Origin of the sequence: Nocardiopsis ganjiahuensis DSM 45031 (assembly GCF_000341085.1) — a bacterium.
GTDB lineage: Bacteria > Actinomycetota > Actinomycetes > Streptosporangiales > Streptosporangiaceae > Nocardiopsis > Nocardiopsis ganjiahuensis.
Window position 1 is genome coordinate 1 of the sequence record NZ_ANBA01000012.1, and the last position, 113,716, is coordinate 113,716.

At 69.3% G+C, this 113,716-nt stretch carries 111 protein-coding genes, 3 tRNA genes and 1 other RNA gene (1 of these 115 cut by a window edge); 66 read left to right on the top strand and 49 right to left on the bottom strand.

Annotated elements, in window-relative coordinates; translation table 11 throughout:
- Positions 1-110 precede the first annotated feature (110 nt).
- The 5 genes from D458_RS0117180 (at position 111) to D458_RS33655 (ending at position 4,428) form a co-directional block, all read left to right on the top strand.
- Positions 111-500, top strand: a complete 390-nt coding sequence (locus tag D458_RS0117180) for a hypothetical protein (RefSeq protein ID WP_026119402.1) — start codon at positions 111-113, stop codon at positions 498-500.
- The gene (locus D458_RS0117185) at positions 490-2,172 is read left to right on the top strand and encodes a sensor histidine kinase (protein ID WP_017587991.1); all 1,683 of its coding nucleotides are present in this window, start codon (positions 490-492) and stop codon (positions 2,170-2,172) included. The genes D458_RS0117180 and D458_RS0117185 overlap by 11 nt, the downstream gene beginning before the upstream one ends.
- Positions 2,169-2,828: a response regulator transcription factor gene (locus D458_RS0117190; RefSeq protein ID WP_017587992.1), complete on the top strand. Its 660-nt coding sequence runs from the start codon at positions 2,169-2,171 to the stop codon at positions 2,826-2,828. Before D458_RS0117185 ends, D458_RS0117190 begins: the two co-directional genes overlap by 4 nt.
- A 146-nt stretch (positions 2,829-2,974) precedes the next feature.
- Complete coding sequence (locus D458_RS0117195; RefSeq protein ID WP_017587993.1) at positions 2,975-3,583, top strand: DUF4956 domain-containing protein; 609 nt, start codon at positions 2,975-2,977, stop codon at positions 3,581-3,583.
- Complete coding sequence (locus D458_RS33655) at positions 3,580-4,428, top strand: polyphosphate polymerase domain-containing protein (RefSeq protein ID WP_017587994.1); 849 nt, start codon at positions 3,580-3,582, stop codon at positions 4,426-4,428. The genes D458_RS0117195 and D458_RS33655 overlap by 4 nt, the downstream gene beginning before the upstream one ends.
- Before the next feature lie 289 nt (positions 4,429-4,717).
- Here the strand turns inward: D458_RS33655 and D458_RS0117205 are convergent, their stop codons facing one another.
- Positions 4,718-6,667 (bottom strand): heavy metal translocating P-type ATPase, encoded by a 1,950-nt coding sequence (locus D458_RS0117205; protein WP_017587995.1) that lies wholly within the window; start codon positions 6,665-6,667, stop codon positions 4,718-4,720.
- A gap of 6 nt (positions 6,668-6,673) precedes the next feature.
- Between D458_RS0117205 and D458_RS0117210 the strand changes: the two genes are divergently transcribed.
- On the top strand, positions 6,674-6,913 hold the full coding sequence (locus D458_RS0117210) for a hypothetical protein (RefSeq protein WP_017587996.1): 240 nt from the start codon (positions 6,674-6,676) through the stop codon (positions 6,911-6,913).
- 131 nt (positions 6,914-7,044) lie between these two features.
- Here D458_RS0117210 and D458_RS0117215 read toward each other — a convergent pair whose 3' ends face one another.
- Positions 7,045-7,761: a phosphatase PAP2 family protein gene (locus D458_RS0117215; RefSeq protein ID WP_017587997.1), complete on the bottom strand. Its 717-nt coding sequence runs from the start codon at positions 7,759-7,761 to the stop codon at positions 7,045-7,047.
- 812 nt (positions 7,762-8,573) lie between these two features.
- Between D458_RS0117215 and D458_RS0117220 the strand changes: the two genes are divergently transcribed.
- The 4 genes from D458_RS0117220 to D458_RS0117235 all read left to right on the top strand — a co-directional run bounded on the left by D458_RS0117220 (position 8,574) and on the right by D458_RS0117235 (position 13,175).
- Positions 8,574-9,251 (top strand): GntR family transcriptional regulator, encoded by a 678-nt coding sequence (locus tag D458_RS0117220; protein ID WP_017587998.1) that lies wholly within the window; start codon positions 8,574-8,576, stop codon positions 9,249-9,251.
- A 489-nt stretch (positions 9,252-9,740) separates the two neighbouring features.
- Positions 9,741-10,841: a pyruvate dehydrogenase (acetyl-transferring) E1 component subunit alpha gene (pdhA, locus tag D458_RS0117225; RefSeq protein WP_017587999.1), complete on the top strand. Its 1,101-nt coding sequence runs from the start codon at positions 9,741-9,743 to the stop codon at positions 10,839-10,841.
- Positions 10,842-10,857: 16 nt separating this feature from the next.
- Positions 10,858-11,871, top strand: coding sequence for an alpha-ketoacid dehydrogenase subunit beta (locus D458_RS0117230; protein WP_017588000.1), 1,014 nt, complete (start codon positions 10,858-10,860; stop codon positions 11,869-11,871).
- 11 nt (positions 11,872-11,882) lie between these two features.
- Entirely contained in the window at positions 11,883-13,175 is a 1,293-nt protein-coding gene (locus D458_RS0117235) for a dihydrolipoamide acetyltransferase family protein (RefSeq protein ID WP_017588001.1), read from the top strand.
- A 117-nt stretch (positions 13,176-13,292) separates the two neighbouring features.
- Here D458_RS0117235 and D458_RS0117240 read toward each other — a convergent pair whose 3' ends face one another.
- The 3 genes from D458_RS0117240 to D458_RS0117250 form a co-directional block, all read right to left on the bottom strand.
- A complete protein-coding gene (locus D458_RS0117240) occupies positions 13,293-13,712 on the bottom strand; it encodes a hypothetical protein (RefSeq protein ID WP_083936343.1) in 420 nt (139 codons plus the stop codon).
- Positions 13,709-14,176: an ATP-binding protein gene (locus D458_RS0117245; RefSeq protein WP_040702532.1), complete on the bottom strand. Its 468-nt coding sequence runs from the start codon at positions 14,174-14,176 to the stop codon at positions 13,709-13,711. Before D458_RS0117245 ends, D458_RS0117240 begins: the two co-directional genes overlap by 4 nt.
- A 121-nt stretch (positions 14,177-14,297) precedes the next feature.
- The gene (locus D458_RS0117250) at positions 14,298-14,861 is read right to left on the bottom strand and encodes an ATP-binding protein (RefSeq protein WP_017588004.1); all 564 of its coding nucleotides are present in this window, start codon (positions 14,859-14,861) and stop codon (positions 14,298-14,300) included.
- A gap of 272 nt (positions 14,862-15,133) precedes the next feature.
- Here D458_RS0117250 and D458_RS0117260 point away from each other — a divergent pair, with 272 nt between their 5' ends.
- Positions 15,134-15,997 carry a helix-turn-helix domain-containing protein gene (locus D458_RS0117260; RefSeq protein ID WP_026119404.1) on the top strand — a complete coding sequence of 288 codons (864 nt, stop codon included), beginning with the start codon at positions 15,134-15,136 and terminating at the stop codon, positions 15,995-15,997.
- Entirely contained in the window at positions 15,994-16,179 is a 186-nt protein-coding gene (locus tag D458_RS0117265) for a DUF397 domain-containing protein (RefSeq protein WP_017588007.1), read from the top strand. Before D458_RS0117260 ends, D458_RS0117265 begins: the two co-directional genes overlap by 4 nt.
- Before the next feature lie 434 nt (positions 16,180-16,613).
- Here D458_RS0117265 and D458_RS34890 read toward each other — a convergent pair whose 3' ends face one another.
- Positions 16,614-17,627, bottom strand: a complete 1,014-nt coding sequence (locus D458_RS34890) for a DUF6891 domain-containing protein (RefSeq protein ID WP_017588008.1) — start codon at positions 17,625-17,627, stop codon at positions 16,614-16,616.
- 70 nt (positions 17,628-17,697) lie between these two features.
- On the opposite strand from D458_RS34890, the gene D458_RS0117275 reads away from it, so the two are divergent.
- Positions 17,698-18,078 (top strand): DUF952 domain-containing protein, encoded by a 381-nt coding sequence (locus tag D458_RS0117275; RefSeq protein WP_017588009.1) that lies wholly within the window; start codon positions 17,698-17,700, stop codon positions 18,076-18,078.
- Positions 18,079-18,253: 175 nt separating this feature from the next.
- On the opposite strand, the gene D458_RS0117280 is transcribed toward D458_RS0117275, so the two are convergent.
- Complete coding sequence (locus tag D458_RS0117280) at positions 18,254-18,637, bottom strand: PLD nuclease N-terminal domain-containing protein (RefSeq protein WP_017588010.1); 384 nt, start codon at positions 18,635-18,637, stop codon at positions 18,254-18,256.
- Between the two features lie 353 nt (positions 18,638-18,990).
- Here D458_RS0117280 and D458_RS0117285 point away from each other — a divergent pair, with 353 nt between their 5' ends.
- Positions 18,991-19,716, top strand: a complete 726-nt coding sequence (locus D458_RS0117285; RefSeq protein ID WP_017588011.1) for a GntR family transcriptional regulator — start codon at positions 18,991-18,993, stop codon at positions 19,714-19,716.
- A gap of 250 nt (positions 19,717-19,966) precedes the next feature.
- On the opposite strand, the gene D458_RS0117290 is transcribed toward D458_RS0117285, so the two are convergent.
- The 5 genes from D458_RS0117290 to D458_RS0117310 form a co-directional block, all read right to left on the bottom strand.
- The gene (locus D458_RS0117290) at positions 19,967-21,028 is read right to left on the bottom strand and encodes an aspartate-semialdehyde dehydrogenase (protein WP_017588012.1); all 1,062 of its coding nucleotides are present in this window, start codon (positions 21,026-21,028) and stop codon (positions 19,967-19,969) included.
- Entirely contained in the window at positions 21,025-22,296 is a 1,272-nt protein-coding gene (locus D458_RS0117295; protein ID WP_083936344.1) for an aspartate kinase, read from the bottom strand. Before D458_RS0117295 ends, D458_RS0117290 begins: the two co-directional genes overlap by 4 nt.
- Before the next feature lie 180 nt (positions 22,297-22,476).
- Positions 22,477-23,076 carry a recombination mediator RecR gene (recR, locus tag D458_RS0117300; RefSeq protein WP_017588014.1) on the bottom strand — a complete coding sequence of 200 codons (600 nt, stop codon included), beginning with the start codon at positions 23,074-23,076 and terminating at the stop codon, positions 22,477-22,479.
- Between the two features lie 235 nt (positions 23,077-23,311).
- Positions 23,312-23,656 carry a YbaB/EbfC family nucleoid-associated protein gene (locus D458_RS0117305; RefSeq protein ID WP_017588015.1) on the bottom strand — a complete coding sequence of 115 codons (345 nt, stop codon included), beginning with the start codon at positions 23,654-23,656 and terminating at the stop codon, positions 23,312-23,314.
- Positions 23,657-23,783: 127 nt separating this feature from the next.
- Positions 23,784-24,128 (bottom strand): MerR family transcriptional regulator, encoded by a 345-nt coding sequence (locus tag D458_RS0117310; RefSeq protein ID WP_017588016.1) that lies wholly within the window; start codon positions 24,126-24,128, stop codon positions 23,784-23,786.
- A gap of 121 nt (positions 24,129-24,249) precedes the next feature.
- Between D458_RS0117310 and D458_RS0117315 the strand changes: the two genes are divergently transcribed.
- Both D458_RS0117315 and D458_RS0117320 read left to right on the top strand, forming a co-directional pair.
- Complete coding sequence (locus D458_RS0117315) at positions 24,250-25,362, top strand: alkene reductase (RefSeq protein ID WP_017588017.1); 1,113 nt, start codon at positions 24,250-24,252, stop codon at positions 25,360-25,362.
- A gap of 137 nt (positions 25,363-25,499) precedes the next feature.
- Entirely contained in the window at positions 25,500-26,693 is a 1,194-nt protein-coding gene (locus D458_RS0117320; protein WP_017588018.1) for a methyltransferase domain-containing protein, read from the top strand.
- Positions 26,694-26,854: 161 nt separating this feature from the next.
- Here D458_RS0117320 and D458_RS0117325 read toward each other — a convergent pair whose 3' ends face one another.
- Entirely contained in the window at positions 26,855-27,052 is a 198-nt protein-coding gene (locus tag D458_RS0117325; RefSeq protein WP_017588019.1) for a DUF6243 family protein, read from the bottom strand.
- Between the two features lie 121 nt (positions 27,053-27,173).
- Here D458_RS0117325 and D458_RS0117330 point away from each other — a divergent pair, with 121 nt between their 5' ends.
- Entirely contained in the window at positions 27,174-27,785 is a 612-nt protein-coding gene (locus tag D458_RS0117330) for a TetR/AcrR family transcriptional regulator (protein ID WP_017588020.1), read from the top strand.
- Between the two features lie 49 nt (positions 27,786-27,834).
- Here D458_RS0117330 and D458_RS0117335 read toward each other — a convergent pair whose 3' ends face one another.
- The gene (locus tag D458_RS0117335; protein ID WP_017588021.1) at positions 27,835-30,072 is read right to left on the bottom strand and encodes a DNA polymerase III subunit gamma and tau; all 2,238 of its coding nucleotides are present in this window, start codon (positions 30,070-30,072) and stop codon (positions 27,835-27,837) included.
- A 117-nt stretch (positions 30,073-30,189) separates the two neighbouring features.
- Positions 30,190-30,285, bottom strand: an RNA gene (gene ffs / locus D458_RS35100) — signal recognition particle sRNA small type.
- A gap of 108 nt (positions 30,286-30,393) precedes the next feature.
- Here ffs and D458_RS0117340 point away from each other — a divergent pair.
- Positions 30,394-30,481: transfer RNA gene (locus D458_RS0117340), tRNA-Ser, on the top strand.
- A gap of 320 nt (positions 30,482-30,801) precedes the next feature.
- Positions 30,802-31,485 carry a hypothetical protein gene (locus D458_RS0117345; RefSeq protein ID WP_017588022.1) on the top strand — a complete coding sequence of 228 codons (684 nt, stop codon included), beginning with the start codon at positions 30,802-30,804 and terminating at the stop codon, positions 31,483-31,485.
- A 77-nt stretch (positions 31,486-31,562) separates the two neighbouring features.
- Here the strand turns inward: D458_RS0117345 and D458_RS0117350 are convergent, their stop codons facing one another.
- Both D458_RS0117350 and D458_RS0117355 read right to left on the bottom strand, forming a co-directional pair.
- Positions 31,563-31,886, bottom strand: a complete 324-nt coding sequence (locus D458_RS0117350) for a hypothetical protein (protein WP_017588023.1) — start codon at positions 31,884-31,886, stop codon at positions 31,563-31,565.
- Positions 31,887-31,936: 50 nt separating this feature from the next.
- Positions 31,937-32,599, bottom strand: coding sequence for a DJ-1/PfpI family protein (locus tag D458_RS0117355; RefSeq protein ID WP_017588024.1), 663 nt, complete (start codon positions 32,597-32,599; stop codon positions 31,937-31,939).
- Between the two features lie 138 nt (positions 32,600-32,737).
- Here D458_RS0117355 and D458_RS0117360 point away from each other — a divergent pair, with 138 nt between their 5' ends.
- On the top strand, positions 32,738-33,697 hold the full coding sequence (locus D458_RS0117360; RefSeq protein ID WP_017588025.1) for a GlxA family transcriptional regulator: 960 nt from the start codon (positions 32,738-32,740) through the stop codon (positions 33,695-33,697).
- A gap of 98 nt (positions 33,698-33,795) precedes the next feature.
- Here the strand turns inward: D458_RS0117360 and D458_RS0117365 are convergent, their stop codons facing one another.
- Positions 33,796-35,535 (bottom strand): pyruvate dehydrogenase, encoded by a 1,740-nt coding sequence (locus tag D458_RS0117365; protein ID WP_017588026.1) that lies wholly within the window; start codon positions 35,533-35,535, stop codon positions 33,796-33,798.
- A 230-nt stretch (positions 35,536-35,765) separates the two neighbouring features.
- Between D458_RS0117365 and D458_RS0117370 the strand changes: the two genes are divergently transcribed.
- From D458_RS0117370 to D458_RS0117380, 3 genes are all read left to right on the top strand, one after another.
- The gene (locus D458_RS0117370) at positions 35,766-36,542 is read left to right on the top strand and encodes an SGNH/GDSL hydrolase family protein (protein WP_017588027.1); all 777 of its coding nucleotides are present in this window, start codon (positions 35,766-35,768) and stop codon (positions 36,540-36,542) included.
- 115 nt (positions 36,543-36,657) lie between these two features.
- Positions 36,658-38,673 (top strand): NADPH-dependent 2,4-dienoyl-CoA reductase, encoded by a 2,016-nt coding sequence (locus tag D458_RS0117375; RefSeq protein ID WP_017588028.1) that lies wholly within the window; start codon positions 36,658-36,660, stop codon positions 38,671-38,673.
- 36 nt (positions 38,674-38,709) lie between these two features.
- Positions 38,710-39,258, top strand: coding sequence for a PadR family transcriptional regulator (locus D458_RS0117380; protein ID WP_017588029.1), 549 nt, complete (start codon positions 38,710-38,712; stop codon positions 39,256-39,258).
- Between the two features lie 63 nt (positions 39,259-39,321).
- Here D458_RS0117380 and D458_RS0117385 read toward each other — a convergent pair.
- The 4 genes from D458_RS0117385 to D458_RS0117400 all read right to left on the bottom strand — a co-directional run bounded on the left by D458_RS0117385 (position 39,322) and on the right by D458_RS0117400 (position 40,953).
- Positions 39,322-39,409: transfer RNA gene (locus D458_RS0117385), tRNA-Ser, on the bottom strand.
- Between the two features lie 10 nt (positions 39,410-39,419).
- On the bottom strand, positions 39,420-39,872 hold the full coding sequence (locus D458_RS0117390) for a nucleoside deaminase (protein WP_040702538.1): 453 nt from the start codon (positions 39,870-39,872) through the stop codon (positions 39,420-39,422).
- A 49-nt stretch (positions 39,873-39,921) separates the two neighbouring features.
- A complete protein-coding gene (locus tag D458_RS0117395) occupies positions 39,922-40,410 on the bottom strand; it encodes a tRNA adenosine deaminase-associated protein (protein ID WP_026119405.1) in 489 nt (162 codons plus the stop codon).
- Between the two features lie 42 nt (positions 40,411-40,452).
- Positions 40,453-40,953, bottom strand: coding sequence for a tRNA adenosine deaminase-associated protein (locus D458_RS0117400; protein ID WP_040702533.1), 501 nt, complete (start codon positions 40,951-40,953; stop codon positions 40,453-40,455).
- Positions 40,954-41,277: 324 nt separating this feature from the next.
- On the opposite strand from D458_RS0117400, the gene upp reads away from it, so the two are divergent.
- The 6 genes from upp (at position 41,278) to abc-f (ending at position 46,308) form a co-directional block, all read left to right on the top strand.
- Positions 41,278-41,931 (top strand): uracil phosphoribosyltransferase, encoded by a 654-nt coding sequence (gene upp, locus D458_RS0117405; RefSeq protein ID WP_017588033.1) that lies wholly within the window; start codon positions 41,278-41,280, stop codon positions 41,929-41,931.
- A gap of 428 nt (positions 41,932-42,359) precedes the next feature.
- Positions 42,360-42,602 carry a hypothetical protein gene (locus D458_RS0117410; RefSeq protein ID WP_017588034.1) on the top strand — a complete coding sequence of 81 codons (243 nt, stop codon included), beginning with the start codon at positions 42,360-42,362 and terminating at the stop codon, positions 42,600-42,602.
- Positions 42,603-42,976: 374 nt separating this feature from the next.
- On the top strand, positions 42,977-43,141 hold the full coding sequence (locus tag D458_RS37010; RefSeq protein ID WP_017545737.1) for a hypothetical protein: 165 nt from the start codon (positions 42,977-42,979) through the stop codon (positions 43,139-43,141).
- Between the two features lie 20 nt (positions 43,142-43,161).
- Positions 43,162-43,671 (top strand): PH domain-containing protein, encoded by a 510-nt coding sequence (locus D458_RS0117420; protein WP_026119406.1) that lies wholly within the window; start codon positions 43,162-43,164, stop codon positions 43,669-43,671.
- A 229-nt stretch (positions 43,672-43,900) separates the two neighbouring features.
- Positions 43,901-44,140 carry a hypothetical protein gene (locus D458_RS0117425; RefSeq protein WP_017588036.1) on the top strand — a complete coding sequence of 80 codons (240 nt, stop codon included), beginning with the start codon at positions 43,901-43,903 and terminating at the stop codon, positions 44,138-44,140.
- 491 nt (positions 44,141-44,631) lie between these two features.
- Entirely contained in the window at positions 44,632-46,308 is a 1,677-nt protein-coding gene (gene abc-f, locus D458_RS0117430; protein WP_017588037.1) for a ribosomal protection-like ABC-F family protein, read from the top strand.
- A 156-nt stretch (positions 46,309-46,464) separates the two neighbouring features.
- Here the strand turns inward: abc-f and dnaB are convergent, their stop codons facing one another.
- Positions 46,465-47,817, bottom strand: a complete 1,353-nt coding sequence (dnaB, locus tag D458_RS0117435; RefSeq protein ID WP_017588038.1) for a replicative DNA helicase — start codon at positions 47,815-47,817, stop codon at positions 46,465-46,467.
- 347 nt (positions 47,818-48,164) lie between these two features.
- Between dnaB and D458_RS0117440 the strand changes: the two genes are divergently transcribed.
- Positions 48,165-49,514 (top strand): MATE family efflux transporter, encoded by a 1,350-nt coding sequence (locus D458_RS0117440; RefSeq protein WP_017588039.1) that lies wholly within the window; start codon positions 48,165-48,167, stop codon positions 49,512-49,514.
- A gap of 90 nt (positions 49,515-49,604) precedes the next feature.
- Here the strand turns inward: D458_RS0117440 and D458_RS0117445 are convergent, their stop codons facing one another.
- The 6 genes from D458_RS0117445 to D458_RS0117470 form a co-directional block, all read right to left on the bottom strand.
- Positions 49,605-50,438: a peptidoglycan recognition protein family protein gene (locus tag D458_RS0117445; RefSeq protein WP_026119407.1), complete on the bottom strand. Its 834-nt coding sequence runs from the start codon at positions 50,436-50,438 to the stop codon at positions 49,605-49,607.
- Positions 50,439-50,614: 176 nt separating this feature from the next.
- The gene (rplI, locus tag D458_RS0117450) at positions 50,615-51,061 is read right to left on the bottom strand and encodes a 50S ribosomal protein L9 (RefSeq protein ID WP_026119408.1); all 447 of its coding nucleotides are present in this window, start codon (positions 51,059-51,061) and stop codon (positions 50,615-50,617) included.
- 28 nt (positions 51,062-51,089) lie between these two features.
- Positions 51,090-51,326, bottom strand: a complete 237-nt coding sequence (gene rpsR / locus D458_RS0117455; protein WP_013155832.1) for a 30S ribosomal protein S18 — start codon at positions 51,324-51,326, stop codon at positions 51,090-51,092.
- Between the two features lie 113 nt (positions 51,327-51,439).
- On the bottom strand, positions 51,440-52,042 hold the full coding sequence (locus D458_RS0117460; protein ID WP_017588042.1) for a single-stranded DNA-binding protein: 603 nt from the start codon (positions 52,040-52,042) through the stop codon (positions 51,440-51,442).
- A 136-nt stretch (positions 52,043-52,178) separates the two neighbouring features.
- Positions 52,179-52,469 (bottom strand): 30S ribosomal protein S6, encoded by a 291-nt coding sequence (gene rpsF, locus D458_RS0117465; protein ID WP_026119409.1) that lies wholly within the window; start codon positions 52,467-52,469, stop codon positions 52,179-52,181.
- A gap of 291 nt (positions 52,470-52,760) precedes the next feature.
- Complete coding sequence (locus D458_RS0117470; protein WP_152521160.1) at positions 52,761-55,586, bottom strand: transglycosylase domain-containing protein; 2,826 nt, start codon at positions 55,584-55,586, stop codon at positions 52,761-52,763.
- 865 nt (positions 55,587-56,451) lie between these two features.
- Between D458_RS0117470 and D458_RS0117480 the strand changes: the two genes are divergently transcribed.
- Positions 56,452-57,525, top strand: coding sequence for an inositol-3-phosphate synthase (locus D458_RS0117480; protein WP_017588046.1), 1,074 nt, complete (start codon positions 56,452-56,454; stop codon positions 57,523-57,525).
- Positions 57,526-57,614: 89 nt separating this feature from the next.
- The gene (locus tag D458_RS0117485; RefSeq protein ID WP_017588047.1) at positions 57,615-58,910 is read left to right on the top strand and encodes an MFS transporter; all 1,296 of its coding nucleotides are present in this window, start codon (positions 57,615-57,617) and stop codon (positions 58,908-58,910) included.
- A 147-nt stretch (positions 58,911-59,057) separates the two neighbouring features.
- On the opposite strand, the gene D458_RS0117490 is transcribed toward D458_RS0117485, so the two are convergent.
- On the bottom strand, positions 59,058-59,609 hold the full coding sequence (locus D458_RS0117490) for a GNAT family N-acetyltransferase (protein WP_017588048.1): 552 nt from the start codon (positions 59,607-59,609) through the stop codon (positions 59,058-59,060).
- Between the two features lie 163 nt (positions 59,610-59,772).
- Here D458_RS0117490 and D458_RS0117495 point away from each other — a divergent pair, with 163 nt between their 5' ends.
- Positions 59,773-60,498, top strand: a complete 726-nt coding sequence (locus tag D458_RS0117495) for a class I SAM-dependent methyltransferase (RefSeq protein WP_026119410.1) — start codon at positions 59,773-59,775, stop codon at positions 60,496-60,498.
- Between the two features lie 59 nt (positions 60,499-60,557).
- Here D458_RS0117495 and D458_RS0117500 read toward each other — a convergent pair whose 3' ends face one another.
- Entirely contained in the window at positions 60,558-62,081 is a 1,524-nt protein-coding gene (locus D458_RS0117500; RefSeq protein ID WP_026119411.1) for a CCA tRNA nucleotidyltransferase, read from the bottom strand.
- Positions 62,082-62,424: 343 nt separating this feature from the next.
- Here D458_RS0117500 and D458_RS33665 point away from each other — a divergent pair, with 343 nt between their 5' ends.
- The 6 genes from D458_RS33665 (at position 62,425) to D458_RS0117530 (ending at position 72,104) form a co-directional block, all read left to right on the top strand.
- Positions 62,425-64,890, top strand: a complete 2,466-nt coding sequence (locus D458_RS33665) for a DUF6049 family protein (protein ID WP_017588051.1) — start codon at positions 62,425-62,427, stop codon at positions 64,888-64,890.
- Between the two features lie 83 nt (positions 64,891-64,973).
- Positions 64,974-66,818 carry a murein biosynthesis integral membrane protein MurJ gene (murJ, locus tag D458_RS0117510; protein ID WP_017588052.1) on the top strand — a complete coding sequence of 615 codons (1,845 nt, stop codon included), beginning with the start codon at positions 64,974-64,976 and terminating at the stop codon, positions 66,816-66,818.
- A gap of 157 nt (positions 66,819-66,975) precedes the next feature.
- A complete protein-coding gene (gene murJ, locus D458_RS0117515; protein ID WP_017588053.1) occupies positions 66,976-68,772 on the top strand; it encodes a murein biosynthesis integral membrane protein MurJ in 1,797 nt (598 codons plus the stop codon).
- A 246-nt stretch (positions 68,773-69,018) separates the two neighbouring features.
- On the top strand, positions 69,019-70,572 hold the full coding sequence (locus tag D458_RS0117520; RefSeq protein WP_017588054.1) for a protein kinase family protein: 1,554 nt from the start codon (positions 69,019-69,021) through the stop codon (positions 70,570-70,572).
- A 30-nt stretch (positions 70,573-70,602) separates the two neighbouring features.
- Positions 70,603-71,229, top strand: a complete 627-nt coding sequence (sigM, locus tag D458_RS0117525) for an RNA polymerase sigma factor SigM (protein ID WP_017588055.1) — start codon at positions 70,603-70,605, stop codon at positions 71,227-71,229.
- 14 nt (positions 71,230-71,243) lie between these two features.
- Positions 71,244-72,104 carry a hypothetical protein gene (locus tag D458_RS0117530; RefSeq protein ID WP_017588056.1) on the top strand — a complete coding sequence of 287 codons (861 nt, stop codon included), beginning with the start codon at positions 71,244-71,246 and terminating at the stop codon, positions 72,102-72,104.
- On the opposite strand, the gene D458_RS0117535 is transcribed toward D458_RS0117530, so the two are convergent.
- Together D458_RS0117535 and D458_RS0117540 are read right to left on the bottom strand one after the other, a co-directional pair.
- Complete coding sequence (locus D458_RS0117535) at positions 72,105-72,785, bottom strand: response regulator (protein ID WP_026119413.1); 681 nt, start codon at positions 72,783-72,785, stop codon at positions 72,105-72,107.
- 32 nt (positions 72,786-72,817) lie between these two features.
- On the bottom strand, positions 72,818-74,038 hold the full coding sequence (locus tag D458_RS0117540) for a sensor histidine kinase (protein WP_017588058.1): 1,221 nt from the start codon (positions 74,036-74,038) through the stop codon (positions 72,818-72,820).
- Positions 74,039-74,198: 160 nt separating this feature from the next.
- Here D458_RS0117540 and D458_RS0117545 point away from each other — a divergent pair, with 160 nt between their 5' ends.
- From D458_RS0117545 to trxA, 3 genes are all read left to right on the top strand, one after another.
- On the top strand, positions 74,199-74,633 hold the full coding sequence (locus D458_RS0117545) for a hypothetical protein (protein ID WP_017588059.1): 435 nt from the start codon (positions 74,199-74,201) through the stop codon (positions 74,631-74,633).
- Between the two features lie 133 nt (positions 74,634-74,766).
- Entirely contained in the window at positions 74,767-75,699 is a 933-nt protein-coding gene (gene trxB, locus D458_RS0117550) for a thioredoxin-disulfide reductase (protein WP_017588060.1), read from the top strand.
- A 70-nt stretch (positions 75,700-75,769) separates the two neighbouring features.
- On the top strand, positions 75,770-76,093 hold the full coding sequence (gene trxA / locus D458_RS0117555) for a thioredoxin (protein WP_017588061.1): 324 nt from the start codon (positions 75,770-75,772) through the stop codon (positions 76,091-76,093).
- A gap of 266 nt (positions 76,094-76,359) precedes the next feature.
- On the opposite strand, the gene D458_RS0117560 is transcribed toward trxA, so the two are convergent.
- The 8 genes from D458_RS0117560 to rpmH form a co-directional block, all read right to left on the bottom strand.
- Positions 76,360-77,325 (bottom strand): ParB/RepB/Spo0J family partition protein, encoded by a 966-nt coding sequence (locus D458_RS0117560; protein WP_026119415.1) that lies wholly within the window; start codon positions 77,323-77,325, stop codon positions 76,360-76,362.
- Positions 77,326-77,410: 85 nt separating this feature from the next.
- The gene (locus D458_RS0117565) at positions 77,411-78,238 is read right to left on the bottom strand and encodes a ParA family protein (protein WP_193374630.1); all 828 of its coding nucleotides are present in this window, start codon (positions 78,236-78,238) and stop codon (positions 77,411-77,413) included.
- Positions 78,239-78,438: 200 nt separating this feature from the next.
- Positions 78,439-79,170, bottom strand: coding sequence for a 16S rRNA (guanine(527)-N(7))-methyltransferase RsmG (rsmG, locus tag D458_RS0117570; RefSeq protein WP_017588064.1), 732 nt, complete (start codon positions 79,168-79,170; stop codon positions 78,439-78,441).
- A gap of 424 nt (positions 79,171-79,594) precedes the next feature.
- Positions 79,595-80,083: a Jag family protein gene (locus D458_RS0117575; protein WP_017588065.1), complete on the bottom strand. Its 489-nt coding sequence runs from the start codon at positions 80,081-80,083 to the stop codon at positions 79,595-79,597.
- Positions 80,084-80,226: 143 nt separating this feature from the next.
- Positions 80,227-81,165, bottom strand: a complete 939-nt coding sequence (yidC, locus tag D458_RS0117580; RefSeq protein ID WP_017588066.1) for a membrane protein insertase YidC — start codon at positions 81,163-81,165, stop codon at positions 80,227-80,229.
- A gap of 24 nt (positions 81,166-81,189) precedes the next feature.
- Positions 81,190-81,504 (bottom strand): membrane protein insertion efficiency factor YidD, encoded by a 315-nt coding sequence (gene yidD / locus D458_RS0117585; protein WP_017588067.1) that lies wholly within the window; start codon positions 81,502-81,504, stop codon positions 81,190-81,192.
- Positions 81,501-81,992, bottom strand: coding sequence for a ribonuclease P protein component (gene rnpA / locus D458_RS35570; RefSeq protein WP_083936345.1), 492 nt, complete (start codon positions 81,990-81,992; stop codon positions 81,501-81,503). The genes yidD and rnpA overlap by 4 nt, the downstream gene beginning before the upstream one ends.
- A gap of 116 nt (positions 81,993-82,108) precedes the next feature.
- Entirely contained in the window at positions 82,109-82,252 is a 144-nt protein-coding gene (rpmH, locus tag D458_RS35575; protein WP_014909187.1) for a 50S ribosomal protein L34, read from the bottom strand.
- A gap of 775 nt (positions 82,253-83,027) precedes the next feature.
- Between rpmH and dnaA the strand changes: the two genes are divergently transcribed.
- The 9 genes from dnaA to D458_RS0117630 all read left to right on the top strand — a co-directional run bounded on the left by dnaA (position 83,028) and on the right by D458_RS0117630 (position 96,384).
- Complete coding sequence (gene dnaA / locus D458_RS0117590; protein WP_017588068.1) at positions 83,028-85,127, top strand: chromosomal replication initiator protein DnaA; 2,100 nt, start codon at positions 83,028-83,030, stop codon at positions 85,125-85,127.
- 1,182 nt (positions 85,128-86,309) lie between these two features.
- Positions 86,310-87,449, top strand: coding sequence for a DNA polymerase III subunit beta (gene dnaN, locus D458_RS0117595; protein ID WP_017588069.1), 1,140 nt, complete (start codon positions 86,310-86,312; stop codon positions 87,447-87,449).
- 107 nt (positions 87,450-87,556) lie between these two features.
- Positions 87,557-88,480: a phosphogluconate dehydrogenase (NAD(+)-dependent, decarboxylating) gene (gene gnd / locus D458_RS0117600; protein ID WP_017588070.1), complete on the top strand. Its 924-nt coding sequence runs from the start codon at positions 87,557-87,559 to the stop codon at positions 88,478-88,480.
- Positions 88,481-88,606: 126 nt separating this feature from the next.
- Positions 88,607-89,737 carry a DNA replication/repair protein RecF gene (recF, locus tag D458_RS0117605; protein ID WP_017588071.1) on the top strand — a complete coding sequence of 377 codons (1,131 nt, stop codon included), beginning with the start codon at positions 88,607-88,609 and terminating at the stop codon, positions 89,735-89,737.
- Between the two features lie 88 nt (positions 89,738-89,825).
- Entirely contained in the window at positions 89,826-90,317 is a 492-nt protein-coding gene (locus D458_RS0117610) for a DUF721 domain-containing protein (protein ID WP_394296587.1), read from the top strand.
- Positions 90,318-90,789: 472 nt separating this feature from the next.
- Positions 90,790-92,727: a DNA topoisomerase (ATP-hydrolyzing) subunit B gene (gene gyrB, locus D458_RS0117615; RefSeq protein WP_083936347.1), complete on the top strand. Its 1,938-nt coding sequence runs from the start codon at positions 90,790-90,792 to the stop codon at positions 92,725-92,727.
- Between the two features lie 51 nt (positions 92,728-92,778).
- Entirely contained in the window at positions 92,779-95,391 is a 2,613-nt protein-coding gene (gene gyrA, locus D458_RS0117620; RefSeq protein WP_017588073.1) for a DNA gyrase subunit A, read from the top strand.
- A gap of 101 nt (positions 95,392-95,492) precedes the next feature.
- Positions 95,493-96,113 (top strand): DUF3566 domain-containing protein, encoded by a 621-nt coding sequence (locus tag D458_RS0117625; RefSeq protein WP_026119416.1) that lies wholly within the window; start codon positions 95,493-95,495, stop codon positions 96,111-96,113.
- Between the two features lie 197 nt (positions 96,114-96,310).
- Positions 96,311-96,384 (top strand) — tRNA-Ile (locus D458_RS0117630).
- A 167-nt stretch (positions 96,385-96,551) separates the two neighbouring features.
- Here D458_RS0117630 and D458_RS35580 read toward each other — a convergent pair.
- Together D458_RS35580 and D458_RS0117635 are read right to left on the bottom strand one after the other, a co-directional pair.
- Complete coding sequence (locus D458_RS35580; protein WP_083936348.1) at positions 96,552-96,737, bottom strand: helix-turn-helix domain-containing protein; 186 nt, start codon at positions 96,735-96,737, stop codon at positions 96,552-96,554.
- 100 nt (positions 96,738-96,837) lie between these two features.
- Positions 96,838-97,788, bottom strand: a complete 951-nt coding sequence (locus tag D458_RS0117635; protein WP_017588075.1) for a hypothetical protein — start codon at positions 97,786-97,788, stop codon at positions 96,838-96,840.
- Between the two features lie 450 nt (positions 97,789-98,238).
- Here D458_RS0117635 and D458_RS34895 point away from each other — a divergent pair, with 450 nt between their 5' ends.
- Positions 98,239-98,658 carry a hypothetical protein gene (locus tag D458_RS34895; protein ID WP_152521161.1) on the top strand — a complete coding sequence of 140 codons (420 nt, stop codon included), beginning with the start codon at positions 98,239-98,241 and terminating at the stop codon, positions 98,656-98,658.
- A 388-nt stretch (positions 98,659-99,046) separates the two neighbouring features.
- Here D458_RS34895 and D458_RS37615 read toward each other — a convergent pair whose 3' ends face one another.
- The 4 genes from D458_RS37615 to D458_RS33675 all read right to left on the bottom strand — a co-directional run bounded on the left by D458_RS37615 (position 99,047) and on the right by D458_RS33675 (position 101,121).
- On the bottom strand, positions 99,047-99,208 hold the full coding sequence (locus D458_RS37615) for a helix-turn-helix domain-containing protein (protein WP_275042290.1): 162 nt from the start codon (positions 99,206-99,208) through the stop codon (positions 99,047-99,049).
- Between the two features lie 408 nt (positions 99,209-99,616).
- Positions 99,617-99,745, bottom strand: a complete 129-nt coding sequence (locus tag D458_RS37965; protein WP_275042288.1) for a hypothetical protein — start codon at positions 99,743-99,745, stop codon at positions 99,617-99,619.
- Between the two features lie 331 nt (positions 99,746-100,076).
- Positions 100,077-100,250: a DUF397 domain-containing protein gene (locus D458_RS35105; RefSeq protein ID WP_017588079.1), complete on the bottom strand. Its 174-nt coding sequence runs from the start codon at positions 100,248-100,250 to the stop codon at positions 100,077-100,079.
- Positions 100,240-101,121, bottom strand: coding sequence for a helix-turn-helix domain-containing protein (locus D458_RS33675; RefSeq protein WP_239647984.1), 882 nt, complete (start codon positions 101,119-101,121; stop codon positions 100,240-100,242). Before D458_RS33675 ends, D458_RS35105 begins: the two co-directional genes overlap by 11 nt.
- Positions 101,122-101,233: 112 nt before the next feature.
- On the opposite strand from D458_RS33675, the gene D458_RS0117665 reads away from it, so the two are divergent.
- The 3 genes from D458_RS0117665 to D458_RS0117675 all read left to right on the top strand — a co-directional run bounded on the left by D458_RS0117665 (position 101,234) and on the right by D458_RS0117675 (position 103,920).
- Complete coding sequence (locus D458_RS0117665) at positions 101,234-101,578, top strand: hypothetical protein (RefSeq protein WP_017588081.1); 345 nt, start codon at positions 101,234-101,236, stop codon at positions 101,576-101,578.
- 365 nt (positions 101,579-101,943) lie between these two features.
- Complete coding sequence (locus tag D458_RS37970; RefSeq protein ID WP_017588082.1) at positions 101,944-102,069, top strand: hypothetical protein; 126 nt, start codon at positions 101,944-101,946, stop codon at positions 102,067-102,069.
- 168 nt (positions 102,070-102,237) lie between these two features.
- On the top strand, positions 102,238-103,920 hold the full coding sequence (locus D458_RS0117675; protein ID WP_239647985.1) for a hypothetical protein: 1,683 nt from the start codon (positions 102,238-102,240) through the stop codon (positions 103,918-103,920).
- Here the strand turns inward: D458_RS0117675 and D458_RS0117680 are convergent.
- Positions 103,903-104,343: an NUDIX domain-containing protein gene (locus D458_RS0117680; protein ID WP_275042289.1), complete on the bottom strand. Its 441-nt coding sequence runs from the start codon at positions 104,341-104,343 to the stop codon at positions 103,903-103,905. The genes D458_RS0117675 and D458_RS0117680 overlap by 18 nt on opposite strands.
- Before the next feature lie 167 nt (positions 104,344-104,510).
- Between D458_RS0117680 and D458_RS0117685 the strand changes: the two genes are divergently transcribed.
- The 11 genes from D458_RS0117685 to D458_RS37225 all read left to right on the top strand — a co-directional run bounded on the left by D458_RS0117685 (position 104,511) and on the right by D458_RS37225 (position 111,887).
- Positions 104,511-105,170 (top strand): hypothetical protein, encoded by a 660-nt coding sequence (locus D458_RS0117685; RefSeq protein ID WP_017588085.1) that lies wholly within the window; start codon positions 104,511-104,513, stop codon positions 105,168-105,170.
- Between the two features lie 878 nt (positions 105,171-106,048).
- The gene (locus D458_RS0117690; protein ID WP_026119420.1) at positions 106,049-106,354 is read left to right on the top strand and encodes a gas vesicle protein GvpO; all 306 of its coding nucleotides are present in this window, start codon (positions 106,049-106,051) and stop codon (positions 106,352-106,354) included.
- Positions 106,355-106,420: 66 nt separating this feature from the next.
- Positions 106,421-106,834, top strand: a complete 414-nt coding sequence (locus D458_RS0117695; protein WP_017588087.1) for a gas vesicle structural protein GvpA — start codon at positions 106,421-106,423, stop codon at positions 106,832-106,834.
- Positions 106,831-107,562, top strand: a complete 732-nt coding sequence (locus tag D458_RS0117700; protein WP_017588088.1) for a GvpL/GvpF family gas vesicle protein — start codon at positions 106,831-106,833, stop codon at positions 107,560-107,562. Before D458_RS0117695 ends, D458_RS0117700 begins: the two co-directional genes overlap by 4 nt.
- A 35-nt stretch (positions 107,563-107,597) precedes the next feature.
- Positions 107,598-107,843 carry a gas vesicle protein GvpG gene (locus D458_RS0117705; RefSeq protein ID WP_017588089.1) on the top strand — a complete coding sequence of 82 codons (246 nt, stop codon included), beginning with the start codon at positions 107,598-107,600 and terminating at the stop codon, positions 107,841-107,843.
- Between the two features lie 21 nt (positions 107,844-107,864).
- A complete protein-coding gene (locus D458_RS0117710; RefSeq protein ID WP_017588090.1) occupies positions 107,865-108,491 on the top strand; it encodes a hypothetical protein in 627 nt (208 codons plus the stop codon).
- A complete protein-coding gene (locus tag D458_RS0117715; RefSeq protein ID WP_017588091.1) occupies positions 108,478-109,728 on the top strand; it encodes an SRPBCC family protein in 1,251 nt (416 codons plus the stop codon). The genes D458_RS0117710 and D458_RS0117715 overlap by 14 nt, the downstream gene beginning before the upstream one ends.
- 91 nt (positions 109,729-109,819) lie before the next feature.
- On the top strand, positions 109,820-110,281 hold the full coding sequence (locus tag D458_RS0117720; RefSeq protein WP_017588092.1) for a gas vesicle protein: 462 nt from the start codon (positions 109,820-109,822) through the stop codon (positions 110,279-110,281).
- Entirely contained in the window at positions 110,268-111,062 is a 795-nt protein-coding gene (locus tag D458_RS0117725; protein WP_017588093.1) for a GvpL/GvpF family gas vesicle protein, read from the top strand. Before D458_RS0117720 ends, D458_RS0117725 begins: the two co-directional genes overlap by 14 nt.
- Complete coding sequence (locus tag D458_RS0117730) at positions 111,059-111,370, top strand: gas vesicle protein (protein ID WP_017588094.1); 312 nt, start codon at positions 111,059-111,061, stop codon at positions 111,368-111,370. The genes D458_RS0117725 and D458_RS0117730 overlap by 4 nt, the downstream gene beginning before the upstream one ends.
- 28 nt (positions 111,371-111,398) lie before the next feature.
- A complete protein-coding gene (locus tag D458_RS37225) occupies positions 111,399-111,887 on the top strand; it encodes a gas vesicle protein K (protein ID WP_017588095.1) in 489 nt (162 codons plus the stop codon).
- 38 nt (positions 111,888-111,925) lie between these two features.
- On the opposite strand, the gene D458_RS0117740 is transcribed toward D458_RS37225, so the two are convergent.
- On the bottom strand, positions 111,926-113,716 hold the 3' portion of the coding sequence (locus D458_RS0117740; protein WP_017588096.1) for an ATP-binding protein. The gene runs 384 nt beyond the window's last position; the window shows 1,791 of its 2,175 coding nt (coding positions 385-2,175); its start codon lies beyond the right edge, outside the window; it ends in the stop codon at positions 111,926-111,928.

The window sequence follows — 113,716 nt, forward strand, 5'->3', positions numbered from 1 at the left end:
CCCCCACCGGGCAGGTCACTTCCGTAAGCGCGGCGTCCAGCTGCGAAGATGAAGACTTCCTCACGTCCGCTTCATGCTGGCGCCGTCTTCCTCGAGGAAGCTCGACCTTTATGAGATCACCTCTGGTGCCGCTGGCCGTCGGGGCGCTGACGATCGTGCTCGTCACGGCCGCCGCCCTGCTCTGGGCGATGTTCCTGCGCGACCCCGACCCCGGACCCGCCGCGGAGGTGGTGGTCGGCGAGTCCCCCGATGCCGGCACCGCCGAGCCCTCCGACGAGGGCGTGGTCGGCGCTCCCCCTCCGGTTACGGACGGAAGCGGGGAGAACGCCTCCGAGAGCCCCTCTCCCGAGTCTTCACCCGACCCCGCGCCGACGGGGTTCCCCTTCGACTGCCTCGACGGGGACACGAACCACGAGGCCTGGGGCGAGGACCAGTGGGACGACTGGTGGGAGGCCTGCATGGACGCGCGGTACGAGAACGGGGACGACGATGACGACTGAGCGCCCCCACGGGTCACACGGTGCGGATCCCGACGCCACCACCGTGCACGTCCCGGTCGGCGGGTCCGGGCCCGGAGGTTCCCCTGCCGGGCACGACGGCCCGTCGGGCCACACCTCGCTCTTCCCCACGCTGGTCATGCGCGGGCCCCAGCCCGAACTCCCCCAGCGTCGCCGGGTGCCCGCCCGGCTCCTCATCATGGTGTGGGTGGTCCTGCTCATGGCCGCCGTCCTCGTGCTGGTCAACGTCGTCACCTGGAGCGCCCTGACCGCCCGGACCGACGAGCGGGTCGACCGGGCCCTCGCCCAGGAGATCGCCGAGTTCCAGGAGTTCGCGGCGGTCGGCGTCGATCCCGAGACCGGGGAGGCCTTCACCGGGGTCGCCCCCCTCATCCGGGTCCACCTGGAGCGCCAGTACCCCGAGGACTCCGAGATCCTCTTCGGCTGGGTCGAGGAACCGGACGCGGCCGGAGAGGCGGGGCAGGCCGAGGGACAGTCGGCCTCACGCGGCGACCGGGGCGCGGCCGACCCCGACCCCGGGCGCATCCGCCAGGGGCAGGAGCCGCCGTACGACCTGTCCGCCGATCCGGGCTCGGTCGAAGCCGTCCTGGACTCCCCCGACGCCCGCGGCGTGCTGGACACCCCGGCGGGGCCGGTCGAATGGGAGAAGATCCGCGCGCTTCCGCCGGAGGGCGGCAGCGGCCCGGCCGGGTGGTTCGTGATCGGCTACTTCACCGCGCAGGACGACGACACGACCGCCGGAACCATGGGAACCCTCGTGTTGGTGAGCGTGCTCGGCCTGGTCGCCGCCGCCACCGCCGCCTGGTGGGTGGCCGGGCGCATCCTCGCCCCGGTCCGGCTGGTCCGGCAGACCGCCGCGGAGATCTCCGAGGAGGACCTCACCCAGCGCATCGAGGTGTCCGGACGCGACGACATCGCGGCACTGGCCGAACAGTTCAACAGCATGCTGGACCGCCTGGAGGGGGCGTTCACCTCGCAGCGCCGGTTCGTCGACGACGCCGGCCACGAGCTGCGCACCCCCATCACGATCGTGCGCGGTCACCTGGAGCTCATGGGCGACGACCCCGGGGAGCGCCGTGAGGTGGTCCGGCTGGTCACCGACGAGCTGGACCGGATGGGCCGCATCGTCGAGGACCTGCTGCTGCTCGCCAAGGCCCAGCAGCCCGACTTCGTCCGCCCCGAACCCGTCTCCCTGGCCGAGCTCACCAGTGACATCGACGCCAAGGTCCGCCGGCTCGGCGACCGGGACTGGCGGCTGGAGGCCCTGGCCGAGGAGACCGTGCGGCTGGACCCGCAGCGCGTCACCCAGGCGATGGTGCAGCTCGCGGCCAACGCCGTGCGGCACACCGCCCCCGGTTCCACCCTGCGGATCGGTTCGCGGACCAGCGGTTCCGAGGTGCGCCTGTGGGTGGCCGACCAGGGGCCCGGCATCCCCGTCGAGGAGCAGGGCCGCATCTTCGAACGCTTCTCCCGAGGCGGGCGCACCGCACGCGGTGAGCGCGGCGCCGGGCTCGGCCTGGCCATCGTCCGGGCCATCGCCGAGGCGCACCACGGCCGGGTGGACCTGCGCTCGGCCCCCGGCGCCGGCTCCACCTTCACCCTCGTCATCCCCTGCGTCCCCGCCGACAGCCGCATTGGAAGGGAACACCTGTGAGCCGGGTACTCATCGTCGAGGACGAGGAGCGGATCGCCTCGTTCGTCCAGAAGGGCCTGACCGCCAGCGGGTTCACCACCACGGTGGTGGGCACCGGCGCGGAGGCCGTGGACTACGCCGTCACCGGCGGGTTCGACCTGATGCTGCTGGACCTGGGACTGCCGGACACCGACGGCTTCGACGTGCTCCGCCGGGTGCGGTCCCTGGGTGTGGACGTCCCGGTGGTGATCCTGACCGCGCGGGACGGGGTGCGGGACACCGTGACGGGACTGGAGATCGGTGCCGACGACTACGTCACCAAGCCGTTCAGGTTCGAGGAGCTCCTGGCCCGGGTCCGGCTGCGGATGCGTACGGAGCGCACGGCCGACCTGACGGTGCTGCGCGCGGGCGGGCTGTCCCTGGACCTGCGGACCCGCCGGGTGTCGGTGGGTGAGGACTCGGTGGACCTCACCGCTCGGGAGTTCGCCCTGCTGGAGCTGCTCATGCGGCACCCGGGGCAGGTCATGACCCGGCAGCAGATGCTGTCGCACGTGTGGGGCTACGACTACGACCCGGGGTCCAACGTGGTGGACGTGTTCGTGCGCGCGCTGCGCCGCAAGGTGGGTCCGGAGCGCATCGTGACGGTGCGGGGCATGGGGTACCGGCTGACCGGGTGACCGGTCCGGCAGGGGTGACCGGTCCGGCAGGGCAGGGATGGCCGGGTCGGCCGGTGAGGCAGGGGTGACAGCCCCGCCCTCCGAAGATGAGGGTTCCCTCATGCGGCGCTCATGGAGGCCTCACCGGCGCTGCCCACGATGGTCACATGTTCTGGTTCGCTCTGGCGGTCGACCTGACCGCGATCACGGTGTTGTCCTACGCCCTCTACTTCCGCCGGCACGGCCGGCGGGACCTGGTGCTCGCCTACGTGGCACTCAACGTCGGCATCTTCGCGGTGGTGTCGATGCTGACCCAGCAGGAGGTGGGCCTGGCGGTCGGCTTCGGCCTGTTCGGGGTGCTGTCGATCCTGCGGCTGCGCTCGGACCTGATCAGCCAGGGGGAGATCGGCTACTACTTCGTGGCGATCGCCCTCGGCCTGGTGAACGCGGTGGCAGCGCCGGCGCCGTGGCTCATGCTGGGGCTGAACGCCCTGCTGCTGGGCGCCCTGTACGCGGCCGGGCATCCGAAGCTGCTGGCCCGCACCCAGCGGCGGATCATGACCCTGGACGTGGTGCACGAGGACCCGGTGGCCCTCCGACAGGACCTGGAGGGCCGGCTGCGCGGACGGGTGCGGCACGTGGACGTCACCGAGGTCGACTACGTACGCGACCTCATGGTGGTGGACGTGCGCTTCCAGGAGCCGAAGCTGGGCGCGGTCCCCGGCCCGTCCTCCGAACGCCGTCGGCCGATGCCCGCATGGTGGGGTGACCGTTGAGCCTCGACTTCTCCCCCGCCGGCCCCTCCCCCGCCGCCGGGTCGGCCGAGAGGCCGCCCGGCCTGGAACGGCTGCGGCCCGTGTCCCTGGCCGAGATCAACGAACGCGCCGCGCTGGTCACCCGCACCTGCCGCAAGTACCTGCTCCCCGCCGAGCTGCTGCCCGCCCTGTTCGCCGGGTCGGAACGGGGGTTCGGGGTGCTGGAGATCGACGGCCGTACGTCCTTCCTGTACTCGTCCACCTACCTGGACACCCCGGACCTGCGGACCTTCCACGACCACCGGCAGGGTCGGCGGCTGCGCTACAAGGTGCGCACCCGCACCTACGTGGAGACCCGTACGAGGATGTTCGAGGTGAAGCTGAAGGGCTCCCGCGGGATCACCGACAAGGTGCGCATCGAGCTGCCCATGGACGCCCCCGTCGACCGGCTGACCTGGCGCACCCGGGACTTCCTGGACCGGTCGCTGAGCCACTGCCGCCTGACCCCGCCGGACGTCCTGCTGCCCTCCGCGGTGACCGACTACCGGCGGACCACGGTGGTGGCCCTCTCCGGGGAGGAGCGGATGACCGTGGACCACGGCCTGGTCGGGTACCGCGGCGACTGGGAGGTGCGGATGCGGCCGGACGTGGTCCTGCTGGAGGTCAAGACCCGGGGCGGCCTGACCGCCACGGAACGGCGGCTGCACGAGCTCGGTGTGCGCGAGGCCCGGTTCAGCAAGTACGCGGCCGCGCTGGCCGCCCTCGAACCGAACCTGCGCGGCAACCGCTGGCACCGCGCGATGGGCCACTGCATGGGCTGGCCGACCCCTGTGCGCCCGCACGGAACCGCAGGTCAGAGCGACTGACGGAAACCCTGGGTGTTTCACGTGAAACACCGGGCGACCTGTTCCTGACCCCGCTCCCGGAACGGCAAGCGGCCGCCGCCTCGTAACCGGTCGAGGCGGCGGCCTTCGCCGTGAGCCCTCTCCCGCTACAAGAGGGAGTCCGCGGCACTCACAATGGTCGCACCCCGCACCCCCCAGGTCCAGACCGGTGGCCGTGGTCGGCCGCGGGCGAAGCGGCGCGGGGACCGCGAACCGGGCCGTGCGGGGTCCGCGGACCGGTGGGCGCGGCCCTCCGCGAACCGGGCCCGGGTCAGTCGGTGGGGCGCAGGTCCAGCCCTCTGAGCAGCTGGGCGTTGAGGGCGACGATGATCGTGGACAGGCTCATCAGCACCGCGCCGACCGCCGGGGCGAGCACGATCCCGACCGGAGCCAGCACACCGGCGGCCAGCGGGACCGCGGCGATGTTGTACCCGGCGGCCCACACCAGGTTCTGGATCATCTTCCGGTACCCGGCCTTCGACAGCCTGCGCACGGAGACCACCCCGCGCGGGTCGTCCGAGGCCAGGACCACACCGGCGGACTCGATGGCCACGTCGGTCCCGGCGCCGATGGCGACGCCCACGTCCGCGCGGGCCAGGGCCGGTGCGTCGTTGACCCCGTCGCCGACCATCGCGACCCGGTGGCCGCGCTCCTGGAGGTCGCGGACGACGGCGTCCTTCTGGTCCGGCAGCACCTGGGCGAACACCTCGTCCAGGCCGAGTTTCCGGGCGACCTCGTCCGCGACGTTGCGGGCGTCGCCGGTCACCATCGCCACACGCACCCCCTGTGCCTGGAGCCGGCGGACCGCGGAGGCCGACTCGGGGCGGACCTCGTCGGCCAGGGACAGTGCTCCGATCACCGATCCGTCGGCCACGACGTGCAGGACGGTGGCGCCCCGGTCGCGCCAGGGGCCGGTGCTCCGCGCCAGGTCGGCGGGTTCGTCGGCGCCGAGGGAGTCCAGCAGCGCGGGACCGCCCACGTGCACCTCCGTTCCTTCGACGGTGGCACGGACCCCGTGTCCGGTCAGGGAGCGGAAGTCGGCGGCCTCGGGCACCGGGCCCACGGCACGGGCGGCCCGGACGATCGCCTTGGCCAGCGGGTGCTCGGAGTCGGCCTCGACCGCCCCGGCCAGGGCCAGGACCCGCTCCTCGGACTGTCCGCCGACGGCGGCGGTACCGGTGACCGCAGGGGCGCCCTTGGTCAGGGTTCCGGTCTTGTCGAAGAGCACCGTGTCCACGAGCCGGGTGCGCTCCAGCGCCAGCCGGTCCTTGACCAGGATGCCGTTGCGCGCCGACAGGGTCGTGGAGATCGCGATGACCAGCGGGATGGCCAGCCCCAGCGCGTGGGGGCAGGCGATGACCAGCACCGTGACGGTCCGTTCGACGGCCTGGCTGCCGTCGCCGAGCACGAGGCCCCAGACGACGGCGGTGATCACGGCGGCGGTCAGGGCGAACCAGAACAGCAGCGCTGCGGCCCGGTCGGCCAGCGCCTGCGAACGCGACCTGGACTCCTGTGCCTCGCTGACCAGGCGCTGGATCCCGGCGAGGGTGGTGTCGTCACCGACCGCGTCCACCCGCACGCGAACGGTGGAGTCGGTGGCGACGGTCCCGGCGACCACGCGGTCGCCCTCGGCGCGGGTGACCGTGCGGGACTCTCCGGTGATCATGGACTCGTCCACGGCGGCACTGCCCCGGACGACGGTGCCGTCGGCGGGGACCCGGCCGCCGGAGCGGACCAGGACGGTGTCCCCGGAGCCCAGCTCGGCGGCGGGGACCTCCTCGATCCCGCCGTCGGGGCCGACGCGTTCGGCGCGGTCCGGCAGCAGGGCGGCGAGGGCCTCCAGCGCCCCGGAGGCCTGGCCGAGGGCGCGCATCTCCAGCCAGTGGCCGAGGAGCATCACCACGACCAGGAGGACCAGCTCCCACCAGAAGTCGAGTTCCGGTCCGACGACCCCGAAGGTGGCGAGCGTGCTCGACCCGAAGGCCACGGTGATCGCCATCGCGACCAGGGTCATCATCCCGGGCCTGCGGGCGCCCAGCTCCGCGGGGACCCCGGCGAGGAACGGCCAGCCTCCGTAGAGGTAGACGACGGTGCCCAGGAGCGGAGCCACCCAGGTGAGCCCTTCGGGTACGTGGTAACCGAGCCACCCGGAGATCATGTGGCTGGTGAACACCACGGGCACGCTCAGGAGCAGGCTCCACCAGAACCGGGTGCGGAACATCGCGGCGTGGTCCCCGTGCCCGCCGTGGCCACCGTGCCCGCTGTGAGCGTCGTGCCCGCTGTGAGCCCCCTCACCGCGCCCGTCGTGGCCGCCGTGTCCATCGTGGGCCTCCACGCCGTGGACGCCGTGCCCGTCGTGGGCCTCAACGCCGTGTCCCCCGCTGTCCCCGTCCTGCTCGGGACCGTGCTGACCTGTACTCATGTCGACTCCCCTCCGTTCTCAAAAATACCCGCCTGGGGTATCTGATACACGGACGTCCGCCTGGTCCGCGCGCCCTAGGAACACATATACCCCCTAGGGGTATTCCTGACAAGACCCCGGACACGGGAAACGCCCGCCGGAGAGTCCGACGGGCGTTCTTCGGTGACGCGTGGAATCTAGGGCGCGGCCTCGGTCTCGCGGCCGTACCAGGGCCACCACTGCACGGTGCGGCCGTGCGGGATCATCCGGTCCAGGCGGATCGTGAGCCTCAGCGCGAAGCCGCCCGCGATCATCCCGGCCAGCAGGTCCGTGAACCAGTGGAAGTGCAGGTAGACCGACACGGTCGACTGCAGGAGCGCGATGCCCACGATGCAGTAGGCCAACCGTTTGATGATGTGCGGCCGGGCCGCGCCGAACCTGATGATGAGGAACAGCACCAGCCCGTAGATGAGGATCGCGTTGGCCCCGTGCCCGGAGGGGAAGGCGACGTTGCCCGGCCCCATGAAGAAGTCCGGGTCGTAGTGCTTGGCGTGGCCCCGGCTGAACAGCAGCTTCATCACGGAGACCATCGACATCATCCCGAAGACGCCGCCCGCCCCCAGGATGATCGGTCTCCAACTGCGGTGCCAGTAGGCCAGCTGGAGTGTGGTCACGCCCAGGACCGGCAGAGCCACGTAACGGGAGGCCACGTTGTCCGGCCAGAAGATGAGCGGCTCGCGCAGCAGGTCCCAGTAGGGCCGCGGGAACTCGTTCAGGAACTTGTCGACCGGATGAAGAGGCCCCGCGGCCAGCATCGTCATGACGATCAGCGCCACGAAGAGCATGATCGCGATCCGGTCCGAGGCGAGCCCCCATGCGATCTCGCTCACACTCGGCCACTTGACCGCGCGCACGACGGGCGGCCCCGGCGCGTGCTCCTTGGCCCGCACCACGGGAATGGGGCCGCTGTAGGGGCCGGGGTCGGGCCTGCGCCGTTCCGGCTCCTGCGGCTCTTCCGGCTCGTGCGGCGTTGTCAACTGTCTGGACCGCGCATGCCGGGTCCTCGAAGAATGCGTCATGTGCTCAGAGCTGTCTCACACGTCGTGGGCTTGCCTGTGGCACTGCTGAGGCGTTGGGGGACGGGCTAGCCGCGGTTGTTGGGACTGATCCTGACGTCCTCGGGGCCGACTCGGGGTGTAGGCGATACGAGTGTTGGTAACGTACCGGGGGCTTTCCCCCTTACACCCCGTTCGACGGTCGAACCTTCGGACTGGTTCACGGTGGTCGTGACCGGCCGCCGTACAGGCTCGACGTCCGAGGAACGGAACTGGTCGACAGTGGCGTCTGCGGTGGAACTCGTTACCGCTTGGGTTCGGTCAGCGCAGTTCAGGGCGCTCTCGTCGGGCCATCACCGTGACGTGGGTAACTCTCCGTACGGCTTTGGGTAGTTATTGCCAACATGCGAGCCTACCCGGACACTTGCCCTCATTGGTGTTCTTGCGGGTCAAGTGTGACCCGTCCACCTCGGACTTTGCCCGAATCTCACACTCAGGCCCCGTCCTCTTCACTCGGACGCGACCGGTTCGTGAGGGTTCCGTTAGCGCTTCGAGGCCGCACGTCCGGCCGACCCGTGTGCGTGTGGCACTCTTCAAGGAGCTTGTCAGACGCTGGAGTGTGTCGGCTCGTGTGCTGGTCGTGCACGGGCCGGGAAACGGAAGGGCCCTGGATGGTCGACCTCCCACAGTTGCCGGACGACCCCTCGAAACTGGCTCGCGAGCCGCTGAGGGAGCAGATCCGGCAGGTACTGGTCGAGGGCCTGCTGTCCGGGCGGTGGCAGCCCGGCGAACGCATCGTGGAACGCAGGATCGCGACGGAGCTCAACGTCAGCCAGGCTCCGGTCCGTGAGGCGCTCCGCGAGCTGGAGACTCTGCGACTCATCGAGACCGTGCCGAACAAGGGCGCCAGGGTCAGGGCCTTCGGTGTCCAGGACATGGCGGAGATCTACCCCGTCCGCGCCGGTCTAGAGCTGGTGGCCGCACAGTTGGCCGCGCCGCGCCTGGCCGAGGACCCCTCTCCCCTGGAACGCGAGGTGGAGGCGCTCCAGCGCGCCACCGCCCAGGGGGACGTCACCGAGCAGATCAAGCACAGCGTGGAGTTCCACCGCGAGGTCGTGCGGGCCGCGGACAACAGCGTGCTGCTGCACACCTGGGAGTCCCTCGGCGTCGAGGTGTGGACCGCCCTGTCCGTGCGCTGGCTCAACATGGAGCTGCACGCCAAGGCCGCCGACCACGCGCAGATCACGCGGGCTTTCCGCGAAGGGGATCCGGCCGTGGGGCAGATGCTCAGCGAGCACGTCCTGAACTACGTCGAGGCCGCGCTCAAGACACACGAGGGCAGTCGGTGACCAACGGGCAACAGACCCGTTCCGTTCGCCGATCGAGTTCTCCGATCCCACCTGCACCTTTGCACCAAACTTCGGGCATCTGGCGTAAAGTTGTATTGATCGATCATCGATCAGACCGTAGAGTGTGCGCGACGCACGTCACACCCATACGCGCGTGCCCCCTGGTGGTACGGGGTCGTTCATCCGGCCGGTGAACGAACTCGGCCGGCCTCCCGGCGGATGCTTACGGCACTCCAGACCGGGAAGCAATGCCGTCAAGGGTTTTCGGCGCAACAACTGCACACGCGACCCGACTCGCTTCGCGTCCGCAACCGGGCCCAGCCACGGCCCGACCGCGTACGCGCCCCGCAACAGCCACAGTGTCGCCGCCGATGAGCCCGGCGGCGGCACACGCCCGGACCACGCCCGACAGCGGGGTCCGGCCGGGCCCCGCCCTCCGGCCCACAGGTCGAAGGGGCGAGGCCTTTCGCGCACGTAGAAAGGCACACCATGGCTGACACGGCCAAGCCGAAGGGCGGCACCGCCCGGGCCTCCGCGTCCCGGCGCCGGAGCCGCAAGGACACCGGTCTCGGCAACGAGAAACCGGAGACCCTCCTCGACTACTACCGCCAGATGCTCTTCATCCGCCGCTTCGAGGAGCGCACCGGACAGGCCTACACCCAGGCCCGCATCGGCGGTTACTGCCACCTCAACCTCGGCGAGGAAGCCACCGTCGTCGGTCTGATGACCGCCCTCCAGCAGCGCGACTACCTGTTCACGAACTACCGTGACCACGGGTACGCGATCGGCAAGGGCATGGACCCCAAGCGGGTCATGGCCGAGCTCTACGGACGCTCCGACGGCGTGTCCAAGGGCTGGGGCGGCTCCATGCACATGTACGACACCGAGACCCGCATGCTCGGCGGCTACGGCATCGTCGGCGGCCAGCTCCCCCTGGCCACCGGTGCGGCGCTGGCCGTCACCTACCGCGGCGGCGACGAGGTCGTCATGTGCCAGATGGGCGACGGCACCACCAACATCGGCGCCTGGCACGAGTCCCTCAACATCGCCAAGCTGTGGAACCTGCCGGTCGTCTTCGTGGTGATCAACAACTTCACCGGCATGGGCACCACCGTGGACATGTCCTCCGCCGAGCCGGAGCTGTACAAGCGCGGCGCCGCCTTCCGCATCGAGGGCGAGCGCGTCGACGGCCGTGACGTCCTGGCCGTCCGCGACACCGCCACCCGCCTGGTCGAGCGCGCCCGCGAGGAGCAGACGCCGTTCCTGCTGGAGGCCTGGAGCTACCGGATGAAGGGCCACTCCGTGGTGGACCCCGCCAAGTACCGCACCGACGAGCAGCGTGACGAGGCCCGTTCCGAGGAGAACGACCCGATCGCGATCTTCGGCGCCCAGCTGGCCAAGGCCGGGATCCTCACCGACGACCTGCGCGACGAGATCGCCGCTTCGGTCAAGGCCGAGGTCGCCGAGGCCGCCGACTTCGCGGAGAACAGCCCGAAGCCGGACGTGTCCACGCTCTTCGACTACACCTACGCCACCCCGGTACCCAACGAGTCGCGGCGCATGCCCGCCGACCCGGTGTTCGCGGAATAGGGAAGGAACCACTCACATGTCCGTGATCACCTACCGCCAGGCCCTGCGGGACACCCTGCGGGCCGAGATGGTGCGCGACGAGAACGTCCTCGTGATCGGCGAGGAGATCGGTGTCTTCGAGGGCTCCTACAAGATCACCGAGGGGCTCCTCAAGGAGTTCGGCCCCCGGCGGGTCAAGGACACCCCGATCGCCGAGGAGGGCTTCGTCGGCGCGGCCGTCGGAGCCGCCATGCTGGGCCTGCGCCCGGTCGTGGAGCTGATGACGATCAACTTCTCGCTGATCGCCATCGACCAGATCATCAACCACGCCGCCAAGATCTACGGGATGTTCGGCGGTCAGACCAGCGTTCCCATGGTCATCCGCACCCCCGGTGGCGGCGGCCAGCAGCTCGGCGCGACGCACTCGCAGAACATCGAGCTGTTCTACTCCTTCATCCCCGGCCTCAAGGTGATGGCTCCCAGCACCCCGGCCGAGGCCTCGTCGATGCTGCGCGCGGCCATCCGCGACGACGACCCGGTCCTGTTCCTGGAGAACCTGGGCCTGTACAACTCCAAGGGCGAGGTCCCCGAGGACTACGCCCAGCCGGAGAACGACAACGTCGCCACCATCGGCCGCGCCGGTGTGACCCGCGAGGGCACCGACATCACGCTCATCGGTTACTCCCGGATGGCCACGGTCGCCACCCAGGTCGCCGAGAAGCTGGCCGAGGAGGACATCAGCGTCGAGGTCGTGGACCTGCGCAGCCTGCGCCCCCTCGACCGGCAGACCTTCGTGGACTCGGTCAAGAAGACCGGTGCCGCGGTGATCTGCGAGGACGACTGGCTCACCTACGGGATCGGCGCGGAGATCGCCGCCTCGATCCAGGAGGGGGCCTTCGACTACCTGGACGCCCCCGTGCGCCGGGTGGCCATGGCCGAGGTGCCCATGCCCTACGCCAAGCCGCTGGAGACCGCCGCCCTGCCGTCGGTCGAGTCGATCAGCACCGCGATCAAGGAGACCCTGAGCGCCGTCGGCAAACGGGTCGGGTAGAGGGAGTTTCAATGAGCGAGATCCACATGCCGCGCCTCTCCGACACCATGGAGGAAGGCGTCATCTCCACCTGGGTCAAGAAGGTGGGGGACAAGGTCGCCTCCGGTGACGTGCTGGTCGAGATCGAGACCGACAAGGCCGTCATGGAGTTCGAGGCCTACGAGGACGGTTACCTCGTCAAGCAGAACGTCTCCGAGGGCGACACCGTACCGATCGGTGAGGTCATCGGTTTCATCGCCGACTCCCCGGACGCGGTGCCCGAGGAGTCCTCAGCTCCCGCGGCCCCCGCCGAGGAGGCGAAGGAGGAGGAGCCCGAGGCCGAGGCCGAGGAGAAGCCCGCCGAGGCCGCTCCCGCTCCCTCCGCCGGTGAGCCGTCCGGCGAGTCCGGCGGCGAGCGTCCCCGTACCTCCCCGCTGGCCCGCCGGCTGGCCAAGGAGTACGGCCTCGACATCACCAAGATCAAGGGGTCCGGTCCCAAGGGCCGGATCGTGCGGGCCGACATCGAGGCCGCCGCCAAGGACGGTTCCGCCGCCCAGGACGCCCCGGCTCCCGAGAAGAGCGCCCCCGCGGCTCCGGCGCCCGCCGCCCAGGCGGTCTCGACCCAGGACGACGTCCGGGGTTCCGAGGAGGTCAAGACCAGCAACGTGCGCAAGGTGATCGCGCGCCGTCTGACCGAGAGCAAGCAGACGGTCCCGCACTTCTACCTGCGCCGCGCGATCGACGCCGAGGGCCTCAAGGCCTTCCGCGCCCAGATCAACGAGCAGCTGTCCAGCACGGGCGTGAAGATCAGCTTCAACGACCTGATCGTCAAGGCCTGCGCCACCGCGCTCAAGCTGCACCCGGAGGTCAACACCTCCTGGATCAACGACACCCTGGTCCAGCACCACCGGATCAACGTCGGCGTGGCCGTCGCCGTGGACGCCGGGCTGGTCGTGCCGGTGCTGCACGACACCGACAAGGCGACGCTGTCGGAGATCTCCACCCGCACGCGTGAGCTCGCGGGCAAGGCCCGGGACAACAAGCTCAAGCCGCAGGAGATGGGCGGTGGCACGTTCAGCGTGTCCAACCTGGGCATGTTCGGCATGGACAGCTTCTCCGCGGTGATCAACCCGCCGGAGGCCGCCATCCTCGCGGTCGGCGCGATGCGTCCGGAGGCCGTGGTCGTGGACGGTGAGGTCGCCGTGCGCAACCGCATCGCCCTGGAGCTGTCGGTGGACCACCGCGCGGTCGACGGCGCCGTCGGTGCCGCCTTCCTCAAGGAGCTCGCCGAGATCCTGGAAGAGCCCATGCGGATCATCCTGTAGGAACCCGCGACGTCCTCGCACGTCAGAGCGGAGAACGCCCCGGCCGGAGATTTCTTCCGGCCGGGGCGTTCTGCTTCACCGGATGTTATCCACAGCCTGTGGACAGACCTTCTGCTCCTACAGGAGCCAAGCGGCCATCTGGCTGATCCCCATCCCGGCCGCCAACACCATCCCGTAGGTGAGCGCCGCCGCCACCCAGCCGCCCCTCCGGCGAGGAGCCCGGTGGCGACCGCGCGGTTTGAGCGGCGGGAACGGGTCGGCTTCGGCCTCGTGGGGCTTCGCTTCCCCGGCCTGCCGTTCCGCCTGCTCCCGGCGCTGCTTCGCGACGGTCATCCAGTGGGGCGTGACGCCGTGTTCCAGCCGGTAGGCGACCCTGGGGTTTCCCGCCATCTGCCGGAGCAGACGCTGCTCCCGGTCCTCGAAGGTCTCCGAAGGCGTGGCGACCCGCCGAGGAGCAGAAGGTGCCGGAGTGCGAGTGAACCGGGTTCCCCGAGGAGCGTCCAGTACCGAGCGCACCCGAGTGTCCACGGCGGTCATCCCTGCCCACCGCCCAGCGTGAACTCGGCCCACACGGCCGTGCCCAGGTCCGCGCAGAACGGGAACGAGACCACCGGGTAGGCGCCCCAGCGAACGGCGAGCAACTCCACCATCAGCAGACCCCGGCCGCGCTCGGCGGTCAGCCACTCCCCCTCGGTGCGCCCCGCCGGGATCGCCGGGGAGGACTCACGGGTTCCGTCGTCCACGACCACCAGGCGCAGCACACCGGGCTCGGGCTCATGAAGCGCCCGCAGGACCTGTCCGTCCCGGTCGCCGGAGCGCGTGTGCTCGATCGCGTTCGCGGTGAGTTCGCTCGCGCAGAGGGTCATGGTCTCGACCAGCTCCTCCCCGAACCCGGTTAGGTCGGTGCGCAGGTCCGCGCGCACCGTGCTCATCTGGGAGAGGTCTCCGGGGTAGATCCGCGCCTGCCAGCGGGCAGGGCTCACGTGAGGCACAATGGTCATGTCGACAACTCGCTTTCTTCACAGATCTGTTTGTCGGCCTGCTCTGGGGGTGTTCGCGCACCCGCCAGAGCTTTTTTCTTGGTCGCCCGGCTGCGAGGCGACTGGTTTGGCGGCGTGGGGGTCAGCGCCTGACCGCGCCGCTCCAGGAGGTCTCGGTCAGGTCGTAGGGCAGGCTGAACCAGACCTTGCGGTTGAAGGGGATGCCGTTGTCTCCCCAGTCCGAGGCCAGCGCGTTGACCATGGCCAGTCCCCGCCCGGCCGTGGCGTCGGGATCCAGTCCGCGCGGGTCGGCTGCCAGGTGTTGAGGGCGGTCGAGATCGAAGGGCTCGTGGTTATTGACGCCCTGGTCCTGACAGGTCAGTCGGAGTCCGTTGCGGAGGCGCTGACACGTGAGGGTGTAGTAGCCGAACCGCTCGCCTGAGCGCGTGTGCCGGATCGCGTTACTGGCGAGCTCGCTGCCCAGCAGAGTGAAGAGGTAGCGGTAGTCGGGGCTCTGGCGGTCGGCGCAGGTGTGGAGGAAGGCGCGGACCAGCGGCATCTGGAGGGGTCCGGCCCCGAACTCGTAGCGGCGGTTCCGGAAGGGCGCCCGGTCCGAGTTCGGCTCGAAGTAGTGCCGGTACTTGGACTGGACCGTTGCCAGCAGGGGCAGCGTCACCTCCGGCAGGTCCAGCGTCGGCGCGCTCACACGCCCATCCCCAGAGCAGCGGAGACAGCCGAACGGGCCTCGTCCTGGATCACGAAGCGACGCACCCGGGACGCCCGCCGCCTTCCCGAAAAGGACATAGCGAACATTTCATCCTTTGGCGCGGCTTTTATGAACAGATATGGCATAACGCAGTCCCAAAAATTTGAGAGCAGAGATCAATACTCATGCGTGATCAACTATGCACAATCTGATAGCTATTCACAACTAAAAATCGAGATGCTCGAAAAAATCTTGCCGCTAGGATGCGGATCATGACACGCACACCGACCTACTCCCCCACAGTCAGGCGCCGCCGTTTGGGGATGCTTCTGCGAACAGCACGCGATGCCGCAGGGCTGTCCTCCACAGCCGCCGCGTCCCGACTGGGAGTGTCCCGGGCGTCCCTCAACAAGATCGAAACCGCTGAAACCCAGCGGGTCCGCAGCACCCACCTCGACGACATGATCACCCTGTACGGCATCCCCGACCAGGAAGCCGAGGAACTGCACGCACTCGCCAAAGCGGCCAAGGTCAAGGGTTGGTGGTGGAAGTACCGGGACGTCTTCGGCAGCGAACCGCTCCCGGACTTCGAGGCTGAGGCGTCCCACATCCGCACGTTCCAGCCACAGGCCATCCCCGGCCTCTTGCAAACCCCTGAGTACGCCGAGGCCGTTTTCCGAGGCGGCCGGTACACCAGCGCGGAACGTCTTGACCGCCTGGTCGAGGCCCGAATGACACGACGCGAGATCCTCCACCGGCACGGGTCCCCACCCCGCCTGTGGGCGGTGATAGACGAGGCGGTTCTGCGCCGCCCCGTCGGCGGTCCTGAAGTCATGCGGAGTCAGATGGACTACCTGCTGCACATCGGGGTCCTGCAGAACATCGACATCCAGGTCCTGCCGTTCGACGTCGGCGCGCATGCCGCGATGACCGGCGCTTTCACCATCCTGGAATTCCCCGAACCCCTCGACCCGACCATCGTGTACACGGACACTGTGGGCAGCGGTCAGTTCGAAGAAGACCCAGAAGAGGTGACCAGGTACATCGGAACCTTCGGAGATGTACAAGGAGCGGCAGCAAGTACCGTCATGAGTGCCCAGATCATCGAGGACATCCGAAAAGAAGGCACCAGATGAACCCCTCACCTGAGTTCAGAAAGAGCAGTTACAGCGGAGCATCTCAAGACTGCGTCGAGGTCGCCGACCTGCCTGGTGAGTACCTGGTCCGCGACACCCAGAACCGGGACGCCGGCCACCTGGGCTTTGCCGGATCTGAGTGGTCCGCTGCCCTCGGCGCCATCCGCACCGAACAGGCCTGAGCCGCCAAGAACTGCTCTGCCCCTGGCCGTCGGCCGGGGGCGTTGTCATCCGGGAAACGACTCGGGGCCAGTGGCTGGCTACACCGGAACAGCGGCGGCGAAGTGGGTGGTGGGCCGGGGTCGGTGGTTCTGTGCGTGTCCGTGGGAGGGCCGGAACCAATCGAGGGTGGTGCTGGTGCCGCTCTCGCCCCTCGGGGGTGGCGCCAGTGCCACCCGATGCTCGGCAGGGGGGTCGATTCCAGCCGGGACAAGATCCCCAGGACGAAGTGCCCCCGCACAGCGTTCGGGCCGAGTTTGGGACACCGCCCCCAAAGCTGTCCCTTCAAGGCCGCCCGGGCCGCCGACGCAGGGTGCGACGATGCGCTTCCGCACGTCGAGCGACAGCGGATAGCGGGAACCACTGCATTGGGATCTCCGACGTCTCCGGGGCCCCGTCACCAGACCCGGGTCTCCAGGTCTCCCAGCAGGCTCAGGTCGGCTCTGTCCTCCGTCGCGAGCACCCCGACCAGTTCCGCGGCCTCGGCCAGGGTGGCGTGGCGTCCGATGGAGCGCCCCTCGGCGGGCTTCGGACTCTCCACCCACAGCTTCGGGCCCGGTTCCCACATCACCTGGACGGTGTCTCCGGAGGGTGCTGAGGCAACCAGGAAGGAACGGGGCTCCGGGGTCAGCCGGTACAGCAGTTCCCGGTACTCCTGAAGGTCCACGAACCGGGGTCCGGACTGACCGATGCCCCCTTCTCCCACCGTGTCCTGGTAACTGACCTCGATCGTCCGCTCCTGTGACCGGTCACCCTCAGCGGTGCCGCGGGCCGGCCGGCCGGCCCGGCGCATGGTGGCTGCCCGGACATCGAGGCGCCGACCGGGGTCGCCGTCCCACTCGACGTCGAGTCCGTACTCCCGCAGCACCGCGGTGACCTCCGCGCCGACGGCGGCATCGGCCTCGGGCGTGCCCTCTCGGGAGCCGTAGCCGACCAACAGCCGACCGCCCTCCGCGGCGTACTCGCCGTCTTCCGCGGTGTAGCAGGCGTAGCCTCGGGCGCCCGGCCCCTGGGCGACCTGGCTCGCGAGGCGGCCGTTGGCCTCCCGGGGATTCCGGTCGAAGAACTCGCGGGCGATGATCCCCGAGGTGTCCAGGGACCTGAAAGCGCGGGTCAGGCGGTCACTGTCCGTGCTCCCGTCCGGGGCGGGACACCACTGCCGGTGAGCGGTGTACTCGGCGTCGAGGATGCCGATGACCCAGGTGCGCAGCTCATCAGGGTCGTCCGTCGGCAGCCCTCGCGTCTCGCCGGAGTTCACCAGGTCGTCCAGGTACTCAAGGTTTTCCGTGACCGTGTGACGCATGATGCCGTCGTAGTCCTCACCGATGAGAACACGTGCCCGGATGCTCTGGTGTCCGTTGCCCGACATGGAGCCGTCGGGGAGGTTCCGGGGGTCCCACTTGTCATCCATGACGAGGAATTATGACACCCGCCCAGCGCCTGTCACCCCTCCTCACGGCTGAACGTGTACCGTCCGGCTCATGGTTCATGTACTGCACCTGACCGAACTCTCCCGCTGGCGCGCCGGTGGCGACGTCGAGGCCGCATCCCTCCGCACCGAGGGGTTCCTGCACGGCTCACCGGACGAGGCCACCCTGCTGGCGGTGGCCAACGCCTTCTACTCCGACCCCGCCGAACCGCTGATCGTGCTGGTGGTGGACACCGAAAAGGTGGACGCCGAGGTGCGGTGGGAGGCGGCGGCCCCCACTCCCCCGCCCGGAGTCTCCGGCGACATGCTCTTCCCCCACGTCTACGGTCCGATCCCGCGACCGGCCGTGTGCGCCCTGCGCCGTCTGGTCAGGGACCCGTGGGGCCGCTACACGGCACTGGAGACCGTCATGGAACCCGGCCCCTGTCTCTAGGTCGACATGGCGACGTGGCGACGTGGCGACAAAGAGTTCTGTCCACAGCCTGTGGACAACTTTTCGCGACCGGGCCCGAAACCGTGACGGGTGGTTCACACGCAAGAGCCCCGGGTGGCGTGGAGGTTCTCCATGCCGCCCGGGGCCCGTTCGGCCCTGCTCGGGTGGGACCGCCTCAGGCGTGGCCGAGGCCGGTCTGGTTGGGCGCGACGTTGCTGTGCTGCCCGACGCTGCTCGGGACCGTGTGGCGGGCCCGCCCCTTGTCGATGCCGAGGAAGCGGTTGAGGTGCCCCTTCTTGCCGACCACGAACCAGGCGATGGCTCCGAACAGCGGGAACCAGATGATGAAGATGACCCACAGGAGCTTGCCGCCCCCGGAGGTGTCGCCGTCGGCCAGTGCCGAGATGACCGCCGCGACCACCAGGACCAGGAGGGCCAGGAGTGCGAGCAGGACGAGGACGCCGGTGATACCGCTCATCCAGGCGACGGTCCGACTGGTGTTGTCCGCCAGTTCCGACAGTTTCGCCAGATCCGCCAGCTCCGACAAGTTCGTGATCATGACTCCCCCAAGCAAGACGTGGTTGCCTCGATACACAGAGTAATAATCCGGAGTGGCCAGGCCCGCACATTCCGACGGTTTCGGGCGTTTCCCCGCACCGGTCCGCGCACTTCCGATTCCGTGGTCCACACACGGCGGGAGCCGACTACTTTCAGGTAGCGCCCCCCACCAGGCTTTTCCACTGCTTTACTGGAACTATGGGCAAGCTTCGGCGATCTGGCAGGTCCACTCCCTCTCCCCGGCCCGGGACCGGCGCCGGAAACGGTGTCGGCACAGACACCCGTGACCACCGACCCGTGTGCCCGGTCAGAGCCACCCCGCCGACCGGGGACACGACAGAGGCCGGGTGAGCGGTGCCCAGGCAACCCCAGTACCTCTGGCTGGCCGAACAACTGCGTGAGCCGATCCTCAACGGCGAGATGACCCCCGGCACGCGGCTCCCCTCCCGCACCCGCCTGGCCCGCGCCTACCGGGTCAGCGAGCAGATCTCCCGCACCGCGCTCCGGCTTCTGGTCACCGAGGGACTCGTCGAGGCCCGTCCCGGCTCCGGGTACTTCGTGCGGGCCTTCCCCGAGGTCTTCCGGCTCTCCCGGACCGACGCCACCTCCGGCTCCGGTCTGGGCCGCCTCGTCCGCGAACGGGTCAGCACCGAGCAGGAGCGCTGCACCGCGCCGCTGAGCTCCAGGCTCCGGCTCCGCGACGGCGACCCCGTGTACCGGACCACCTCGCGCGGCCTCTCCTCGGACGAGCCGGTCACCCTGCACCGCTCCTGGGAACCGGCGGTCCTGACCGCCGGGACCCTGCGCACCCCCTTCGACGCCGCCGACACCGGCCCCCTCGAACGGCTCGGCGCGGCCGGCTTCCCCGTGGACCGGGTCGTGGAGGAGGTCGGGGTCCGCGCCCTGCGCGACTCCGAGGCCGCGCTCCTGGACTCCGCCCCCGGGGTGCCCGTCCTCGTCGTCGAACGCACCCACTACTGCGGTGACCGCCCCGTCGAGACCTCCGACCTCATCGGCTCGGCCGACCAGTGCCGACTTCTCTACAAGCTGTCCCTCGCCCGCCCGCGCGTGCGGAGATAGCCCTCGGGAACAGGTTCTCCGGGCACAGCGAAGGGCGGTGGCCCGCCTCCTCCACGGAGGGGGCGAACCACCGCCCTCAGTCACCGCCCTGGACAGGGGGCGTTTGCGTTCGGGCGCCGGCAGGGTTTTGGAGGCGCCGGAGGTGGGATGGCGAGGAACGAGCCATCACACCGTAGGTGCCGAAAGTTCCTGCCCTCATTGGCGCCCGAACACGGGCCGAAGCGCAGCGGAGGCCCAAGGCAAACACGGCCTAGGCCTGGGTGAACTCCTTGGCGACGACCTCGGCGATCTGCGCGGTGTTCAGCGCGGCGCCCTTGCGCAGGTTGTCCCCGCACAGGAAGAGGTCGAGCGACTTCGGGTCGTCGATGGACTGGCGGATGCGGCCGACCCAGGTCGGGTCGGTACCCACGACGTCGTTCGGGGTCGGGAACTCGCCCTTGGCGGGGTCGTCCAGGACCTCGACGCCCTCGGCGGAGCCCAGCAGCTTGCGGGCCTCGTCACCGGTGACCTCGTTCTCGAAGGTCGCGTGCACGACCAGCGAGTGCGTGGTGATGACCGGGACGCGCACGCAGGTCGCGGAGACCTTCAGGTCCTCCAGCCCCAGGATCTTGCGGGACTCGTTGCGGACCTTCAGCTCCTCCGAGGACCAGCCGTCGTCCTTGAGCGAACCCGCCCACGGCACGACGTTGTAGGCCAGCGGCGCCGGGAAGGGGCCGAGCTCGTCGACGGCCGAGCGCATGTCGCCCGACTTCTCGCCGAGGCCGCGGTCCGAACCGGCCTTGGCCATCTGGTCGCGCAGGACGTCGATGCCCTCCTGGCCGGCGCCGGACGCCGCCTGGTAGGAGGAGACGACCAGTTCCTTGACGCCGTAGGTCCGGTGCAGGGCACCGATCGCCACGATCATCGACAGGGTGGTGCAGTTCGGGTTCGAGATGATGCCGCGCGGACGGTTGCGCACCTGCTCCGCGTTGACCTCGGGCACCACCAGCGGGACGTCGGAGTCCAGACGGAACGCGCCGGAGTTGTCGACGGCGACCGCGCCGCGGGCGGCGGCGATCGGCGCCCACTCCTTGGACACCTCGTCCGGTACGTCGAACATGGCGACGTCGACGCCGTCGAAGACCTCGGGGGCCAGCGCCTGCACGACGACGTCCTCGCCGCGCACGCTCAGGACCTTGCCCGCGCTGCGCGCGGAGGCGACCAGGCGGATCTCGCCCCACACGTTCTCGCGCTGGGTGAGGATGTCGAGCATGACGGTGCCGACGGCGCCGGTCGCACCGACGATGGCCAGGGTGGGAAGACGGTTGCTCATCGGCCGGTACCTCCGTAGACGACAGCCTCGACCTGGTCGGCGTCGAGCTGGAACTCGCTGTGCGCGGCCTGGACCGCCGCGTCGACCTGGTCCTCCTCGACGATGACCGAGATGCGGATCTCCGAGGTGGAGATCATCTCGACGTTGGTGCCGGAGGAGGCGATCGCGTCGAAGAAGCGCGCGGTGACGCCCGGGTACGAGCGCATGCCGGCGCCGATCAGCGAGACCTTGCCGATCTTGTCGTCGTAGCGCAGGGAGTCGTAGCCGACCTTCTCCTGGACCTTCTTCAGGGCGGCGACGGCCTGCTTGCCGAACTCCTTCGGCGCGGTGAACGAGATGTCGGTGCGGGAGGTGGAGACCGCCGACACGTTCTGCACGATCATGTCGATGTTGATCTCGGCGTCCGCGAGCGCCTTGAAGATCGTCGCGGCCTCACCGACCTTGTCAGGGACGCCGACGACGGTGATCTTGGCTTCGCTCCGGTCGTGGGAGACCCCGGAGATGATCGGCTGTTCCATGCCTTCGCTTTCCTCGACTTCCGAAACGATCCACGTTCCGGTCTTCTGGCTGAACGATGAGCGGACGTGCAGGGGAATGTTGTACTGGCGCGCGTACTCGACGCAGCGCAGGTGCAGGATCTTCGTGCCGCTGGCGGCCATCTCCAGCATCTCCTCGTAGGAGATCTGCGGGATGCGCCGCGCGGTGGGAACGACGCGCGGGTCGGCGGTGAACACGCCGTCCACATCGCTGTAGATCTCGCAGGCGTCGGCGTTGAGCGCGCCCGCGAGAGCGACGGCGGTGGTGTCGGAACCGCCACGACCCAGGGACGTGATGTCCTTGGTGTCCTGGGAGACGCCCTGGAAACCGGCGACGATGCAGATCGCGCCCTCGCCGATGGCTTCCTGGATGCGTCCGGGGGTCACGTCGATGATCTTGGCGTTGCCGTGCAACGACGTGGTGATGACCCCGGCCTGGGATCCGGTGAAGGAACGGGCCTCGTACCCGAGGTTCTCGATGGCCATCGCCACGAGGGCCATCGACATGCGCTCACCGGCGGTGACGAGCATGTCGAGCTCGCGCGCCGGAGGCATCGGGGAGACCTGTTCGGCCAGATCCAGCAGTTCGTCGGTCGTGTCGCCCATGGCCGAGACCACGACCACGACGTCATGTCCCGCCTTTTTCTGAGCCACGATCCTTTGGGCTACTCGCTTGATGGCTTCCGCGTCAGCCACGGAAGACCCACCGTACTTCTGCACGATTAGGGCCACGATCGATGCTCCTGAGGAGTTGGGATCAAGACAATTAACAATGGAGTGTAACCAGGGACGCCCACGACACCCGTTCCGACCTGCGGAGAGAGGGCGTGGCGCCTTGACACACCAGCGCTCGGGCCTACCCGTTCGAACGGAGGTTACTCATATTTCGACCAGATTACGGCGAAGTGTGAGCTAGAACTCCAGGCTACGGCGGCCCTCGAAGGCGCGTCCGAGAGTGACTTCGTCGGCGTACTCGAGGTCGCCGCCGACGGGCAGCCCACTGGCCAGGCGGGTGACTTTCAGGCCCATGGGTTTGACCAGCCGCGCCAGGTAGGTCGCGGTGGCCTCCCCTTCCAGGTTCGGGTCGGTCGCCAGGATCAGCTCGGTGATCTGGCCGTCGGCCAGACGCGTCATGAGCTCCTTGACCCGCAGGTCGTCGGGGCCCACGCCCTCGATGGGGCTGATGGCGCCCCCGAGCACGTGGTAGCGCCCGCGGAACTCGCGGGTGCGTTCGATGGCGACGACGTCCTTGGACTCCTCGACGACGCAGATGACGGCGACGTCGCGGCGGGCGTCACGGCAGATACGGCACTCGCTCTCTTCGGCGATGTTGCCGCAGATCGAGCAGAAGCGAACCCGCTCCTTGACCTCGACGAGTGCGTTGACCAGGCGTTTGACGTCCGCGTACTCCGCGGACAGCAGGTGGAAGGCGATGCGTTGCGCGCTTTTCGGACCGACGCCGGGCAGTCGCCCCAGCTCGTCGATCAGATTCTGTACCGCGCCTTCGTACATGCCTACCCACTCGGTCGGAACCGGGACGGCGTCCCGGCGGGGCCACTCCTGCCCCTCACCCCACCGTATCGGGGGACGGCGACCTGTTTCGACCACGCCCCGGACATGACCCGGACTCGCTCCGGGGAAATGGGGGCACCGTGCCCGGCCGTACCGGGACCGGCAGTCGTCGCCCCGGTGCCGGTGGGCACCGGGGCGACGACGCGAAGACCGCAGGGCCCTGGAAAAGGGGTTCCTAGAAGCCGGGGAGGCCGGGCATGCCACCGGGCATCCCGCCGCCCAGGCCCTCGGCCAGCGGGCCCATCTTCTCCTGCTGGAGACGCTCGACCTGCGCCTCGGCGTCGCGGATGGCCGCCAGGACCAGGTCCGCCACGGTCTGCGCGGTCTCCTCCGCGTCGGTGGGGTCGACGGCCTTGGGGTCGACGGTGATGTCCTCGACCTGTCCGCGCCCGCTCAGCTTGACCTTGACCAGCCCGCCGCCGGAGGTGCCCTCGACCTCGGCCTCCTCCAGCGCCTGCTGGGCCTGCGCCAGCTGCTGCTGCATCTGCTGGGCCTGCTGGAGCAGGGCCTGCATGTCCATTCCGCCAGGGTTCACGGCCGTCTCCTCGCCGCACACGTGGTGCTGTTCGTTGCTGCGTGTCACTTGTCTGTGAGGGTAACCGGTCCGGCCAAGGCGATCCGGCCGTGCGCACCGAAGGAGAAGGCGTTCAACGGGCGCTCTCGATCACCTGGTCCAGAGCCTCCCGGGTGCGCTCCAGTCCGCGGATCGCGGCGGTCACCCGGTCGCGTTCGGCGCTCAGCCAGTCGAGGAGGTCCGGCGCGGGTTCGCCGCGCTCCTGCGCGTACACACAGGGCAGCAGTTCGCGGATGGTCTCGGTGTTGAGCCCGGCCCCGATCAGGCACTGGACGCGGTCCACCCGCTCCACCGCGTCATCACCGTACTCACGGTGCCCTCCCGAGGTGCGCTGGGAGGTCAGCAGCCCTCGTTCCTCGTAGTAGCGCAGCGAACGGGGGCTGGCCCCGCTCCGCGCGGACAGTTCTCCGATGCGCACGGACACCTCCCTGAACCCCGGTTCGCGGCCCGGGGCCGCGGCCCCGGCTCCCGCCCCCGGACCGTGACTCTGGTCACGAACTCTTGAACCTCACATGGATGGCAGATTCTACGCTCACACCATGAACACATCAACGAAGCGTACGGACCCCCTGCTCGACACCTACCGCCTCGGCGCGCTGCACCTGCCCAACCGTGTCGTCATGGCCCCGATGACGCGGCTGCGCGCCGACCTGGACGGGGTCCCCGGCGACCTCATGGCCACCTACTACGCCCAGCGCGCCGGTGCGGGGCTGATCGTCTCCGAGGGGATCGCGCCCAGCGTGGCCGGACAGCAGTTCCTGACCGAACCGGGTCTGTACTCGACCGCGCAGGTCGAGGGGTGGCGACGGGTGACCGACGCCGTGCACGAGGCCGGCGGACGGATCTTCGCGCAGCTCATGCACACCGGTCGCAGCGGGCACCCCGCCAACCGCCCCGACGGCGGGACCCCCGTGGCGCCCTCCGTCGTGCCGCGGACCGAACCGGTGCACACCCTGGACGGCAAGGTCGCCCCGGTCGCACCACGCGCCCTGACCCTCCGGGAGATCGCCGAGACCGTGGCCGACTACGCGGCCTCCGCCCGCGCGGCGCTGCGGGCCGGGTTCGACGGGGTCGAGATCCACGGGGCCAACGGATACCTGCCGCACCAGTTCCTCGCCGACAACACCAACCTGCGCACGGACGCCTACGGCGGCGGGACCACCGGCCGGGTCCGGTTCCCCGTCGAGGTCACCGCGGCGGTCGCGGACGCCGTCGGGGCCGACCGGGTGGGGCTGCGCCTCTCCCCCGGCAACCGCCAGTTCGAGATGGCGGAGCACGACCCGGCCCCGGTCTACCGGGAGCTGTTGCGTCAGATCGCACCGCTCGGCCTCGCCTACCTGCACGTCACCGAAGACCCCGTGCACCCCGCGCTGGCCGATGCCCGCCGGGACTGGCCGGGCACGCTGGTCGGCAACACCGGGGAACACGAGGAGACCACCCCGGAGAGCGCCGCCGCCCTGGTCGCCGGAGGACGCGCCGACCTCGTGTCCGTGGGCCGGCCCTACATCGCCAACCCGGACGTGGTCGAACGGCTGGCGGCCGGGGTGCCCTGGGCCGCGATCCGGGAGAAGGACTTCCACTACACGTCCGGAGCCCGCGGCTACGTGGACTACCCCCGACACAACGAGGACTTGGTGGCACCGTTGACCTGATTTCACCAGCCAAAAGAGCGAAGAGTAGCGCAAAAATCACTGTCGGTTGAAAGGATGGCCCTCGGGGTCCGCCGGTCACTCAGGTGTCCTCGGGCACCATCCTTGAACAGCGAGAACAACAGGGGACTGAGGACGTGTTGACCGCCAGAGAGCGCAACTCGGCTCTGATCGAGGCGATAATCGCGGACGGCACACTGACCGACGCCGCACTCGTCGAGGCCTTCCGCTCGGTGCCCCGCCACCTGTTCATACCGGAGACCGGAGCGCTGACCGCGAACGGCAGCTCCTTGAACGCCGCGGGCAACCCCGACCGCTGGCTGGCCGCCGTCTACACGGACAACGCCATCGTCACCCGGGTCGAGGGGCCCGAGGTGCCGAGACAGCGCCAGCCGGGTCGGAGCGTGTCCACCTCGTGCAGCTCCGCGCCGACCGTGCTCGCCCGGATGCTGGAACTGGCCGACCTCGCCAACGGGCAGCGGGTCCTGGAGGTGGGCACCGGAACGGGGTGGAACACCGCGCTGCTCGCCCACCGCCTCGGGGACGCGGCCGTCACCTCGGTGGAGATCGACGAGCCCCTGCTGTACGCGGCCCGGGGGTCGCTCCGGGAGGCGGGGCTCTCCCCCGCCACCCACCTGACCGACGGCCACAGCGGGTATCCGGAGGCGGCGCCCTTCGACCGGATCATCAGTGCGTGCGGAGTGCGCCGGGTCCCCGGGGCCTGGCTCGACCAGCTCACCGCAGGCGGGCTCGTGGTGTGCCCGTGGGGGATGCTGGAGAGCGCGGGGGTGCTCATGCGGCTCGAACTGGGGCCCGCGGGTACGGAAAGCGTCTCGGGTGCGGGGCCGAAGGCGGGCCCGGGGCGCACGGCGCTGGGCCGGTTCCACGGCGGTGTGGGGTTCGTCCCGCTGCGCACACCCGGCTCGGCCCTGCCCCCGGTGCGGGACGCCGGACAGCAGCCGGACGAGTACCGGCTCACCCAGGTCGACCCCGTCGCGCCGATGCTGACCTTCGCCTCGGCCTTCGCGGTGTCGGTCATGGTCCCGGACTGGCGCATGCGGCGGCGGTGGATCGGCACGGGTTCGGGGATGTGGTTGTGCGACCGGCGGGGGGACTCGTGGGTGCGGATCTACCCCTACGGCACCTCGTGGATGATCGAGCAGGGCGGACCCAGGAGTATCTGGGACGAGGTCGAGGCGGCCCTGGTGGAGTGGTCCTCCCTGGGCGAACCCGACCCGGACCGGTTCGGCCTGGTGGTGGAGTCCGACGGGGCACAGCGGGTGTGGCTGGACTCACCGGACGGGCGCTCCTGGCCGGTCGGTTCCCCGGTCTGAACCACGACGGGGTCCGGGGAGGGGCGGGTCGTGCGAACGAGGTCCTGCCGGCGGGGGCGTGCGTCCCGGCCTAGAGGACTCAGGGGCCCAGGATTCTCACGAGGACCCCGGAGACGCCGACGGCCCCCGACCGTTCTCCGGTGGGGGCCGCCGCCGCGCGCTCACTTCTGTCCTTCGGTGTCCTTGGTCTCCTCGGTGGAGTGTTTCTCCCGAAGCTTGCGCAGGAGCTCCTGCTTGCGCTCACGCGCCTCGTCGCTGGGGCCGCCCTGGGCCCCGCCCGGTCCGCCCCGCATCGCGGAACGGGAGACGGTGGTGCGCTGGCCACCCATCCCGAGGAGGTTGTCGCTGTTCTTGGACATGGTCCTGTGTCCTCTCGTGATCACATTAACGAGACGGAGCGTCTCGTTTTAATGGTCGCCCCTGATGGTACCGGTGTCAAGACGATACGTCTCGTCATTTTTCAGCAGCTACCGTGGAGACATGGCCGACAACACCGCTGAACAGACCAGACGGGCCCCGGACCCCCGCCGTCGCAGCCAACGCGCGCGCAACGCCATCATCGACGCCGCCGCCGAACTGCTGGGTGAGGTCGGTTACTCGAAACTCACCATGGAGGCCATCGCCGCCCGTGCCAGGGTCGGCAAGCAGACCATCTACCGCTGGTGGCCCTCCAAGGCCGCCGTGGTCTTCGAGGTCTTCACCCGGCTGACCGGAGCCGAGGCCGGGGCCCCGCTGCCCGACACCGGCGACCTGGCCGCCGACCTCAAGACCGTGTTCCGCGCCACCGCCGACGAGTTCACCGACCCGGCGACGGACCGGACCACCCGGGCCTTCACCGCGGAGGTCCAGCACGACGAGGAGTTCGCCCGGGCCGTCACCGAGCGGCTCGTCCGGCCCAACGCCGAGGCGGTCAAGGACCGGATGCGCGCCGGCCGGGACGCCGGACAGCTCGCACCGGACGCCGACCTCGACCTCGCCGTGGAGATGCTCAACGGCCCGATCAACCACCGGTGGCTGCTGCGCACCGGACCGCTGACCCACGAGTACGTGGACCGCCTCGTGGACACCGTCCTGCGGGGATTGCGCCCCTGAGTGCCCGGCCCCTGGCCCCGGACTCCGGGATCCAGGGTCCGGGAGCCGGTCAGGCCCCGGGTGCGGATCCGTGCTCGATCTCCTCAAGGAGCTTGCCCCCGAGCTCGGTCTCGATCAGCGCCGCGCCGCCCGTTGCGCGCGGACCCGACCCCCGGCCGGGACCGCCGGAGCCGTTGACGGCCTGACCGCCCTGGGGCGGGTTGCTCGAGGACGGGCTGTTCGAGGCCGTGGCTCCGGCCGCCGGGACACCGGCCGCCGGCGCGCTCTGCTCGACGGCCTTCGGTACCGGTCCGCGCTGGGTCGGGCGGCCGAAACCACCGTCGTCCGGCGGCGGGGCGGCGGCTCCGTCCTCGTACGGGTCGGGCGGCGGCTCCTGGAGCCCGGTGACGATCCGGTCCGGCGGCGGACCCTCGGGCTGGGCGGGAGCCGAGGACCGCGCGGTCTCCGGCGCGGGTTCGGGTGCGCCGGGCCGGGGCTGTTCCGCCCGCTGGGCGGGGGCAGGGGTGTCCCAACCCGCGGGCTCGGCCGGGCGGGGAGCGGGTTCGGCACGGCGCTGGGGCGCCGGGGCCGACGCGGCGGCGCTGCCGCTGGCGGGGGCCACCCGGACCTCGAGTCCGAGAACCTGCTGGATGGCCCCGGCGACGACCTGGTCGCTGCCGCTGTTGCTGAAGCCCTTGGCCTCGTTGGGTTTGTTGAAGCCCAGCAGCACGCTGTTGCCCTCGATCCCGACCGGCTGGACGTCGCCGCCGGTCAGGACCATCCAGGTGAACCGGCGGCGGCCCTTGACCGCCTCCAGAATCTGCTGCCAGGCGCCCTGGACACGGCCCAGGTCGAGCCCGCCGCCACCGGCGGAGGGCGCGGCCGCACGCGGCGCGGGTTCGGGTGCGCTGCGCGCGGGGGCGTCCCAGCCCGCGGGCTCACCGGCGGCCGGCGGCACCGGGCGGGGAGCGGGTTCGGGTGCGCTGGGCCTCGTGGGTGCCTGCGGCGCGGGTGCGGGTGCGGGCGCCGGAGCGGGGGCCGCCTGAGGTGCGGGCGCGGGCGCGGGTGCCGGAGCGGCGGGCGCCTGGGGCGCCGGTGCGGGCGCGGACGCCTGGGGCGCCGGTGCGGCCGGGGCCACGGCCCCCGAGGCCAGACGGCGCTCCAACTGCTCCAGGCGGGCCAGCAGCGCGGGACCCTGGTCGCCGCCGGTGGCGGGCAGCAGGATGCGCGAGCACATGAGCTCCAGGAGCAGCCGGGGCGCGGTCGCTCCGCGCATCTCGGTCAGCCCCTGGTTGAGGACCTCGGCGGCCCTGGAGAGCTCGGCCGGGCCCAGCCGGGCGGCCTGGTCCTTCATCTGCTCCACGGACTCCGGGGAGACGTTCACCAGTCCCTTGTCCAGGGCGTCCGGAACGGCGGAGAGCACCACGAGGTCGCGGAAGCGCTCCAGCAGGTCCGTGGTGAAGCGGCGCGGGTCGTGCCCGCCCTCGACCACCCGGTCGACCAGGCCGAACGCGGCGGCGCCGTCGCGGGCGCCCAGGGCGTCGACCATCTCGCCGAGCAGACTGGAGTCGGTGTAGCCGAGCAGGGAGACGGCGCCCTCACGGGTGATGCCGCCCTCGTCCGAACCGGCGATGAGCTGGTCCAGCACGGACAGGGTGTCACGGGCCGAGCCGGCGCCCGCGCGCACGACCAGGGGCAGCGCCGCGGGGTCGTAGGAGACCTCCTCCTGCTTGAGGAGGTCCTCCATGAGCTCCTTGAGGGTGCTCGGCGGGATGAGCCGGAAGGGGTAGTGGTGGGTCCGCGAACGGATCGTGCCGATGACCTTCTCGGGCTCGGTGGTGGCGAACACGAACTTCAGGTGCGGCGGGGGTTCCTCCACCAGCTTGAGGAGCGCGTTGAAACCCTCGCGGGTCACCATGTGCGCCTCATCGATGATGTAGATCTTGTAGCGCGAGTTGACCGGCGAGAAGAACGCGCGTTCGCGCAGGTCGCGGGCGTCGTCGACACCACCGTGGGAGGCGGCGTCGATCTCGATCACGTCGATGCTGCCGCCGCCGTCGGGAGCGAGCGCCACACAGGAGTCGCAGGTCCCGCACGGATCGGGGGTCGGGCCCTGCTCACAGTTGAGGGAGCGCGCCAGGATGCGCGCGCTGGTCGTCTTGCCGCAACCGCGCGGTCCGCTGAAGAGATAGGCGTGGTTGATTCTTCCGCTGCGCAACGCCTGGCGCAGCGGGTCGGTCACGTGTTCCTGACCGCGCACCTCACCGAACGTCGCGGGACGGTACTTGCGGTACAGCGCGATGCTCACGGTGTGATCACTCCCCTGGTCCCTGCCTCGGTCCCATTCAACCCGTTGGCGGTGACAACTCGCACCGAGTCCGGGAAACCGGGAGGGGGCGGCTGGGGCGAGGTACCCCCAGAAACAAGAAAGGACCCCCCGCGCACCCGCCAGAGCCCACTTATCCTTGCTGCCTTCCGGCCCTGGGGAGGTTCATAGGGTGACGCCGCACGAGGGGTCTGTCCCCGAGTGTATCCGAACCGGAGACCCCCGCAACCCGACGCGGGCACCCCTCACGGGCCGGTCGGAACCCGTTCGAACCACTCCCCGAAAGCCTGTAGAGTGATCCACGGAGGATTCGCCTAGTGGCCTAGGGCGCACGCTTGGAAAGCGTGTTGGTGGCAACGCCTCAGGGGTTCGAATCCCCTATCCTCCGCCACAGCCCACCAGGGCAGACGGAAGGCCCCGACCGCACAGCGGTCGGGGCCTTCGTCGTTCCCGGGAGCCCGTGTCGCGGCTCCGGCGAGGCGACACGCTCCGGCGAGGAAGCCACCCGATGGCACACAGGAGTCCCCCACTCGCTCAGCGGCGCACGAGCACACCCCGCACGTCTGAGCACACGCTCTCAGCGGTCCCGGCATACGCGTGTGGCGCTGCGGCCCACAGCAGGGGAGCCGAATCCCCGAAACGTCCGTCAGACCTCCGATGAGTCCAGATCCCGAGACCGGCACGGTCCCGGTGCGGCGGTGAGGGAGAAGCATGCGGTACGAGACGGCCACGACGTTCACGGTGGGTCCCGGGTCCAGGACCTACTGGGAGGAGATGAAGCGCCCCGGCAAGATTGTGCTCCTGGTCCTCGCGCTCGTAGGTCTGGCGGTCGAGTTCGCCGTCGGCTGGTACTCCTTCGAGCAGGACGACCCCGGGTCCGGTGTCGTCTTCGTGGTGGGCATCGGCGCCGTCACCGTCGTGACCTGTGTCATGTCCCTGGTCTTCAGCATCCTGTTCTTCCGCAACAGTCGCCTGGAGCTCACGCCGAGCGAGCTCGTCCACCGGAACTGGCGGGGGCGTACGCGGAGGCTGCCTCGGAACCGGATCGCCGAGGTCACCAAGGCGCTCTACCTGGTGGACAGCAGCGGGGTGAAGAACCAGAACGTCCTGACCGTCATCGCCGACACGGACGGTCGCACGATCAGCTTCGGCACCGGATTCTGGCCGGAGGAGGACTTGGCGGAGCTGTGGCGGCGACTCGGCACGCCCTGTGAGTCATGGCTGCACCCGGTCGTTCCGACGATGAAGGAGTTCCGCCGACGCCGCCCCCGGGTGCGGCTGCCCCTGTATCACGCGCACTTCACGGGGTTCACGATGGTGGTGGGTGCCGCGATCGCGATCCTGCTGATCGTGGTGACGATCGCGGTCGTCGCAGTCGGCTCAGCGACCGCTTGACCTCCCGCTGCGCCCGTCTCGAGGATCCGGCCGCCGTCCTGGACCGGCTGACCGGACCCGGAACGGCCGCGCTCGGTTCAGGAAGGTGAGGGCCCCTCCCCCGCAGACCTCCGGGCGACGACCTTGGAGGCGGGCAGGCGCCCCGCCTTCGAGGTGCCCGTCATCTCGTCGCCGTCGACGGTCAGAGCGAAGACCAGGTTGAGCCGCATGGGCTTGGTGACCGCCTGTCGCCAGGTGAGGCGGTCGCCGTCCAGGGTGAGGTCGACCAGCTCGTCCGGTTCCTCACCCTCGCTCCAGGCGACGCCGCTGAGGATCCCGTCCTCCTCGGTGATGCGCATCGTGGGGCGGATCCGCCCGATCGGCGTACTGATGGCCAGGTCCCAGGTTCCGGCAACGGACACTGCTGCTCCTCGCGGTGGTTCATGGTCGTTCACGGTGGTCCGGAGACGTCTCAGGCAACGGGCACGAGGCCCTCGGCCCGCCAGACCACACCGCGGCGCTCGTAGGCGAAGAGCTGTTCCACGGCGTGGGCGATCCGCGGACCCAGCTCACGTTCGAGCAGGTGGATACCGAGGTCCAGCCCCGAGGTGACCCCGGCCGCGGTGACCAGGTCACCGTCGTCCACGACCCTCGCGTCCACGACCGTCGTCCCGGTGGCCTCCAGCACGTCCAGGCCCATGTGGTGGGTGGTGGCCGTGCGCCCCTCGGTCAGCCCGGCCATCCCCATCAGCAGGGAACCGCCGCACACGGTCGCCACGAGCGTGTCCGGGCGGGCCATGGCCGCGCCGAGCAGCCCCGGCAGCTCAGTGGTGAGGCTCCGCGCCAGGATCGCCGGGATGGAGTCCGGATCGACCTCTCCGTCCCCGTCCCCCGGCACGGGCAGGCCCCCCACCGCGCCCGGCACGACGACCAGGTCGGCGTGTGCCGGGTCCAGCCGCGCGGTGGCCCGGAGCGGCACCCCGTTCCCGCTGGGCACCTCACGGGCGCCCTCCGCGGAGACCAGCTCCACCGTCAGAGCGCCGCCGCTGGCGGTCCCGCCCGCGTACAGGACCTCGAACGGCGCGATCACGTCCATCGGGTCGAACCCGTCGAACAGTACGACCTGGGCCAGCATCGTCTTCCCCCTCGTGTGTTCGGGTCCCCTCTTCCGGAGGCCGCAGCTCGAAGTTACGGAAGGCGCGAGGGCGGCGACAGGGGCTGGAAAGCCAGGGTCCGACGGATTCTGGCCAACCCGGCGGTTACGATCTGGCCCATGCACACAGTGGTGGTCACGGCCTTCGACGGTGTGGTCGGCTTCGACCTGACCACGCCCGTGGAGGTGTTCTCCCGCAGCCGCCTGCCCGGCGGCGCCCCCGCCTACCGGGTCCTGGTCTGCGCTCCCGAACCGGAGGTCGCCGCCGGACCGTTCCGCCTGCGCGCCGACCTCGGCCTGGAGGCGCTCTCGGAGGCGGACACCGTCGTCGTCCCGGGGTTGGAGGACCTCTCCGTCCCGCCTCCGGAGGAGCTGCTCGACGCCCTGCGCGCCGCCGCGGCCGAGGGGACCCGGATCGCCTCGATCTGCACGGGCGCGTTCGTACTCGCCGCCACGGGGTTGCTGGACGGGTTGCGCGCCACCACGCACTGGCGGGGCGCCGGGCTGCTGTCCGAACTCCACCCGTCGGTGACCGTGGACCCCGGCGTCCTCTACGTGGACAACGGGCAGTTCCTCACCTCGGCCGGGGCCGCGGCCGGGCTGGACCTGTGCCTGCACATGGTCCGCTCCGACCACGGTTCGGCGGTGGCCGCCGACACGGCACGGCTCTCGGTGATGCCGTTGGAGCGCGAGGGCGGACAGGCGCAGTTCATCGCGCACGAACCCCCTCCCGTGCCCGACGGCGCCGCCTGGGAGCCGCTGTTGGAGTGGCTGGAAGAGAACTCCGGGCGGGACCTCACCCTGGCCGACATCGCCGCACACGCCGGGGTGAGCACCCGGACCCTCAGCCGCCGCTTCCGCGAGCAGACCGGGACCACGCCGCTGCGCTGGCTGCACCGGGCCCGGGTCCGCCGCGCCCAGTACCTGCTGGAGTCCACCCGTCACCCGGTGGACCTCATCGCCGACCAGGCGGGGTTCGGTTCTCCCACCGCCTTTCGCGAACGCTTCCGCGCGGTGGTCGGCACCAGCCCGCAGGCCTACCGCCGCGCCTTCCAGGGCAACGGAACCGTCGGCGCCTAGAGGCCCGCAGGGACGGGGTTCCAGGGGTCCGGATCTGTCGACCTGGCGACTTGGGGACAGAGCGACCTGTGGACAGGTCGACAGGTCACCAGGCCTGCCTAGGGCCTCGGGATGTTGCGGAGGTTGGAGCGGGCGAGGTCGATCATCGAGCCCACGCCGCCGTGGAGCACCGTGCGGCCCGCGGACAGGGCGAAACCGGTGACCTGGTCGGCGGTGATCCGGGAGGGCACCGACAGCGCGTTGGGGTCGGTGACCACGTCCACCAGGACCGGCTCGTTCGCGGTGAGGGCCTCGTGCAGAGCTTCACGCACGTCCTGGGGCTCCTCCACCCGGATCGCCCGCATGCCCACGGCCTCGGCGACCTTCGCGTAGTCCACCGGGGCATGGTCGGTCTCGAAGGCGGGCATGCCGTCCACCATCATCTCCAGCCGGACCATGCCGAGCGAGGAGTTGTTGAACACCACCGTCGTGATGGGCAGGCCGTGCTGCCGCACGGTGATCAGCTCGCCGAGGAGCATGCTCAGGCCGCCGTCGCCGGACATGGACACGACCTTGCGGCCAGGGGCGGCGTAGGCGGCCCCGATGGCGTGCGGCAGGGCGTTGGCCATGGAGCCGTGGGTGAAGGAGCCGATCACGCGGCGGCGGCCGTTGGGGGTGATGTAGCGGGCGGCCCACACGTTGTTCATGCCGGTGTCGACGGTGAACACGGTGTCGTCCGGCGCCAGGGAGTCGAGGATGCTCGCCACGTACTCGGGGTGGATCGGGGTGTGGTGCTCGATGTTCTTCGTATAGGCGTCCACGGCCCTGGTCAGGGCGCGCTCGTGGCGCCTGAGCATGTCCCGGAGGAAGGTGTCGTCCTTCTTCCTCCGGACCGCGGGGCGCAGGGCGCGCAGGGTCGCGGCGACGTCCCCGTGGACGCCGAGCCGGATCGGGACGCGCCGGCCGAGGCGGCGCGGGTCGTGGTCGACCTGGACGACGTTGTGCTTGGGCAGGAACTCGTCGTAGGGGAAGTCGCAGCCGAGCAGCACGGTGAGGTCCGCGTCCTTGAGGGCCTCGTAGCAGGCGCCGTAGCCGAGGAGGCCGATCATGCCGACGTCGTACGGGTTGTCGTACTGGATCCACTCCTTGCCGCGCAGGGTGTGTCCGACCGGGGACCCGACCTGGCCGGCCAGGGCCATGACCTCCTCGTGCGCGTGGCGTACCCCGGCTCCGCAGAACAGGGCGACCGTGTCCGCCTCGTTGATCCTCCGGGCGAGTTCGCGGACGTCGTCCTCACTGGGCCAGGCGGTGGCCCGTCCGGCGGTCACCGGGGTGGTGTCGGCCGGGCCGACGGCCTTCCGCCCGGCGATGTCCCCGGGCAGGACGAGGACGGCCACGCCGGGGGTGCCCAGGGCGTGCTGGACGGCGATCCGGGCCAGGCGGGGCATCTGGTCGGGGCGGGAGACCAGCTCGCGGAACTCCGTGACGTCTCCGAAGAGCCGTTCGGGGTGGGTCTCCTGGAAGTAGCCGGTGCCGATCTGGGGTGAGGGGATGTGCGAGGCCAGCGCGAGCACGGGTGCTCCGCTGCGCTGGGCGTCGTACAGCCCCTGGACGAGGTGGGTGTTGCCGGGACCGCAGGATCCCGCGCAGACGGCGAGCTTCCCGTCGATCTGGGCCTGCGCCGCGGCGGCGAAGGCGGCGGTCTCCTCGTTGCGGACGTGGACCCACTCGATGCCGTCGGTGGTGCGGACGGCGTCCACCACCGGGTTGAGGCTGTCCCCCACCACCCCGTAGACGCGGGTGACCCCCGCGGCGAGCAGTGTTCGGACGAGTTGTTCGGCGACGGTGTTCCTGCTCATGACGGACCCTCCCGGGGCACTGCGCGGCCGGGGGCCGGGCTCGTCGCCCCCGGACCACGCTAGGAGCGGCCCGGCCGGTTGTGCCGGACCGCCACGCCCCGCGCCCTGCCGGACTCCGGACGGGACGGAACGGAGCCTGGCCGAGAGGTTGACCCGAACCTGGGTGGTGAACAAGGTTAATAGTCGTTTTTTTGAGTATTGTGCGTGGATACCCAGGAAAGGTGCGGGACATGAGGTTGGACGGGAATCTGCGCTACGTCGCGCTCGGGGACAGCCAGACCGAGGGGATCGGCGACGGCGACGAGGTGTCCGGCTACCGGGGGTGGGCGGACCGGTTCGCGGAGCACCTCGCCGCGACCGGGGCCAGGGTCGACTACGCCAACCTCGCGGTCCGCGGACGCCTGGCCCGGCAGGTCCACGAGGAGCAGCTCAAGGCCGCCCTGGAGCTGCGCCCGGACGTGGCGACGGTCTTCGCCGGGGTCAACGACCTCATCCGCCCCAGGTACGACGCGGACGAGGTGATCGACCACGTCGAGACGATGTTCGCCGAACTCACCGGGGTCGGTGCGCGGGTGGCCACGCTGACCTTCCCCGACATCGCGGAGATCGCCCCGCTGGCCAGGCCCCTCGTCCCGCGCGTGCTGGACTTCAACGAGCGGCTGCGCGAGGCGGCGGAGCGGCACGGGGTGGCGGTGGCCGACACCGCCGCGCACGCGGTCGCCACGGACCGGCGCCTGTGGCAGAGCGACCGGCTGCACTGCTCCTCCGAGGGGCACCGCCGGATCGCCGGGGCGGTGGCGCACGCGCTCGGCATCCCCGGCAGCGACGGGTCCTGGACGGACCCGCTGCCGCCGGTGCCCGCACCCGGTGCGTTCAGGTCCGCCGCGGAGGAGGTCCGGTGGCTGGGGTCGTTCCTCGGCCCCTGGGTGGTGCGCCGCGTCCGGGGCCGCTCCTCCGGTGACGGCCGCACCGCCAAGCGCCCCCTCCCCCTCCCCGTGGAGCTCTGAGCCCCCCGGAGCCCTGAGCCCTCCGGGGGCACTCTCGCCTCATTGTGCAACTTGTTGCATAATGAGGGGAGGCCGGCAGGACACCGGCCGGAGGCACCCCGCGCAAGGAGAGGTCATGAGCGAGTACCCCCACCTTCTGGAACCCCTGGACCTGGGCTTCACCACTCTGAAGAACCGCGTGATCATGGGCTCCATGCACGTCGGCCTGGAGGAGGCCCCGAACGGTTTCGAGAGGATGGCCGCCTTCTACGCGGAGCGCGCCCGCGGCGGGGTCGGCCTCATCGTCACCGGCGGCATCGCCCCCAACCCCGAGGGCGCCACCTTCACCGGAAGCGCCAAGCTCACCAACGACGAAGAGGTCGCCGAGCACCGGGTCATCACCGAGGCCGTGCACCGCGAGGGCGGCAGGATCGCCATGCAGATCCTGCACACCGGCCGCTACGCGTTCAGCGAGGAGTCCGTCTCCGCCAGCCCCCTCCAGGCGCCGATCAGCCCCTTCGTGCCGCACGAACTCACCGAGGAGGAGATCGAGCGCACCATCGAGGACTTCGTCCGCTGCGCCGAGCTCGCCCAGCGGGCCGGGTACGACGGCGTCGAGGTCATGGGCTCCGAGGGCTACCTCATCAACCAGTTCATCGCGCCCGCCACCAACAAGCGCCAGGACCGGTGGGGCGGCTCCTTCGACAACCGCGTCCGCCTCCCCCTGGAGATCGTCCGCCGCGTCCGCGAGCGCGTGGGCACCGACTTCATCCTCGTCTACCGCCTGTCCATGCTCGACCTCGTACCCGACGGCTCCACCTACGACGAGGTCGTCGAGCTCGGCAAGCGGATCGAGACCGCCGGCGCCGACATCATCAACACCGGCATCGGCTGGCACGAGGCCCGCGTCCCCACCATCGCCACCTCCGTTCCCCGCGGCGCCTACACCTGGATCACCCAGCGCCTCAAGAAGGAACTGACGGTCCCGCTGGTCGCGGTCAACCGCATCAACACCCCCGAGATCGCCGAGCGGATCATCGCCGAGGGCAAGGCCGACATGGTCTCCCTGGCCCGCCCGATGCTCGCCGACGCCGCCTTCGTCGCCAAGGCCGAGGCCGGCAGGGCGGAGGAGATCAACACCTGCATCGGCTGCAACCAGGCCTGCCTGGACCACACGTTCAGCCTCAAGATCACCTCCTGCCTGGTCAACCCGCGCGCCTGCCACGAGACCGAGCTGGTCCTGTCCCCCACCCGGACCCGCAAGAACGTGGCCGTGGTCGGCGCCGGACCCGCCGGTCTCGCCTTCTCCGTCTCCGCGGCCGAGGTCGGCCACAGCGTCACCCTCTTCGACTCCGCCTCCGAGATCGGCGGCCAGCTCAACATGGCCCGCCGCGTTCCCGGCAAGGAGGAGTTCGACGAGACCCTCCGCTACTTCCGGGTCCAGCTCGCCAAGCACGGCGTGGACGTCCGCCTGAACACCACGGCCACCCCCGCCGACCTCGACGGCTACGACGAGGTCGTCATCGCCACCGGCGTCACCCCGCGCACCCCTCCGATCCCGGGCGTGGACCACCCCAGCGTGGTCAGCTACGTGGACGTGCTGCGCGGCGGCGCCGAGGTCGGCGAGAAGGTCGCCGTCATCGGCGCGGGCGGCATCGGCTTCGACGTCGCCGAGTTCCTCACCGACGGCGGTGACGACGCCAGCCAGGACCCGGACACGTTCTTCCGCCTCTGGGGCGTGGACACCGACTACAAGGAGCGCGGCGGCCTGGGCGCCCCCGTGCGGCCCGCCCCGCCCCGCCGGGTCCACCTGCTCCAGCGCAAGACCAGCAAGGTCGGCAAGGGCCTGGGCAAGACCACCGGGTGGATCCACCGCCTGGAGCTGCGCCACCGCGGCGTGGAGATGGTCGCGGGCGCCGACTACCGCCGGATCGACGACGAGGGCCTGCACCTGACCGTGGACGGCGAGGAGCGCGTGCTCGACGTCGACACCGTCGTGGTGTGCGCCGGGCAGGACCCGCGCCGGGACCTGGCCGACGAGCTGACCGCCGCCGGACGCTCCGTGCACCTGATCGGCGGCGCCGACGTCGCCGCCGAGCTGGACGCCAAGCGCGCCATCAAGCAGGGCACCGAACTGGCCGCCGCCCTGTAAGCCCTCCGGTTCTCCGGACCTCCCTAGAATGCGCTCATGTCCCTGCCCCACGCGATTCTGACCGCCCTGCTGGAGAAACCCTCCTCCGGACTGGAACTCACCCGGCGCTTCGACCGCTCCATCGGGTACTTCTGGTCCGCCACCCACCAGCAGATCTATCGCGAGCTGGGCAAGCTGGAGAAGGCCGGACTCATCCGGGCCCTGCCGACGGACTCGCCCACCCGGGGCCAGAAGAAGGAGTACGAGGTACTGGCCTCGGGCCGGGAGGAGCTGGAGCGCTGGGTCGCCGGGCAGGACGAACCGCGCGACCCCCGCGACCCCCTGCTGCTGCGCCTGCGCGCGGCGGGGGTCGTGGGGGTGGGCGACGGTCTGCTCGAGGAGCTGCGCCGCCACCGGGAACTGCACGCCGCCCGCCTGGCGGAGTACCGGGAGTTCCAACGGCGCGACGCGGCCCGCGGCCACGGGACCGAGCGGGACCGGGTCCAGGGCCTGGTGCTGCAGGGCGGTATCGACCTGGAGCTCTTCTGGGTGAACTGGCTCGACAAGGCCATCGACGGCCTGGCCGTCCCCGGAACCGCCTCCTAGGCACGCCCGGGAAGGCCTGGTGCGCACAAAAAACCGCCCCCGGCTGCTGCCGGGGACGGCTTGTGGCGGTGGATGAGGGATTTGAACCCTCGAAGGGTTGCCCCTTACCCGCTTTCGAGGCGGGCGCCATCGGCCACTAGGCGAATCCACCGAGAGGTACTCTACCGGACGCGGCGCCGTTCGAAAAACCGAATCAGCAGATCCGCGCACCTGTCGGCGGTGTCCTGACTGATCAGATCGGGTGGAACGACTTCGGGACGGTGGTTCTGCCGGGGGTCCCTGACCAGGTCCCACATCGAACCCGCCGCCCCGGCCTTGGCGTCGCGCGCCCCGTAGACCAGGCGGTCCACCCGGGAGAGCACGGTGGCTCCGGCGCACATCACACAGGGTTCGAGGGTGACCACCAGGGTGCATCCGGACAGGCGCCACTCACCGCGCGCCTGGGACGCCGCACGCAGCGCCAGCACCTCGGCGTGTCCGGTCGGATCGCCGTCGGCCTCGCGTCGGTTGTGTCCGCGGCCCAGGACGGCGCCGTCGGGTCCGAGCACCACGGCACCGACCGGCACGTCGTCGGTGGCCAGGGCCAGCTCGGCCTCGGCCAGGGCGTCGAGCATCGCGCCGTCGACCGCACCCCGGTCGAGATCGGGCAGGTCGGTCAACCGGTCACAGCCTCATCGAGTCGAGGAGGTCGGCGAAGCCGGAGCGTTCGGCGATCACCGCGAGTACGTCACTGGGCAGCACGCCGCCGCCCACGGAGAGGTCGGCGAGTTCGTCCTCGGCCACCCCGAGATCGGTGAGCAGCTCCCCGTCACCGTCCGGCCTGGGGTCGGGGCGGGCGCCCGCGCTCTCGGCGGGCACGGGTGCGCCGAGCCCGCCGGCCTCGGAGAGCACACCGGCCAGCGGGTGGTCGTGCACCACCCGGCCGTCGGAGAGGTAGACCCGCGGATCCGGAACCGACTCGTCCACCCGGATGACGGCGAACCACTCGTCGTCCGCCTCCACGAGCAGCAGGGCCAGCTCGCTGTCCCAGTCCGTCGCGAGGTCCAACATGAGGTCGGTGATGTCGTCGATGGCCTCGACGCCACCGAGATCGACCTCGGTTCCCCGCCACGTCTTCCCGTTCGGGGCGAAGACGGCTGCGAAGGTCGACACCACGTGCCCTCCTGTCTCTCCTGACCGCGTTCCAGGCGACCCCTACCCCATACCGTCCAGGACACGCTGGAAGGACTGGGCGAATCCCAACCGCTCGGACACGCTCGCGAGCACCTCGTCCGGATAGAGGTCGAGATCGCCCGCGAGGGCGCCCAGTTCCATCTCGTCCAGACCCAGGTCCGCGACCACGGACAGGTCTCCCGCGGGCAGGACCTGGTCGAGGTCGTCGTCGTCCGGCAGGTCGATGTCCAGGTAGTCCAGGACGTCCCGGGCGACCTGCCAGTCGACCGAGGCGGTCACGTCGGACAGGAAGAGGGAGACCTCGCCTCCGTACACACGGACGATGATGAAGAAGTCGTCGCCGACCGACACCAGCCCGATGGACCCGCTGATGCTCGGCTGTTGGCGCAGGGCGTGGATGAGCCCCTTGAGATCGTGTGTCAGCGCTACGGGGAGAAGGTCGACATCCCAGTACTCCTCTTCCCTGTACGCGACGGCCGCGAAGTCACCCGAGTCGTCGTCACCATGATCGAGCACTGTCATCGTCACCCCAACCCGGACGGTGTTTCGGTGCGGACGAGTGGAGCCCGGCTCGCCCGTGCGAGTGCCATGGTAACGATCACTCCCACCTCGCCGTAGTCGCTCATCCGCCGTGGAACGCCCTAACGCTCTCATGAGAGGCGGGTCCCCCGCGCCCCCGTGACCGATCCCATGCACACCAGTTCCGCGCCGGAGACCCCCGGAACCGCCCGGGAGGGGGTGTGGAGGGTCCGATGAGCCCTGGTCCGGGTGATACGCGCGGTTAGACTCGGGCAGGCCCCTCACCCCGTCAACCGTCCCGTTATCCCAGCTCACCCGGAGAACGTTTTGGAAACCCTGGTCGTCGACCACCCCTTGGTCGCGCACAAGCTGACCACCCTGCGCGACGTGCGGACCGACTCACCGACCTTCCGGCGGCTGACGGACGAGCTGGTCACCCTGCTCGCCTACGAAGCGACGCGGGACGTCCGCGTGACAGAGGTCACCATCGAGACCCCGCTCGTGGAGACCACCGGCACCCAGCTGACGCGTCCCACCCCGCTCGTGGTCCCGATCCTGCGCGCCGGGCTCGGCATGCTCGACGGCATGACCCGCCTCCTGCCCACCGCGGAGGTCGGCTTCCTCGGCATGGCGCGTGACGAGGAGACCCTCCAGCCCGCCACCTACGCCGACCGCCTTCCGCAGGACCTGTCCGGACGCCAGTGCTACGTGCTGGACCCGATGCTGGCCACCGGCGGCACCCTGGCCGCGGCGCTGAAGCTGCTCGTCGAACGCGGCGCCGACCACATCACCGCGATCTGCCTGCTGGTGGCGCCCGAGGGCCTGACCGCCGTGGAGCAGAAACTGACCGAAACCCTGCCCGGTGACCACGGCGCCACACTGCGCGTCGTGACCGCGGCGGTGGACGAGCGCCTGAACGAGAACGGCTTCATCCTCCCGGGGCTGGGGGACGCCGGCGACCGCCTGTACGGCTGCGCCTGAGTCCGGAGCCCCGCCACGCAAGGCACCCGCGCCCAATCGGATCACCGGTTGGGCGCTTTTTCGGCTCTTTTGGGGACGGGGTGAATGAACGCCCGAAAATCGGGCATTGGTCCCATCGTGCCCTGCTTCCCCGGTGGTGTCACCCCAGGTCGAGCCCGCTCGACCGGACTCCGGCCGACACGGTATTGCATTAGCCGAATTCATTTCGAGATTGGAACGTAACAGATTACAGTGATCATGGTTCCTGACCACCCGTAACCGGGTGCACCCGCCAGACCGAAACCACCCCACAAGGGGCTCAGCCCACTGATATCCGAACGCCGCTGCCTGTTTCCGGCGCGGAGTTCCGGCAACCCTCCAGTGGCTACGCAAAGCCCCCGAGCGCACACGCGCCGTGCTGTTCCGCCCTCGCAGCCCTAAGGAGTGAGATGCCCGAGAACCCTTCCCCCTCGACAACCCAGGCCGCCCGCGACCCCCACTTCAACCCAGTCATCAGTCGCCTGTCCACAGAGTTCTCCGACGTGCACCACTCCTCCACCGTCTCCCGGTGCGTGGACGCGGCCAGACACGGCGCCCAGGACGTGACCGGGCGGGCCACCCCGGACCTCGTGGAGCGCATCGCCCGACAGCACCTCCAGGTGCTCGCCCTGGCCTTCGCGGAACAGCGTTAGACACTCCCGCACCAGTTTCGGGCCCGCACTACCCCCCTCTTCGGAACGCGAAGAACCGGGTTCCCTGTCGTCTCCCTCCTCGGATCGGCGAACCCTTCCTCGGAACCCGGGCCCGCCCCTGGTGTGCCTTCGCCCCTTCGGGAGCGCATCCCGACCGACTTTTCACCGCCCTGACCTGCATCAGAACGGAAACCTCTTTCCGGACCACCATTCACCGGGTTACCAACACCACCGGAACCGGACACAGCCCGCAAGCGGTGAACGTCCGACATACCGCCACGCCGAGGGTGCGCCCCAGGCTTTACGGGCATGATGGTCGATGGAACAATCACTGCTGGGTTGGTGGGTCAGGTGGATTCCAAGGGGAGTCAGTCGTGGCGAAGTTGAAGAAATGGGGCGGTTATGCGCTCATCGGTTTCGTGGCGTTTTATCTGCTCACGCAACCGGAAAGCGCGGCCGGAGTGATCCAGAGCGGACTGGATCTCCTGGTGGGCGGCGCTGAGTCGATGTCCCGGTTCGTCAACACGCTGCTGTCGTAGACGGGGACGGGTCGGCTGTCATGAAGCTCGTAGCCTCGAGCAACGCGGCTCCAGCGTCGGTGAACCGCTACCTCCTGCCGCATGAGCAGGACGTCGTGACCATCCGTCGGCACCCAGCGGTCCTCATCGGTCCGGTGGGTGCGGTTCTGGCGGCCCTGGTGTTCGCGGCCATCCTGAGCAGGACGATCGGCGCCAACAGCACCGCGACCCTGGCCGTCGTGTGGTGGCTCTGGCTGCTGGTGCTGGTGTGGTTCGTCTGGCGGGTCGCCGAGTGGTCCGTCGACTACTTCGTGATCACGTCGGCGCGGTTGTTGCTGACCCAAGGGCTGATCACCCGGCAGGTGAACATGATGCCGCTGGGCAAGGTCACCGACATGCGGTTCGAGCGAACACTGCTCGGCCGCTTCCTCGGGTACGGCACCTTCGTGATGGAGTCCGCAGGTCAGGACCAGGCGCTCAGCAGGATCGCTTTCATTCCCTACCCCGAGCAGCTCTATCTCGAAGTCGTGGGACTGATCTTCAAGGAGTAGCCGGCCGCGCACCGACCACAGACGTTCGCGGAGCACCCGTCCAGGCGGCGGGTGCTCTTTCGCGTCCGGGGTAGGACCGGGTTACCAACCTGTTCACCTTCCGTTCACCTTGCTGGCCCGCACACCGCTGAACCCCTGGGCAGCAGACCCACCCAGACGGAAGTGAATTGACTCCAAGGTGAACATAGGGTTAACTTGGGTCATCTGCTAAGGAAACGAGGAGGGCTACATGGCACGCAGGACCGAACACGGGCCGCACCTCTCTCGCTCCGCGACCACCCCTCGGCGTGTCCGGTCCGCCGCAGCGAGCCGTCGGCTCTCCGGCCTGGCCCCCGAGCCCGCGCTGGTCCCGAAGCCGCGCGAGGTCCGCGAGAACACCGACACGACCACTTCGGAGCACCCGATCATGCACTGGGTCCTGGTCACTGACGACAACGGCCGCACCCGGCCCGAGGCGCGCTGGCTCTGACAGCCGCAGCGCTCGAAACAACCACGAAGGGCCGTCCGCCGAGCGCGGGCGGCCCTTCGTCATGCCTCCCGGAGAGCCTCGAGGATCACTTTCCGAAGCCTCCTGATCGCTATGTCGACAAATCGGCAAGGAAATAAACCCCCTATTCGGTCGTCCCTATATGAGGCACACAGCAACAGCTGAGAGTGATGCCCCTCTCACTGGAACTCCCTTGACGCCCTTTGAAACGAGACGTATCGTCTCACCCATGAGGCTTCAGATCTTCCTGTAACCCGCGCCGGACGCCCGCGTTCCGAGCAAGCGCCCCACCGCCACTGCGGTGCCGCGCCGCTCCGCAGGCGTCACCACACCGCGGTCGCTTACGGAAGGCCTCAGCACCCCTGGTTCCGGCTCACCGGCACACCCCTGTGCCCATGCCCGAAACCTCCTGGCTCTCCCTGTCGATCCGCGGAACCGATCACCACCGGAACCACGTAGACCAGGAGAGCCACATGCTCGGAACACTCACCCGACACCGGTCCCAGCTCGCGCTCCGCGAGATCAGCAAGCGCTACGGGGACCACACGGTCCTGGACCGGGTCAGCCTCACCGTCGGCCCGGGCGAACGCGTCGGCGTGATCGGCGACAACGGCTCCGGCAAGAGCACCCTCCTCCGCCTCCTCGCGGGCGAGGAGGACCCGGACAACGGGGAACTCACCGTCCGGGCCGCAGGCGGCGTCGGCTACCTTCCCCAGACCCTCGAGGGGGTGTCAGGCGGACTACCGAACGGCACCGTCGGTGACGCGATCGACGCCGCACTCCGAGGGCTGAGGGAGCTGGAGGAGCGCATCCGCGCGGCCGAGGCCGCCCTCGGCGAGGCCGCCCCGGAGCAACTGAACGCCTACGGCGACCTCCTGGCGGAGTTCGAGGCGCGCGACGGCTACGGCGCAGACGCCCGCGTCGACGCCGGACTGCACGGTCTGGGCCTGCCCGGCCTGGAGCGGGACCGGCCCCTGCGGACGCTGTCCGGCGGGGAGCGTTCGAGGCTGGCGCTGGCCGCGGTGCTGGCCGCCTCGCCCGAGCTCCTCCTGTTGGACGAGCCCACCAACGACCTGGACGACCGCGCGGTCGCCTGGTTGGAGGAGCGGCTCCGGCAGCACCGGGGCACGGTCGTCGCCGTCACCCACGACCGGGCTTTCCTGGCCGGGGTGACCGAGACGGTGCTGGAGGTGGACACGGACACCCACCGGGTGAGGCGCTACGGCAACGGCTACGACGGGTTCCTCGCCGCCAGGGCGGCGGCGCGGGCCCGCCGGGCCCGCGAGTACGAGGACTGGAAACAGGACCTGGCCAGGCAGCGGCGGCTGGCCGACAACCACATCGCCGCCCTGCGGGCGATCCCGCGCAAGATGGAGAAGGCGGCCTTCGGCCACGGCGGGTTCAGGATGCGCGGCGCGGCACACGGTTCCATGGGCCGGATCCGCAACGCGAAGGAGAGGCTGGCACGGCTGACCGAGAACCCTGTCGCACCGCCGCCGGTCCCCCTCCGGATGGCCGCCGAGTTCGCCGGCCCGCTCTCCCACGAGGAAGCGGCGGAGACGGCCCCGGTCGCGGAGCTGGAACGGGTGCGGGTGGACCGCCGGCTGGACATCGGCGCCCTGTCGCTGGCGCCGGGTGAGCGGGTCCTGGTCACCGGCCCCAACGGGGCGGGGAAGACCACCCTGGTCCGGGTCCTGGCCGGGGAGCTGGCCCCCGGCTCCGGCCGGGTGCTCCTGCCCGGCAGGATCGGCCTCCTGCGCCAGGAGAACGCCCCGGTACCGCCGGGGCGGACCGTGCTCCAGGCCTACGCGGCCGGGCGCCCCGGCCCCGCGGAGGAGTACCGGGACGAACTGGCCTCGCTCGGGCTGTTCCGGGCCGACGGGCTCGACCGGACGGTGGCCTCGCTGTCCGTGGGCCAGCGGCGCAGGATCGAGGTGGCCCGGCTGACCTCGGGCGCCCACGAGCTGCTGCTGTTGGACGAGCCGACCAACCACCTCTCCCCCGGCCTGGTGGAGGAACTGGAGGAGGCGCTCTCCCGCTACACGGGCGCCCTGGTGCTGGTGACACACGACCGGATGATGCGCGAGCGCTTCGGCGGCCGCCACCTGGAACTCCGTGCGGGCACCGTGATCGCCGACTCCCGGCGGTAGACATGTCGACGTGTCTCTTTGTCGACATTTCGGCTCGCACATAAGTCGACTTATGGATTGACCGATACAACGGGGCGTGACTACTGGTCACGCCCCGCACCCATGAACGCTTTCCCGAAGCACGGTAGGTCAGCGGGGCCGGGCCGTGTCGACGGATTAACCGGGCGCCATGTCGACGAAGCGGCTGTAGTGGCCCTGGAAGGCCACAGTCACGTCCGCGGTGGGACCGTTGCGGTGCTTGGCCACGATGATGTCGGCCTCGCCCGCGCGCGGCGACTCCTTGTCGTGCACGTCCTCGCGGTAGAGCAGGATCACCATGTCGGCGTCCTGCTCGATGCTGCCCGATTCGCGAAGATCCGACACCTGGGGGCGTTTGTCGGTGCGCTGCTCGGGGCCGCGGTTGAGCTGGGACAGCGCCACCACGGGCACCTCCAGCTCCTTGGCCAGGAGCTTGAGCGAACGCGACATCTCGGAGACCTCCTGCTGGCGGCTCTCCACCCGGCCGGGCGAGCTCATCAGCTGGAGGTAGTCGACGATCACGAGCTTGAGGTCGTGCTGCTGCTTGAGGCGGCGGCACTTGGCCCGGATCTCCATCATCGACATGTTGGGCGAGTCGTCGATGAACAGCGGCGCGCTGGCCACCTCGCCCATCCGTCTGGCCAGCCGCGCCCAGTCCTCGTCGGTCATCAGACCGGACCGCATGGTGTGCAGCGGCACCCGTGCCTCGGCGGAGAGCAAGCGCATGACGATCTCGTTGCGCCCCATCTCCAGACTGAAGAAAACGGACGCCATCTCGTTCTTGATAGACGCAGCACGCGCGAAATCCAAGGCCAGGGTGCTTTTTCCAACGGCTGGTCTCGCGGCGATGATGACCATCTGGCCGGGGTGGAGGCCGTTGGTGAGGGCGTCGAAGTCGGCGAAGCCGGTGGGGACGCCGGTCATGCTGCCGTCGTTGGCCCCGATCGCCTCGATCTCGTCCAGGGCGCCGGGCATGATGTCGCCCAGGACCACGTAGTCCTCGCCGGTGCGCTTCTCCGCGACCTTGTAGATCTCGGCCTGGGCGTGGTCGACGAGGTCGTCCACCTCGCCGTCGCCCGCGTAGCCGATCTGCGCGATGCGGGTGCCGACCTCGACCAGGCGGCGCAGGACGGCGCGGTCCGAGACGATCTTGGCGTAGTAACCCGCGTTGGCCGCGGTGGGGATCGCCTCGGTGAGGGTGTGCAGGTACGGCGCTCCGCCGACCCGGGTGGCCTCACCGCGCTTGGTCAGCTCCGCGTTGACGGAGATGGCGTCGACGGGCTCACCGCGGGAGAAGAGGTCGACGACACTGTCGTAGATGATCTGGTGCGCGGGGCGGTAGAAGTCCGCGGAGCGGATGATCTCGACGACCTGGGTGATGGCGTCCTTGGACAGCAGCATGCCGCCCAGGACGCTCTGTTCGGCCTGGATGTCATGGGGTGGGGTGCGCTCGTATCCGCCTTCTTCAGGTGGTTGCCCAGCGACACTCACGAACTTCTCCCCACACCGGCCGCGTGTGTCGGCCCGGATCGGGCCGACTCTTCCAGGATGCCCCATCCCCGGTGCCGAAGGCGCCGTGCGGGGCGCCTGTGGACAAGTCCTTACCATCACATCCGAAGCCCTGTGGGGCATTGCGCACAGAGGTTATGCACATCACCTGTGGATAACTTTGCCGCGAGTCGCCCATAACCTGCTTGAACTGGGAAAACGTAGTTCGCCACCGGGACGTGCAAGATGTCTCACAGGACGGCTTTCCACAGGTTATCCACAGGCTTCGACCCACCTGTGGACAACGCCACAGATAGTCTCGAACGCCTGTCCGGTACTGTGGCTCCGTCATGGCAACTCTGCTCTCCGCGGCCCCCTTCCGGCACCGCCACGACCGCGAGATCTTCGCTCTCGCCGTCCCCACGTTCTTCGCGCTCATCGCCGAGCCCCTCTTCCTGCTCACCGACACCGCGATCGTCGGCAGCCTGGGCACCCGGGCTCTGGGCGGACTCGGGGTCGCGGGCCAGGTCCTGATGACCCTGGCCGCGGTGTGCATCTTCCTCGCCTACGGGACCACCGCGGCGGTGGCCCGCAAGTTCGGCGCCGGCGACACCACCGGCGGCATCCGTGACGGGGTGGACGGGCTCTGGCTCGCGATCCTGCTGGGGATCGCCGCGATCGGGATCGGCTGGCCGCTGGGCCCGTGGATGATCGACCTCCTGGGCGCCTCGCCCGAGGTGGCACCCTACGCCCTCACGTACCTGCGGATCAGCCTGCTGAGCACGCCGTTCCTGTTGGTCGTCATGGCCGGAACCGGGGTCCTGCGCGGTCTCCAGGACGCCAGGACGCCGTTGGTGGTGGCCGTCGCCTCCTACATCGGCAACGCCGTGCTGTGCGCGACCTTCGTGTTCGTCTTCGACTGGGGCATCGCCGGTTCGGCCTGGTCGACGGTGCTCGCCCAGGGCGCGGGAGCGTTCTGGTACGTGGCGGCCATCGCCCGCTCGGCCCGGCGCGCGGGGGTGTCCCTCACCCCGACCCTGGCGGGGCTGCGGGCCTCGGCCTCGGCCGGGTTCGCGCTGTTCCTGCGCAGCGTGTCCATGCGCGTGGTGGCGCTGGTGACGACCGCCGTCGCCGCCCGTCTCGGTGACGAGTCGATCGCCGCACACCAGGTCAGCTACAACATCTGGGCCCTGCTGGTGTTCGCGATGGACGCCATCGCCATCGCCGGGCAGTCGATCGTGGGCCGCTACCTCGGCGCCGGTGACGTGCGGGGGACCAAGGACGCCACCCGCCGCATGGTCGAGTGGGGCGTGATGTCGGGACTCGTGTTCGCGGTCCTGGTGTTCCTCGTGCTGCCCTGGGCCCACGTCCCCTTCACCTCGGACCCGCGGGTGGCCGTGCTGATCACGGCCTCCCTCGTGGTGGTGGCGCTGATACAGCCGCTGAGCGGGGTGACGATGGTGCTGGACGGGGTCCTCATGGGGGCAGGAGACCAGCGCTACCTGGCCTGGGCGTCCCTGTGGACGATGCTCGCCTTCCTGCCGTTCGCCCTGGTCGTCCCCCGGCTCGCCACCTCCGAGGTGTGGGGCCTGGTGGGGCTGTGGATCGCCTTCGCCGTGTGGATCCTGGCCCGCGCCGTCACCCTGGGCCTGCGCGCCCGGGGCGGGTCCTGGCTCGTCACCGGCGCGGCCCGGCCGTGATCAGCGGGTGGACCGCCCCTGCGGCGGGGAGCAGGGACGGTTCTCGGTCTTCTCCGGGCCAGGGCCTTCCCGGGTCAGGGCACCGCGCCGTCAGAGAGACGTGTCGAGGTCACCGATGGCGGGGCCGTGGTAGAAGGTCGCGATCCGCTCGGAGCTCGGTACGGCCGGGTAGCTCGGCAGCTCCTCCAGGGTGAGCTCCCTCCCTGCCTGCCTGCTCAGGTGGATGAGCTGTTCGCGCAGCCGGCTCCCCACGTCGTCGCGGAGCTGGGGGAGCATCGAGTAGAGCTTGTCGCCCGGGCAGCTGGTGGCGTTGTAGTCGCGGTGGCCCACGATCGCCTCCTGCGGGTCGAGGCGGTACACGAGGCACAACCACGAGCAGGTGTCGACCAGGGCGGACATGAGCGCGCCGGGCGGGGTCGTCGAGGTGTAGGTGCCCTCGTTCTCGATCCCGATCGTGTGCGAGTTGTGGTTCGCGGTGTGCGCGCCGAGCACGTGCTTGCCGTCCCGGATCGCCTGGAGCGACCGGTCGCGCCCCTCCATGATGTGTCCGCCGCGACTGATCGTCAGCTGCTGCCCGGTGTCACTCCACCCGTTGCTGTCCATGTGGTAGCTCTGGATGGACCTCGACAGCGCTGCGGCGTGGCTGGTCGACGTGTCCGACACGTTCCCGGTGGCGGTGTGGTGCACGACGATGTGGGTCGGGCCCGTCGCCAGTACCTGGATGCCGCCCTTGGGGGCGCGCGCCTTCCAGTCCGCCCGGGTGTAGACCTTGGGCGTCGCCGAGGCGGAGGCCGGTCCCGCAGCCGACACCCCCAGCACCCCACCGAGGAGGACTCCGCCGGCGGCCAGGGCGGCTCCTCGCAGCATCGTCCTACGGTCCACCGCCAGAGGGTGGTCGGTCTCGGGTCGTCTCTCAACGGCCATCGGTATGCTGTCCTCTCCGTGCGGAGCGCCGCGGGACGCGACGCGACACAGAGAACACGCTAGATTACAAAGAGTAATCAAAGGGTGGTTTGCAGTAATACGGCGTGTTCCGTCAAGCACGGAACCCCGCCCCTCCGAAGAGGGACGGGGTCCGGGAGCGGAACGGCCGACGCGTACTAGGCGCCGACGATGTCCAGCTTGATCGTCGCGGCGACCTCGGGGTGCAGGCGGACCTGGACCTTGTGGGCACCGACCGACTTGATCGGGTTCTTGATCTCGATCCGGCGCTTGTCCAGCTCGGGACCGCCGGTGGCCTTGACGGCCTCGACGATGTCCGCGGGCGTGACCGAACCGAACAGACGACCACCCTGACCGGCGCGCTGCTTGAGGCGCACGTTCAGAGCACCGACCCGGCCGGCGACCTGCTGGGCCTCGTCCAGGGTACGGATGTCACGCGCCTTGCGGGCACGCTGGATCAGGTCGATCTGCTTCTGAGCGCCGCGGGTCCACCGGATGGCGAACCCTCGGGGCAGCAGGTAGTTGCGACCGTAACCGTTCTTCACCTCGACGACATCGCCGGGGGCTCCGAGACCGTTGACCTCGTGGGTCAAAATCAGCTTCACGACAAAAACCTCCCTCGGAATATCGCCGCTAGCGAGCGGTGCTGGTGTAGGGCAGCAGGGCCACCTCGCGCGCGTTCTTGATCGCCGTGGCGACGTCGCGCTGGTGCTGCGTGCAGTTGCCGGTCACCCGACGGGCACGGATCTTGCCGCGCTCGGAGATGAACTTGCGGAGAAGCGTGGTGTCCTTGTAGTCGATGTAGGACTGCTTCTCCTGGCAGAAGAGGCAAACCTTCTTCTTGGGCTTGCGCGCTGCCGGCTTAGCCATCGTGGTGCTCCTTCGCAAGAGCCCCGGGGTCCTCCCGGGGATGGGCTGGGAAAATGAAAGGTGACTCGGTCCCCGGAGGGACCGGGCCGGGTGTTACGAGGGGTGGACGCCGTCTAGAACGGGGGCTCGTCGGAGAAACCTCCGCCGCCGCCACCGAAACCGCCGCCGCCACCGCCGTTGGTCGCCCACGGGTCGTCGGCCGGGGCACCACTGCGGCCGCCCTGGCCGCCCTGGTTGCCGCCGAAACCGCCGCCCTGGTTCCCGTAGCCGCCGCCCTGGGGCTGTCCGCCCTGGGGCTGGCCGCCACCGAACCCGCCGCCCTGGTTGGCGCCGAAACCGCCACCACCCTGCCGCTGCGTCTTCGTCACCTTGGCGGTGGCGCTGCGCAGGGCCGGTCCGACCTCTTCGACGTCGATCTCGTAGACGGTCCGCTTCTCACCCTCGCGGGTCTCGAAGGACCGCTGCTTCAGGCGACCCTGCACGATGACGCGCATGCCGCGCTGAAGGCTCTCGGCCACGTTCTCCGCGTACTGACGCCACACGGTGCAGGAGAGGAACATGGACTCTCCGTCCTTCCACTCCCCCGACGCGCGGTCGAAGGTGCGGGGCGTCGAGGCCACACGGAAGTTGGCGACCGCGGCTCCACTGGGCGTGAAGCGCAGTTCAGGGTCATCGACGAGGTTGCCGACGAGCGTGATCTGGGTTTCGCCTGCCATGGATCGGCTCCGGTTCGAGATAGTTCGGGATCAGGCGGTTTCGCCTGCTCCCCGCATCATCCCTGCCCCTAGAGACAGAACAGCCCTGGGGACGGAAGAGGACGAGCGGGGTCAGGGGGTCGGGGCACTGGGGTGCCTAGTGAACCTCGGGGCGCAGAACCTTGGTGCGGAGCACGGCCTCGGCGATGCCGAGCTGACGGTCGAGCTCCTTGACCGTCTCGGGCTTGGCGGTCAGGTCGATGACCGCGTAGATGCCCTCGGAGTTCTTGTTGATGTCGTAGGCGAGACGACGCTTGCCCCAGATCTCCGTCTTCTCGACCGAGCCGCCGTCGTTGCGGACGACGCCCAGGAAGTTCTCCAGCGACGGGGCGACGGTGCGCTCGTCGAGGTTCGGGTCGAGGATGACCATGATTTCGTAACGACGCATAAGCGTACGTTCCTCCTCTGGACTGTTGCGGCCATGGAATCTCCATGGCAGGAGGGCAGGAGCCCGGCGTTCCGCCGCCCCGGTCGGGCCGGGGCGCACCGCTCGGGCTCTGAGCCATACGGGAACCAAGGCTACCAGCAGCGGCGTACCACCGGTGCTGGTCTGTGGACAACCCGGACCCTGCGCACGATCCGGACGCCCCGGAGCGCGCCACGCGCAAAGGCCGGGGGCCGGTGCCGGAGGGTCTCCCCCCGGCACCGGCCCCCGGCCGCGCCGTCGACTACCCGACGATCAATCCCTCGGCCTGATCAGGCTGTTGTTGTTCGAGTTGCCCTGACCGGCGTTGTTTCCCGGAAGCTCGGGATCGGTCGGCTCGGTGTCGTCGTCCTCACAGTCCGGCCGCGGCCATCCACCACCGCAGTCCTCCGGCGGCTCGGGGGTCTCTCCGCCGTTCTCGCACTCCCAGTCCCACCGATCGCACTCCTCTTCCTCCGTCGGCTCGTCGGTGGGCTCCTCCGTGGGCTCCTCGGGCTCGGGCGACTCGGTCGGTTCCTCGGGCTCGGGCGACTCGGTCGGCTCGGGGGTCGGCAGGAAGCTCTGGTCCTCGCCCACCCACTGGGGTGCCGGGAACTGCTGGTGCTCCTGTCCCTCCATGGCGACCTCCATGAAGGCCTTCCACACCCTCGCGGAGGTGGTGCCGCCGTAGACGTCACCGAACTCCGGACCGAAGTCCAACGAGTCGGTGGCCTTCTCACGGCTCAGTCCGACCGCGGTGGAGAGCTGCGGTGTGTACCCCACGAACCAGGCCGACACCGCGTCGGAGGAGGTACCGGTCTTGCCGGCCACCGGGCGGCCGTCGCTCAGGGCGGCGTTCTTGCCACCGCCGTTGGTGACCACCTCCTGCATGGCGTGGGTGGCGTCGGCGGCGACGCCCTGGGAGAAGACCTCGGTGCCCTTCTCCAACTCTTCCGCGTCGTCCGGTGTGAGCGGTTCCCCGTCGGCCTTCTGGACCTCGGTGACCATGTGGGCCGGGAAGTGCCGTCCCTCGGCGGCGAAGGTCGCGTAGCCGCTGGCCATGTCGAGCGCGTTCACCTGGTGCGTGCCCAGCGCCACGAGCGGACCGACCTGGGAGGTCGTCTGCCGGTCGGGGTGCACGCCCATCTCGACCGCGAGCGCGTCCACCCGGGACGGTTCGACCTGGACCGCCAGGTCCACGAAGCTCGTGTTCACCGAGTCCGCGGTGGACTGGATGAGGTCCACGTCACCGTATTCGGCATTGCCGGAGTTGTTCACCGGGCTGGCCAGGCCGGGGAACTCCCGGCCGTTGGAGCCGTCGAACTGGCTGCGCAGTCCGATCTCGTCCATCAGGGCCCGGGCCAGCACGTAGGGCTTGTAGGCCGAACCGGCCTGGGCCTGGTGGACCAGGGAGTGGTTGATCTGCGTGGAGACGTCGGGGCCGCCGTTGAAGGCGACGATCTCCCCTGTCGACGGGTCGACCGCGGTCAGCCCGTGCTTGGTGTCCTCGGCCGCGCCCTCCGGGAGGACGTCGAAGGCGTCCCTGGCGGCGGTCATCAGCGCCGGGTCGAGCGAGGTCTTGATGACCAGGCCCTTGGTGGCGATGTCGGCGGCGGTCACGTTCGAGCCCTCGTAGCGGCGCTCGACCTCGTTGATCACGGCCTGGCGGATGTATCCCAGGCTCGGGTCGTCGTCCTGCCCCGAACCGTCGTACTCGATGGCCTCGGGGATCTCCAGCTCTTTGGCCTCGTTCTCGGGCAGGCCCAGTTCGCCGCCGGTCTCCTCGTACATCGTGGCGAGCTGCTCCTGGACGTAGGGCCAGCGCTCCTCCTTGAGGTATTTGGCGGTCCAGGAGTCGGGATCAGGGTTCTCGAAGTTGCTGGGCATCTGGATGATGATGCCGATGTAGGCGCCCTCGGCGTCGGTGAGGTCCTTCACGCTCTTGCCGAAGTACTCCTGGGCGGCCATCTCGACGCCCAGGGCCCCGCGGCCGAAGTAGATCGTGTTGAGGTAGGTCGTGAGGACCTCCTCGGGCTCCTTCTGCTGCGCGAGCTTGATCGAGATGAAGATCTCGCGGACCTTGCGGATCAGCGGCGCGTCGCCGTCGAGCTCCCTGTAGTAGTTCCGGGCCATCTGCTGGGTGATGGTCGAACCACCGCCCGCGTCACCGCCGGAGAGCAGGGCGCGGCCGATACCCATGACGTTGATGCCCGGGTCCTCGAAGAAGGTGCGCTGCTCCGCGGCGAGCACCCCGTTGACGACCGAGGGCGGGAGGTCGTCGTACTCGACGGCCACGCGCTTGACGTCACCGGTGGTGGTGGCGAGCTCCTCCTCGCCCTCCTCCCCCGCCCAGTAGATCTGGGTGGAGGAGGACTGCTCCTCCGCCTCGTCGTCGAGTTGCTTCGCGTCGGGCGCCATGGAGTACAGCACCGCGAAGGCGGCCACCCCGCCGATGATCATCAGACCGCAGAAGGCCAGCGCGGGCTTCCAGGCCTTGGACAGGAACCGCTTCCACCAGGGGCGGTCGTCCGGCTCGTCCTCACGGGGACGGCGGCGTCCGCCGCCACCGCCGCGGCCGCCGGAGCCCGCCGCGGCGCGGGAGCCCCGACCGGCCGCACGGCGGCCCTCGGAGCGGGAGCCGTGTTCACGGTCACGGGGGTCACGGGGGCCCGCCGCGCGGCGGCGTCCGCCCGCACGGGGGTCGTCCGGACGGCGCCGGGGGCGTTCGCCGTCCTCCGGGCGCCGGGGGCGTTCGCCTTCGGGGCGGCGGCGCGGCCGGTCGTCGTCCTCGGGGCGGCGCCGGCGCTGGCCGTCGGGGCGGCGGGGCCGCTCTCCCTCGGCCCTGCGGCGCCCGCCCTCGGGGCGGGGGCGCCCCTCGGAACGCGCCTCGTCACCCGGGGGGCGGGCTCTGCGGGCGCGCGGCGCGGGCTGGTCGTCTCCCCGGAAGCCGCCGTCGGCATCAGGTCGGCGCCGTCCGCCCGCACGTTCTTCCCGGGGAGGGCCTCCGGCCCTGCGCCTTCCGCCGTCGCCGCGCGGACCGTCGTCCGGGCCGTCGGCCCGGCGACGGCCGCCGTCGGCACTCCGTCGTCGTTCGGTACTCACGTGGTCCTCGATTGCCTCTCACGGCCGGTCGGCCTGACGATTCCTTGGTGGAAACGGGGGATGGTCCCCCTGGGGGATCGGTGATTCGCGACCTGTGGTGCCGAACCGGCACGGCTCAGGGGCCGGTCGGGCCTGTTTCCACCGCTGTTGCCTGTCGTTCAAGGCTTGATAAAGAGACGCCCAGCCGTGGGCGAAGGTTTTCAACAGGTCGCGAAGACGTAAGCCGCTACTTCCTCCTGATCGTTGGCCTGCGGGAGCACTGCCCCTGACCCGTCGGTGCTCTGGGCCGACGTGAACTACGCCGCGGCGGTGGCTTCGTTCGGGGCTTCTACCGGCTACGCACGCAAATCAAGGGTCACGTTAGAGCGATCGAACGGTATAGCACAACCCACGCGCGAGGGTATCGCTCCCTTTGGAAGTCCTCGTCACCCTCTGCCGGGAACCTCCGGTCCCCGCAGCTCAGCGGCTCCGCGACCAGCAAGGACAGAAGCTGTGATCGCGGTCACGGAATCCGGGAGGGGATGCGTTCTCCCTGTTCACCGGCGCGGGTGTGAAATTGTGCGCAGGGCTCCCCGCTCACCACTCGCCCCACGGTCACTCCCGGTCACCCCGGCTACTCCGACGCCTCTGGCTGTATACGTTCTCACCACGAAGCGAAGATAGAGTCATAGCAGAACAAACCAGCCAGACATGCACAGTTCTCCCCCGAAGTCGACGGCCATGAGGGGGAACAGAAACTCCGTGCGCGCTGCTGACCACATACGGAATACGAACGCAGGATGACGAGCCCCGGACCGCCGTCGGCGCGGGCCCGTCGCCGTGCGCTGTGGAATCCATGTTCGCGAAGAAGAAGGAGCAAGGACCAATGGGTTCGGTACGTGTAGCCGTCGTGGGCGTCGGCAACTGTGCGGCGTCGCTCGTCCAGGGTGTGCACTACTACAAGGACGCCAACCCGGAGTCGCGGGTGCCCGGCCTGATGCATGTCCAGTTCGGCCCGTACCACGTGAGCGACATCGAGTTCGTCGCCGCCTTCGACGTGGACGCCAAGAAGGTCGGACACGACCTGGCCGAGGCCATCGTCGCGAGCGAGAACAACACCATCAAGATCTGTGACGTCCCGCCGACCGGCGTGACCGTCATGCGCGGCCCGACCTACGACGGTCTGGGCAAGTACTACCGCGAGACGATCCAGGAGTCCCCCGAGGACGCCGTGGACGTCGTCGCCGCTCTCAAGGCCAGCAAGGCCGACGTCCTCGTCTCCTACCTCCCGGTGGGCTCCGAGGAGGCCGGCAAGTTCTACGCCCAGTGCGCCATCGACGCGGGCGTGGCCTTCGTCAACGCGCTCCCGGTGTTCATCGCCTCCGACCCCGAGTGGGCCGAGAAGTTCACCAAGGCGGGCGTGCCGATCATCGGCGACGACATCAAGTCGCAGATCGGCGCCACCATCACCCACCGGGTGCTGTCCAAGCTGTTCGAGGACCGGGGCGTGGTCGTGGACCGCACCTACCAGCTGAACTTCGGCGGCAACATGGACTTCAAGAACATGCTGGAGCGCGAGCGCCTGGAGTCCAAGAAGGTCTCCAAGACCCAGTCGGTCACCTCGCAGATCCCGCACGAGCTCAAGGCGGGTTCGGTGCACATCGGCCCGTCGGACCACGTGCCGTGGCTGGACGACCGCAAGTGGGCGTACATCCGCCTCGAGGGCCGCGCCTTCGGCGACGTCCCGCTGAACCTGGAGTACAAGCTCGAGGTGTGGGACTCCCCCAACTCCGCGGGCATCATCATCGACGCCGTGCGTGCCGCGAAGATCGCCAAGGACCGCGGCATCGGCGGCCCGCTCCTGGAGCCCTCCTCCTACTTCATGAAGTCGCCGCCGGAGCAGTACAGCGACTCCGAGGCGCACGACAAGGTCGAATCCTTCATCAAGGGCGACGCCTAGCAGCCGCTCCCGGGCGGACCGTGTGCACACCGCCCGGGGCCGCCACGGCCCCGGGCGGTCCCCCGCCCCGCACGCCCTACTCTGAGGGCGTGTCCTTCTTCGGTGATCTGCGCGCGGTCCTCCAGGGGGCCCGGTTCCGCCGGCTGTTCGGTACCCGGTTGGTCTCCCAGTTCTCCGACGGGGTCTACCAGGCCGGACTGGCCGGTTTCGTGTTCTTCAACCCCGAACAGCACACGGGGGCCGGGGAGGTCGCCGCGGCCTTCGCCGTCCTGCTCCTCCCCTTCTCCGTGGTCGCCCCGTTCGCGGGTGTCCTCATCGACCGGTGGCCCCGCCGCCAGGTCCTCCTGCTGTCGTCCCTGGCCAAGGCCGTCCTGGCCACGGTGACGGCGCTTCTCGTCGCCCACGGGGAGGGGCCCGCGTTCTTCGTCGCGGCCCTGCTCGTCCTGAGCGTCAACCGCTTCTTCCTGTCCGGCCTCTCCGCGGGGCTGCCCTACGTGGTGCCCCGGGACAAGCTGATGATGGCCAACGCGGTCACCCCGACCTGCGGCACCGTCGCGAGCTCCCTCGGGACCGGTGTGGGCCTGGCGATCGGCATGATCGGCGGCGAGGAGGCCCTGGGCACCGGGGTGATCCTGTTCGCGGCCGCGCTGGGCTTCACCGGAGCCGCCCTGGTCTCGCTCACCCTGCGGTACCGGGAGCTGGGGCCGCACCTGGAAGCGGAGTCCGAGGAGGTCCGGGCCGCGCTGCGCAACGTGGTCAGGGGCATGGCCACCGGGGTCCGGCACATCTGGGAACGGACGCCCGCCCGCGACGGTCTGCTCACCATCGGCGGCCACCGCGTGCTCTTCGGCATCTCCACGCTCCTGACCATGCTGCTGTACAACAACACGTTCACGGGCGGCGGTGTCGCCGGGATCGCCGGATTCTCGGTGGCCGCGGGGCTGCTCGCCCTCGGCTTCTTCCTCGGGGCCGTGGCCACACCGTGGGCGACCGGGCGGATCGGTGAGAGCGCGTGGATCGCGTCGCTGCTCGCCGGCGCCGCCGTCGCGCTGCTGCTGTTCGGCCTGCCCTTCTCCGCGGCCCTGTTCCCGGTGGCCGCGTTCGTCCTGGGCTTCGTCTCCCAGGCGGTGAAGGTCACTGTCGACACGTTGGTTCAGCGACATGTCGACGACGCCTACCGCGGCCGGGTGTTCTCGGTCTACGACGTGCTGTTCAACGCCACGTTCGTGCTGGGGGCCGGGCTGACCGCCGGCCTGGTCCCGCAGTCCGGGGTGAGCGTCCCGGTGGTGGGCGCGATGATCCTCGCCTACCTCCTGATGAGCGCGGCCTGGTCGGTCCGCGCCCGCCGCCTCACCCGCGAGCGGCCCGAACCCGAGACGGTCTAGCGTTCGCCGCGTCCTTGCCCGCGCTCCTGGTGGAGACCGCGTCGGGGGTCGCCGCAGGAACGATTGCCCGCTGGTCGGCCCGGCGGACGGGCCCTCCTCTTCCCTGCTGGACCCCGCCCCTGCCGGGGGACATGTCGACTTGTCCGCCTATCCCCTTGTGCCCTTGTCGGCCGCCGCGGCCTCGTCTCCGACGGTCTCCCGGTAGACGCGCAGGCCGCGCGCCTCGTAGTTGGCGAGGGCGTGCTCACCGTCCAGGGAACAGGTGTGCAGCCACACCCTGCGGGTGGCTTCGCGCTCCGGCCGGCGCTCGGCCAGGTCCCAGGCCCTTCGCAGGGCCTCGGTGAGCATGTGCCCGCCCAGTCCCTGGCCGAGGAAGCCCGGGAGGAGGCCGAAGTAGACGATCTCCACCGCCCCCTCGTCCTGGGCCTCCATCTCCACGTAGCCCGCGGGCGTGCCCCGGTCGTAGAGGACCCAGGTCTCGGTCTCCGGGCGCTCCAGCAGCTCGCGCCACTCCGCCTCGGTCCAGGGGTTCCGGTCGATCCACTGGTAGTCGCGGCCGACCGTCTCGTAGAGGAACCGGGAGAACTCGGGGCCGGGCACCTCCGCGCGGACGAACCGCACGGGGGTACCGGGCTCGCGCCCGGGCTTCAGGGCGGCCGGGTCGGTCATTTCCAGGTACCAGGTGGTGGTGCTGTTCATCCGGTCATCCTTGCACCGCGCGCGGAACGGCCGTCGGACAGGTGCGCCCTCCGGTGACCCGACAGGTGACGTATCGACATGTCGTCGCATCAATCCGTAACTAAAGCGTCACCTGCTGTAGTGTCCCCCGCAGGTATTCGTGCACAAGCAGGGGACGGTGGCCATGAACGGCGGTTTCGGACTCGGTGGCCCCTCGAGCGCCTTCGGGGTTCGCGGGGTCACCAAACGGATCGGGGCGGTGTGCCGTCAGCTGCCCGCGCACGGGGACCGGCTGCTCGACGTCGGCTGCGGGGACGGCGCCCACACCGTCGAACTCGCCGAGGGGTACGTGCGGGTGGACGCCATCGACATCGAACCGGAAGGGCTCGACGCGCTCAGCGCGCGCGTCGCCGGGACCCGCCTGGAGAACCGGGTCGGCGTGCACAAGATGTCCGTCGACGCGCTGGCCTTCGACGCCAACACCTTCGACCGGGTCACCGCCTTCGAGGTGATCGAGCACCTCGACGACCTGGAGGGCGCCCTCACCGAGATCCACCGGGTGCTCAGGCCCGGCGGCGCCCTCTCGCTGACCGCGTCCAACCGGTGGTTCCCGTTCGAGACGCACGGGGTCCTCTGGGGCGGCCGGCGGCGCTCCGCCCTGACCGCGCCATTCCTGCCCTGGGTGCGCCCACTGCACGAGCGGATGTCGGACGCGCGGTCCTTCACCAGCCAGGAGCTGGGGCGCCTGCTCCGCGGCTGCGGGCTGCGGGTCCGCGCGATCGACTACCTCATGCCGCCCTTCGACCGCCGACCGGAGACCCTGCGGACCGTGTCGGACAGACTGGAGGGCACACCGCTGCGCGTGTTCGGGGCGGCGATGGTCCTCACCGCGGTCAAACCCGGGCTCTGAACCGGTCCGGACCGATCGGGTCCGCCGCCGGACCAGCTCCCTGCGGGGGGCGGATCGGCCTACTTCTCCTGCCGGCCGTCCTGATCCAGGTGCTCGGCCGCCCAGGAGCGCAGCTCGGCGACGACCGCGTCCTTGTCCATGGGGCCGTTCTCCAGGCGCAGTTCCAGGAGGAAGCGGTAGGCCTTGCCCACCAGCGGGCCGGGCTTGACGCCCAGGATCTCCTGGATCTCGTTGCCGTCCAGGTCCGGGCGGATCCGGTCCAGCTCCTCCTGCTCGGCGAGCTCGGCGATGCGGCGCTCGATGTCGTCGTAGGAGCGGGCGAGTGCGGCGGCCTTGCGCCGGTTGCGCGTGGTGCAGTCGGCCCGGGTCAGGATGTGCAGCCGCTCCAGCTGGTCACCGGCGTCGCGGGCGTAGCGGCGCACCGCCGAATCCGTCCACTCGCCCTTGCCGTAGCCGTGGAAGCGCAGGTGCAGCGCGACCAGCGTGCTCACCTGGGTGGTGACGTCCTTGGGGAAGCGCAGCGCGTTCATCCGCTTGCGGCTCATCGAGGCACCGACCACCTCGTGGTGGTGGAAGGTCACCCGGTTGCCGCCCTCGAAGGCGCGGGTCCTGGGCTTGCCGATGTCGTGCAGCAGGGCGGCCAGGCGCAGCACGAGGTCGGGCCCGTGCCCGCGCTCGCGTTCCAGGTCCATGGCCTGGTCGAGGACGGTGAGCGAGTGCTCGTAAACGTCCTTGTGCCGGTGGTGCTCGTCGATCTCCAGCTGCATCTTGGGGATCTCGGGCATGACGTGCTCGGCGATGCCCAGCTCCACCATGAGCTCGATGCCGCGGCGCGGATCCGGGCTGAGCATGAGCTTGGTGAGCTCGTCGCGGACGCGCTCGGCGGAGACGATGGCGAGCCGGTCCGCCATGTTCCGCGCGGCCTCGGCCACCTCGGGTGCCAGGGAGAAGCCGAGCTGGGCGGCGAAGCGGACCGCGCGCATGATGCGCAGCGGGTCGTCGCTGAAGGAGTCCTCCGGGCGGCCCGGGGTCCGCAGCACCTTGGCCCGGAGGTCGGCGAGCCCGCCGAAGGGGTCGATGAACTCCTGGCCGGGCAGGCGCACCGCCATCGCGTTGACGGTGAAGTCGCGGCGCAGCAGGTCGTCGTGGATGTCCGTGCCGTAGGACACCTCGGGCTTGCGGGACTTGGGAGAGTAGTCCTCGCTGCGGTAGGTGGTGATCTCCAGCTGGAGGCCGCGCTTGCGCAGGCCCACGGTGCCGAACTCGATGCCGACGGTCCACACGGAGTCCGCCCAGCCGTCGATCAGCTCGAGGATGCGCTGGGGTACCGCGTCCGTGGTGAGGTCCACGTCGTTGGAGGCGCGGCCGAGGAGCGCGTCACGGACCGGCCCGCCCACGACGGCGAGCTGCTGGCCGTGTGCGTCGAACCGGTCGCCGAGTTCGTCGGCGACCGGCTGGATGGCGTCGACCAACGCGGTCACCGCTGCCCGCTGGGCACCGCTCAGTGTGCCCAAGGGCGGTTTCACCTCGGCGGACGGGTTCTGGGCGACGTCGTTCTCACTCGAAAACTCTGTGTTCGGCACACCACGCAGGTTAGGCGGCCCCACGGGGTAACCGCGAATCGTCTGACACGCCGGTGAGCCCGCCGTGGCCCTGGTGCGGAACCCCCGGTGGATGAAAGGGTGGTCCAGCCACGTCCACGAACAACGGTCCGGACCAGAACCGGGGTTCGGGGAACGCGGTATCTTCGGGTGGAGTGGTGGCACGTCACGGTCGTTCCGAGGCCACCAGCCCCGCTTCCGCCGAGCGCGCCGCGCGGGCACCCCGACCGACCCCGCCCCACCTTCCGTATCCCTGGCGGGACGGACACCTGGACCCGAATCAGGAAACCAAGCGTTGCGTCGAACTGCTTCCGCGGCCGCGGTCATGGCCATGACCGCCGCTCTGCTTCCGATACCGGCCACTCTCTCGTCCGCGTCGGCGGAGCCCGAGGACGAGGGGTCGGCGGCCCCTCTCGTCGTGGACCGGATCACTCCGGACGCCCTCGACGAGGACAGCACCCTGCGGGTGGCGGGCGAGGTGATCAACACCACCGGGGAGTCCGTCGAGGACGTCACCGTCCGCATGCGGTACTCCAGACACCCCTTCACCTCCCGTGACGAGCTGGACGCGTTCGCCACCGGCGACGACTGGCAGCCCAACGCCGCCGGACCGGACGAGGAGTTCGACGGCGAACTGGAGCCGGACGGCGCCCTCGAGTACTCGCTGAGCACCCCGGTCGAGGACCTGGGCCTGGACTCCTACGGCGTGTACCCCATGGTCATCGAGGCCCTCGACGGTGAGGGCGAGCCCATCGGCGCCCAGTACACGTTCCTGCCCTACTCCCCCGACGACGACGTCCCCTCCGTGGACCTGGCCTGGGTCTGGCCGCTGATGGACACCCCCCAGCGGGCCGACGACGACACCTTCCTCAGCGACGGCCTCCACGGCTCCGTCGGCGCCGACGGGCGCCTGGGACGCCTCCTGCAGTCCGGCGCGCAGGTCCCGCTGTCCTTCGAGGCCGGTGACGCGGACCTCGTCGAGGAGCTGGGCCTGGAGGAAGAGGAGGCCCCGGAGGAGGAGGGCCTCCCAGCCGCGGACGCCACCGCGGAGGAGAACGCCGATTCGCTCACCCCGGAGGAGACCGAGGAGGCCGAGGACGAGGAGGACGCCGACGGCCCGGACGAGGACGACGAGGCCTCCCCGTCACGTACCGAGGGCATCCCGATCACCTGGGCGGTCGACCCCGGCACGCTCGACGACATCCTCCGTATGGCGTCGGAGGACCACGAGGTCCTCGAGGACCCGCTCGCGGACCCGGCCGAGAGCGACCCGGCCCGGCACGAGCAGGTCGCGAACGAGGCCGCCCAGGTGTGGCTGCGCGAGGCCCGCGCGGTACTGGCCGCCGACACCCTCGTGGCCTCGCCCTACGCCGGAACCGACCTGGGCGCGCTGCTCCGCAACGACATGGAGTCCGACGCCGAGGCCTCGCTGCGGCTCGGACAGGAGGCCGTGGCGCGTGCGCTCGGGCTGGAGGCGGACGAGCGGTTCGCGGTTCCGGCCGGAGGGCTCATGGAGGAGAGCGTGCAGGCGCTGTTCACCGAGCACGGCGCCCACCGCTTCCTCCTGGACGAGGAGGCGGTCCCGCCCGCGTCCTGGATCAACACGACCCCCACCGCGCAGGCGCCGCTGCCCGAGAGCGGTGCCGAGGAGGAGGGTGAGGAGCCCTACGCCCTGGTCGCCGACTCCGGGCTGACCGACGTGCTGTCCATGCCCTCTCAGGGACCCGGTGAGTCCACCCTGGCGCTCCAGCGCTTCGCCGCGGAGACCGCGATGATCGCCGGCGAGAACACCGGTGGCGACCGCGTGGTCATCGCCGCCCCCGAGCCCGGCTGGGATCCCGGCCCCGAGCTGGCCGACGGTGTGCTCCAGGCCACCGACAGCCTTCCCTGGCTCTCGCCCGAACGCCTGGACCGGGTGGAGCTCCCCGACGCCGAGGAGCGGGAGGAGACCCGTCAGGGGCTGTCCTATCCGGACCACGCCTACGACGACGAGCTCAGCTCCACCTACCTCGGCCAGGTCGAGGACGTCGGCCGGGACGTGCGCCTGTTCAACAGCATCCTGGTCGGCGACAGCGACCCCTTCCGCCCCGCCATGGTGCGGCTGGAGTCGGTGTACTGGCGGGACCGCGAGGCCCAGGCCGGGGCCGTCCGGTCCCTGGTGGGACGAACCGTGCAGAGCCGCATGGACGACGTGCGCGTCATTCCGGGCGAGCCGGTCACCCTGGCCAGCAGCACCGGGACCACGGGCGTGCTCGTCGCCAACGACCTCGAGGACGAGGCCGTCTACGTCTACCTGTCCTTGTACTCGGAGAACTCCGAACGGCTGAGCATCGGCGAGTACACGCACCACTTCGAGATCGCTCCCGGCGCCAAGACCACGGTGTACGTGCCGCTGTCGGCACGGATCAACGGCAGCACGATCGTGCACGTCAGCCTGCAGAACGCCAACGGTGAGCCGATCAGCTCGCAGGACACCCTGATCCAGGTGAACGCCACGGGTCTGGGTACCCAGGCGCTCCTGATCAGCGGGATCGGCCTGCTGATCCTGATCGCCGCGCTGGCGCCCCGAGCGCTGCGCAAGTGGGCCCGGAAGCAGTCGGCCAAGGCCAACGCCGCCGAAGCCGACGGCCCCGAGGACACGCCCGCCGCACCGGACGCCCCTGCGGACGACGAGACACCCGAGGCGGACGCCCCCGCGGCGCAGTCGTCCCCGGACGCCGATCCCGGCGCCCCCTCCGGCGAGGAGCCGGACGGCGAGGACCGACCGGACGGCAGCGGCGCCGGCAAGTGACCGCCACCGCTTGAACCGCGGCGCCGCCCCCGCGGCGCCGCGGCACGAACCTCCCAGTCGGACGAAAGGAACCCTGATCCACGGTGGTCACCGACTCCCCGAACGGCGGCGAGCAGCGCCCTCGTTACTCGCCCGAACAGCACCCGCCCAAGCACCGCAAACTTCCCCACGAGGGCTCCATGCCAGGTGAAAGCACGATCCGCCCCTCCGGCGGCCCCACCCCCTCCTTCGAAGAGGGCGAACTGCCCCCGTCGGAGACGGACGCCCCGAAGGAGGACTCCGGCTCCGGCTCCGGCTCCGGCTCCGGCTCCGGTGGCATGATGCGCTCCAGCATGATCATGGCCGTGGGCACCATGGCGTCACGCCTGAGCGGCTTCGCCCGCACCATCGTGCTGGCCGCCGCCATCGGCACCCACCTGCTCGGTGACGCCTACCACACGGCGCACACGATCCCCTTCATCCTGAACGACCTGCTCATCGGCGGCCTGATGGCCTCGGTGGTCATCCCGTTCCTGGTGAAACGGCGCAAGCGCGACGCGGACGGCGGCAAGGCCACCGAGGACCGCCTGTTCACCTCCATGGTGCTGGCGCTGTTCCTGGTGACAGCGGTCGCGATCCTGGCCGCCGAGGGCCTCATCTGGCTGTACGGCTCCCGGTTCACCCCCGTGCAGTTCGAGACGTCGGTCTACCTGGCCCGATTCCTGCTCTCCCAAATCTTCTTCGTGGGCCTGAGCGGTCTGCTGAGCGCCATGCTCAACACCCGCGGCAAGTTCGGCGCCGCGGTCTGGGCGCCGGTGCTCAACAACTTCGTCATCATGGGCGTGGCCGGGATGTTCCTGGTCGTGGCCGGCCCGGGCCGCACCCCGGAGACGGTCTCCTCCGCCGAGCTCACCCTGCTGGGCGCCGGCACCGCGGCGGGCATGGCGCTCCAGGCGCTGGTGCTGTTCGTCGCGCTGACCCGGACCGGCTACCGGTGGCGCCCCCGCCTGGACCTGCGCGGTTCCGGGCTCGGCGAGGCGCTGCGCACGGCCGGGTGGATGATGCTCTACACCCTGCTGACCCAGGCGGGCCTGTGGATCACCACCAACATCGCCAACGCGGCGAACGTGGCCGGCATCGAGCAGGGCCTGGACGTCGGTGCCGGCATCAGCGCCTACAACCTGGCGTACCAGCTCTTCCAGCTCCCCTACGCGATCATCGCGGTCTCCCTGATCACCGTGCTGCTCCCCCGGATGAGCGCGCACGCCGACGACCGCAACTGGGACTCGGTCCGCTCGGACTTCTCCCGGACCCTGCGGATCTCCGCTTTCGTCCTGGTCCCGACCGCCTTCGCGGTGGCGATGTTCGCCGAGCCGCTGTCGATCCTGGCGTTCGCCCGGGGTTCGGTCTCCGTCGCCGACGCGACCGCCATCGGCCAGATCCTCGCCGTGATGTCGCTGGGCCTGCTGCCGTTCACCGTGTTCCAGCTGATGCTGCGCGTGTTCTTCGCGATGGGCGACACGAAGACCCCGGCCCTCATCGGGGGCGCCAACCTCGCTGTTCACAGCGGTCTGGCCCTGGTCGCCTACCTGCTCCTGCCGCCGAACCTGGTGGTCGTCGGCGTCGCCGCGGGCTTCATGCTCTCGTTCCTGTCGGGTCTGACCATCGCGGGCCAGATCCTCAGCCGTCGCATCGGGGGGCTTGACGGAAAGCACGTGATTGGCACATTGTTGCGCCTGCACCTGGCCGTCGTCCCCAGCATCGCGGCGGGCTTCGGTGTGCTCTGGTTCTTCGACACCCAGGTCGGTTCCGGCCTGCTCACCTACATCGGTGCCCCTGTCGCCGGATGTGCCGTCGGCGCGCTGCTCTTCCTGGTGTCCGCCCGTCTTCTGCGCGTGCCCGAACTGAGCTCGGCCGTGGAACTCATCCGCGGCCGCCTGCGTCGTTAGATGCCGTGACCCCTTCGGCCCAGCCCCGCCGGAGCCCCCGTAGTCGTCCGAGTCAGAAAAGGACCACCCGACGGTGTCCAGCGATCACCCCCGTCAGTACGCCGACGGTCCCGAGCCCGGACCAGAGGACCACCCCGAGAGTTCGACCGGGCGCCACATGGTGATGCCCGGGGACGTGCTCGACGCCTATGAGCGCGCAGAACCCCGGACCGAGCCGGAGACCGGGCTGAAGACGGTCCGGGACCCGAGCGAGATCGGCGACGTGGGCACCGCGGACCGCGCGGGTCTGGAGGACGGCGACGAGATCGGCGGGTCGTCCCACACCGGTCCGGGCAACATCGCCAAGTCGACCGCGATCATGGCGGTCGGCACCATCGCCTCCCGTGTGACGGGCTTCGTCCGCACCATCGTGCTGGCGGCGGCGATCGGCACCCAGCTGCTGGGTGACGCCTACCAGACCGCCGGCATGGTGCCGTACATGATCTACGACCTGCTCATCGGCGGGTTGTTGGCCAGTGTGTTCGTGCCGTTCCTGGTCAAGCGGCGCAAGCTGGACGCCGACGGCGGGAACAAGACCGAGCAGCGCCTGGTCACCCTGATGCTGCTGGCTCTGTTCGGGCTGACCCTGGTGTCGGTGCTGATCGCCGAGTGGTTCATCCGGATCTACGCGGGCGGGTTCAGCGGGGCGCAGTACGACGTCTCGGTCATCCTGGCCCGCTACCTGGTGCTCCAGATCTTCTTCATCGGCGCCAGCGGTCTGGCCAGCGCGATGCTGAACGCGCGCAACAGGTTCGGCGCCCCCATGTGGGCCCCGGTCGTGAACAACGTCGTCATCATCGGCATCTGCCTGTGGTTCCTGTCCATCGCCGGACCGGGACGCACACCGGACACCGTGACCCAGAGCGAACTCGCCCTGCTCGGCCTGGGCACCGCGCTCGGACAGGTCGTCCAGGCGGCCGTGCTGCTCTGGGCGCTGTGGGCCGCGGGCTTCCGCTGGCGCCCCCGGCTGGACATCCGCGGTTCCGGGCTGGGTGAGGCGGCCGGCGCCGCCTCGTGGATGATGCTCTACATCGTCGTCGCCCAGGTGGGCGCGCTCGTCTCCACCAACGTCGCCACGCGCGCCGGTTCCATGGCCGCCGACCTCGGCTACGACACGGGGGCGGGTATCGCGGCGTACAAGTTCGCCTCGATGCTGTTCCAGCTGCCGTACGCGATCATCGCGGTCTCGGTCATCACGGCCCTGCTGCCCCGGATGAGCGAGCACGTCGCCGCCGGGCGCAAGGACCAGGTGCGGAGCGACTTCTCCCGGGGCTTCCGGCTCTCCTCGGTGCTGATCGTCCCGATCGCGGTGGCGATGATCGTCTTCGCGGTCCCCTTCTGCGTGATGATCTACGCGCAGGGCAGCACCAGTGCCGAGGACGCGGCCGCGATCGGCCGCATCCTGATGGTCTTCTGCGTGATGTTGATCCCCTTCACGCTGTTCCAGCTCCAGATGCGCGTGTTCTACGCGCTGGGCGACACCCGCACCCCGGCCCTGGTGTCGATCCCCTCCGAGATCGCCCACGCGGTCACGGCCCTCAGCCTGCTGTACTTCATGGCGGACAGCCCGCAGCACATCGTGGTGTGGCTGCCCGTTCCGTACGGGCTCTACTACATCGTCGGCTCCGTCATCATGTGGTACATCCTGAACAGGAAGCTCAACGGCCTGGACGGTCGCAGGACCGCCTCGACACTGGTCAAACTGCATGTGGCCACGATTCCGGCGGCCGCGTTCGGCGTGCTGATGATCTACGTGACCAACGGCCTGCCGGGCGACCTGTGGCCGGCGCTCGCGTCGATGGTGGCCGGAGGACTGGTCGGTGCCGTACTGTTCTTGGTTGCCGCCAAGTTCCTTAATGTGGCTGAAGTCACAGCATTCCTGGATTTGGTCAGAACACGGCTGCGACGCCGCTGATCACCTGGAACGGATGACGTTGGGTAGTCGCACCCTGGTACGTCCCAGAAGGTGAATGAGTATCCGTTGTCCTCCAAAGAGGCTGTTCAGGCGTCCTAGCATGGACAGACACCGCTTTACCGCCAGAGCATCGTTTATCCGAGCTGCCCGAAGGGAGGCTGGGGACAGCAAACAGGGCCGACCCCCTCGCGTACGCCCGCAACGGCGACACGCGACCCAGCGGCACTGGCGCCCGTCACTCCCATCATGAGCACCTTCCTGATCGAACCCGGGGCGAAGCTGGCCAACCGCTACCGACTCGACCACGTGGTGAGCGAGACCGGTGGAGCGACCCGGTGGAAGGCCACCGACGAGACGCTCGCGCGTCCGGTCGCGGTATGGACCTTCGCAGAAGGTTTCCCACGCACGTCAGAGGTCGTACGAGCGGCCCGGGCCACGAGCCGCATCCCGGACGCCCGCGTCACCCAGGTCTTCGACGCCGACGACACCTCACCCGTCCCCTACGTCGTCGAGGAGTGGGTCATCGGCTCCTCCCTCGCCGAACTCCTCGCGCAGGGGCCGATGGAACCCGAACGCGCCGCGGGCCTGGTCGCCGAGGCGGCCGAGGCGATCGCCGCGGCGCACGCCGGCGGACTGCACCACCTGTGCCTGACCCCCAGCAAGCTCATGTGGAGCAGCGGCGGAGCGGTCAAGGTCACCGGCATCGGCGTGGACGCCGCACTGCTGGGGAACAACGTCCCCCAGCCCGGTGCGGTCGACGCGCAGGGACTGGGCAACCTGCTCTACGCGGCGCTCACCGGGTACTGGCCCGGCGGCCCGCAGAGCGGTCTGCCCGGCGCCCCCCAGGGGCCCATGGGCCCCTACCCGCCCGGACAGCTCCGCCATGGCGTGAGCGAACCCCTGGCCACCATCACCACCCGCGCGGCCCTGCCGCAGCTGGTCGGACAGATGGTGCCCGGACCGCCCATCAGCAGCCCCGCCGAGTTCTGCGCGGCCATGGCGGAGGTACCGCGGCTCATCCCGCTGCCGGTCTCCCCCGTGGAGGCCGTGCAGCAGCCCGAGCCCGGGACCTCCCGGCGCACGGGCGAGTTCGGCTCCACCAACAGCCAGCGGCACAGCAGCCGCAACGGCTCGGCTCCGGCCCGCGCCGAGAGCGCCCGTCCCGCGCCCTCCCGCACGGACCAGCGGACCGCCCGCAACCAGGGCGGTTCGGCCAGGCGTCTCCTGATCGGCGCGGTGGCGGTGGCGCTCTTCGCGGCGGTCGTCGTCGGCGCCTGGCAGATCGGCTCGTCGTTCCACCCCGGAGCGGAGGAGCCGACCGACCCGAGCGCCAACGCGACCGAGGAGGCCCCGGACGGCGCCGACCTCACACCGCTCGATATCTCCGGTGCGATCGGTTTCAACCCCTTCGGTGATACCGACGAGCACAGCGACCGCGCCTACCGGGCGTTCGACGAGGACCCCGGCACCGCCTGGAACACCCAGGGCTACCGGGACCCCCTGTCAAGGGTCAAGGACGGCGTGGGCCTGCGCCTCGACCTGGGGGACAGCCGCGAGATCCACGAGGTCGACCTCAACATGTCAGGAGAGGGATACGAATTCGAGATTCGTGTCGGAGACACTGACAGCACGTCCTTGGACGCGTACGAGAGTGTCTGGGCAGGCAGCGGGGGATCGCAGGAGATCCCCCTCGAGGAGAGCGCCACGGGACAGTACGTCCTGATCTGGTTCACCGAACTGCCCGAAAACGGTGGTGACTACCGTGGAACGGTTAATGAGGTCGAGGTACGCGGGACCTAGTTCTCGTTGTGGGGTATGTGATCAGCGCTGATGGACGCGTCCCAGGAGCTTCCTGACAAGGAGCTGTTGTCACGGCACGCTCAGGGTGACGAACAGGCGTTCGCGGTACTGGTTCGCCGCCACCGTGAGCGCCTGTGGGCTGTCGCCATCCGGATGATGGGTGACTCCGAGGAGGCCTCGGACGCCCTCCAGGACGCCTTCCTGTCCGCGTTCCGCGCCGCCGACCGGTTCCGGGGGGAGTCCCAGGTCACCACCTGGCTGCACCGCATCGTAGTGAACGCCTGCCACGACCGCCTCAGACGCCGCAAGGTGCGCCCGGCCACCCCGACCGAGGACGAGACCCTCGACGTCATCTCCAACGAGCGCCTGAGCCGTTCCGGGGGCGGGCACGACCACGCCTCGCAGACCGAGGCCCGTCTGGACGTGCACGCCGCCCTGGACCTGCTCCCGTTGGACCAGCGCATGGCGCTGACCCTCGTGGACATGCTCGGCTACCGGGTGGACGAGGCCGCGGAGATCCTCGAGGTCGCCTCCGGCACGGTCAAGAGCCGGTGTGCTCGAGGTCGCGCCAAACTTCTTCCCTCACTGGCCCACCTGAGGAACCCTCAGGCTCCCCGAGACGTCACATCTGGGAGAGGAGGTGCCAACCCATCGTGACGTCCCATCCAGACGTGGAGGCACTGGCCTTCTTCGCCGAGGACCTACTGGACCCCGACGAGGAACGCTCCGTCGCCGCCCACACCGAGACATGCGCGACCTGCGCCACCACCCTCGACGAGCTCTCGGGTATCACCCGTGTCCTCGCCGAGGCACCCGCACCAGCGCTGCCGCAGGACGTCGCCGACCTCCTCGACAGCCGCATCACCGAGGCCCTGGGCGAACGCCCGGCGTCCGCCTCGCCCGCCGAGGCACCGGCAGCCGGGCCCGACGGTCCGGTGACCGCCGAACCCGGCACACCCGCGGACGACTCGCTCGCACCGGTCGTCCCCATCGCCGCCCGGCGCCGACGCTTCGGTCTGCCGCACCTGATGGCGGTCGCCGCCGCGACGGTGTTCGTGGTCGGCGGCGGTGCCGCGATCGTCAACGGGGTGATGGGCGGCCAACAGGAGAGCGGCGTCGCCTCACCGCTGATGGACGAGGAGACCGAACCGGAGGCCGCCCCCGACACCGCGCAGTCCTACTCCGCCGAGCCGGTGGCGAGCGGCACGGTCTACACCGAGGAAGGGCTCGGCGCTCAGGCGGCCGAGGTCCTGGCCGCGGAAGGGGCCGAGCAGCAGGAGGAGGGCGTGGGCACCCAGGCGCAGGAGCAGCTGCCCGACGGTGCGCAGGAATGCGTCACCCGGTTCGAGGAGGCCAACGGCGTCAGGGTCACCCTGGTCGACGACGCGCTCTTCGACTCCGGTGACGGAGCCGAGCGCGCGTGGGTCCTCTTCACCCAGGACACCGACGGCACAGGGGTGGTCGTCCTCGACCCGCGGCTCTGCGCGCAGGGCGACGTCCACGAGGGCGTCCTCGCCGAGAAGCCCCTGTAGTCAGCTGCCTCCGGCGCGCACGATCCCGCTCTCGTAGGCCAGCACCACCAGGCCCACGCGGTCCCGCACGCCGAGCTTGGCCAGCAGGCGGCCCACGTGGGTCCGGGCGGTGGCGGGGCTCAGGTGCAGTTCCGCGCCGATCTCCTGGTTGGTCATCCCCCGGCCGACCAGGCCGAGGACCTCGCGCTCGCGTCCGGTGAGCCCCTCCAGGCGCGCGGCGGCCTCGGGAGCGGGTTCACTGCCGGCGAGGCGCTCGATGACGCTCCGGGTCACCCCGGGCGACAGCAGGGCGTCCCCCGCCGCGACCGTGCGGACCGCCTTCCGGAGCTCGCGGGGCCCCGCGTCCTTGAGCAGGAACCCGGCGGCGCCCAGCCGCAGCGCGGCGAACACGTTCTCGTCCTCGCCGAAGGTGGTGAGCACGACGACCCGGGTGTCGACATGTCGGCGCCCCGACGTGTCGACACGTCGACGTTCCAGCTCCCGCAGCACGCCGAGCCCGTCCATGGCGGGCATCTGGAGGTCCAGCAGGACCACCTCCGGGCGAAAGCGGTCGATCTCCACCAGGGCCCGGCGGCCGTCGGCGGCCTCGGCCACCACCCCGATGTCGCCGTCGCGTTCCAGCAGTGACCGCACCCCGGTGCGTACGAGCGGCTGGTCGTCCACGAGCAGGACCCTGATCACGCCGCCCGCGCCGGCCGCGTCGTCCGTCCCGGTCACGCCGCACCCCCGAGCGGCAGACGCGCGCTCACCCGGAACCCGCCGCCGGGCACCGGTCCGGCTTCCAGTGTTCCCCCCACCATTCGCACCCTCTCCCGCATCCCGAGCAGTCCCGACCCCTCACCGTGTTCCCCGGGGGCGGCGCCACCGGCGGTCCCGGCCGTCCCGTCATCGGTGACCGTCACCGTGAGCACCCCCTCCGTGCGTTCGAGCACCACCTCGGCGCTCCGTGCCCGTGCGTGGCGAAGCGTGTTGGTGAGCGCTTCCTGGACCACACGGTAGGCGGTCGCGTCGGCCATTCCCGGCAACCCCGGGCCGCCCTCCCCCGTCACCTCGACGGCCAGCCCCGCCGCCCGGACCGAGGCGACCAGTTCCCCCAGGTGGGCGAGCCCGGCGACCCGGTCGAGCCCGGTCCCGGGTTCGTCGGCCGGACCGCGCAGCGCCCGCACGGTGGAGCGCAGGTCCCGCAGACCCTCCCTGGCCGCCTGGTTGACGTGGTCCAGCTCCGCGCGGGCGGTCGGCAGGTCCACCGTGCTCTCCGGGTCCTCCTCCAGGGCCTCGACCGCCACCGAGGTGTGCAGGGAGACCACCGAGAGGTGGTGCCCGACCGCGTCGTGCAGGTCCCGGGCGATCCGGGCGCGTTCGCGGGCCAGGCGCTCGGCGGACGCCGCCTCCCTCGCCTGGGCGTCCAGTACCGCGATCCGCTCCCGCTGGCGTGCGCTCTCCCTGCGCTGCCGTGCCCCGTCGCCGAAGGCGATCGCCGCTCCCATGATCGCCACGGTGGACACCAGCTCGTATCCCAGGAGGAAGGCCAGGTCCTGACCCTCCAGAGCTCTGACCGCGGTGGAGACCCCTATCAGCACCGCGGCGGTCCCCACGGCCCAGTAGGTCCGCCCGAACGCGCTCGCCGAGTACAGGGCCGCGGCTGACGGGACCGCCAACCCGATGACGGGAAGGTCGACGAAGTAGTAGGTGAAGAGAAGCACCGTGGTGGCCAGGAGCACCGTCAGCGGCCAGCGGCGCCGGACGAGCATGAGCAGGCCGAGAGCGGCCGCGAAGCCGTAGGCCGCGATCGGGGGGAGGAGGTCGCCCCCGCCGATGCCGGCCCCGATCGCGATCGCCACCACGGCGAAGACGGCGAACCCCAGGAGGGCGTCGACGATGACGGCCTGTCGCTCGTGGTGGGGGTGGCGGACGTGGTCGGAGTGGTCGGGCACAGGACGATTCTACGGAGCGCTCCCCCGCCGGTCCCGCTCTCCCGAACGCGTCCGACTACGCGTTTCGGCGTACGGAGCGGAGACCGCCGGCGGACGCCCGGGCAGCCGTCACCTCCGTAGCGTCGGAAGCGTCGATACCGCTTCCACGAGGAGACCCGCCATGAACCACCAGCCGCGCACCCCGGACACCGCCCCTCTGCGGGACATCCCGTGGTCCCTGGTCCTCGCCCTGGGCACGCTCGCCCTGGTGCGCCCCCTGATGAGCGCCACCGGGATCTCCGAGGCGATCGGCTCGCCCTGGGCCCAGCTGGGGGCGACCCTGCTCATCACCGCGGCCTGGATCGCGGCCGTGGTCGTGGCCCGGGTCCCCCGGCCGTTCCTCACCCTCGTCTTCACCGGAGTGACCTACGGGGTGCTCGCGATCGTGGTGAGCGCGGTGCTGTCCCCGTTCCTCCTCGGAGAGCTCCAGGGGCCGATCACCAACCCCTTCGCCATCGTGTCCGTACTCGTGACCAACGCCCTGTGGGGAACGGTCTCCGGAGGCATCGCACTCGCGGTCCGGGCCGCCCTGGGGCGCGGGCCCGTACGGGGCTGAGATCCATACCCCACCCCCGTACGCTGGGCGGATGTCAGGGTGGGAATGGCGTGCGCCTACCATCGGTTGTGCTAACCATCTTCCCCTGTCACACCATCGTGGCCGGGCAGCGACTGTGTGAAGGGCCTAGAGCGTGAGTGACGTCCGCAATGTCATCATCATCGGTTCCGGACCGGCGGGTTACACCGCTGCCGTGTACGCCGCGCGCGCGGAACTGCGCCCGCTGGTGTTCGAGGGGTCCATCACGGCCGGCGGTGCGCTCATGAACACCACCGACGTGGAGAACTTCCCCGGCTTTCCCGACGGGATCATGGGTCCGGACCTCATGGACAACCTGCGCAAGCAGGCAGAGCGCTTCGGCGCCGAGCTGGTTCCCGAGGACGTCACCGACGTGGACCTGACCAAGCCGGTCAAGGAGGTCACCGTGGGCAGTGAGACCTTCTTCGCGCACACCGTCATCCTGGCCACCGGGTCCGGCTACCGCGAGCTGGGCATCCCCGGCGAGAAGGAACTGTCCGGCCGGGGCACCTCCTGGTGCGCCACCTGCGACGGCTTCTTCTTCCGGGACCAGGACATCGCCGTGGCCGGCGGCGGCGACACCGCGATGGAGGAGGCCCTCTTCCTCACCCGCTTCGCCAAGTCGGTGACGGTCATCCACCGCCGCGACGAGCTGCGCGCCAGCAAGATCATGGCCGAGCGCGCCCTCGCCAACGACAAGATCAGCTTCCTCTGGGACACCGAGATCACCGAGGTCATCGGTGAGGACCGGGTCAGCGGGCTCAAGCTGATCAACAACAAGACCAACGAGACCAGCACGCTGGACGTGACCGGCCTGTTCGTCGCGATCGGCCACGACCCGCGTGTGGAGCTCTTCCAGAAGCAGATCGAGCTCGACGAGGAGGGTTACGTGAAGGTGGACGCCCCGTCCACGCGGACCAACCTCGAGGGTGTCTTCGCAGCGGGCGACGTGGTCGACCACCAGTACCGCCAGGCGATCACCGCCGCGGGCACCGGTTGCTCCGCCGCACTGGACGCCGAGCGCCACCTCGCCGAGATGGGCAACTAGGTCTCTCCCAGACCTCCCAGGCCTTCCTGAGCCTTACGTCCGGTTTCGTCGAACCAAGGAGAACCAAGCAGTGTCGACTGTCAAGAACGCCACCGACGCCTCCTTCAAGGAGATCGTCCTCGAGAACAGCAAGCCCGTCCTGGTGGACTTCTGGGCCGACTGGTGCGGCCCCTGCAAGCAGATGGCCCCGGTCCTGGACAAGCTGGCCGAGGAGCACGGCGACAAGATCGATGTCGTCAAGATCAACACCGACCAGAACCCCGACACCCCCCGCACCTACAACGTCATGTCGCTGCCGACCATGAACGTGTACAAGGACGGCGAGGTCGTCAAGCAGATCATCGGCGCCAAGCCGAAGCGGCTCCTGGAGAAGGAGCTCGCCGAGTTCCTGTAGGTCGGGAACGCGCGACTCCGAGCAGAACGAGAGGCCCCCAGGTCGACCCTGGGGGCCTCTCACCGTTCCGGCCACCGCGGACACGGGTCGCGGGGTTCGCGCCACCCCACGGCAACCGTGTCGCCCCAGGGGTGTGTTTCACGTGAAACACACCCCTGGGGCGACCACCCCTCCCCTCCCCCACCGGAGACGGCCCCAGCCGTCCCCGGACACGACGATGGCGGTGTTTCACGTGAAACACCGCCATCGTCCTCGAGGGTGGAAGGTCAGTTGTCGCGGTCCATCTGGCTGATGATCCGCTCCAGGTCCTCCATCGTCGCGAACTCCACGACGATCTTGCCCTTCTTTCGACCGATGTCCACCTTCACGGTGGTGTCGAGCCGGTCGCCCAGACGCGTCGCCCACTCCTCGACCTGAGGGGGGTTGCTGATCCGTCCCGCGGAGGAGCGGCGGGGCTTCTCCTCCTCGGGGATCTCCCGAAGGGCGACGATCTCCTCCAGGGAGCGGACCGACAGGCCCTCGTTGTTGACCCGCTGGGCCAGACGCTCCTGGACCTCGGGGTCGTCAATCGACAACAGCGCCCGTGCGTGTCCGGCACTGAGCACCCCGGCCGCCACCCGCGACTGCACCTTCCCCGGAAGGTTGAGCAGACGAAGCGTGTTGGCGATGTGCGAGCGCGACTTGCCGACCTGCTGGGCCAGCTCCCCCTGGGTGGTCCCGAAGTCGTCCAGCATCTGCTGGTACGCCGCGGCCTCCTCCAGCGGGTTGAGCTGCTGCCGGTGCAGGTTCTCCAGGAGGGCCTCCCGGAGCAGCTCGTCGTCCTCCGTCTTGCGGACGATCGCGGGGATGCGTTCGAGCTCCGCGAGCTTGCTCGCCCGGAACCGGCGCTCGCCCATGATCAGCTCGTAGCTGGGCTTGTCACCGCCCTCGAGCTTGCGCACCACGACGGGCTGGAGCAGACCGACCTCGATGATCGAGTCCCGCAGCTCGTCCAGGGCTTCGTCGTCGAAGTACGTTCTGGGCTGTCGGGGGTTGGGGGTGATCGAGGAGAGCTCGATCTCCTCCATGTAGGTACCGTCGGGCAGTTCCTTGAGGACCTCGACCTCGACCACGGTGGGTTCCGCGGCGGGGGCCTTCGGCTCTTCGACGCTCTCCGACGGCGCGGGGGCCGTCGGCCCCTGCGGGATGAGCGCCCCCAGCCCCTTGCCCAATCCGCGCCGCTGCTGGCTCACCGGCAACTCCCTCCACACTCCTTGCATGTTTCCGCTCGACCGGCACGGCCGGCCGAGCGGAGTGTTTCACGTGAAACAACCGCCGTCAGGCGGGGTTGAGGCCCTCCGCCCGGAAGGCGATCTCACGGGCCGCCTCCAGGTAGGCCACTGCCCCGGTGGACGAGGGGTCGTAGGTCATGACGGACTGCGCGTAGCTCGGCGCCTCCGATACACGGACGCTCCGCGGCACCAGTGTCTCCAGGACGAGTTCGCCGAAGTGCGAGCGCACCTCGTCGGCCACCTGCTGGGCGAGCCGGGTGCGGCCGTCGTACATCGTCAGCAGGATCGTGGTGATCGACAGTCCCGTGTTCAGGTGCGACTTGACCAGCTCCACGTTGCGCAGCAACTGGCCGAGCCCCTCCAGCGCGTAGTACTCGCACTGGATCGGGATCATGACCTCGTCGCACGCCACCATCGCGTTGACCGTCAGCAGGCCGAGCGAGGGCGGGCAGTCGATGAGGATGTAGTCGAGGTCCGACGTGTCGTAGGCGGCGAAGGCCCGCTTGAGCCGGGCCTCACGGGCGACCAGGGAGACCAGTTCGATCTCCGCCCCCGCGAGGTCGATGGTGGCCGGGGCGCACCACAGGTTGGGGATGCCCGGGACCGGCTGGGCCAGTTTCCGGATCTCCTCGTCCTCGACCAGGCAGTGGTAGATCGATCGGGTCTGGGTGTCGCGTTCCATGCCGAGAGCGGTGGACGCGTTGCCCTGCGGGTCGAGATCGACCACAAGGACGCGCTGCCCGTGCATGGCCAGGGCGGCGGCGATGTTCACCGTCGTGGTGGTCTTGCCCACCCCGCCCTTCTGGTTGGCAACGCTGATCACCCGGCAGGACTTGGGTTGAGGCCAGGAGTCCTCGTGCCCGCGAACCGCCATCGCGGCATGGGCCGCTCGGGCGATGGGGGTGTCGGGGGCGCCGTCCTTGGCGGTGTCGCCGGTCCATGTTTCGGGACCCTGGCTCACCGTGGGGTCCGCTGATGTTTCACGTGAAACATCGAGCAGGTCTCCATAGGCGCCCGCCGGTGTTTCACGTGAAACACCGGCGTTGTCGGCTGGATTCTGGGGCACGAATGAGTTCACCTCTTCCGTCCGCGCTTCTTTTTGCCGTTCCGCGCCTTCTTCTGGGAGCCTCCCGACGCGGACGGACCACCGTCGGATGTCACCGTGACGCGAACGACCGTGGTAGCGGGATCGACTTTACCCCGCCCCACCCTGATCACATCGCTGACGCCAGGCCGCAGTTTCGAAACGTCTTTCTCCGCCTCCGCCAGTTCCGCCTCCGCCTGCTCCCCCTTGAGGGCCAACAGGCTGCCTCCCTTGCGCAGCAGAGGCAGGGACCAGCCGGCGAGTCGGGCGAGCGGCGCGACCGCGCGAGCGGTGACGAAGTCGGTGTACAGCTCGCCGTGCGCTTCCTCCGCCCGACCCCGTCGAACCTCGACGTTGGTCAGGCCGAGGATCTCGACCGCCTCGTCGAGGAAGACCGTCCGCCGCAGCAGGGGCTCCAGCAGGGTCATCTTGATATCCGGGCGCAGCAGGCCGAGAACCAGGCCGGGCAGTCCCGCACCCGAGCCGATGTCCACCACCTCCGCGCCCTCGGGGATCAGCTCCTCGACGACAGCGCAGTTGATGAGGTGCCGCTCCCAGAGGCGGGGCACCTCGCGCGGGCCGATCAGCCCGCGGCGCACCCCGTCGTCGGCGAGGAGTTCGGCGTAGCGCGTCGCCACGGGAAGGGTGTCGCCGAAAACCGCCTCGGCCTGTGAGGGCGGGGCGGGGAGCGTAGCGCCGGGCTCCTCAGTGCCCGAGGTCATCGGTCACCACCTGTCGGAACTCGTCCATCGTCACTTCCATGAACCGTTGGGTCGCCATGTCGACCTGTCCACAAGGGGACAGAGGCCGACCGGCGCGGGAAGCGCGCGGCGGATCGCGGTCGTCCGCGCGCACGGGGTTTGACCCCTCCCCCACACGGGCCGCGTGGCACGCGGATCCAATCGCGGCGTCACCCCGGGATACCGAGGGCGGGACGACTCGTTGCGGGAAGGCCCCGGAGACGATCCTATGCGGGGGCCGTGCCCGTGTTTCACGTGAAACACCCACCGCGGCCGTGGCGAACACCGCGCCGCCGGAGAACACTCGGCCCTTTCGGTGTCCGGGCCCTCCCCGGCGCCTCCCCCGGACATGACGAAGGGGCGGTGTTTCACGTGAAACACCGCCCCCGAGTCTGTTCGTGTCCGGTCAGTCCGCGGGGTGGACCACCACGTAGCGGTTGGGCTCCTCGCCCTCGGACTCGCTCCGCAGACCGGCCGCGGCGACAGCGTCGTGCACGACCTTGCGCTCGAACGGGGTCATCGGCTCCAGGGGGTGAATCTCCCCGGTCTCCTTGACCGTGTCCGCGGCCTCGGTACCGATCTGGAAGAGCACCTTGCGGCGGCCGTCGCGGTAACCGCCGATGTCCAGCATCAGGCGGCTGCGCTCACCGGTCGCACGGTGCACCGCGAGGCGGGTCAGCTCCTGGAGGGCCTCCAGGACCTCGCCGTCGTCACCGATCAGCTCGTCCAGGGTCGCACCGACGACGGAGACCATCGCACGGTCGCCCTCGACGTCCATGTCGATGTCACCGTCGAAGTCCGCGATGTCGAGCAGACCCTCGATGTAGTCCGCGGCGATGTCACCCTCGTTCTCCAGGGCCTCGACATCGATTCCGGCCTCAGGTGCCTCAGCCACCGCTACGCCACCGCCCTCTTCCTCGCTACTTCCCACGGCGATCCCGTCTCCTCAATCCGTCAGTCCCTGGCCGTCGTACGCCTCAGGGGCATTGTCGCCTGCGTACTCGAAAGTCGTCGCCGCCGACACGAAACAGGGAGGCCCTACTTGGCCCCACCGCTGCGCTTGGAACGCGCCTGCTTCTTCGGCTGCTTGCGTTCGATCTTAGGCTGTTCCTTCGGTTCAGGTGCGGGTTCGGGCGCCTTCTTCCGACCGAGCATGCCCTTGGCCGAACCCTTGGAGTCGGCGCCCTTGCCGGACTTGTCGGCCTCTCCGGGGAGGGGCTGGTTCCGGTAGAGGAAGTGCTGCTGCACCATCGTCCAGATGTTGGACGTGACCCAGTAGACGAGCACACCGACCGGCATCGCGAGACCGAAGAGCCCGAACGCGGGCGCCATGTACATCATGATCTTCTGGGTCTGCATCATCGGGTTGTCAGGCTGCTGCGCGATGCTGCGCTTGATGCTCTGACGCATGGTGAGGAACGTCGTGACGCCCATGACCACACAGGCGATCGCGATGACGACCTTCGCCATGATGGGGTCGGTCGCGCCGAGCGCCAGAAGCTCCTCGGGGGAGCTGTTGAACTGGGCGGCGATCGGGGCGTGGAAGATCAGCGCCTCGCGGGCGCTGTCGGCGAGCTCCGGGGTGAAGCCGTACTGGGCGTTACCCTCGGCGACACTGCGCAGCACGCTGAACAGGGCGAAGAAGACCGGCATCTGCAGGAGCAGGGGCAGGCAACCCATGATGGGGTTGGTGCCGCTCTCCTGGTAGAGCTTCATCGACTCCTTCTGGAGCCGCTCCTTGTCGTGCTTGTAGCGCTCCCGAAGCTTGGCGATCTTCGGCTGCACCTCCTGCATCTTCCGCTGCGTGTTCATCTGCTTGACGAACAGCGGGACGAGCAGGAGACGCATGACGACGGTGAGCAGCACGATGGACAGGCCCCAGGCCCACCCGCTGTCGGGGTTCAGGCCGATGATGGCCAGACCCGAGTGGATCCAGACCAACACGTGGCCGATGATGTTGTAAAGCCAGTCCAGCACCGGCCAACTCCTAGTTCAGAGAAACTACTGGTCCCCGGAAGCGGTGCCGGTGTGCCCGGTTCCGCCCGCAGACTCCTCGGACTCCTCGTTCCGGCGCCCCTTGGGCGGCGGAACCGGATCAAGACCCCCCGGGTTGAAGGGGTGACAGCGGGCGATGCGCCTGACGGCCAGCCACAACCCGCGCGGTCCTCCGTGAACGCGGAGCGCCTCGACGGCGTACGCGCTGCACGAAGGGTAGAAGCGACAGACCGGAGGGAAGAGCGGGCTGATGAAACGCTGGTAACCGCGGATGGGCAGGATCAACAGCCGCGCCAGCGCCGTCGGTCTGTGCTCGGTCATTGCTTCGCCCACCGTTCTCCGCCCTCCGTGGGACGGCGGTCACCGCCTGCTTCACTCTTCGCCGACTCGACCGGTTCGGGGCGTGGGCCCCCGCGGCCGCGCCGGCGCTTGGCGGTCCCTTTGGGACGCTGCGCCGCGGCGATCGCGCTGTCGAGTTGTACTGCCAGGTCCTCCTGCCGCATGGTCGCGGCCGAGGGCTTGGCCCGCACTACCAGAAGGCTACCGTTTGGCAGAACAGCCAATCGTGCTCGCATCAGGTGGCGCAGCCGTCGCTGCACACGCTTGCGCACCACGGCTCCCCCGACGGCCTTGCTCACGACAAAACCGACGCGCGGCGGGGCCGGGGCGTCGGTGTCGGTACTGCTGTCGGGTGACTGTGGGGGCGCGAGGTAGACGACGCCCAGGGCATCACGCGATGCGCGTCGGCCTGAACGCATGACCGTTCCGAACTCGGCGCTGTGGCGCATCCGGTTCTCCGGCGACAACATCGGCGTTCCTCCGGGAGAGGGGTGCGGCACGGCCCTCGGCTACCGGTTCCGTGCCCCACGACAAAGGGACCGGCCGGCAAGAAGGCCGGACCGGTCCCAGTGAAAGTCTTGAGGCGCTAGTGGCTCACGGTCAGCGCGGCGCGTCCCTTGCGACGTCGCGAGGCGATGATGGCGCGACCGGCGCGCGTACGCATGCGCAGCCGGAAACCGTGGACCTTCGCGCGACGCCGGTTGTTCGGCTGAAACGTACGCTTGCTCACTACTGGCTCCAGGGGCGTGTCAGGAAAGTACTACGACAGACCCCCAGGATATGCGGGGCCTTACTGTGCGTGTGCCGTGGCCGCGCCGTCGCGACAGACACGAGCGCAGGCAGAATCATCGGCATAAGCATAAAGAACATACGACCTGGTCGGGTCGTGGTCAAATCAGACCTGCTGACGGGTCCGCCCGCGGGCGCCGCGGGCGGGCCGCGGCCGGTGGCGGACACCACTGCGCACAGTCTACCCGGCTCCCTGTGGACAACTGGTTGTCCACAGGGGGTGAAACTTCCCCAGGGAGCACAGGCTGTGGATAACCTCAACCTGTGGATAACTCGTGGATCGAGCTGCGAACAGCTCCTCCGGAACCGTGGATGAGCGCCTTACACACGCCCTGACCTGCATATTGTGGATAACTCTGCGGAACCCACAGCCAGCTGCCATCCTGTGGATAAACCTGTGCACAACGTGTGGACAACCTCCGGAAGCTGTGGATACCCAGAGGTAGTCAAACCCTTGGCCGCCAGCACCCGATCCGGTTGTCCACAGCCCCTGCACCATCGAACGAACCGAACCCGTACGGCCTCCCCTGCCCCGGCACCCTCCACAGGGGAGGACAATGGGATGGGTGGGCCCTCAGGGGCTCCCACGCGCCCGAGACACGCCGTACCAACCTCCCCCGTCCCCTCACCGCTTCCAATCCGCTCCGAACAGATCCGCACCGAAGGGACAGCAACCATGGCAGGTCACCTTGGCTGACGCACAGGTCAACCTCGCAATGGTCTGGTCAAGCGTGCTGGACGGGATCGACAACGACTCCCTGCCCGCACACCAGCGTGCCTGGCTGCCGCAGACCCGTCCGCTGGGTCTGATCGAGGACACGGCGCTGATCGCAGCGCCCAACGAGTTCACCAAGAAGGTCCTGGAGACACGCCTCTACCCGGCGATCAGCAAGGCCCTCTCCGCACACCTGGGACGGGACATCCGGGTCGCGGTGACCGTGGACCCCACAGCCGTACCCACCCCGCCGCCGACGCCCGCGCCGTACGGCATGAGCCGGGACACCGGCGCGCACACCCCTCTCTCCCCCGCCAGGGAACAGGGGCCGGTCGGGCCGCGCCCCGAACAGGCCTCCCACGAGAACTCCCCCCGGGAGTCCGTGGCGCACGAACCCCGCGGCCAGCACGCCCGCCCGGCCGGTCCGCACCCCTCCGAAGCGCTCGGGGCACACCCCGGCCACGCCCGGGCCCAGGAGGCGCAGGAGGACCGGGCCGACCTGCTCGGCTCCGCGCACCAGGACCCCCGCCCGGGTACGCAGGGCTCCGCGCCGCAGGACGCGCCCCAGCAGTACGAGGAGCAGCGGTACGCCGATTCCGGCGGCTGGGCCCCCCTCACACCGGAGTCCGCACCCGCGCAGCAGGCACAGCCGCACGCCCGGCCTCAGCCGCCCCACCAGGCGCCGGCCCGACAGCCGCAGCCCTCCGCGCAGTCGTCGCAGGCCCCGCGGTCCGCCCCTCCGACGCACTCCCGGGGTGGGCAGGAAGGACAGTCCTCCTGGGCGCCCTCCTCCCCGGACTGGGCGCAGCCCGCCCAGGAACAGCTGTGGCAGCAGCAGAGCTGGGGGGACGCGGCCTGGGACCAGCCCAACCGCTGGGAGACACCGGCAGCGCAGAAGCCCGCCCCCGCCCCGGCCGAACCCGCGGGCCCGGGTGAGCCCGAGGGGTTCCGTCCCTCTCCCGAACCGGCCCAGGAGGCCCCCGCCCCGGCTCCGGTGGAGGAGAAGAGCAAGAAGAGCTCCCCCTCCTCTCCCCCCGGGCGTTCCCCGGAGATCCCGCCGGGCGAGCACGCGCGGCTGAACCCGAAGTACACCTTCGACACCTTCGTCATCGGCTCCAGCAACCGGTTCGCGCACGCGGCCTCGGTGGCCGCCGCGGAGGCCCCGGCCAAGGCGTACAACCCGCTGTTCATCCACGGCGGCTCCGGCCTGGGCAAGACCCACCTGCTGCACGCCATCGGGCACTACACGCACCGTCTCTACGAGGGTTCCCGGGTGCGGTACGTGAGCTCGGAGGAGTTCACCAACGAGTTCATCAACTCGATCCGGGACGGCAAGGCGGACGGGTTCCGCCGCCGGTACCGGGACATCGACGTGCTCCTGGTGGACGACATCCAGTTCCTGGAGAACAAGGAGCAGACGCAGGAGGAGTTCTTCCACACCTTCAACACGCTCCACAACTCCGACAAGCAGATCGTCATCTCCAGCGACCGGCCGCCCAAGCAGCTGACCACGCTGGAGGACCGGATGCGCAGCCGGTTCGAGTGGGGCCTGCTGACGGACGTCCAGCCGCCCGAGCTGGAGACCCGGATCGCCATCCTGCGCAAGAAGGCCGCGCAGGAAGGGCTGGCCGCCCCGCCCGAGGTCCTGGAGTTCATCGCCAGCAAGATCTCCACCAACATCCGTGAGCTGGAGGGGGCGCTCATCCGCGTCACCGCCTTCGCCAGCCTCAACCGGCAGTCGGTGGACCTGGACCTGACCGGCCAGGTGCTGCGGGACCTGGTCCCGAACGCGGAGGTGCCGGAGGTCACGGCCAGCGCGATCATGTCCCAGACGGCGGCCTACTTCGGGCTGAGCCTGGAGGACCTGTGCGGCACCTCCCGTTCCCGGGTCCTGGTCACGGCCCGACAGATCGCCATGTACCTGTGCCGTGAGCTCACCGACCTCTCCCTGCCCAAGATCGGGCAGCAGTTCGGCCGGGACCACACCACGGTCATGCACGCCGACCGCAAGGTCCGGGCGCTGATGGCGGAGCGCCGCTCCATCTACAACCAGGTCCACGAGCTGACCAGCCGGATCAAGGACCAGCCCTCGCTGACCTGACCGGGGATCCGCCACAGGGGATGGACAGCGACATCGAGGGGGTGGCCCGCCGCGCAGGCGGGCCACCCCCTTCCCTGTGCCCTCCTGTCGCCGTGTCCACGTGTTCCCCTGTCGCCGTGTCGTCGTATCGCCGTGTCACTGTGTCGGCGTGTCGACTTCTCCCTGCCTCACCCCTGTCCGCAGTCGCCGGGGCTCCCCCGGAACCGCCCGAACCGAGTTATCCACAGGCTTGTGGGGGTGTTGGTCCCCCGGGGAGAGGTAAGCCCGTGTCGTGGCCCGAACGCACCGTCCGTACCGGACACGCTCTGTTTCCCCTGGTTTCCAGTACCTCCAGCGCCTGTTGCCCTGCCCACACCGGTCTCCGGGAGCCCTGCGGAAAGACCGTGACAACGATCGGAGTTCGTAGTTGGCGGAGTGCCTGTGGAAAACCCTGTGCACAGACTGTTTGTCCAGGTTCGAGAGGTCTGGGCGACGCTCCGAAAAAAAGTTTTGCGGTTTCTCCGCGAAGTTATCCACAGGAAGGGCACCAAATCTGTGGACAACCCTGTGGATAAACTGTGGACAACCGCCTCGGTCCTGTGGGTAACCAGGGGTCGCCCTGTGGACGCGGTCACGGGTCATCGGATCACCGAACCACAGGCTGCTGTGGACAACATGGGGAAAACCTGTGGACGGACCTGTGGACGCTCTGTGGACAACCTGTGGGCCCCTGTTTCCGTCCACAGGCAGGCCGAGTTACCCACAGGGTCATCCACAGGGCCTGTGGACAAAAATTCGCGGTCTGACCTGCGAGAACAAGGGTTATCCACATTATCCACAGGCCCTACTACTACTACGCACCTTCATTAACCAAGATGTGGCTTCAAAACAGCTCCGCGTCAAATCTGTGGACAAAGCCCCGAGATCGAGGTGACGGCGGTCCTGTCCTGAGCTGGCAGCGGCAGCGGGTGAATCCGGGTAACGTGTGGTCTCGCCCCTGTCCTCCGCCGCCCAGATCTGAGCGGTGACCCCTACGGGAACCGAGACCGCTCCGGTGGCACGCTCCGCTCCGATGCGGAACCCGTCCACACCCTGTTGGCGAATCCAGCCGACGGAGCCGTCCGGCAGACCCACGAGACACCCACGAGCTGCAACGTTGAGGCTGCGACCGGTCCACCGGTCGTGCGGAAAGTGAGTCGGAAAGTGAAGTTCCGGGTCGAACGCGACGTACTGGCCGACGCTGTCGCCTGGACAGCGCGCACACTGCCGACGCGCCCCTCTGTACCGGTCCTCGCCGGGATCCTGCTGGACGCCGGCGAGACCGACGGCCGCCAGCGGCTGCGCCTGTCCGGCTTCGACTACGAGGTCTCGGCGCAGGTCTCGGTGGACGTCGAGATCGAGGAGGCCGGGCAGACCCTGGTCTCCGGCCGTCTCCTCGCCGAGATCACCCGAAACCTTCCTCCACAGCCTGTGGAGATCTCCACGGACGGCCCGAAGGTCGTCGTCACCTGCGGCAGCGCGAAGTTCACCCTGAACACCATGCCGGTCGAGGACTACCCGTCCCTGCCGGAGATGCCCGGTGTCAGCGGGACCATCGGCAGCGACGTGTTCGCCGCCGCGGTCAGCCAGGTGGCCGTGGCCGCCGGCCGTGACGACACGCTCCCGATGCTCACCGGCATCCGGGTCGAGATCGAGGGCGAGACGATCACCCTCGCCTCCACCGACCGCTACCGCCTCGCCGTCCGCGAACTGAGCTGGAAGCCGGAGAACCCGGACCTGTCCGCCGTCGCGCTGGTTCCGGCCAAGACCCTCCACGACACCGCCAAGTCGCTCACCTCCGGCGCGGAGGTCTCCATCGCCCTGTCGGGCAGCGACACCGGCGAGGGCATGATGGGCTTCGAGGGCGGCGGACGCCGGACCACCACGCGCCTGCTGGACGGCGAGTTCCCCAAGTACCGCGCACTGCTGCCGGACTCCTTCAACACCGTGGCCGAGGTCAGCCGCTCCGAGTTCGTCGAGGCCGTCAAGCGCGTCTCGCTAGTCGCCGAGCGCAACACCCCGCTCCGGCTGGCCTTCTCCCAGGGCGCGCTGGTCCTGGAGGCGGGAACGGGCGAGGACGCACAGGCTGTGGAGACCCTCGAGGCGGACCTGGACGGCGACGACATCCAGATCGCCTTCAACTCGGGGTTCCTGCTGGACGGGCTCGGTGCCATCGGGACCGACGTCGCCCGTCTGCACTTCACCACCTCGACCAAGCCCGCCATCCTCACCGGCAAGCCGGCCGAGGAGGGCTCGTCCCCCGAGTACCGCTACCTGATCATGCCGGTCCGCCTCTCCGGCTGACCGGAGCGCCGGTTCGATCCACAGGCGTCCGCCGTCCTGCCCGTGCACGAACCCGCGGGCCGGACGGCTTCCACCATGTCCACAGGTGCCCGAAGGGGAGTGCACACATGCAGATCGGAATGATCGGCCTCGGCAAGATGGGCGGCAACATGGCCGCCCGCCTGCGCGAGAAGGGCCACGACGTCGTCGGCTACGACGTGTCCCCCGGTGAGCGGGACGTCGAGACGCTGAGCGAGCTCGTCGGCCGTCTCGAGGCGCCCCGCGCCGTGTGGGTGATGGTTCCGGCCGGCGACCCGACCAACACGATCATCGCTGAGCTCGGCGACCTCCTCTCCGAGGGCGACATCGTCGTGGAGGGCGGCAACACCCACTACGTCGACGACCAGCCGCGCTCCGAGGCGCTGGCCGCCAAGGGCATCGGTTACGTCGACGCCGGCGTCAGCGGCGGTGTGTGGGGCCGCCAGAACGGCTACGGGATCATGGTCGGCGGCCGGGACGAGGACGTGGAGCGCCTGCGCCCCGTCTTCGACTCCCTGACCCCCGACGAGGGCGGCGGTTTCGTGCACGCCGGTGCGGTCGGCGCGGGCCACTTCGTGAAGATGGTCCACAACGGCATCGAGTACGGCATGATGCAGTCCTTCGCCGAGGGCTACGAGCTGATGGTCGCCTCGGGCATCGTCAAGGACGTCCCCGGCACCCTGGAGAGCTGGCGCGAGGGCACGGTCGTCCGCTCCTGGCTGCTGGACCTGCTCGGCCGCGCCCTGGAGGAGGACCCGGACCTGTCGGAGCTGCGCGGCTACGTGCAGGACTCCGGTGAGGGCCGCTGGACCGTCCAGGCCGCCGTGGACCTCGCGGTCCCCGCCCCGGCGATCACCGCCTCGCTCTTCGCGCGGTTCGCCTCCCGCCAGGACGACAGCCAGGCCATGAAGGTCGTCGCCGCCCTGCGCAACCAGTTCGGCGGGCACGCCGTCACCAGGGCCGAGGCGAAGACCGTCACCGAGGCCGAGGCACAGGCCGTCGACGAGGACTAGCCGCACCCTGTTCTCTCTCCGGGGGCGGTCCGGGGTTCACCGGACCGCCCCCGGCACTGTTTTCCCACCGCTTCACGCGGTTTCGCGCCGTCGCCCCACCGTTTCCCGCTCCAGGAGGAAGGCCGGATGTACGTCTCCCACCTGCAACTGGCCGACTTCCGCTCCTACGAGTCGGCGCTGCTACAGCTCGAACCCGGTGTGAGCGTGTTCGTCGGCTCCAACGGTCAGGGCAAGACCAACCTGGTCGAGGCGATCGGCTACGTCGCGACCCTGGGCAGCCACCGTGTCTCCTCCGACACCCCGCTGGTCCGGCAGGGCGCACCCCGCTCGATCATCAGCGCCAAGGTCGTCCGCGACGGCCGGGACATGATGGTCGACCTGGAGATCAACCCCGGGCGGGCCAACCGCGCCCGGGTCAACCGTGGCTCGGCCGGACGCCCCCGCGACGTTCTGGGCATCCTGCGCACGGTGCTCTTCGCCCCCGAGGACCTGGCCCTGGTCAAGGGCGACCCGGGAGAGCGGCGCCGTTTCCTCGACGAGCTCCTGGTGACGAGGGCCCCGCGGATGGCGGGGGTGCGCTCGGACTACGAACGCGTGCTCAAACAGCGCAACGCCCTGCTGAAGTCGGCCTCGGCGCGGATGCGCCAGCGCGCCACCCCGGACCTGAGCACGCTGGAGGTCTGGGACTCCCACCTCGCCGAGACCGGCGCCGAGCTCCTGACCGCCCGGCTGGGGCTGGTGGAGGAGCTGCGACCGCTGATCGCGCACTCCTACGCGGGGCTGACCGACTCGGGCGGTCCGGCGGTGCCCACCTACCGGAGCTCCGCGGTCCCGGAGGGGCAGGAGATCCCCCGCGACCGTCCACAGCTTGTGGAAGTCCTGCGCGAAGCGATGGCCGAGGCGCGCGACCGCGAACTCCAGCGGGGCATCAGCCTGGTCGGCCCGCACCGCGACGAGCTGCACCTCCAGCTCGGTGATCTGCCCGCGAAGGGGTACGCCAGTCAGGGAGAGTCCTGGTCGTACGCCCTGTCGTTCAAACTGGCCGCCTTCGAACTGCTGCGGGCCGACGGCGACGACCCGGTCCTGATCCTGGACGACGTCTTCGCGGAACTGGACGCCGAGCGCCGCCGCAGGTTGGCCGGACGGGTGCGTGACGCCGAGCAGGTCCTGGTGACCGCGGCGGTCGGCGAGGACATCCCGAAGGAACTGGACGGAGCCAGGTTCGGGGTACGCGAAGGGGTGGTCGAGAGTGAGTGAGGGTTATCCACAGCCTGTGGATCCCGGGCTGCCGTATTCGGTCCCGGGCCGCGACACCTCCGGTTCCGGCGCGCCCCGTCCACAGCCTGTGGACGAAGGTCCGGCCCCGGCGACACCTCCGACCGTTCCCCCTGCCGAGCCCCCCGCGGCCCCGGCGGCCACCGGGGCGGACCTGGCCCGCCAGGCCCTGGCCCGGGCCAAGGCGGAGGCGCGCGAACGCGGTGCCGTTCCCCGGGGCATGAACCGGAATCGAAAACGTGGCCGATTGCGGTCACGGAACGAGCCCCAACTGTTCGGTGACGCGGTGCGCACCTGGCTGATCGAGCACGGTTGGCAGGAGCAGGTCGCCATCGGCGGTGTGTTCGGCCGGTGGGCGGACATCGTGGGCGACTTCAACGCCGAACACCTGCGTCCGGAAAGTTATTCGGAGGGAGAACTGGTTGTTGTGGCCGATTCACCCACGATGGCGGCTCACGCACGAGCGATGGTTCGGGATTTGATGCGCCGGCTGAACGAGGAGCTGGGTGACGGCACCGTCATCGCCATCAAGGTCAAAGGACCCGGTTTCCGTCGCCGCTGACCCCGGCCAGGGTGGCCGAGGAGTCACTGAAAGCCCTTGTGACCTGCGCGTTCCTCGGGTTTCCCCGGTTCCCTCGAGGAGCTCTGCGTCTCGGGAGGACACCCCTTTCACTCCGGTGGCGGGGGCCGGGAGCGGGGGTGTTCGGTCTTCCAAGGCCACTCAACCGCGCCGGGACTTGCGCAAGGGGCCACCCGCGTGTAGGGACTCGGCTCCCTCCCCGAACGTTCGTTCTGGGGCGGCACAGGGCCGCCAATGCCACTTTGTCGCACCGGGCGGGGTATCATGGAGACGGTTCTTCAGACGCCTGTAGCCGGTACCACGCCCCCATGTAGAGGGTGGGCGGACGGCCCGTGCGGCGAACGGTGATCCCCAGGTGTCGCGGCACGTCGACCCTCCGATCACCCTGCCGCGGGTTGACCGTCGTCCGCTCGGCCACGGCCGGCAGGCGTCCCCAGCAGGAGGGTGTTCCCACTTGGCCTACGACGCAGGATCAATCACGGTTCTCGAGGGGCTTGAGGCAGTACGCAAGCGCCCGGGCATGTACATCGGCTCCACCGGGGAGCGGGGTCTGCACCACCTGGTGTCCGAGGTGGTCGACAACTCGGTCGACGAGGCGATGGCGGGCTACGCCGACGCCATCGAGGTGACCCTGCTCGCCGACGGCGGAGTCAGGGTGACCGACAACGGGCGAGGCATCCCGGTCGGTATCCACCCCGTGGAGAAGCGCCCGGCGGTGGAGGTCGTTCTCACCACGCTGCACGCGGGCGGCAAGTTCGACGGAAAGTCCTACGCGGTCTCCGGCGGTCTGCACGGTGTCGGTATCTCGGTCGTCAACGCGCTGTCCACGGCTCTGGACGTGGAGATCCGCCAGGAGGGGCACGTCTGGCGCCAGCACTACGAGATGACCGCCCCGACCGGCGATCTCATCAAGGGTGAGGCGAGCGACGAGACCGGCACGGACATCACCTTCTGGCCCGACGGCAGCATCTTCGAGACCACCACGTTCTCGTTCGAGACGCTCTCCCGCCGGATGCAGGAGATGGCCTTCCTCAACAAGGGCCTGTCCATCACCATCCGCGACGAGCGGCCCGACCACACCGACGACGGCCCCGTGGTCAACACCTTCCACTACAAGGAAGGTCTGGCGGACTACGTCCGGCACATCAACACCAAGAAGGAGCCGGCGCACGCGTCGATCATCTCCTTCGAGGAAGAGGGCGACGGCATCGCGGCCGAGATCGCCATGCAGTGGAACCAGTCGTACACCTCGTCGGTGCACACCTTCGCCAACACCATCAACACGGCGGAGGGCGGCACCCACGAGGAGGGTTTCCGCTCCGCGCTCACCACTCTGGTCAACCGGTACGCCCGGGACCAGAAGCTGCTGCGCGAGAAGGAGGACAACCTCACCGGTGACGACATCCGCGAGGGCCTGACCGCGATCATCTCGGTCAAGCTCGCCGAGCCGCAGTTCGAGGGCCAGACCAAGACGAAGCTCGGCAACACCGAGGCCAAGTCGTTCGTCCAGAAGGTCACCAACGAGCACCTGCGCGACTGGTTCGAGCGCAACCCCGGTGAGGCCAAGGACATCGTGTCCAAGGCCAGCCAGGCCGCCCGCGCCCGCGTCGCCGCCCGCCAGGCCCGCGACCTGACCCGCCGCAAGACCCTCCTCGAGACCACCTCCCTCCCGGGCAAGCTGTCGGACTGCCAGTCCACCAACCCGGAGGAGTGCGAGGTCTACATCGTCGAGGGTGACTCGGCCGGTGGTTCCGCCAAGGGCGGTCGCAACCCGCACAACCAGGCCATCCTGCCCATCCGGGGCAAGATCCTGAACGTGGAGAAGTCCCGGATCGACCGCATCCTCAAGAACAACGAGGTCCAGGCGATCATCACCGCCCTGGGCACCGGTATCCACGAGGAGTTCGACGCCGAGAAGCTCCGGTACCACAAGGTCATCCTGATGGCTGACGCCGACGTCGACGGTCAGCACATCCGGACCCTGCTGCTCACCCTGCTGTTCCGCTTCATGAAGCCGCTGGTCGAGGCCGGGAACGTGTACCTGGCCGCTCCGCCGCTGTACAAGATCAAGTGGGACCAGAAGGGCAGCGACGCGAGCTACGCCTTCTCCGACGCCGAGCGCGACCGGGTCATCGAGGCCGGGATCGCCGCGGGCAAGAGGGACCCGCGCCCGCGCGACATGGTGCAGCGCTTCAAGGGTCTGGGCGAGATGAACGCCAACGAGCTGTGGGACACCACGATGGACCCGGACCGCCGCGTCCTGCTCCAGGTCAGCCTGGACGACGCGGCCCAGGCCGACGAGATGTTCAGCGTGCTCATGGGTGAGGACGTCGAGTCGCGGCGCGCCTTCATCCAGCGCAACGCCAAGGACGTCCGCTTCCTGGACATCTAGGTCCTCCACCCGCCCACGCTCCAGCAAGCTTCGTAGAAGGGATCGACATCCGTGACGGATGCGAACAACCCCGACGCCCCTGAGGGCGGGGACTCCAGTATCGAGTCCCTGCCCCGTGTGACCGACCGGATCGAGCCCGTCGACATCCAGGTCGAGATGCAGCGCAGCTATCTCGACTACGCGATGTCGGTCATCGTCGGTCGTGCGCTCCCCGACGTCCGCGACGGTCTCAAGCCGGTCCACCAGCGCGTGCTCTACGCGATGTACGACGGCGGATACCGCCCCGACCGCGGGTACTTCAAGTGCGCCCGCGTCGTCGGTGACGTGATGGGTAACTACCACCCGCACGGTGACAGCGCCATCTACGACACCCTGGTCCGCCTGGCCCAGTGGTGGTCGATGCGGATGCCGCTGGTCGACCCGAACGGCAACTTCGGCTCGCCGGGCAACGACCCCGCGGCCGCCATGCGCTACACGGAGTGCAAGCTCGCTCCGCTGGCCATGGAGATGCTCCGGGACATCGACAAGGAGACCGTCGACTTCCGGCCCAACTACGACGGCCGCTCCTCCGAGCCCGTCGTGCTGCCCGCCCGGTTCCCGAACCTGCTCGTCAACGGCTCCTCGGGTATCGCGGTCGGTATGGCGACCAACATCCCGCCGCACAACCTGCGCGAGGTCGCCGACGGCGTCAACTGGTACCTCGACAACCCCGAGACCGAGGACGAGGAGCTGCTCGACCAGCTCATCGCCCGGGTCAAGGGCCCCGACTTCCCGACCCGCGGCCTCATCGTGGGCAAGCGCGGGATCGAGGAGGCCTACCGGACCGGGCGCGGCTCCATCACCATGCGCGCCGTGGTCGAGGTCGAGGAGGACAGCCGCGGTCGCCAGACCCTGGTCATCACCGAGCTGCCCTACCAGGTCAACCCGGACAACCTCGCGCTGAAGATCGCCGACCTGGTCAAGGACGGCAAGATCACCGGCATCGCCGACGTGCGCGACGAGAGCAGCGGCCGCACCGGCCAGCGCCTGGTCATCGTGCTCAAGCGCGACGCCGTCGCCAAGGTCGTGCTGAACAACCTTTACAAGCACACCCAGCTGCAGGAGACCTTCGGCGCGAACATGCTGGCCCTGGTCGACGGGGTGCCGCGCACCCTGCGCCTGGACCAGATGATCCGCCACTGGGTCAAGCACCAGGTCGAGGTCATCGTCCGCCGGACGAAGTACCTCCTGCGCAAGGCCGAGGAGCGCGCGCACATCCTGCGTGCGCTGCTCAAGGCGATGGACCGCATCGACGAGGTCATCAGCCTCATCCGGAGCAGCGCCTCGGCCGACGACGCGCGCACCGGCCTGATGGGCCTGCTGGAGATCGACGACATCCAGGCCCGCGCGATCCTCGACATGCAGCTGCGCAAGCTCGCCGCCCTGGAGCGCAACGCCCTGACGGCCGAGTACGACGAGCTGATGGCGCTCATCTCCGACTACAACGACATCCTCGCCTCGGACGTCCGGCAGCGGAGCATCATCCGCGAGGAGCTGGGCGAGATCGTCGACAAGTACGGCGACGAGCGGCGCACCCACATCATCCCGTTCGAGGGTGACATGCGCATGGAGGACTTCATCGCCGAGGAGGACGTGGTCGTCACGATCTCCCGCGGTGGGTACGCCAAGCGCACCCGCATCGACAACTACCGTGCGCAGAAGCGCGGCGGCAAGGGCGTGCGGGGTGCCCAGCTCAAGCAGGACGACATCGTCCAGCACTTCTTCGTCACCACCACCCACCACTGGATCCTGTGCTTCACGAACCAGGGCCGGGTGTACCGGACGAAGGCCTACGAGCTGCCGGAGGCCGCTCGCGACGCGCGCGGCCAGCACGTCGCCAACCTGCTGCCCTTCCAGCCGGGCGAGGAGATCGCGCAGATCATGGCTCTGCGCGACTACGAGGCCGCTCCCTACCTGGTGCTGGCCACCCGTGAGGGCCTGGTCAAGAAGTCGCGGCTGGAGGACTTCGACTCCGCGCGCGCGGCGGGCATCATCGCGATCAACCTCCGCGAGGAGGACGAGCTGATCTCCGCGCGGCTGGTCTTCCCCGACGACGACCTGCTGCTGATCTCCAGCGACGCCCAGGCGATCCGCTTCCCGGCCTCCGACGAGTCGCTGCGCCCCATGGGCCGCGCGACCAGCGGTGTGATCGGTATGCGGTTCCTGGAGGGCGACTACCTGCTCTCCATGGACGTCATCCGCCCCGACGACGGTTCCACCGACGTCCTGGTCGCCACCGAGAACGGGTACGCCAAGCGGACCCCCTCGGAGCAGTACCCGGTGCAGAACCGCGGCGGCAAGGGTGTGCTGACGGCGAAGGTCGTGGAGGCGCGCGGCAAGCTGGTCGGCGCGCTGATGGTGGACCCGGAGGTGGACGAGATCTTCGCGATCACCTCCGCCGGCGGGGTCATCCGCACCGGTGCCGCCGAGGTGAAGCAGTCCGGCCGCACCACCATGGGCGTCCGGCTGATGAACCTGGACAAGGGCAACAAGATCGTGGCCGTGGCCGCCAACGCCGAAGCCGCCGAGGAGGCCGAGGCCGAGGAGGTCGCCGACGCCGTCGAGGCGGCCGGGGCCGACACGGGCGACGAGCAGGTCGCGGGTGAAGGCAACCCCGAGGCCTAGACTGCGCGTTAAGTGCAGTACGTCCCGCGGGGTTCGTTTCGGCGGCCCCGCGGGACATACGGATCGACCCGTCTCAACGAAAGTCCAGCGGTAGCGCTTCTATGTCTGAGAACCAGCGGAACACCACCAGCAACGAGTCCGAAGCGGCTGCGACCGCCGGTGACGCGGACGTGGAGACGGCGGAGCCGACCCTTGAGGGTTCCTCCGAGGGCTCCTCGGCGGCAACGGGTACGGAATCGGGGGCAACGACAGTGACGACCGAAGCGGAACCCGAGCCCGAGGAGCCGCAGGAGCCCGCGGAGCCCGCATCCGCGGGGCCGAGCGCGGTCAAGGCGTCCTTGGCGAGCCGTAAGGCCCACCTGACCGTCTCCCGTGTCGAGCCGTGGTCGGTGATGAAGTTCAGCTTCGTGGTCGCCCTCGTCTGCTTCATCGTCCTGTTCGTCGCGGTCGCGGTCATCTACGCGACCCTGTCGATGCTGGGTGTGTTCGACGAACTGACCAGCATGATCAACGCCCTCCTGGAGGGCGACGGCGGCGAGGACGAGCTGGGCCTGAACCCGGCCGCCTGGTTCTCCCCCGGCCGTGTGCTGGGCTACACCGGTGTGATCGGTGCCCTGAACGTCGTGCTGATCACCGCCCTGTCGACGGTGGGAGCGATGCTGTACAACCTGGTCTCCGACCTGGTCGGCGGCGTCGACGTCACCCTCTCCGAGGCCGAGTAGTCCTCTGCTGCCCGTCGGGCCCGGCTCTTCCCAGGAGAGCCGGGCCCGACGGCTTTCCCGGCGGTTCGGAGCACTCCCGAAACCCGCTAAAATGGGAGGTGAAGAGGGACGCGGCAGGCCGTGTCCCACTCTTCGCCGCCTCACGGAAGCCGGTTCGCCCCGGTCTCCCGGATGCGGTAGAGTTCCTGTCGGAACGAGGGCGTATAGCTCAGTCGGTTAGAGCGCATCCCTGATAAGGATGAGGCCCCAGGTTCAAGTCCTGGTACGCCCACCCAGTTTCATCTGGTCAGAGCCTTGCATCTCCACTCGGAGAGCAGGGCTCTTCCTGTTGTGGCCCTCATCTGACCGCGGGACCCCACGCCCGTCCCCTGTCCGAGTCCGGGCTCCCCTGCACTCAGCGGTGCCGACAGGACGCCGAGTCGACAACAGGTCGAATCGCTATGTCGACTCGACTCTAGCCGACACTCCCCAGGCAGGAAGAGGCACGCCCAGGAGCTCCAGAAGCTCTGCGGTGGCCACCCGGTAGGTTCCGCCATAGCGGAGCAGCCGGCAGGGGAACTGGCCGCTTCTGGCGAGCTTGTACGCCGTCGTCCTCCCCATGTGCAGGGCACGTGCGGCCATCATCAGGTCGATAGCGGCTGGTAGACCCTACAGCTGTTGCCTGATGGGGCTGACGACTCTCCGCGATGCGTGGACCTGAGCACTTCATTGGCTAGAAAGCGACTTATGGAACCCGCCAGGTGATCTGGAACCTTTGCTCTGGCGGGAACGAGGGGCGTCCCACTGTCCTACCCTCCTTGATGAGGTAATGGGATACCAGGAAGTGTGCTTCCTCGGAGACCTCGTGCCACGTTTCAGGTGTAACGCTCAAGGCTTCGCGGAGCAGGCTTTTATCGCTCTCAGCTCGGAGTACCTCGGCCTTCTCCTCCGGGTCGATGGTGTCGTCGGAGTGAAACGTATGGAAGGAGCGGGCTAGCAGGTTGGGTTCTGACCGCAATCGGTGAAGGATTTGGCTGTTGCAGTAGTTCATGATCTCGAGGGCCTCCTGCACCTCGTGCTGAGGGTCTTGGTAGCCGTATGGCGTTCCTTCAGCCGCACCTACGTAGTCACCCTTCAGCGAGCGAAGGAGTGCTCGCAGGAAGAAGTCAAGTCCCATATCGTCGATGGTGCGCTTGGCGACCTCGACCCATGTGTCCTCAGAGATCATGGGGTCGTGCGGGACCGCGAGTGAGGGGTCGATCTCAATGGCGTTGAAAGGGTTAACCATGATTCCGGAAACCATCTCCGGGGTCCATTTCCCGTCTTCTCCACCCCACCCTTCGGTTCGTATGAACTCCTCGGCGGAGAGATAGGCGCCGGACTCCCCCTCCTTGATCACCCGCCACAGGCGCAGGATACGGAAAGCCTCTTGTGCCCGGTTCCTGGGCGGATGGCAGTTGTCCGCCAGCACAGAGACAACGGATTCGAGCGTCTCCCACCCGGGCATCCGAAGCAGCTTGATTGTGGTCCGGGCGGCTTCGTGGCTCACCTCCAGTAGGCCCTGATCGCCCGCCGTCAGTTTCTCGATGCGTCGATAGCTGATCCTCCCCGTGGCCCGGTGGAGCTCATCCAGCGCGTCCGCTAGCTCTTGCTTCGCTTCGGGGAGTTCGGAGGATGCAGTCATCTCCGTCGCCAACCTTCTAAGGCTCAGTGTCAATTTCTGTCAACAGCCTAGAGCTAGGAGGGTGCTGTCTGGGCGGATTCTGCGCAAGTCCGCGGCTGGGCGACCAACCGTGACAAGCGGTTCGGTCAGATGGTGAACATGGTGGGGCCCATCCCCCGGACCTTTGGAGGAGACTTGCACATCCCCGCCTACGCACTGGATGAGATCCAGAGCTCGGTTCCCTCCGAGCCGAACCTTCAGCAGACCGAAGGCACACACTGCTGCTTCTGCAACTCTCCGTTTCCCCAGCCCCGACTGCGCGTTCCACTCCGATCGGCCGAAGGGCTGTCTCTCAACGGTTGTCGCCCCTGTCTCACCGCTCTGGTTGCTCGGGTTCGTAGGCAACGGGACTCGAAGCTGGCCGAACAGATTCCCCGGCCGCACCTGGATGATCTGATCCAGGGACGAGAGGAGCAGGATTACTTGAACTCCCTCATGAACGCGACACGGGCAGCAAAGGCTGTTACCCGCCTTCTCGCCGATAAAGATCTCTCGCCGCAAGAAGTCGCTTGGGTAGCTGTCGCTCTTGAGTCAGCCTTTGATTGGGCTACGACCGGAAAGGAGAGGTTGCCGTACCTGGCGGACTCCCCCGACAGCCCGTTCGCCAAGCCCGAGGTCCGTCTCTACCTCGAGATGTCCTTGGCCAGGGAGTTCATCGCACACCGTCTCGTCTACCACGTGCTCAACGAATCTTCCTCTCCGGAGCCCGAGATGTGCGAGGAAATCGAATGTCCTGCCGACTGCTCTGGTCGCCACGAGTTCGACCACATCGACTGCGGGCCAGACGAAATCTTCGACGCATTGGCACGCCATGGCGTCGAACTTCCAGAAGAAGGGAGCTGAGCATGTGGAACTGGGGTGACATGATGCTCATGTTGATCTCTGCCTTCGGATGTTTGGCTCTGTTCATCTCCCAGGCCAACGAGATTCTGGACAGGCTTCCTCGACTGTTCGCCGCTTGGCATAAGGTTGTGGGCTCGGGAGGAAACCAACAGGGCCACATCCCTGAGGGGCTCGACGGCAACTCCAGCAAGCGGTCGGATGATCACTGATAGAGACCAGCTTCTAGGCTGAGGCCTCGGTATCCTCTGCTTCGGAGCCTTGTCTCTCCATATGGAGAGCAGGGCTCTTTCTGCTTTATTCGTGGGTTTCGGCCGGAAGCTACTCCGTCGCCGTCTACGTGCGGGGACGACAGCAGACCGGGTCGCTATGTCGACTCGGCTGCTGCTGCTCAACCCGAGGCAGGCAGCGGCACGCCCAGAAGCTCCAGGAGCTCCGCGGTGACTACTCGGTAGGTTCCGCCATAGTGGAGTAGCCGGCAGGGGAATCGGCCGCTTCTGGCGAGCTTGTACGCCGTCGTCCTCCCCATGCGCAGCACCTGGGCGGCCGTCATTAGGTCGACGGCGGCTGGTAGGTCGTACAACTCATGGATCGTGAAGGTCTTGCGTTCCCAGGCCACTGGCTCTCCCCTGCGTTGGTTTCGTCGTCAAGAGGGACAAGCCTCGGTAGAAGAAGCTTGTGACACGAACCTCGGAGATTTCGGAGCAGGCGTGTTCAGAACTTCCGTTTCACTCCAGATCCATGGCAAGTGGTTTCAGATAGTTGAGTCCTTGCAGGTCAAGGATGCAGATTCATCTGCGACTACTGCTGTACTCGGAAAAACGGCGTAGACTGACCCCACGTCATCAAGGTGACCTTGACGACGTGACTGAACGCGAAGGGGCCCGCATCGGTCTAGGACGCGGGCCCCGGTTACATCGCGGGATCCTTCTGTGGCCTCGGTTGTTGCTCTACCAGAGCATCAACTGGGGCCACTTCCCATGAAGCGGTCGAGCAGATACCGCACCACCGCCTGCACGATCCCCGTGACCACGGCGGCAGCCCACTTCCACCAACGCGGCTTGTTGGGTTCTTGCGGTTGCTTCGACATCCAGCCTCCTCACCTGAGGCGACCTGGCCACCAGTCGATGGCCTGACATAGGCCAACCTCGGATGCGTTGACCGGCCTGTCCTCAGAGATGAGACGCCACTAAATCTACAGACCCTTCTCCGCTTATGGGAGAGGTCAAGAGCAACGTAGGCGCCGATGAGCGGCCCTGGACTTTCGTGGTCGTCCCAGGTGCCCACAACGGTTCCTCTTCGTGTCGCAGCTCCTCCGGAACCTTCAGGAGGATGACCTTCGGGCTCTGCCTATCGGTGAAGTGGCGGTGCAACAGCAAAGGTCCCGAGGAGGGAGATGCTCGGGACCTTTGCGCGTGGGGCTACTGGGTCAGCCCGAGGAACGCCACCCACTCGGACGGGGGAACCCTGAGGTGGCCGAGATCGCGGTTCTGCGTGTCACGCACGTCCGCACCGTGCGCGCTCTCGCGCACCTCCACGCAGTTCGCCCCGCCGTCGGAATACGTGCTCTTGTGCCACGTCGGCTTACTGTCCATCGTTCAACTTCCTCAGTTCCGCCCTCAGACTCTGGAGGGTCTCGTCTGGGCTACGCGCCGCGCTCTGCAACGCCGCGAACTGCATGCGCCAGCTTGTCGTCTCAGCGGAGTTGGTGACCAACTGGCCCTCGCGGGCGCTTTCGGCGAACAGCACGTCAGTTTGGGCGCCCGCCGTCGTGATCAGCTTAAACGGACCGGATGTACCGGGATGCTTCGGTGTGTTCATGGGGATCAGCTGTACGGTGATGCGCCCGCGCTCGACGAGCTCCACCACATGTTCCAGTTGTTCCCGTGTTACTTCCCTGCCCCCGTACCGCCGGTACAGGAGTGCTTCGTCGATGACGAGCCACAGCTTCGGGTGGGTGCTCTCGGCCAAGCTCGCTGAACGCTTGGCCCTCCCCGCCGCGCGTGACTGGACTTCCTCGTCGGTGAGCCACTGGGCCCCGTGCTTGATCAGTGCTTGTGCATAGGGCTCTCTTTGCAGGTGAGCAGGCCAGACCAAGACGAGGTACTCGTACACCGCGCTCGCCTGGTCCACGAGTTCGGCGACCTCCGTCTTCCAAGCTTCCCTGCCATCGCCGGTCAGCTCCTCCCACACGCGGGCGAGACGCTCAGACCCCAGCGCCTCCCCCAAATCTGAGCGCAGTCTGGGAGACGGGGCTGTGAGCCCCCTTTCAACTGCGGAAATGGTGCTTTTGCTGGTGTTCGCCGCGTGTGCCAACGCGGTCTGTGTCAGGCCGGATTCTTCACGAGCGGCTCGTAGCTCGCGCCCGTATCGGGCCAGGGCTTCTTTTTCAGGGGGCATGACAGGAATGACATCACGGATTCCAGCTTGGGTGTGGCGATTCCTGGAAAATCTGTCGCTGAACATAGCGTTCCTGGGTCGTCGCAATGCGCTTCACAGGGCTTGTGACAGTCCATGACACTGAGATTCCAGACCAACTCATGTAGCCGCACTCTGATGCGGCGGAGAGGCGGCGCAGGTGCTGCTGAACGATGACCTCTCGGACGTTCCGGACCCGGACAAGGACAAGGAGGGGTTCGCGGACTACCTCTTCGACTCCGTGAGCGGCACATTGCGGGACCGGCCCGAAGCGGGGGCCTGGACCGACCCGTCCTCCCGTGCCACCAAGGCTGAACTCCGGGACGCGATCGCCCGGGCTCGGGAGGACTTCCAGAACCTGAGGCGGAGTCTCGTGGAGTCGGACTCGGCGTTCGATCAGCTCCACGAATGGATCATGACCGGGCAGCCGCTTCCGGACCCCTGGCGCAAGAACTTCGCCCCGCTCCCGATGCCCCCGGAAACCAGGGTCGACTACCGGCCCTGAACACACTGCGGCCCCGCGACGCTGGCACGTCCGGGGCCCGGACAACGCTACGAAGGAGCGTCGTCATGCGACACGTTATCGAATTCCTGGCTCTGCTTGCCCGTCTTGTCCGCCCTGCCCGGGGGCTTCACGCCGCACCGCGCGCACTCCGGGACGGACCCCCTCCCCGACGTGCGGCTCGCGTCCGCAGGTACGCGTCCGACCTGCCGACCATCGCGAAAACCACCAGGGACTCGAACAGGGGCAACTCCCCCGGACCGTTGATTCCGGCCCCGCGGCCTCCCCTGGACGCGGCCCCCGCCGCGCTGGTCCCCCTGTCTCGCAACCGGCCATCCGGATGGGCACCCATCGTCCAGCCGGCGGCCGTGAACCCTCCCGCGGACATCGTCCGGAACTACTACCGCGCCCACGAGGTGCGTATGCGCAGGAGGGGCGGGTCCTCACCCCGCGCCCGTCTCGAACCGGTCTCCGTCAACCAGATGGCTTCGTAGACATATCGGCACGCCTGCCGCGTGCGGTGAGGAGCGGGGTCATGGACGGGGCGACCCGGTGCACTAGCCCTGAAGGACACGACTACATCCCGGACCAACCCCGGTCCGGTACGGCCGTACAGCCACGGCCACCTGCAAGTACTGCAAGCACACGATCACCGCGACTCGGTGACCGCATCTCCCCTGGAGGACACTGCTGTGCTCCCCGAACGCCCGCCGATACTCCTGCTCGGCACATCGGAACGTGTGGGATCGAACTGGACCCTGGACGTTCTGCGGCACGCGACGATCCAGCACAACGAGCCCTTCCGGCAACAACTCGGAGCGGAACACCCGTACGCGCCCCTGACTTCGTCGTCGACCCCCGGTGAGGCTGCGCCGCTCGCGCCGATCGCGGCTCACTGGGTGGACGCCTTCGTCCTCGGTAAGTACCTGGGTGGCACCCACGTGATCAAGGAGACCAACCTCTACTTCGCCGCCGAAAGGTTCCTGGACCTCTTCCCCGAGTCACCTGTGCTCGTGCTCTCCCGATCACCGTTGGGAGTGGCGAGTTCCTTCGCTCAGGGGGATCTCTGGAGACGATGGGAGTACGACTCCGTCTACCGCAGGGTTGTCGCCATGACCCACGAAACTGGTCTCGACCGGTGGGCCAACCTGGTCCCCGATGACAGCCCTGTCGCATCCGTCGCGCTGACTCGTCTGGTCACCCTGAATACTGCTCTGCTCGCCGAGGCCCTGTCAGGTCGCGACCACGCACACATCTCCTACGAGTCCGCCGTTCTCGACCGGGAAACCGCTATGCGTCCGATCACGCGGTTGGTGCCTGAAGCAGTGCGAACGATGACGGCCCGCTCGGGGACGGGACAACCCGAGGTGGACAGCACCTTCGCCACCAACCGTGCCAAACATGAGCTCGCGGTGTGCCTGAGCCCGGGACAGGACGAGCTGGTCAACGCCGAGACCGAACGCGGCACCGCTCTGCTGCGTGAAGTACTCGCGCCGCAAACGGTCGAGCTCGCCGTCCGTTGGCTGGCGGGGGCGGACCGCTACCGGCGGGTGGACTCCTCAACAGGCGGATCCAGGAGCCCACGAACGGCAGTCCCTCCCCTGACACCACCGCCAACCCCCGCGTACGTCGAGGCTCCGCCGAAGGGGGTTCGCTGGCGCAACACTCTGGTGTCGAACTCCGAGGTGTGTGCGCTGCTCAACGGGCTTGCCGGTGCCGGGATGGACAACACCATCCACGGGGTGAACCTCCTGGCGATCGACATGCCGTACGAGCGTGGTGGCCGACTACACCTCGCCGAAGGAGGTTGGCGTGTCAGTCCCGGATTCGAGCACTATCCCGCCTACTGGGTCACCTGGATCGGTGCGGCCGCCTACGCGCTCTCCGCGGGCGCACGGCTGCCGAGCCGGGCTGAGATGGACGCTCTTTCGGAAGGAGCCAAGGCCAGCAACGTCGACTACGCCGTGGGGGACGCGGCCCCCGTCGCCGAACCCGGATCGGGTCCGACCACGGTGCACCATCGGGTCGGCAACCTTCAGGTCTGGTGTGCGGACGGCCCAGGGGGAGATCCGTTGTGGGCACCGGTGACCCGCTACCTACACGGAGCGGCGTGGAACACCCCGGGCACCCGAGAGGAGGTGCGCCGCCTACGGTCCCGGCACCTACTGGGTGCCTCACGCGGGGTGGGCGTCCGTTTGGTTCGTGATCGGGCGTCCGGGGCCGACCGTCCCCTGGAGGACATCGCGGATCGACTACGCACATGGGTGACCGGGCTCGGAGGCCACGACCGTTTGGCTGACCCTGACCGGAAGTTGATCAGCGTCCTGTCACAGACCGATCGCTGACTTGGGTCCCATGTAGGAACCGGCCCCGGGAAACCCGTCCTCGACCAAACGCGCGAAGCGGTCGCTGAATCCGAGGTGGGGAAGGTCCCCGGTCTTCACGAATTCCACTCCTCGGATCGGGCGCGAGTCGAGTCCTTCCGAGATATCCCCCAGAGAACCACCCGTACGGCGAACCTCAAAGGTGATGTGCACGACGTGCAAATCCTTTTCCGGGACGATGTGGTCGCACAGATACAACAGGCGCCCAACCTCGACCTCGACCCCTGTCTCCTCGCGCATCTCGCGAACCAGGGCGTCACCGAGCGATTCACCCTCCTCCACCCGTCCACCTGGCAAGCTCCGCCTGCGCGGGCCGTCGGTGTCCTGGTCCAAGAGCAGTACTTTCCCGTCCTCGACAAGGAGGCCTGTCACTCGTGTGTCCATACCGGCACCCTAGCGAACGCAATGAGGCCATGGGGTCGACCGAAAACCAAGAGCGAACAGATGTCGTGATCGCTGCCGGGGGGTTGGGAACACGACGTTCCGAATGGTCCCGTTATCTCCCCAAGGAATTCTTTCCCGTGCGAGGAATTCCGGGAATCGTTCACCTCATGGATGAGATCGCCCGAATGGGCAGGGTGAGGGCCACGATGGTTCACCATCCCTACTACGAGGACTTCATCCTCTCCTGGGCCAGCCGGGCTCTGACCGATGAGCGCGGCTACGACCGGGCGGCCGCACGAACCTGCGCCCGTGTCCCTCGTTGGCCGGACATCGATCTGCGCTTCACCCCACAGCAGGGCCCTTACAGCGACATCACCTCGGTCCTCAACGCCGACACGGCTCTCGGTCGCCCACACGAGCTCTACGTCGCCTACGCCGACAACCTCTATCCCGAAGACCACCCCTTCTCACGCCTACGCAGCATGGGCGGAGGTACGTCGGTGATCGCGCGTCCGTACAACCGGGCAGAGGCGCCGAACCGAGGGGTGATCGTCTGCGACCGCGGGTTCATGGTGGATCTGGTGGAGAAGCCGGACGAGTTCACAGCACGTGGCCTCGAACACGAGCACGGTCCGGACGCGCTCGTACTGTTGGAAGGACGGGCTCGTGCAGACCGGTCCTTTCTCGACTTCCTGTGGACGTACCGCCCAGACCGCGCCATGGAAGCGAAACTGTCGCTGGCCCTGTCGGCTTACGCACGTACCCATCCGGTCCGTGTGTGCCGCATCAGTTCGTCCGTGACCGACCTCGGAGCCCCAGCGCGGTGAGGCGTGGCCCGTTCCGTGGCACGGACGTTCCGTGCCGGTACACGCCAGAGCCTTCATTGCATCCGGCACGAAACACTCTTTCTGTTGTGGCCGTCATCCGACCGCGGGGCCCCACGGCGTCCCCTGTCCGGGGCTGCGCTCCCCGGCACTGAGCGGTACCGACAGGACGCCGAGTCGACAACAGGTCGAATCGCTATGTCGACTCGACCCCGTGCCACCCCTCTTCGGTAGGGCCGTGAGCGGTAGCTCCAGGAGCTTCACCGTGCCCGCCCGGTAGGTCCTTCCGGGTCCGCGTACGGTCGTCTGTCGCCGCATGGGGTACCGCCGACCGCGGGGAATCCTCCGTTCTGATCGCTGCGACCGTACTGGCGAATACTTCGTCCGTATCTTCTTTCCTGCCTTCCGATAAAACTACTCGAACGGGTTTCTGTTTCGGTTTCGGAAGTGCGAGGTGGCGCCAGGCCTTTCTTCGGGAAATGGTTCCCTCGCCGATCCCTCGCCATCCCCTAGGAGGGCTCCGTGGAACTCGCCCGTGGGAACGTGACCGCCGGTGAAGGGCTTGCGCCGATTCCCTGTCGAGCCCTTGTCCGGCACGGTGGATCGCCCCGGCGGCGGGCGAACGCGGCACGGTGCCGAGCGGCACGGCTCTTCCTGTCCGACAGGGCGATGGCGCCGTGCCGACGCCTCCTGCTCGGCCAGTGCGCGTGGCGGGGCCGGGGGTTTCGTCGCGGCATGTCACCGGCTGACGGCCGTTCGCCGATTTTATCCATCCTTGACTGGCTTGACCAGGAAGAGGTTTTGTTCTGTTTTCTCGTGGTAGTGGGTTGACCCAAGGAATAACAGAAGAAATCGGACCATGGCCGACGGCCAGGAGACCCATGAGTCAGGAAAACAAGGACGACGCTTCCCCTCGTCGCGCAGAACGGCGGAAGTCGATGATGCAGCGCCTGCGCGAGGCCCAGGAGCAGTTCGAGGAACTGACCGGGCTCGAGGTCGAAGGAGCCTCCGGGATCGAGCGATCCGGGGACGGTTGGCAGCTGACCTTCGAAACCTTGGAGCTGCGCCGGGTTCCGGACACGGTGAGCCTGTTGGCCACGTATTCCGTGGAACTTGACTCCGAAGGAGAGATCCAGGGATACCGGCGCACGAAGCGCTACACCCGTGGCCGTTCCGACGGTCCGTGAGGCCGGTCGGCCTCAGGGCGGGCGGACGATCCGCCCTCCCCCACCGACGAAAGGAGCATGATTCCCATGACGGTGATGCAGCAGTCATCCGGAGGTGGCCGTAGCTCCGGAAACCTCTACGACGTTCTCGACCTCATCCTTGACAAGGGACTGGTGATCGACGTGTTCGCCAGGGTCTCGCTCGTCGGCATCGAACTCCTCACCGTGGACGTGCGCATCGTGGTCGCGAGCGTCGACACCTACCTGCGCTTCGCCGAGGCGTGCAACCGCCTCGACCTGACCAGCAGCGGTGGCGCGGGGCTGCCCGACCTCGTCAACGGCGGTATGGAGAAGGGCGCGCGCAGCAAGTCCAAGGGCGCGATCTCGGGAGCGGCCGAGGCCATCTCCGACTCCTTCTCCAAGGGCCAGTCGGACGAGCAGGAAAAGCAGCCCGCTCGGGCCCGCCGGCGCTCCTCCAGCAAGAAGGAGGACGCGGAGTGAGTACCTACGTCTACGGGATCGTCCGCGACGACGAGGCCCTTGACAGCGTGAAGCTCTCCGGTGTGGGGCAGGACGCGGCGCCCGTGCGCTTCGTCCGCGCCTACGGGGTGGCCGCCGCCGTCAGCGACGCTCCGGAGGCACTGCGCGCGAAGCGGCGTGACCTGGAGGCCCACCAGAACGTGCTCCTGGACCTGGGCCAGGAGCACGGGGTCCTGCCGCTGCGCTTCGGGGCGGTGAGCGAGGACGATGACGCGGTCGCGGCCGAGCTCTCCCGATACGCCGACCACTACTCCGTGCTGCTGGACAAGCTCCAGGACCGGGTGGAGTTCAACGTCAAGGCCCAGCACGTCGAGGAGGCGGCACTGCGCACGGTCCTTCGGAACGACGAAGGACTGCGTGCCAGGAACGAGGAGCTCAAGGCCGCCGGAGGGGGCGATCCGGCCGAGCGAATGGCCTTCGGCGAGCAGGTCGCCCAGGCGGTGGAGGAGCTTCGGCGCCGGGACGCCGAGACCGTCCTGGGCCCTCTGGAGGGGCTGGCGGAGAGTACGGCCCGGGGATCCCTCCCGGACGGCCACCTGACCAACACGTCCTTCCTCGTGCACCGGGACAGGGCCGACGACTTCCTGCGTGAGGCGGGCCGGCTCCAGCAGGAGTTGTCCTCCTACGCGGAGGTCCGTGTCAACGGACCTCTGCCGCCCTACAGCTTCGTGACATCCCCTCGGAACTGACCCCGGTCCGCGGGGTCACCGGACAGGAGAGGGACATGGGACTCCTCAGCGCGATCCTCACCGCTCCGGCCGCTCCGATCAGGTTCGTCAACTGGACGACGAACCAGGTCCTGGACGCGGCGGAACGTGAGATGTACGACCCCTCACGCATTCGGCAGCAGTTGGCGGAGCTTTCCGAACGCCTCGACAGCGGGGAGCTGTCCGAGTGCGAGTTCGACGAGCTCGAGGACGAACTGCTGGACGAGCTGGAGGAAGCCGAGAGGTACCAAGACACTCGTTGAACGACATCGAGGTGAGAACCAGTGGGAGACACGGCGAAGATCGTGGCCGCCGCAATCGGGGGCTACGTTCTCGGACGGAAGAAGAAGTTCAAGCTCGCCTTGGGGCTCGGGATCTACCTGGGGGCCAAGAAGCTCGACATCAAACCCCAGCAGCTCGCCCAAGGGCTCCTCAAGGAGGTTTCCTCCCTGCCGGTGGTGGGTGAGCTCAAGGGCCAGTCGCGGGAGCAGTTGCTCAACGTCGGCAAGGCCGCGGCGGGCAACCTCGTCGGCAAATGGGCGGATGGTCTGGCCGACTCGCTCAACAGCCGCACCGAGCTCCTGCGGCAGGGGGCCGAAGCCGCTCCCGGCGGGGAGACGGAAGACGGACGCGGCGAGGAGGAAGAGGGCGCTTCCGGGCAGGACGATGACGCCGAAGCCCGCCAGGGACCGGAGGCGGACGAGGACGGCGATGACGGGAGGAAGCGCCCCGCCAAAACCAGGAGCAAGGCCGTGAAGACCGCTCGCGGAACCGCCTCGGGCGCCGCCAAGCGGACCAAGAGCGCGGCCGGGGGCGGCGCCAGGCGCGCTTCCGGCACCTCCGGCAAGCCGGCGCGCCGCAAGAGCAGCTCGAACCGGAAGGACGGGGAGGGCGACGATGGTCGCGACTGAGAGCCCCGGGCCGCTGGCGCGACTGCGGTCGGCTGCTGACAAGAACGAGGGCGTGTCCAGATTCGCCGACGCGCTCCAGGACTACCTCAGCGCCAAGGCCACCAGCACGATCAACGGCGCGGCACGCAAGCTCGGCGCCCTCACGGAGCGTCTCACCGCAGACGCCGCCTCCGGCGCTCCTGTGGCCGCGGGGGTCGGCGGCAAGCTCGCCCAGGGCAAGAACCCGGTGAGCGCGGTGGTGACCGGAAGGGCTGAGGGCCTCAAGGAGAAGGTCAAGGACGGGTTCGGCAAGGGGACCTCCGGCGGAGGAGGAGGCCGGTCCGGCAAGTACGTGAACATCGTCGAGGACATCGATGTGGGCGTCCCGGTCCGGGTCGCCTACAACCAGTGGACCCGCTTCCCCGACTTCGGCGACTTCGCCAAGGGGGTGCAGAGCGCGGAGAGGACCGGCGACACCTCGTCCCACTGGAGGGGGAAGGTCTTCTGGTCCAGCCGCAGCTGGAGCGCCGAGGTCACCGAGCAGGTCCAGGACCAGCGGATCGCCTGGTCGACCCAGGCCGCCAAGGGCACGATGAAGGGCGTGGTGACCTTCCACCCCCTCGGGGACAACCTCACCCGTGTCCTGCTGGTGGTGGAGTACTACCCCCAGGGCCTCTTCGAGCGCACAGGCAACATCTGGAGGGCCCAGGGCAGGCGCCTGCGGCTGGACCTCAAGCGCTATCGGCGCCACGTCATGATGATGTCCCAGCAGGAAGCGGGGAAGGTCGAGGGCTGGCGCGGCGAGGTCCGCGAAGGCGAGGTGGTCCTCGCCCACGAGGACGCCCTCGCACTGGAGGACGCGGGTCTCACGGAGCAGCAGTGGGCCGAGCTGGAGGAGCTGGATCCCGACGAGGCGACTGAGCTCGCCGACCTGGACCCCGAGGAGCGGGAGGAACTCGCAGCCCTGGGCGAGGAGCCCGGACCGGAGGGCGCCGCCGGTGAAGCCGGGGACGGGGCGCGGGACGAGTTCGACGACGAGGACGATGACGGTTTCGAGCCCGAGGACGAGGCGGGAACCGAGCCGGAAGAGGCCGAGGACGATCCCGAAGGCGAGCTCGAGGACGAGGCAGCCGAGGAAGACGAGGCCGAGGAGCCCGTGGATGACGAAGCTGAGAGCGAGAGCTCTGATGAGGCGGACGAGCAGGGCCTGGAAGGAGAGGAGGACGAGGAACTCGACGACGAGGGGGAGCGCCCCTGAGCCGGGTGCCGCCGCGGCCGGAGCGCAGACGGAGGCGCACGCGTGACCTGGCTCCGACACAGCTCCGTCGTACTGGGAAGGACTGCTGCGCATGAGTGAACCCACTCCCTGGCGAGGCGAGCCCAGACAGATCCGGTCCTCCGGCGGGTCGTCGTCCGCCAACCTCGCCGACGTGCTCGAACGCGTTCTGGACAAGGGCGTCGTGATCGCGGGCGACATCAAGATCAACCTGTTGGACATCGAACTCCTGACGGTCAAACTGCGCTTGCTCGTCGCCTCGGTGGACAAGGCCAAGGAGATGGGCATCGACTGGTGGGAGAACGACCCCGCCCTGTCCTCCAAGGCAGCGCGACGCGAGGACAGCGAGTTGGCCGAGGAGAACCGGCGCCTGCGCGAGCGCATCGAGGCACTGGAGGAGGCCGGCAGGCCCGAGGTGGCCGCGGCCGAGGACCAGGACCCCGCGGAGGAGGGTTTCACCGCCGATGCGGAGGCCGTCGGCTCCCGGGGGTCCGCTTCCGGGGAGAAGGAGGAGGGCGAGCATGAGCCGTCCTGAGGAGGCGAGTTACGTCTACGCGGTGTGCCGTCCCTTCGACACCGCGACGGTCAACGGCCTGACCGGGGTCGGCGGTCACCCCGTGCACTTCGTGGTGGACGCCGACCTGGCCGCCGCGGTCAGCACCGTCCCGCTGGACGAGTTCGACGAGCAGGCGCTCCACGCCAAGCTGGAGGACCTGCGCTGGCTGGAGGAGGTGGCCCGGGCCCATCACGGTGTCGTGGACGAGGTGGCCGCGCGGGTGGTGACCGTGCCGCTGCGCCTGGCCACCGTCTACCGGGGGGACGAACGGGTGCGCCAGGTCCTACGGGAGCACGGGGAGGCCTTCGACGCGTCCCTGAGGGAACTCCTGGGCCGGGTCGAACTCGGGGTGAAGGTCTACGCCGACGCGGGCGCCCGTGCCGCCGACCCGCCCGTCCCGGCCGCGTCCGTCGGCGAGAGCCCGGGCAAGGCCTACCTGCGTAAACGCAGGGACCAGCGGAACAGGCGCGACGACACCTGGCAGAAGGCCGTCCGGTTGTGCGACCGGGTCGACGAGGTGTTGGCCGGGTTGGCCAGCGCGTGTGCGCGGCACCAGCCGCAGAGCGCGGCTCTTTCCGCCGCGGCCGGGGAGAACGTCATGAACAACGCCTACCTGGTGGACCAGGAACGGGTGGCGGACTTCTTCGCGGCGGCGGACGAACTGAGCTCCCAGGCCCCGGAAGGCACCCGGGTCGAGGTGTCCGGGCCGTGGGCTCCCTACTCCTTCGCCAACGCGAGCGCCACGGGGGTGGGACCGTGAGCCCGGACGGACCCCGTAACGGGGCGGACGGCCTGCCGGCGGTCGACGGCTTCCCCGGCCCGCCCCACTCCCTGACCACGATGCTGGACGAGGACCACCCCCTGGCCAACCGGGAGATCTCCCTGGTCGACCTCCTCGACCGGGTCCTGGCCAAGGGGGTGGTGGTCACGGGTGACCTGACCGTCTCCATCGCCGACGTGGACCTGGTCCGGATCTCCCTACGTGCCCTGGTGTCCTCGATCAACGAGAAAGTGCCCTCCCCCTGGGAGCACGGACACCCCCTGGACGGATGGATCCGGCAGGACTGAGGTCCGCGGGAAGGAGGGAGGCAACGGTATGGAACAAGCGAACGCAGGCCCGTCCCCGCGCGCAGCGGAGGAGGGCGCCGCCGACGAGCGGGGGTTCGTGCGCGTCGCCGACGCCGATACGGCTTCCGGTGGGGAGGGCGGCGACCTTCTGGGGCGGCTTCAGGACGCTCTGGACCGGACGGCCCGTCCGGCCCGTTCGGAGGAGGCGGCTCCGCGGTCCGAACAGCAGCGGCTGCGCCACCGGATCGAGACCGAGCCCGACACGGTCGAGCGCGACCTGATCAAACTGGTGCTCACTGTGGTGGAGCTGGTGCGCCAGCTCATGGAGCGCCAGGCCCTGCGGCGTGTGGATCAGGGGGACCTCACGGAGGACCAGGAGGAGCGCATCGGTATGACGCTGATGCTGCTGGAGGAGCGCATGACCGAGCTGCGGGAGCGCTACGGGCTCTCCGCCGCCGACCTCAACCTGGATCTGGGGCCCTTGGGGTCCCTGTTGCCGAAGAGCCCGGATGGGTGACTCGCCCGCCCGGCGGTGTTCGCGCGTCGGCCGGGTCGTCAGGGCCGCTCCGCTGTACTGGGCGGGTCGGCCAGGGGCAGCCGGAGGGTGAAGGCGGTGCCCTCCCCGACCGCGCTGCTCACCGACACCGATCCCCCGTGCAGCTCCACCAGGCCGCGCACGATGGCCAGGCCCAGGCCGCTGCCGCCGGTGCGCCGGTTGCGGGACCGGTCCGCCCGCCAGAACCGGTCGAAGACGTGCGGCAGGTCCTCCTCGGCGATGCCGACCCCGGTGTCGGACACCCGGATCACCGCCTGCGGACCCGCCCGGTGCGCCTGGACGGTGACGGTTCCGCCCGCCGGAGTGTGCCGCACCGCGTTCCCGACCAGGTTCCCCAACACCTGGAGCATCCGGGTCCGGTCGGCGACGAGGGTCACGTCGCGCGCCTCGGCGACCAGCCGCACCCCGGCCTCCTCCGCGCGCAGCTCGTGGCCCGCGACCACCTGCGCGACCAGCGGGGCGGCCTCCACCGGCTCCGGGGACAGGCGCAGCCGTCCGGCGTCGGCCAGGGCGAGGTCCTGGAGGTCGTCGATGACCGCCTGGAGCAGCAGGGTCTCCCCCAACAGCATCCCCACGCGGTCCGGATCGGGGTCGACCACCCCGTCCTGTACGGCCTCCAGCCAGCCGCGCAGGTTGCTCAGCGGGGTCCGCAGCTCGTGTGACACGTCGCTGACCATCGCCTTGCGCTGCTCCTCCGCCCGCTCCAGGTGTTCGGACATCTCGTTGAACGCCTCCGCGAGGCGGCCGAGCTCCCCGGAGTCGCGGACCTCCACCCGGGCGGCGGGCCCGCCGCCCTCGCGCATCCGGTGCACGGCGTCCGTGAGGGCGTGTACGGGGCGCAGCAGCCGGGCCGCCAGGGTCGTGCTCACCACCACGGTCAGGACCAGGACCAGGAGCACCACACCGCCCACGCGCAGCACACCCTCGCGGGACAGCGACAGCTCGGTCTCGGAGTCCTCGGCGGGGTCGTCGATGAACAACAGCGCGGCGGGCGCCACGTAGGGGTCGAGCTGGGCGCGGCGGGCGGCGTCCAGACAGGCGGCTGCCTCCGGCGGCACCTCGACCCTGGACCAGGTCAGGCTCTCGTCGCCGGAGGGTTCGGGTGAGGGGAGGGGTCCCCCGGGGGATGGTTCCTCGTGCGGGACCTCCTCGACCGGTCCCGTCTCCGAGGGGGCGAAGGGCTCCACGGCTTCGGGAGGGGCCTCCGGGGTGGGGTTCCCACCGTCCTCCCAAGGGCCGTCCGCTTCCTCCTCGGGGGGTCCGGCGCCGTTCCCCGGTTCGGGAGGGGACGGAGAGTCCTCCGGGGCGGTCGGCGGCCGGGCCTCGTCCGGCTCCTCCGGAACCTCCCACGGGGGAGCGCCGGTGATCACGAGGCCCCCGGTGCGGCCGTCGATCGCGTACACCAGGTCCGTTCCGGAGGGGACGCAGCCGGCGGCGCGCTCGTTCAGGTCGGCCAGCGCCTCCGCCTCACCGCCGAGCGGCCGGTCCAGGGCGTCGAGGCCGCAGTCGGCCCACATGTACACGTCCACGGGGTCCGACTCGACGGCAGGGCGCCCGCTCGGCCCGGTCACCACCTCCGCGGGGGATCCGTAGAGCTCGTTCAGACAGGACACACCCTGTTGGGCCCGGGTGCGCAGTGACTCGCGCTCGTCCTCGGTCAGGGCGAAGGGCCCCACCGCCCGCGCGTCGATGCGGTCACCGTTCTCGGAGGCCAGGGTGACGTCCACGGCCAGCGGGTCCACCACCGACGACGTCCTGGACGGCAGCGGCGGGGCCTCTCCCCCGGTCCC

Excerpts from the sequence above, each read along its gene's own strand:
- rpsF (WP_026119409.1), bottom strand. The coding sequence starts at position 52,469 with ATGCGTCGTTACGAAATCATGGTCATCCTCGACCCGAACCTCGACGAG.
- D458_RS0117205 (WP_017587995.1), bottom strand. The coding sequence starts at position 6,667 with ATGTTCCGCACCCGGTTCTGGTGGAGCCTGCTCCTGAGCGTGCCCGTG.
- recR (WP_017588014.1), bottom strand. The coding sequence starts at position 23,076 with ATGTACGAAGGCGCGGTACAGAATCTGATCGACGAGCTGGGGCGACTG.
- D458_RS0117390 (WP_040702538.1), bottom strand. The coding sequence starts at position 39,872 with ATGCTCGACGCCCTGGCCGAGGCCGAGCTGGCCCTGGCCACCGACGAC.
- D458_RS0117195 (WP_017587993.1), top strand. The coding sequence starts at position 2,975 with ATGTTCTGGTTCGCTCTGGCGGTCGACCTGACCGCGATCACGGTGTTG.
- D458_RS0117275 (WP_017588009.1), top strand. The coding sequence starts at position 17,698 with ATGGTTCATGTACTGCACCTGACCGAACTCTCCCGCTGGCGCGCCGGT.
- D458_RS0117480 (WP_017588046.1), top strand. The coding sequence starts at position 56,452 with ATGGGTTCGGTACGTGTAGCCGTCGTGGGCGTCGGCAACTGTGCGGCG.
- D458_RS0117280 (WP_017588010.1), bottom strand. The coding sequence starts at position 18,637 with ATGATCACGAACTTGTCGGAGCTGGCGGATCTGGCGAAACTGTCGGAA.
- D458_RS0117695 (WP_017588087.1), top strand. The coding sequence starts at position 106,421 with ATGACGGTGATGCAGCAGTCATCCGGAGGTGGCCGTAGCTCCGGAAAC.
- D458_RS0117375 (WP_017588028.1), top strand. The coding sequence starts at position 36,658 with ATGAGCGAGTACCCCCACCTTCTGGAACCCCTGGACCTGGGCTTCACC.
- D458_RS0117230 (WP_017588000.1), top strand. The coding sequence starts at position 10,858 with ATGTCCGTGATCACCTACCGCCAGGCCCTGCGGGACACCCTGCGGGCC.
- D458_RS0117380 (WP_017588029.1), top strand. The coding sequence starts at position 38,710 with ATGTCCCTGCCCCACGCGATTCTGACCGCCCTGCTGGAGAAACCCTCC.
- D458_RS0117625 (WP_026119416.1), top strand. The coding sequence starts at position 95,493 with ATGTCTGAGAACCAGCGGAACACCACCAGCAACGAGTCCGAAGCGGCT.
- D458_RS0117460 (WP_017588042.1), bottom strand. The coding sequence starts at position 52,042 with ATGGCAGGCGAAACCCAGATCACGCTCGTCGGCAACCTCGTCGATGAC.
- D458_RS0117420 (WP_026119406.1), top strand. The coding sequence starts at position 43,162 with ATGAAGCTCGTAGCCTCGAGCAACGCGGCTCCAGCGTCGGTGAACCGC.
- D458_RS0117685 (WP_017588085.1), top strand. The coding sequence starts at position 104,511 with ATGGATGAGATCGCCCGAATGGGCAGGGTGAGGGCCACGATGGTTCAC.
- D458_RS33675 (WP_239647984.1), bottom strand. The coding sequence starts at position 101,121 with ATGTTCAGCGACAGATTTTCCAGGAATCGCCACACCCAAGCTGGAATC.
- D458_RS0117400 (WP_040702533.1), bottom strand. The coding sequence starts at position 40,953 with ATGACAGTGCTCGATCATGGTGACGACGACTCGGGTGACTTCGCGGCC.
- D458_RS0117410 (WP_017588034.1), top strand. The coding sequence starts at position 42,360 with ATGCCCGAGAACCCTTCCCCCTCGACAACCCAGGCCGCCCGCGACCCC.
- D458_RS37965 (WP_275042288.1), bottom strand. The coding sequence starts at position 99,745 with ATGTCGAAGCAACCGCAAGAACCCAACAAGCCGCGTTGGTGGAAGTGG.
- recF (WP_017588071.1), top strand. The coding sequence starts at position 88,607 with ATGTACGTCTCCCACCTGCAACTGGCCGACTTCCGCTCCTACGAGTCG.
- D458_RS0117305 (WP_017588015.1), bottom strand. The coding sequence starts at position 23,656 with ATGGACATGCAGGCCCTGCTCCAGCAGGCCCAGCAGATGCAGCAGCAG.
- D458_RS0117330 (WP_017588020.1), top strand. The coding sequence starts at position 27,174 with ATGGCCGACAACACCGCTGAACAGACCAGACGGGCCCCGGACCCCCGC.
- D458_RS0117725 (WP_017588093.1), top strand. The coding sequence starts at position 110,268 with ATGAGCCGTCCTGAGGAGGCGAGTTACGTCTACGCGGTGTGCCGTCCC.
- D458_RS33665 (WP_017588051.1), top strand. The coding sequence starts at position 62,425 with ATGGCCATGACCGCCGCTCTGCTTCCGATACCGGCCACTCTCTCGTCC.
- D458_RS0117680 (WP_275042289.1), bottom strand. The coding sequence starts at position 104,343 with ATGGACACACGAGTGACAGGCCTCCTTGTCGAGGACGGGAAAGTACTG.
- D458_RS0117495 (WP_026119410.1), top strand. The coding sequence starts at position 59,773 with ATGAACGGCGGTTTCGGACTCGGTGGCCCCTCGAGCGCCTTCGGGGTT.
- D458_RS0117180 (WP_026119402.1), top strand. The coding sequence starts at position 111 with ATGAGATCACCTCTGGTGCCGCTGGCCGTCGGGGCGCTGACGATCGTG.
- D458_RS0117705 (WP_017588089.1), top strand. The coding sequence starts at position 107,598 with ATGGGACTCCTCAGCGCGATCCTCACCGCTCCGGCCGCTCCGATCAGG.
- rnpA (WP_083936345.1), bottom strand. The coding sequence starts at position 81,992 with ATGTTGTCGCCGGAGAACCGGATGCGCCACAGCGCCGAGTTCGGAACG.
- murJ (WP_017588053.1), top strand. The coding sequence starts at position 66,976 with ATGGTGATGCCCGGGGACGTGCTCGACGCCTATGAGCGCGCAGAACCC.
- D458_RS0117565 (WP_193374630.1), bottom strand. The coding sequence starts at position 78,238 with ATGGCGGTTCGCGGGCACGAGGACTCCTGGCCTCAACCCAAGTCCTGC.
- pdhA (WP_017587999.1), top strand. The coding sequence starts at position 9,741 with ATGGCTGACACGGCCAAGCCGAAGGGCGGCACCGCCCGGGCCTCCGCG.
- D458_RS0117245 (WP_040702532.1), bottom strand. The coding sequence starts at position 14,176 with ATGACCATTGTGCCTCACGTGAGCCCTGCCCGCTGGCAGGCGCGGATC.
- D458_RS35580 (WP_083936348.1), bottom strand. The coding sequence starts at position 96,737 with ATGATGGCCGCACGTGCCCTGCACATGGGGAGGACGACGGCGTACAAG.
- D458_RS0117365 (WP_017588026.1), bottom strand. The coding sequence starts at position 35,535 with ATGAGCAGGAACACCGTCGCCGAACAACTCGTCCGAACACTGCTCGCC.
- D458_RS0117720 (WP_017588092.1), top strand. The coding sequence starts at position 109,820 with ATGAGTGAACCCACTCCCTGGCGAGGCGAGCCCAGACAGATCCGGTCC.
- gnd (WP_017588070.1), top strand. The coding sequence starts at position 87,557 with ATGCAGATCGGAATGATCGGCCTCGGCAAGATGGGCGGCAACATGGCC.
- D458_RS0117425 (WP_017588036.1), top strand. The coding sequence starts at position 43,901 with ATGGCACGCAGGACCGAACACGGGCCGCACCTCTCTCGCTCCGCGACC.
- rpsR (WP_013155832.1), bottom strand. The coding sequence starts at position 51,326 with ATGGCTAAGCCGGCAGCGCGCAAGCCCAAGAAGAAGGTTTGCCTCTTC.
- D458_RS0117290 (WP_017588012.1), bottom strand. The coding sequence starts at position 21,028 with ATGAGCAACCGTCTTCCCACCCTGGCCATCGTCGGTGCGACCGGCGCC.
- D458_RS37225 (WP_017588095.1), top strand. The coding sequence starts at position 111,399 with ATGGAACAAGCGAACGCAGGCCCGTCCCCGCGCGCAGCGGAGGAGGGC.
- D458_RS0117325 (WP_017588019.1), bottom strand. The coding sequence starts at position 27,052 with ATGTCCAAGAACAGCGACAACCTCCTCGGGATGGGTGGCCAGCGCACC.
- D458_RS37615 (WP_275042290.1), bottom strand. The coding sequence starts at position 99,208 with ATGACGGCCGCCCAGGTGCTGCGCATGGGGAGGACGACGGCGTACAAG.
- yidD (WP_017588067.1), bottom strand. The coding sequence starts at position 81,504 with ATGACCGAGCACAGACCGACGGCGCTGGCGCGGCTGTTGATCCTGCCC.
- D458_RS0117345 (WP_017588022.1), top strand. The coding sequence starts at position 30,802 with ATGCGGTACGAGACGGCCACGACGTTCACGGTGGGTCCCGGGTCCAGG.
- D458_RS0117690 (WP_026119420.1), top strand. The coding sequence starts at position 106,049 with ATGAGTCAGGAAAACAAGGACGACGCTTCCCCTCGTCGCGCAGAACGG.
- D458_RS0117220 (WP_017587998.1), top strand. The coding sequence starts at position 8,574 with ATGGTCGACCTCCCACAGTTGCCGGACGACCCCTCGAAACTGGCTCGC.
- D458_RS0117355 (WP_017588024.1), bottom strand. The coding sequence starts at position 32,599 with ATGCTGGCCCAGGTCGTACTGTTCGACGGGTTCGACCCGATGGACGTG.
- D458_RS0117445 (WP_026119407.1), bottom strand. The coding sequence starts at position 50,438 with ATGGCCGTTGAGAGACGACCCGAGACCGACCACCCTCTGGCGGTGGAC.
- D458_RS0117265 (WP_017588007.1), top strand. The coding sequence starts at position 15,994 with ATGAACCCCTCACCTGAGTTCAGAAAGAGCAGTTACAGCGGAGCATCT.
- sigM (WP_017588055.1), top strand. The coding sequence starts at position 70,603 with ATGGACGCGTCCCAGGAGCTTCCTGACAAGGAGCTGTTGTCACGGCAC.
- D458_RS0117440 (WP_017588039.1), top strand. The coding sequence starts at position 48,165 with ATGGCAACTCTGCTCTCCGCGGCCCCCTTCCGGCACCGCCACGACCGC.
- D458_RS34890 (WP_017588008.1), bottom strand. The coding sequence starts at position 17,627 with ATGGATGACAAGTGGGACCCCCGGAACCTCCCCGACGGCTCCATGTCG.
- dnaA (WP_017588068.1), top strand. The coding sequence starts at position 83,028 with ATGGTCTGGTCAAGCGTGCTGGACGGGATCGACAACGACTCCCTGCCC.
- D458_RS0117315 (WP_017588017.1), top strand. The coding sequence starts at position 24,250 with ATGAACACATCAACGAAGCGTACGGACCCCCTGCTCGACACCTACCGC.
- D458_RS0117185 (WP_017587991.1), top strand. The coding sequence starts at position 490 with ATGACGACTGAGCGCCCCCACGGGTCACACGGTGCGGATCCCGACGCC.
- D458_RS0117520 (WP_017588054.1), top strand. The coding sequence starts at position 69,019 with ATGAGCACCTTCCTGATCGAACCCGGGGCGAAGCTGGCCAACCGCTAC.
- D458_RS0117715 (WP_017588091.1), top strand. The coding sequence starts at position 108,478 with ATGGTCGCGACTGAGAGCCCCGGGCCGCTGGCGCGACTGCGGTCGGCT.
- D458_RS0117240 (WP_083936343.1), bottom strand. The coding sequence starts at position 13,712 with ATGACCGCCGTGGACACTCGGGTGCGCTCGGTACTGGACGCTCCTCGG.
- rsmG (WP_017588064.1), bottom strand. The coding sequence starts at position 79,170 with ATGACCTCGGGCACTGAGGAGCCCGGCGCTACGCTCCCCGCCCCGCCC.
- D458_RS0117235 (WP_017588001.1), top strand. The coding sequence starts at position 11,883 with ATGAGCGAGATCCACATGCCGCGCCTCTCCGACACCATGGAGGAAGGC.
- abc-f (WP_017588037.1), top strand. The coding sequence starts at position 44,632 with ATGCTCGGAACACTCACCCGACACCGGTCCCAGCTCGCGCTCCGCGAG.
- D458_RS0117360 (WP_017588025.1), top strand. The coding sequence starts at position 32,738 with ATGCACACAGTGGTGGTCACGGCCTTCGACGGTGTGGTCGGCTTCGAC.
- D458_RS0117545 (WP_017588059.1), top strand. The coding sequence starts at position 74,199 with ATGAACCACCAGCCGCGCACCCCGGACACCGCCCCTCTGCGGGACATC.
- D458_RS0117490 (WP_017588048.1), bottom strand. The coding sequence starts at position 59,609 with ATGAACAGCACCACCACCTGGTACCTGGAAATGACCGACCCGGCCGCC.
- D458_RS35105 (WP_017588079.1), bottom strand. The coding sequence starts at position 100,250 with ATGGACAGTAAGCCGACGTGGCACAAGAGCACGTATTCCGACGGCGGG.
- D458_RS0117370 (WP_017588027.1), top strand. The coding sequence starts at position 35,766 with ATGAGGTTGGACGGGAATCTGCGCTACGTCGCGCTCGGGGACAGCCAG.
- D458_RS0117260 (WP_026119404.1), top strand. The coding sequence starts at position 15,134 with ATGACACGCACACCGACCTACTCCCCCACAGTCAGGCGCCGCCGTTTG.